The organism is Enterobacter sp. NFIX58, from assembly GCF_900110475.1.
In the GTDB taxonomy this organism is placed as follows: Bacteria; Pseudomonadota; Gammaproteobacteria; order Enterobacterales; family Enterobacteriaceae; genus Enterobacter; species Enterobacter quasiroggenkampii.
In genome coordinates this window covers 263,859-379,201 of sequence record NZ_FODW01000002.1, presented here as the reverse complement: position 1 = coordinate 379,201, position 115,343 = coordinate 263,859, and the positions used below count along the sequence as shown (strand labels likewise).

The window sequence follows — 115,343 nt, the reverse complement described above, 5'->3', positions numbered from 1 at the left end:
ACTTTGCATGGCTGTATGTGCTGCAAATGCTATTTTGAACGGTCGTGTTCATGCTGATTCCCCCAAACCGTCTAAAAGCGGGCATCCTGCTATAGATACCCTTATATCATCTGTGATGAGTATGTGGCGAGATTACGAATTACAGATTAGATATGTTTATGTCACTGGTTTTCTTTCAGACAGAATGCTGGCTAGGCTGAATCTCGTTCAGATGTTTAACCCCCAGCACCTTCTTCAGGACGTCAAGATACTCACTTTTGTTATCATATAACCAATGAATAATCTCATTCTTACTGAGAAGTTTTGCAATGTACGATCTCGCAACCATCAGGTTGAGATTGTTTTCTGCAAATTCATTCTCGATATCTTGCGTTTCAACTTGAAGCGCGGCCATTTCCTTTTCAAGTCGTGCAAGCGTTTTGATCATATCTTTATCATCAGGAGCATTATCTGGCTTTCTGACCAAATACTCAGCAGGTAAGGCATGTAACATAGATAGAGCGAATTTTTTAGTAAAATTATTTAATGTCAACATTGTTGACACAAAATCTATCTGTTTGTGGAGTTTTATTTTTTTAAGAACATCGAATACGTTTTGCGATACGTTTTTATCAGCCAGTAACGCGAGTGCTTCCTTCGAAATTCCTTCGGAAATACGGAGTCTGGTGTTAATTATTCCCTGAGATAATCCAAGAACGGCACACAATTTTTCCACCGATACGCCAGATTCAACCGCTTTCAGGAGCATCCTTTGCTCCTGAAGTATGGTTAAATGATTTACCCTTTTGTTATATGAATATGTATCTTCAATCGGTGATATGAGGCAATGAGCATGTGTAATTTCCAGATCTTTTAAAGCTTCGATACGTAAATGTCCGTCGAGAATTTTATGTTCCCCGTTTTCTGTAATAAAAATTATAACAGGCTCAATTAAACCTATTTCAGCTATTGATGTCAGTATTTGTTTGTACTTATTACTGGCCCTAACATTAACCGGAATAGATCTCGATGGCAACAAGCTCGCGATAGGATACAGGTGAAAATGGTTGTTAAAACATTGTTTAATCATTTCATTGCTCTCTTTTTATCGTGCAGGGGATAATATTTCAGGTATGTCAGTAATGTTGTTTTTATTCAATAATTCACAAAAATGACTATCCTGAGTAAGTTGCCTGAATATTTCTTTTACCAGCATGAGAGTTTCACGGGAGTACCGTGCTTTAGCCTGGATTTCTTTGTGTTCATCTGAACTTTTTTGATACATTGAAGCAAGTTCTTCTGCAGAGTATTTTTTTTGAATTCGCTTCGTTGAGAATGTCTTATTAGTTGAACCTTTATTTCCATTTTTTCGATTATCAATAATTCGCTTAATAATGTTAATTTGTTTACCTTTGATAGTACCGTTCAGTAATGCCTCTGTCAGGGAGTCCTGAATCGACTCATCGGTCGCCCGGGAAATCTCTACCGCAAGGTACAGGGGAATATTACCGGCCTCAAAGGCAGCCAATAATTTTTTCTCACCTTTCTCAAGAAGGCTACTTACGCCCTGGACCCAACTTACTACGTATCCCAGTCGCTCGCCAATCTCCTTGTCAGTCAATCCCTGCTTCTTTAACTGCCTTACACTGTCCAGAAGCTCGGTTGCCCGTGGTTTCCGTCTGGCAATATTTTCTGTGAGGCTCATCAGGTGGCCTGTTTCTTCACTGACGTCTTTTACGATCGCAGGGATGTATGCTTCCTGATAATGAATGTAAGCTTCAAGCCTCCCCTGGCCACAGATTAAAGCAAATTCATATTCGTTGTGAACAATTCTACGAACGGTGACAGGGCGTTTTAGGCCAATTTGACGAATGTTCTCTTTAATCTCTTTATGTGTGAACTTATCTCGTTGACGAGGGTTAACGACCAGTATTTTGTTTGTTTCAATAAGTACAACTTTTTCATCAGACATGTCATGAGTCCTTTAATTTTACTCTTCTTATTAGCCGGTAAAAAGGGGCCAGGTTATCAAAGCGATACAGGTCTAGTTGATAAGGATTGCTTTCCTCTAATGATATTTTCTCGGAGAGAATATCTATCGCGGGAAATATATAATAGTCAACGGCAGACTGATTTGAACTGTCCATTCTCACGGCAATACTGATATCTGGTGAGAACATTGTCCTGAATTTTATTTTCCACCGTAGTCTTTGGGGGCTGATGCGCTGACAGCGTGCAGACTGTATAGCAAGAGTAAATTCATCATTAATGTGAAGTATTCCTGGTGCTGGTGTATCGCTTACCCACCCCCCTTCATGACTGATGTTATCGATAATTTTTTTTGTTGACCTATCGTTAAACTCGTTTACCAGTTTTTTGGTTTTTAACCATGTGTAATCAGTCTCTGGAGTGTAGCCGATTAATTGGTATACACGTAAGAGACTGCCAAAACGAGAGCGATAAATACTGCTGGATGGAAGAAGTTCTTCTTCATCAATGATAATGCCTGATAATCTTCCTTTTTTTCTCAACAGAACTCGTAATTTCTCCAGTAATTCATCCTCAGATAGCCGTGCGGCACGCGCTCTGATAATTTCGTTAGCCTGATTAAATTTTTCAACCGAAACAATGGGGGTGTAAGCTCCATCATATCGTATCCATTCCTCTTCTGGATTGGTAACATACTGTTGTTTTAGCTTGAACGATGTTTTGTTATAAACGCTGTTTCCTATATATTTTTCACTAGTCAGGATTTGATGTACTTTTGCTCTACTCCAGCAACTTCCATTTTCAGCAAGGATCTGCCTGCGATTCAATTCAGAGGCGATGACTAATTCTGGTTTACCTTCGTCATTGAACATATCGAAGATGCGATTAACGATGCTGATTTCTTCCCTGGGACCGGGCGTCAGAATGACCCGATCGGTCTGAATACTTTTGCGTTGCCCGTGTTTTAGTTCTCCCTTAGGATTATGATTTTCATCAATTAAAAGACGCCTGAGCCCATAACCTGCAAGCCCCCCCTGATGGTAACCTTTTTTAATAAGGTTTACCTGGCCCAGAAAAACTTTCTCAGACTGGTTTCGACTGAAACTTGCTGCGCCATGTCGTGATAACGCCAGACCCAGAGTGAACATTTCAGGCTGAGCCTCAGAGAAATGCTCTGCACAATAAATAATTTTGACCCCTCTTAATTTAAGAAGGTGGGAATAATGGCCTGCTTCGTCAGTATCCTGGAATCGACCAAAACGACTGACATCGTAAACAAGAATTAATGATATAGATATACGATGCTCTAAAACATCATCAATTAACGCTTTCAGACCTGGTCTGCCTGAAAGATTCAACCCACTTTTACCAGCATCATTGTATGATTTGATTATCGTAATATTATGTTTTTTCGCATACTCCCTTATGTATCCAGATTGATTATCTAGCGAATATTTTTGGTGGTCAGTTGACATCCTCATATATTCAGCTGCGTAAATTATATTTTTTGCTTTTATCGACAAGTCATCACCCCAGAAAAGATAGCATCCCGTTAATAATTATTTTGGCTTTTCCTTATTTCAATGTTTATTTATCAAATTCCCACATTTTATGCGCTTTATCAACTTTAGGTTTTATAGCTTTAAACGTTTTGAAACTGATTGAGGAAAATATTGTCAATATAGCTGCTGTTACCGCGAAATTTTAGGCTAGTACATATTTGAAAAGGTGGAGGTAATCAGTACGTGAAGCTTTTTATTGCTGAAATATTACTTTCGTAAAGAGTGATAGTGTTGTGCTTCATTGCGGACATGACAATACTGTAGGGAATGAGTTGGAAAGTTATACGGAGTGTAAATTTTTGATCTCTATAGTGAAATGTTTCCCACTGAATCGCTTCAGGCTAAAGTCCATGCAGTGCGGTAAATATGCCAGAAGGCGATAGAACAAAAAATTAAAGAATGGTGTTCTCCGTACCTCAAGGTACGAAGAACAACCACTAACTGTTTGTCGATGAACTGAGAAGCTTGTCAATATAATCAGCGTACGATTGCATCATTTCCCGCCGTCTGTCCAGATATTGTGCTTGGTTACTGGTTCCGAGAATGCTTTTTTATCCATGTGAGCGAGTTGCATCTCGATTCACGTGTTTTGAATTCCGCATTTTCCTGATTGGTTTTGATGCGGGCTGCTATCGCGAATGGAGTTTTGCGAAGTCAAACGGGCTCACTGTTTTTTCCTCATTTGCATCCAGAAAATCAGCCCACCACTGCAGCATCAGTCTGCGTTCATCCAGAAACTCCGCTTTATGGATATAAGCTGCGCGGACACCATTTCGTTCCTGATGGCTCATCTGGCGCTCCACTGCATCTCTCGACCATAATCCTGACTCAATCAACGAACTACAGGCCATTGCCCGGAAGCCGTGACCACAGACATCGATCTTTGTATCGTAGCCCATCAGGCGTAATGCGTTATTCACCGTATTTTCACTCATTGGTTTCCAGGGATTATGGTCGCCAGTGAAAATCAACTCATATTCACCACTGATGGTGTGGATCTGCTGCAGAATATCCAGTGCCTGAGTTGAGAGTGGTACCAGATGCTCTGTACGCATTTTTGAGCCACGATGGGAATACTTGACCCCCTCAATAGGTTTCCGCTCAGGAGGAATGGTCCACATAGCTTTCTTAAAGTCGATCTCAGACCACCTGGCAAAGCGTAGTTCACTGGAACGGATGAAGATAAGCAGGGTGAGTTTAGTTGCCAGTCGGGTGAGAGGTTGCCCTCTGTATTCATCCAGTCGTTCAAGAAGTTCTGAAATGTGATTTAAGGCGAGGGCAGGGCGGTGCTGGCGTTTCACCGTGGTTAACGCGCCAGCCATATCCACGGCAGGGTTATAACTAATAATACCTGACTGGGCAGCATAGCGCATGATTGCAGTGATACGCTGCTGAAGGCGTGCTGCGATTTCATAGATCTCTTTGGCTTCGGCTGCTTTAACGGGAACAAGTAAATCGGGAGTTCTGAGGGTGGTAATGTCACGTGAGCCAATAAAGGGAAACACATGACTTTCGAGGCTTTTCAGTATCTTCTCACTATGTGAGGCTGACCATTTTTTGTTGCTCTTATGCCACTGCCTTGCGATGCCTTGAAATGTCTGGGCTGCTTCGGGGACTGACTTTTTGATCCGTTTCTGTTCGCACGGGTCAGTTCCCTCAGCTATCAGTTTCCTCGCCGTATCGCGTTTTTCCCGTGCTTCTGATAACGAGACTTCTGGGTAGACACCCAGAGCGAGCGTTTTTTCTTTACCCAGAAACCGGTAACGCAGTCGCCAGTAGCGCGAGCCGTTAGGGTGAACGAGCAAAAACATGTTGCCGCTGTCGGCAAGTTTATAAGGTTTTTCATCCGGTTTAGCTGCACGGATTTTAGCGTCAGTGAGCGCCATTGGCGGTATCTCCTGATAGTAAAAGGGGTATAAATTTTATCGAATCAGACTATACCCTCAGTTGTACCCTCGCAAGGGACTTGATGCGGGTTGAAGTTGATTGAGTTGGGTGGAGTTAAGGGATTGTAGAAGGGTTGATTTGTGCGGGCTTAGAATGCAAAAACGGACCTCCGTGGAGGTCCGTTGATATGAATTTGGTGCCCGGACTCGGAATCGAACCAAGGACACGGGGATTTTCAATCCCCTGCTCTACCGACTGAGCTATCCGGGCAACGGGGCGCATTAAACCCGATCTGCCCGGTGGCGTCAACGAAAAATGTTGTTTTCGTTACAGACTGCGCAATCTCTCACCATTTCGCCGCATCCTTAAGCGAAAAAGTGCGTCCAGAGTGCGGAGAGCGGCATGGCGAGCAGCAGTGCGGGCAGCATGTTCACCACGGCAAACATCTTGATCCCACAGATGCGCAGCCCGGTAGCCAGCAGCAGCAGGCCGCCGACGGCGGTAAAGTCTGCCATCATCGCCGGCGTGGTGAGCGGGAGAATTAACGTGGCGCAGGTAGCCAGTGCCAGCTGGATAAGCAGCATCGGGACGCAAATCGCCGCCACGGCAATGCCGAGCGTGGTGGCAAAAATAGTGGCGGTGAAGAAATCAAGAAACGCTTTTGCAATCAAAATGCTCGGGTCGCCCGTCATCCCTTCCTGCATCGAACCGAAAATCCCGGTGCCGCTGGCGCAAAACAGAATAATGATGGCGACATAGTTCTGAATAAACGTCTCGTGCGTGCCGTGTTTCGCCTTACCCGGTCGGGCTATCAGGTTTTTGGCTTTGCTCACCGCGCTGTTAATGCCTTTTTCCAGATAGCAAAATTCGCCAATCAGCGCGCCGAGCAGGGTGGCCAACACCATCACCGGCAGGTTGGCGCATTTGACCACCAACAGAATACCGATTCCTAACGATGCCAGGCCGAATATTGAGGGCATGGAGGTGCGAATACGCTCCGGCAGCCGCTGGCTTAGCACTGCGCCGAGTACGCCGCCCAGCAATACGGCTCCTGCGTTGATAAATGGCCCGATAACCACGCTTAACTCCTGTTATTTAATCATTGATATTGCATTATTATGGCACGTCAGCGCTGCGCGGGCCTTAGCATTGGGTGGTTTCGTGCATACTGATTCCTTCTTGCACCTCAAAATAAAAGGTGACATTATTGCGCGAATTTTCTCCTCCCTGTCTCACCGTTCGGTGAGGGTAATTGCGCTTATGAAAACCATGAAAATCGCCGTCAGCCGCGAGCTGCTCTCAACTGTGTCTACGCACCGCGAAAAGGTGACGCTGGACAGCACGGATTTCACCGATGTGGCAGCCGTCGTCATGACGACGACAGAGAGTCGCAGTGGCATCCTTGCATTGCTGAAACGCACGGGCTTTCATTTACCGGTGTTTATTTTCTCGCAGGAGCCAACGGAGGTGCCCGATGGCGCCACCGCGGTCATCTCGGGTAAAGCTCAGGAGTTTCTGGAACTGGAAACTGCTGCCAGCCGCTACGAAGAGAACCTGCTGCCGCCGTTTTTCGACACCCTGAGTCAGTATGTGGAGATGGGCAACAGCACTTTCGCCTGTCCAGGACACCAGCACGGCGCCTTTTTCAAAAAACACCCGGCAGGGCGGCAGTTCTATGATTTCTTCGGTGAGAACGTATTTCGCGCCGACATGTGCAATGCCGACGTGAAGCTGGGCGATCTGCTGATCCACGAAGGGTCCGCCAAGCATGCGCAAAAGTTCGCGGCGAAAGTGTTCAACGCGGATAAAACCTACTTCGTGCTGAACGGGACGTCGGCGGCCAACAAGGTGGTGACCAACGCGCTGCTCACCCGCGGCGATCTGGTGCTGTTTGACCGCAACAACCATAAATCTAACCACCACGGGGCGCTGATCCAGGCGGGTGCCACGCCGGTTTATCTTGAGGCCGCACGTAACCCGTTTGGCTTTATTGGCGGGATTGACGACCACTGCTTTGATGACGCGTATCTGCGGGATCTGATCCGCGAGACGGCGCCGGAGAAAGTCGACGAGCCGCGTCCGTTCCGCCTGGCGATCATTCAGCTAGGCACCTACGACGGGACGATCTACAACGCCCGTCAGGTGATCGACAAGATCGGCCATCTGTGCGACTACATCCTCTTTGACTCCGCCTGGGTGGGCTACGAGCAATTTATTCCGATGATGGCGGAAACATCCCCGCTGTTACTGGAGCTGAACGAGAACGATCCGGGGATTTTCGTGACCCAGTCGGTGCACAAACAACAGGCCGGATTCTCGCAAACCTCGCAGATCCATAAAAAGGATAACCACATTCGTGGTCAGGCGCGTTTCTGCCCGCACAAGCGGCTGAACAACGCCTTTATGCTGCATGCCTCCACCAGCCCGTTTTACCCGCTGTTTGCGGCACTGGATGTCAACGCGAAAATACATGAAGGGGAGAGCGGACGCAGGCTGTGGGCGGAGTGCGTCGAGCTGGGCATTGAGGCGCGCAAGGCGATCATTGCCAACTGCCATATGATCAAACCGTTTATCCCACCGGTGGTGGCGGGGCGACCGTGGCAGGATCATCCGACGCACGCCATTGCCAGCGAGCTGCGCTTCTTCAGCTTCGAGCCGGGGGCCAAATGGCACGGGTTTGAGGGCTATGCGAGCGAGCAGTATTTTGTTGACCCGTGCAAGCTGCTGCTGACCACGCCGGGCATCGATGCCGAGACGGGGGAGTACACCGATTTCGGGATCCCGGCGACGATTCTGGCGCACTACCTGCGTGAAAACGGCATCGTGCCGGAGAAATGCGACCTTAACTCGATTCTGTTCCTGCTGACGCCTGCCGAAAGCAGCGAGAAGCTGGCGCAGCTGGTGGCGATGCTGGGGCAGTTTGAACAGCATATTGAAGACGATACGCCGCTGGCGGACGTGCTGCCGACGATCTTCCAGAAATACCCGGTGCGCTACCGGGATTACACCCTTCGCCAGCTGTGCCAGGAGATGCACGATCTCTACGTCAGCTTTGACGTGAAGGATTTGCAGAAGGCGATGTTCCGCAAGGAGAGCCTGCCTGAGGTGGTGATGAACCCGCAGGATGCCAATCAGGCGTATATTCGCGGAGACGTGGAGCTGGTTCGCATACGGGATGCCGAAGGGCGAATTGCGGCCGAAGGTGCGCTGCCCTATCCGCCGGGCGTACTGTGCGTGGTCCCGGGTGAAGTCTGGGGCGGGGCGGTACAGCGTTACTTCCTGGCGCTGGAGGAGGGCATCAACCTGCTGCCGGGCTTCTCGCCGGAGCTGCAGGGCGTTTACAGCGAGAAGGATGCCGACGGGATTAAGCGGCTGTATGGGTATGTGTTGAAGTAGACTCTCCCCCGAACGTAGGCCGGGTAAGCGTCAGCGTCACCCGGCGACTTGCCCGGTGGCGCAAGCTTACCGGGCCTACAATATCGCTTCAGGCTTCTGCGCGGCGGTACATCCTCCTCGGATGCCCAATCTTGCCGTACAGCATCTCCACGCTGAGAAACCCCGTCTCCACGCAGTGTTCCAAATAGCGACGGGTAGTGGTTTTACTCAATCCCGTCTCGCTCACCACCTCATCCACGGTAAAGCAGTGCGTTGCCTTGTCGTTAAACAGCGACTGCACCCGCGCCAGCGTGTTTTCCTCAATGCCCTTGCTGCCGTTGTCCTGGCGGTAGTTTTTCGCCTGAAGCTGATACAGCGAATCCACGTTCTGCTGGTCGACAATCTTCCAGACCCGCTGTTGTTCGGCAAACTGCACGAAGCGCTCCAGCGACTGGCTGAGTCGCTTCCAGGAGACGGGTTTGAGGATGTAGTCGAACGCGCCGTTGCGGATCGCCTGGCTGCAGGTGTCCATATCGCTGGCGGCAGTGATAAAAATCACCGAGCAGTTGGCGCGGGCCAGCATGGGGTTATTGATCAGCGAGATCCCTTTGCCGTCCGGCAGATAGTTATCCAGCAGCACCAGCTGCGGCTGTTTGTTTGCAAGCTCTGCCTGGGCCGCAGCCAGCGACGAGGCAATACCCACCAGCCTCAGACGCGGATGTTTGCCTATCAGCTCCGCGTGCAGTTGCGCCAGTTCGTTCTCGTCTTCAACAATCAGTACGTCGATAAGTTCATGTTGCATAGTCGGTGTCTTCCAGTTGCCGGGCGGTTCCCGTGGCCGGGATAAACAGGGAGAAAATGGCGCCGCGCGGCGTATTATCGGCAACTTCTATCGCGCCGCCAGCCTGTGTGACATAGCTTTCGATCAGATACAGACCAATCCCATGATCGCCGCGTGTTTTGGTGGTGATGCCGCGTTCAAAGATCCGGTCACGGATCTCCGGCTTGATGCCCACGCCCTGGTCGGCCACTTCAATGATCAGCTCCTGTTCGCTGAGCTTTATCAGTACCTCCACCGGCGCGTGGGGAAGCGGCGACCGCTGTGTCGCTTCGATGGCGTTATCCAGCAGGTTGCCAATAATCGAAATCAGCTCTTGCTCCCCCAGCGGCAGGAACGGCCTGTCCAGACGACAGGCCGGGTCGAAACTCAGTTCGACGCCTTTCTCCCGCGCGCGGGCGGCTTTGCCCAGCAGCAGGCCGCACAGGGTCGGGGAGCTAAAGCGCGAAGAGATAAAGTCCAGCAGCTCCTGGGCGTGTTCAGACTGCGCCTGAATGTAGCCAATCGCCTCCTCATAGCGGCCCATGTGCAGCAGGCCGGAGAGGGTGGTCATCCGGTTTAGCTGCTCATGACGCATTATGCGGAGGTTATCGACATAGCGTTTGACCTGGCTAAGCTGGGCGCTCAGCGAGTCGATCTCGTTGCGATCGCGGAAGGTGATCACCCAGCCCTGCAGCGACCCCTCAAGCATGATGTGGACCCGGCTGGCAATCACCGTCAGATCGTTAAAACGGCAAATCTCGTCATGGGTATCTTTCGCCAGCATCGTCTGCGTGTCGAAGAACGGGACCGGATCGATCACCTGACTTATCAGCTGCCCGCGCAGCTCGCGGGCCGGCTGGCTCAGCCCCAGCAGCTTGCGCGCCGCCTGGTTGATCACCTCAATCCGCCTTTGATCGTCAATGGCAATCACCCCTTCATAAATAGACTCCATCAGCGCCTTCTGCTGGCGCACCAGCAGGCCGATCTCGCGCGGCTCGAGGGAGAAGATCTGCTTCTTAATACTGCGGGTAAAGAACCAGGAGAAGATAAAGAGAGCAATTAGCAGCAGCACCGCGGCAATCAGGATATTGACCACTTTACTGACGGTAATGGTGTCCAGGTAGCTGGTGAGATAGCCGACCGAAACAATGCCGACCACCTGTCCGGCAGCGTTGAAGATGGGGGCCTTACTGCGCAGCGAAATACCCAACCCGCCTTTGCGGATGGTGGTGGTGCTTTTACCCTGCAATACGGCGTCGTTGTCACCGCCTACCAGCGTGGTGCCCACTCTGTCGGCGAAGACGGAGTGAAAAAGATGCTGGCCCTTATTATCGCCAATCACAATAAAGCTGGCGTCACTGTGCGCAGAAATCTTCTGCATAAAATCATGGATGGCGATGATATTCTTTTGTTCAACTTCATGTCGCAATGTTGGAATAAGCGCAATCTCTTCAGCCTGTATTTTGGCGCGCGTGCTCATTTCCTGATAAAGCTGTTTCCCGACATCGGCATAATAATATCCGCCCAGTAACGCAAAAAGCACTGAGAAAAAGGCAACCAGCGAAATAAACAGCTTGATCTGGAAAGAGACTTTCATAACTATCACGCAAGGTAGCGACAAAGATCGCCAATATATCATCTTTTTTCACGCGGGCGCCCGCTTTGCCGAAAACTTGTGATCCCTTGCACAGCGGGCGCTGTAAAAGCGTTATCCCAAAGACGGGTGGCCTCTGGCTGCACGAATAAATGTTATTTGTTTGTTCAATTCAGAAAAGAAACCATAAAAACCACGACAATAAATAAGGCATAAATCACATTAAATAAAAGAAACCATTAAAACCATAGCTGCCATTAAAACTTCGCTTTTAATATGCCATTCCTCACATAAAGTAAGCCTTTGTGACTCTAAGCTGAACGCACAAAATAACCAAGGGGCTTATTATGAGCACAACTGACGATTCTTTCTCTGTTACCCACGACCCGATTGAAATTCAGCGACCTTCGCTTAAAGAGCGCTGGTGGCATATTATGGATACCTGGAAAATCGGGATTATTCCTCTGCCGCTGTTCGTTCTGGCGGGGGCACTGATCGCGATTGATTGCCTGGGCGGAAAACTGCCGAGCGATATCGTGGTGATGGTGGCGACGCTGGCTTTCTTCGGCTTTGCCTGCGGCGAGTTTGGCAAACGCCTGCCGATTGTCGGCAAGCTCGGTGCGGCGGCGATTTGCGCCACCTTTATCCCTTCCGCGCTGGTCTATTACGGCCTGCTGCCGGACGTGGTGGTCGAGTCCACCACTAAGTTCTACAAATCCACCAACATTCTCTACCTCTACATCTGCTGCATTATTGTCGGCAGCATCATGAGCATGAACCGCACGGTGCTGATTCAGGGCTTCCTGCGCATCTTCTTTCCGATGCTGTGTGGCGAAATCGTCGGCATGCTGGTGGGGATGGGCGTCGGCCTGGCGCTGGGTCTTGAGCCATTCCAGATCTTCTTCTTTATCATCCTGCCAATCATGGCGGGCGGCGTTGGGGAAGGGGCGATCCCGCTTTCCATCGGCTATGCCACCCTGCTGCATATGGACCAGGGCGTGGCGCTCGGTCGCGTGCTGCCGATGGTCATGCTCGGCGGTCTGACGGCGATCATCATCTCCGGCTGCCTGAACCAGCTTGGTAAACGCTACCCGCATCTGACCGGTGAAGGCCAGCTGATGCCCAACCGCGCCAATGCCGATGCCACCGTCTCTCAGCCTGCATTCTCCGGCAAAGCGGACGTGACCACGATCGCCTCCGGCGCGCTGCTGGCGGTGCTGCTCTACATGCTGGGCATGCTCGGCCACAAGCTGATTGGCCTGCCTGCGCCGGTCGGCATGCTGTTTATGGCGGTGCTGGTGAAGCTCTGCAACGGCGCCTCTCCGCGCCTGCTGGAAGGCTCTCAGGTGGTGTACAAATTCTTCCAGACCTCTGTGACCTACCCGATTCTCTTTGCCGTTGGCGTGGCCATCACCCCATGGCATGAACTGGTGGCCGCCTTCACGCTGACCAACCTGCTGGTGATTATCAGCACCGTCTCCGCGCTGGTGGCGACCGGGTTCTTCGTCGGCAAAAAGATTGGTATGCACCCGATTGATGTCGCCATCGTCTCCTGCTGCCAGAGCGGACAGGGCGGTACCGGCGACGTGGCGATCCTGACCGCAGGCAACCGCATGAGCCTGATGCCGTTCGCCCAGATTGCTACCCGTATCGGCGGGGCGATTAACGTCTCCATTTCTCTGCTGATTCTGGGCAACTTCCTCGTTTAAGTTTTCAGGAAAGAACAATGAAACTCGCAAGCTTTTTATACCAGGGAAAACGCAGCTACGGCATCGTGCAGGCCGACGGCGTGATTGATTTAGGCCGCCGTCTGGGCGACCGCTACAGCGACCTCAAGGCGCTGCTGCAGGGCAACGGGCTGGCGCAGGCCACCCGCTACCTGAACGATGCCGTGGACGTGCCGATGAGCGCCATCACCTTCTTACCGGTGATTGAGCAGCCGGAAAAAATCCTCTGCGTGGGCATGAACTACGCCGACAAGCGCAAGGAGTTTGACCAGCACAACCCGGCCCCGACGCTGTTTGTCCGCTTCCCGGATTCACAGACCGGCCACAACGAGCCGGTGCTGAAGCCGCGCCACTCCAGCGAATTCGACTACGAAGGCGAGCTGGCGGTGATCATCGGTAAAGGCGGGGAGAACATCAGCCGCGACGACGCCCTGCGCCACGTCGCTGGCTACAGCTGCTACATGGACGGCTCCGCCCGCGACTGGCAGCACACCTGGTTCACCGCTGGTAAAAACTGGCGTCAGACCGGCGCGTTTGGTCCGTGGATGGCGACGGCGGATGAGATCCCCGATCCGCACCAACTGGCGATTCGCACCTGGCTGAACGGCCGCATGGTGCAGGAAGACAACACCAGCAGCATGATCCACAAGGTTGCGGAGCTGATCGAGTACATCAGCACCTTCACCCGCTTAAGTCCTGGCGATGTGATCATCACCGGATCCCCGGGCGGGGTGGGTAAAAAGCGTAACCCGCCGCTGTTTATGAAAGAGGGCGATCGCATTGAGGTGGAGATCGAGCATATCGGTCATCTGAGCAACGTGATCGTGGAAGCGCCAGCCGTCGGGCTTGCGGCAGCTCACTAAGTAAGGCGGCATGAACAGTCAACCCATCGATTTTCGCCACACGCTGGTGGCGAAACATCCGGAACGCTTAAGTCAGATCCGTTATCTGCTGGCAGACAGCGGCCTTGGCCTGGACAACGACATCACGCTGTTCGTCGAAGCCTGGTCCGGCTCGCAGCTGGTGGGTTGCGCAGGGCTTGCCGCCAACGTCATCAAGTGCGTGGCGGTTAACGAGCAGCTTCGCGGCGAGAACCTCAGCGCGCGGCTGCTGGCAGAGGTGGAACATGCGGCGCTGGAGCGCGGCCATTTTCACCTCTTCCTCTGCACCCGTCCGTGCAACCGGGAGCGTTTTGCCCGCAGCGGCTTCTGGCCGATTGCCCAGAGCGGGAACAACGCCGTGCTGATGGAGAACACCCCGCAGGGGATCGCGCGCTACTGCCGTTCTCTGCGCGCGAACCGCAAGTGCGGGGAGAAGATTGGCGCCATCGTGATGAACGCCAATCCGTTCACCCTCGGCCACCGCCATCTGGTGGAGCAGGCGGCGACGCAGTGCGACGCCCTGCACCTGTTCGTGGTGCGTGAAGACGCCTCGTTCTTCCCGTTCAGCGCGCGGCTCGAGATGGTGCGCGCGGGCGTGGCGCATCTGCCGAACGTGGTGGTGCATGAAGGCTCGCAGTACATCATCTCTCGCGCCACGTTTCCGGCCTACTTCCTGAAGGAGACCGGCAAAGTGCAGCAGGCGTGGAGCGAGATCGACGTGCTGATCTTCCGGGACTTTATCGCCCCGGCGCTCGGCATTACGCACCGCTTCATCGGCTCGGAGCCGTTCTGCGATATCACCCGTCAGTACAACCAGACGCTGCACGACCTGCTGGCCTCGCATATCGAGGTGGTGGAAATGCCGCGCATCAAGGCCACCGGCAACGCCATATCGGCGTCCGAAGTGCGCCGATTACTGAAGACACAGCAGTTTTCCCGGATCCGGGAGATTGTCCCGGACTCCACCTTCGCGCATCTCGAAACGCATTACCGTGCGAGTGCGGAAGTCGCTTAACTACCAGGAATTTATCATGAAAATTGTAAGGGAGGCGCTGGCCGGAACGCAGGAGTCCAGCGACCTGATGGTGAAAATCGCTCCTGCTCACGGCGAGCTGGAGATCGTCATCCACAGCGAAGTGATTAAGCAGTTTGGCGAGCACATTCGCCAGGTGGTCAACGACACATTGCGCGCCATGAACGTGCACCAGGGATTAATCATTATTGAAGACAAAGGGGCGCTGGACTGTGTGATTCGCGCCCGTCTGCAAAGCGCGCTGATGCGTGCCGCCGATGAACAGGCCATCAACTGGGGGGCGCTGAAATGAGCAAACTCCGCCGCAGCATGCTGTTCCTGCCGGGCGCTAACGCCGCCATGCTCTCCACCGCCTTTATCTACCGTCCCGACTCCATCATGTTTGACCTGGAGGACGCCGTTGCCCTGCGCGAGAAGGATACCGCGCGCATGCTGGTGTTCCACGCGCTGCAGCATCCGATGTATCAGGATATCGAAACCGTGGTGCGCATTAACCCGCTGAGCACGCCGTTTGGCCTGCTGGATCTGGAAGCCGCCGTGCGGGCAGGCGTGGATGTGATTCGTCTGCCGAAAACCGATACCCCGGACGACATCTACGAGCTGGAGGGCCACCTCGAGCGCATCGAGCAGGCGTGCGGCCGCGAGATCGGCTCCACCCGCGTGATGGCGGCGATTGAGTCGGCTATTGGCGTCATCAACGCCGTGGCGATTGCCCGCAGCTCTCCGCGCCTCATCGGCATTGCGCTGGCCGCCTTTGACTACGTGATGGACATGCAGACCGAGCGCGGCGACGGCACCGAGCTGTTCTACGCCCGCTGCGCCGTGCTGCACGCCGCCCGCGCGGCGGGTATCGACGCCTTCGACGTGGTGTGGTCAGACGTTAACGACGAGGCCGGGTTCCTGCGCGAGGTCGATTTGATCCGCAAGATGGGCTTCAACGGCAAATCGCTGATTAACCCGCGCCAGATTGACCTGCTGCACAACGCCTACGCCCCGACGCAGGAAGAGGTGGATCACGCCAGAAGGGTGATTGAGGCGGCAGAAGAGGGCGAGCGTAACGGTCTGGGCGTGGTGTCGCTTAACGGCAAAATGGTGGATGCACCGATTATTAACCACGCGCAGGTGGTGCTGGAGCGCGCGGCGGCCTCCGGCGTGCGTCGGTAAGGATAAGACAATGAATCAGACAGAACTTCTTCATGTGAATTTTCCCCATCTGCGGGACTTAAAACCCTTTGATACCGCCCACAGCACCACGCCGTGGCTGGCGGACAGCGATGCGAAGCACAGCCGCAAGCTCTGCGCCTCTGTTGAAGAGGCGGTTAAGCGCTGCGGCCTGCAGGACGGGATGACCATCTCCTTCCACCATGCGTTTCGCGAAGGCGACCGGGTGATCAACACCGTCGTGGCGCTGCTGGCGCGGATGGGCTTCAAAAACCTGACGCTGGCCTCCAGCTCGCTGATGACCTGCAACGACGCGCTGATCGAGCATATCGAAAGCGGCGTCATCACCCGGATCTACACCTCGGGCATGCGCGGCAGGCTGGCGGACGCCATCTCCCACGGGCTGATGGACGAGCCGGTGCAAATCCACTCCCACGGCGGTCGCGTGAAGCTGCTCCAGGACGGCGAGCTGAATATCGACGTGGCGTTTCTCGGCGTGCCGTGCAGCGATGAGTTTGGCAACGCCAACGGCACGCACGGCAAATCGTGCTGCGGCTCGCTGGGGTACGCCATGGTGGACGCGCACTTTGCCCGCAAGGTGGTGCTGCTGACCGAAGAGCTGGTGCCGTTCCCCAATATGCCCGCCAGCCTGGTGCAGGACCAGGTGGACTACATCGTGCAGGTGGAGAGCGTAGGCGACCCGGCGAAAATCAGCGTCGGCGCAGCGCGCGTCACCAGCAACCCGCGCGAGCTGATGATTGCCCGCTATGCGGCGGACGTGATCGAGCATTCCGGCTACTTCAAGCCGGGCTTCTCGATGCAGACCGGCTCCGGCGCGGCGGCCACGGCCTGCACCCGCTTTATGGAAGAGAAGATGGAGCGCAGCGGCGTGAAGGCGCGCTTTGCTCTCGGCGGCATCACCGGCAGCCTGGTGGATCTGCACGAGAAGGGGCTCATCGAAAAGCTGCTCGATACCCAGTGCTTTGACGGTCAGGCGGCGGCCTCGCTGGCGCGTAACCCGAACCACGTGGAGATCTCCACTAACGTCTACGCCAACCCAGGCAGCAAGGCGGCAAGCTGCGACCAGCTCGACGTGGTGATCCTCAGCGCCCTGGAAATCGACGTCGAGTTCAACGTCAACGTCATCACCGGCTCCGACGGCGTGATGCGCGGCGCGTCCGGCGGGCACTGCGACGTGGCCGCCGCGGCGAACCTGACCATCGTCGTTGCCCCTCTGCTGCGCAGCCGCATTCCGACTGTCGTGAAGCGGGTTACCACGCGCCTCACGCCGGGCGAAAGCATCGACGTGCTGGTTACCGATCACGGCATCGCGGTCAACCCGGCGCGCCCGGAAATCCGCGAGCGGCTGCTGGAAGCCGGGCTGAAGGTGGTGGATATCAACGCGCTGTACGAGCGGGCGATCTCCCTGACCGGCGTCCCGAAACCGATTGAGTTTACCGACAAAATCGTCGGGGTGATCCGCTACCGCGACGGCAGCGTGATCGACACCGTGCGACAGGTGAAGGAGGAAGTATGACTTTAGCGACACCCGTGCGGGCGGGTGTCAGCCTTGACGAACTGCTGGCGGCGAAAGAGCGCCGCGCAGCGCGCCAGGCTGACATGCTTGAGCACTATCAACAACCGGTGATTTCCCTCACGCTGGTCACGCCAGGGGAGATCAAGGACAGCCTGCGCTACCGCAATACCATGGGCGTGGCGCTGCAGATATGCGACCAGCTGCTGTGGGAAAACCGCTGGCAGGTGCTGGACCGTCAGGTGCTGTGGCTCCCGACCGGACCTGAAGCCCTCTGGTGCGTGGCCCATCCGGCGGTAGAAATCAAAGCACACTGTGCGGAACTGGAGCAGACGCACCCGCTCGGCAGGCTGTGGGATCTGGACGTGATCTGTCCTCAGCACGGCCACGTCGGGCGTCAGTCGCTGGGGGCGAATCTCAGGCGCTGCCTGATCTGCGACGCGCCCGCCCACGCCTGTTCCCGTTCGCGCAACCACCCCGTTGAGCAGGTGGTTTCCCGCGTGGAGAAGACGATTGATGACTGGTTTGCTCGCGACTAAACCACGCCGGGCTGACGTGCCCGCGCTTGCCGAAGCGGCGCTGTGGCAGGAGCTGGAGCTGACGCCCAAGCCGGGGCTGGTGGACAGGCTCAACAACGGTTCCCATCGCGATATGGACCACGCGCTGTTTGTCCGCAGCATCGTGGCAATTACGCCGTGGTTTTCGCGCTTTGCCGAGCTGGGCAGCGCGCATGCGGATAAACCCGCTGGCGAACAGCTACGCCTTCTCCGCCCTATGGGGCTGGCCTGCGAGCAGGCCATGTATGCCGCGACGAACGGGGTGAACACGCACAAAGGCGGGATTTTTGCCCTGGGTTTACTGTGCTTCGCCGCCGGTCGTGTGAAAAATATCTCCGCAGAGAGCCTCTGTTGTGAGGTGAGTAACATCTGCAGCGGGCTGGTATCGCGGGAGCTGGCCGCACGCAGCGGACAGGCGACGGCGGGCGAGCGACAGTTCCAGCAGTACGGCTTAACCGGCGCGCGCGGTGAGGCGGAGAGCGGCTTTGCGACGGTGCGTAAGGCGCTGGCGCAGTGGAATGGACATTCACTTCACGGCCTGCTGTTACGCCTGATGGCCGTCAATCAGGACAGCAATCTGGTATCTCGCGGCGGCATGGAAGGGTTGCGCTACGTTCAGAGCTACGCGCGGGAACTGCTGGCTAACGGCTGGGATCGCGAGGCGTTGATCAGAATGGATAACGCACTGATTGAACGGAACCTAAGCCCGGGCGGCAGCGCGGATTTACTGTCGGTGGGGTGGGTGCTGTCTGGAATAAAATAGCCGGGTGGCGGCTTCGCCTTACCCGGCCTACGGTCTTGTTTTGTAGGCCCGGCAAGCGCAGCGCCACCGGGCACAACAATCAATGCGCGATTGGCTGCGCACCGTGCGGTTCACGCACGTGCTTGTACTTGAACAGCGCGATGAACGCGAAGAACAGCACCAGCGAGTACGCCGCGAAGATCAGCCACACCGGCTGCCAGTTGGTGATGCCGTTGGTGGTGTACATCTCAACCACTTTACCGCTCACCACGCCGCCCAGAATACAGCCGAAGCCGTTGGTCATCATCAGGAACATACCCTGCGCGCTGGCGCGGATTTCAGGCTTCACTTCTTTTTCCACAAACACCGAACCGGAGATGTTGAAGAAGTCGAAGGCGCAGCCGTAAACAATCATCGACAGCACCAGCAGCACGGTGCCGAACGGGCTTGGGTCGCCGTAGGCGAACAGACCGAAGCGCAACATCCACGCCGCGATACTGATCAGCATGACGTTCTTGATGCCGTAGCGGCTCAGGAAGAACGGGATGGTCAGGATGAACAGCGTCTCAGAGATCTGAGAGATGGACATCATCACCGACGCATGTTCAACGATAAAGCTGCCGGAGAACAGCGGGTTGTTATCGAAGCTGTGCAGGAAGGTGTTGCCGAACATGTTGGTGATCTGCAGCTCCGCGCCCAGCAGCATGGAGAATATAAAGAAGATCGCCATGCGTTTGTTTTTGAACAGCGCGAAGGCATCCAGGCCGAGCATGGTGCTCCAGCTCTGGTTTTTCTGCTGGTTAGACACCGGAATGGTTGGCAGCGTCAGGGTGAAGATCGCCAGCAGCACGGAGAGCGCTGCACCGATATAGAGCTGCATATGGCTCAGTTCGAAGCCCGCGAAGCTCACGCCCCACATCGCCATGATAAAGCCGATGGTGCCCCAGATACGGATTGGCGGGAAATCGGTCACGATATCCATATCCGCGGATTTCAGGCGGTAATAGGAGATGGTGTTGATCAGCCCAAGCGTTGGCATATAGGCCAGCGAGTTAAGCAGGATCACCATGAACATTGCCCCCGGCGTGGTCACCTGGGCTGCCATAAACAGCGTCCCCGCGCCCACCAGATGGCAAAGCATGTACAGCCATTTGGCGCTTAGCCATTTATCCGCCACGATCCCCAGCAGCGTCGGCATGAAGACCGCCGCAATACCGAGCGAGCTGTATACGGCACCGATTGACGCACCATCGAACTTGAGCGTCACAAACATATAGGAGCCGAGTGTAGTCAGCCAGCTACCCCACAGGCAGAACTGCAGAAACGACAATATTTTAAGCTGCAGCTTAAGGTTCATGTTACTTTCCTCACAAGTGAGCGGGAGATATGTTGTTATAGGAACATTCAGGGTTGTTATTTGATGCAATTCTATCAGTTGGCAACGATATGTTTTGTTACCTCCCGCAAAAAAATGCAATCCACATTAATTTGCAGTTTGGATTGTGATGCAAATAACATTTTCGTATGGGTGGGGGGAAGCAGAACACCTTCTCCTTGCAGGAGAAGGTGTGTTGATTATCGACGACGATAGTTTTTCTGCGCCGTATTCACCTTATACAGGTACCGGCGGGATTCCGCAGACGGGTGGCGGGTGGTGAGGGTGGAGTAGACATCCCCCGGCGCCATGCTGTTGATGATGTTCGCGGCCTGCACTTTGTCATTCGAGAAGACGCGCAGCACGCTGCCCGCGCCGCCGTTATAGGCGGTGATCACCGCATAGCGACGCGACGTTGGGTTATCGATACCGCCGAGATACACATTATTCAGCATCGCCAGATAGGCGGTACCGGTATCAATGTTGCTCTGCGGGTCGAACAGATAGCTGCGGCTCGGCGTGCCGGATTTCCCCTGCGCGCGGAAGACGTCTTTCCCGGCGCTGTGCTGTACCACCTGCATCAGCCCCAGGGCGTCGGAACGGCTTACCGCATACGGGTTAAACGAGGATTCGGTCTGCATAATCGCCAGGATCAGCGACTCATCCACGCCGTACTTACGCGAGGCCTGACGCACCATGCCCAGATACTTATGCGCACGCTTGTCGAGGTGGTTCGGGACGAGGTTGATGGTGACGCTATAGATGATCTTCAGACCGTTAGAGCGGCTCTTCAGGCGCGTCTGCAGCAGGTAGTCGGCAAATTTCGTGGCGCGACCTTCCCAGCGGATCGGCTGACCGGTCTGATCGACAACCTGACCGTACAGGAACGGCTCTTTCGAGATGGTGATATCGTCGGCATCGGAGTAGAGATCGATAGAGCCCGGATCGTCACCCATCAGCAGGGTTTTGATAATCGCCTGACGGAGTCGTGCCGCAGGGTCCGTGCCTGCGATGGTCTCAATCGTGATCGTCCCCTCATCAAAGTTGATGTGGCTACGGGTCAGATAGGCGTCGGTGTACTTAACGTAGTCCTTAGGTCCGGCAATAAGAACTTCGTTAAATCCCCATATATTCTCGATGTTATGGGCAAACTGCCCCATCAAAATGTCAAAACCGTTGGTGTCCTTGATCCAGGCCTCGTTGTAATCATCGCCTTTTTTTGACGAACACGAGACCAGCAACGGCGCAACAAGGGCTAGCGCTAAAAGTTTTTTCATCATTCCGGGAGTGCGTGTTGTGTTTGCCTGGTCGTTGCTGTTGCCCGGCGGCGCTATGCTTGCACGGGCCTACGGTTTTGTAGGCCGGGTAAGCGTAGCGTCACCCGGCAACAGCCGCTCGATATTATTTTTCCGGTGGCGTATAGCCTTCGATGTGCACGTCTTTACCTTCGAACAGGAAGCTCACCATCTCCTGCTCCAGCAGCTTGCGGTGTTCCGGGTTCATCATGCTGAGTTTCTTCTCGTTGATCAGCATGGTCTGCTTTTTCTGCCACTGTCCCCAGGCTTCTTTGGAGATTTCATTGTAGATGCGTTTACCCAGCTCGCCCGGATAAAGCTGGAAATCCTGGCCTTCAGCGTCACGCTGCAGGAAAGTACAAAAAATCGTTCTGGCCATACTCATTCCTCTTTTTTGACCGATGCTAAACCATTGCACCGGCACGTAATTGCTGTAACAGGCGCTCCACGGGAGCCGCCAGCCCGACTGATGGCGGTTGCGCTAAGTTATACCAGAGAGCGGTGCCTTCATCCATGCACGAGGCGAAGGAGGACACGGGAAGCCACATCGGCACAATATCCAGATGGAAATGGCTGAAGGTGTGGCGAAACGCGGTCAGCTGCGTCAGGTTATCGGCAGCAATCCCACGCTGTTTAAGCCATTCACGCAGCAAGTCTTCATCTTCAAACTGTGGGAAGCAGTATAGACCACCCCATAGACCGCTCGGCGGACGCTGGGCCAGGAAGACCTCGTCACCATGCTGCATCAGCAGCATGTAGCCGGTGCGCTCCGGCAGCGTCTGTTTGGGTTTCTTGCCCGGATACTGCGCCCAGGAATGGTTGGCATACGCCACGCAGAGGTTACTCACCGGGCAGAGTTCGCATTTGGGTTTTGAGCGCGTGCAGACCATGGCGCCAAGATCCATCATCGCCTGGTTGAAGCGCTCGACGCCGTTGGCCGGGGTAACCGCTTCACTGATTTCCCACAGGCGTTTTTCAACGTCCTTCTTCCCCGGCCAGCCGTCAACGGCATAGCAGCGTGCCAGCACGCGCTTTACGTTGCCGTCGAGGATCGGGAAATGCTTGCCTAAAGACAGAGAGAGAATAGCGCCTGCGGTTGAGCGCCCCACGCCGGGAAGATCGGCCACTTCATCGAAGGTTTCCGGGAATTTCCCGTTGTGGCGCGTCGCAACCTGCTGAGCGGCTTTGTGAAGGTTACGCGCGCGGGCGTAATAGCCAAGACCGGTCCACAGGTGCAGCACTTCGTCCAGCGGGGCGTTGGCCAGATCGGTCACCGTCGGGAAGCGCGCCATAAAACGCTCGAAGTAAGGGATTACCGTGGCGACCTGCGTTTGTTGCAACATCACCTCGGAGAGCCATACTTTGTAAGGCGTTTTTTCAATTTGCCAGGGCAGGGTTTTACGCCCGTATTTGTCGTACCAGTCCAGCACCTGGGCTGAAAATTGAGAGGCTTGCATGGTCATCGATTCGCATAATCAGGGACGCAGATTGCAGCACAGCGTCAATCTGCTGTAAACCGGATCTTTCCCATGCTTGCATAGAAGCCTTAACTTTGGATAATGCCCGTTTCCCGAACATTCTCACAAGCAGACAACTCTTTTATGAAAAACGACGTCATTTCACCGGAATTTGATGAAAACGGTCGCCCGCTGCGCCGTATTCGCAGCTTTGTCCGTCGTCAGGGCCGCCTGACAAAAGGTCAGCAACACGCGCTGGACAACTACTGGCCGGTGATGGGCGTTGAGTTCAGCGAGCAGCCTCTGGATTTCAGCGAGCTGTTTGGTCGCGACGCACCGATCACGCTGGAAATTGGCTTCGGTATGGGCGCCTCGCTGGTGACCATGGCGAAAGCGCGCCCGGAGCAGAACTTCCTCGGTATCGAAGTCCACTCCCCGGGCGTCGGCGCGTGTCTGGCAACGGCCCATGAAGAGGGCGTTGAGAACCTGCGCGTGATGTGTCACGACGCGGTGGAAGTGCTGCACAAAATGATTCCTGACAATTCTTTAACCATGGTTCAGCTCTTTTTCCCTGACCCGTGGCACAAAGCGCGTCATAATAAACGCCGTATCGTTCAGGCGCCGTTTGCCGAGCTGGTTAAAAGCAAGCTGAAGCTGGGCGGTGTCTTCCATATGGCGACCGACTGGGAACCGTATGCGGAACATATGCTGGAAGTGATGTCGTCGCTGGACGGTTACAAAAACCAGTCTGCGAGCAACGACTATGTACCGCGTCCGGAATCGCGTCCGGTAACGAAATTTGAACAGCGTGGCCATCGTCTTGGTCACGGTGTATGGGACTTAATGTTCGAGAGGGTGAAATAATGGCAAAGAATCGTAGCCGTCGTCTGCGTAAAAAGATGCACATCGAAGAATTCCAGGAAGTGGGCTTCTCCGTTGCGTGGCGTTTCCCGGAAGGCACCAGCGTTGAGCAGATCGATCAGGACGTGGATGCGTTCATCAACGAGGTGATCGAGCCAAACAAACTGGCCTTCGACGGTAGCGGCTATCTGGCCTGGGAAGGTCTGATCTGCACCCAGGAAGTGGGTAAATGCACCGAAGAACATCAGGCTCTGGTCCGTAAATGGCTTGAAGACCACAAGCTCGAAGATGTCCGCGTCAGCGAACTTTTCGACGTTTGGTGGGACTAATTAAGCAGTAAGGGGCCAGCATTAGCTGGCCCGTTTTGTCTGAGGGAGTGTTTAAGATGCGCAAAACGTTGCTGGCAGTTGCTTTGATGGCAACCGGATTCACCGCCCATGCGGATTATCAATGTAGCGTCACCCCGCGTGATGACGTGGTGTTAAGCCCGCAAACCGTGCAGGTCAAAGGCGAGAACGGCAATCTGGTGATTACGCCAGAAGGGAACGTCACCTATAACGGCAAGCAGTACAACCTGACTGCCGCACAGCGCGAGCAGGCGAAAGACTACCAGTCCGAATTGCGTACCGCGCTGCCGTGGATTAATGAAGGTGCCCTGACGCGCGTCGAAAAGAGCCGCGTGGCGCTGGATAAGATCATCACTAAAGAGGTGGGGGAGAGCAGCAACATGCGCACCCGCCTGACGAAGCTGGACAAGCAGCTTAAAGAACAGATGAACCGGATTATCGAGACGCGCTCCGACGGCCTGACGTTCCACTACAAGGCGATTGATCAGGTCCGTGCCGACGGGCAGCAGCTGGTGAACCAGGCGATGGGCGGCATCCTGCAGGACAGCATCAACGAGATGGGTGCCAAAGCGGTGCTGAAAGGCGGCGGTAACCCGCTGCAGGGCGTGCTGGGCAGTCTGGGCGGCCTGCAAACCTCCATTCAGAACGAGTGGAAAAACCAGGAAGATGATTTCCAGCAGTTCGGCAAAGACGTGTGTAAACGCGTGGTGTCGCTGGAAGACAGCCGGAAGGCGCTGGTGGGGACGCTGAAGTAAGATCTCTTCGCGCTGGGCCCCTCACCCTAACCCTCTCCCCAAAGGGGCGAGGGGATGGTTTGCTCCCTCTCCCTTTCAGGGAGAGGGCCGGGGTGAGGGTTGCAGCATTTGCAGTGTCTCAAGGATCTTTTCCAACACAGCCTCTTCATTATTCCAAAGTTCGTTGTTCCAGAATCGAATAACGTGCCAGCCCTTTTGGTTTAACCACAACGTCCTTTGATGATCGTATTCCTGATTTTCATCATGCTGTCCGCCATCCAGCTCAACTGCCAGACGTGCTTCGCAGCAGGCGAAATCCAGTATGTAGTTTCCTACCGGATGCTGTCGGCGAAATTTATAATTTTCGAAACGGCGGCTGCGCAGTAGATACCAAAGCCGCCTTTCTTCCGTTGTCAGCTCGCGTCTGAGCTGTTTTGCATATGAACGCGTAATTTCCATCCCCACACTCTGCCAGCCTTTCCCTCAGCCGGCAGAACGGGATGCAAAATCCTGAATCAGCCTTCAGGAATCTTCGGCGAGGAACAGCTCAAGAAGGGAGTTCAGGAACAGTTTGCCGTGCTCGGTGATCTGCCAGTAATCATCACATTCCGTGAGATATCCCTGGGCCAGCGCCTCGTCGATCTGCGGGCGAATCACCGATTCCGGCAGCCCGGTGTACAGCGCAAACTCCGCGCGCGGCGCGGCTTCCAGCAGGCGGAAGCGGTTCATAAAGAACTCAAACGGTTTATCCGCCGCCTCGACGTCGTGCTGACGCTCCAGGTAGCGGCCTTCCATATACCCGCGCGGGTGACGGGTTTTGGCGGTGCGCAGAATGCGCCCGTCCGGGAAAGTCACCTTACCGTGCGCGCCGCAGCCAATCCCGAGATAGTCGCCAAAACGCCAGTAGTTCAGGTTGTGCTGACACTGGTAGCCCGGCTTCGCATACGCCGACGTTTCGTACTGCTGATAGCCCGCAGCGGTTAAAAGCCTGTGACCCTGCTCGAAGATATCCCATAGCGCGTCGTCATCCGGCAGCACCGGCGGACGCGAGCCAAACAGGGTGTTGGGCTCGATGGTGAGCTGGTACCACGACAGGTGCGGCGGGTTCAGCGCAATGGCCTGACTCAAATCGTCCAGCGCCTCGTCCAGCGACTGATCCGGCAGGCCGTGCATCAAATCGAGGTTAAAGCTGCGAAGATTAAGGCCAGTCGCCAGGTTTGCCGCGCGCTTCGCCTCTTCCGGGCCGTGAATACGCCCCAGGCGCTTCAGTTTCGGCTCGCTAAAGCTCTGCACGCCGATGGAGATGCGGTTCACGCCCGCGCGCTGATAGTCGACAAAACGGTCGGCCTCAACGGTGCCGGGGTTGGCTTCCATCGTAATTTCAGCATCCGCTGCCAGGTTCAGGCGCGCACGCACGCCGTCCAGCAGCGTTTGCATCGCCGGGCCTGACAGCAGGCTCGGCGTACCGCCACCAATGAAAATGGTCTTAACTTCACGTCCCTGTGCGTAAGGTACATCGGCGTCCAGGTCGGCCAGCAGATGCGCCACGTAGTCATCGTGCGGCACTTCGCCCTTCAGCGCGTGCGAGTTAAAATCGCAGTACGGGCATTTCTGCACGCACCACGGGATGTGAATATAAAGACTCAGAGGCGGCAAATTAGCCATTACGCAGTGCTTCCAGTAACAGTTTCAGCGCGCGTCCACGGTGGGAAATCGCGCTTTTCTCTTCGCGGGTCAGTTCCGCAGCGGTTTTGCCCTCGGAAGGGACAAAGAAAATCGGGTCGTAGCCAAAGCCGCCGTTGCCAGCCGCTTCACGGGTAATCACGCCCGGCCAGCTGCCGTGGCAGACGATCGGCGTCGGGTCCTCCGCGTGACGCAGATAGACCAGCACGCAGTGGAACTGCGCGGTGCGCTGCTCGTCCGGGACGTCTTTCAGGGCGACAAGCAGCTTTTCCAGATTCTGCTGGTCGGTAGCGTCAACGCCGGAATAGCGCGCGGAGTAGATCCCCGGCGCGCCGCCAAGGGCGTCTACGGCCAGGCCGGAGTCGTCGGCAATCGCGGGCAGGCCCGTAATCTGCGCGGCATGGCGTGCTTTGAGGATCGCGTTTTCGATAAACGTCAGCCCCGTCTCTTCGGCGGAATCCACGCCAAGATCGGTCTGGGCGACCACGTCCAGACCAAAATCATTTAATAGCGAGGCCAGCTCGCGCACTTTACCGGCGTTGCCGGTCGCGAGAACAACTTTCTGCATGGTTTAGTCCTGTTCTGTCAGAGCCGCGACTTCCGTCGGGATAGATTGCGGATTAAGGATTTTTACCTGTTTATGTCGCCCCAGTTCGCCTTTTTCAATGATGACCTGGCTTTTGGCGACGCGAAACTGTTTTGCCAGATATTTGGTCAGATGCGCGTTCGCCTGGCCGTCAACCGGCGGGGCGGTGATGGCGACTTTTAACTCGTCGCCATGCAGTCCAACAATATTGTCACGGCTGGCTTTCGGCTGAATATACAGCCGTAAAACCAGCCCGTCAGCGCAGGTGCTTACTGCACTCATAGCGCCATCCACAGCCCCGGCAGCAGCATATCGCCCGTGGACTGCAGCAGTTCAGCGATCCCCATGTTGATCACATAGAGCAGCAGAACCAGGATCATCGGCGAAAAATCGATGCCGCCCATAGACGGAAGCAGGTTACGGATTGGACGCAGCAGCGGCTCGGCCAGCTGAATCAAGGCATACTCTACCGGGCTACGGCCCTGGCTCACCCAGCTCATGATCGCCATGACCAGCAGCACCCAGAAAATCAGCAGGCCGATGGTTTTGATCAGAATCAGAACGGCGGCAATCCAGATAATCGGCTGGAAGGTGATGACCATAAACAGCACGATCGCTTTGATAACGCTCAGAATAAACGCCACCAGCAGAGACGAGCTGTCGATGGGACCCATGGCCGGGATAATACGGCGCAGCGGTCCGACAACAGGTTGCGTGATTTTCACGACAAATTGCGAGAACGGATTGTAAAAATCACAGCGGGCCCACTGCATCCAGACGCGCAGCAAAAGCGCCATCGTGTACAGCTCAATGACCGTTGAGAGCAGGAAAGTCAACGTCTTCATGGCGTTCCTCAGGTTTCCTTATTATTTTGAGTAGTCGCGCGCACCGAAAATTGCCGTGCCGATGCGCACCATCGTGCTGCCTGCCGCAATGGCGGCTTCCATATCATCCGACATGCCCAGAGAAAGCGTGTCTACCGTGTGATAGCGCGCTTTAAGCGCCTCAAATGCTACAGCCATTTGCTGTGCCACGGCAAACTGCCTTTCATAACTTGACTCAGGCGCCGGGATTGCCATCAGCCCGCGCAGGGTTAAGCGCGGCAGTTCGGCCACTTCGGCTGCCAGCGCATCCAGCTCGCTCAGCGCAATGCCGGACTTGCTGTTTTCGTCACTGATGTTGACCTGAATCAGCACGTTAAGCGCTGGCATCTCTGCCGGACGCTGGTCGTTCAGACGCGTCGCAATACGCAGGCGGTCAATGGTGTGACACCAGTCGAAGTGCTCTGCCACCAGACGGCTTTTGTTCGACTGCAGTGGGCCAATAAAGTGCCACTGCAGATCCGTCTTCCCCTGTTCCTGGAAGTAGCGAATTTTATCCACGCCTTCCTGCACGTAGTTTTCACCAAATGCCCGCTGGCCTGCGTCAATGGCTTCTGCGATGGCGCTCGCAGGCTTGGTTTTGCTGACTGCAAGCAGCGTAATTTCTTCTGAAGCCCGGCCGCAACGCGCTGCGGCGGCTGAGATTTTGTCCCGGACCTGTGCCAGGTTATGCGCAATGTCGTTCATTTTCCGAGGAGTAGTCTATGGATGTGGAAGAAATTGTGGCCCTTAGTGTAAAGCATAACGTCTCCGATCTACACCTGTGCAGTGATTCGCCACCCCGCTGGCGCAGAACAGGCCGCCTTGAACCGGCACCGTTTCCTCCTCCCGATGTCGGGGCGTTGTTAAAAGCGTGGCTCAACGATGAGCAGCAGGGGATATGGTGGGCCAGCGGGCAGGTGGATTTTGCCGCGACGGTGGCGGGAGGCCAGCGCCTGCGCGGCAGTGCCTTTATGCAGATGCGCGGTGTCTCTGTAACGCTGCGGCTGTTGCCGCGTACCTGTCCGCAGCTCGCTTCACTGGGTGCGCCGAGGGCCATCCCGGAACTGTTAACCAATGAGTCCGGGTTGATTCTGGTGACGGGGGCGACCGGCAGCGGTAAATCTACGACGCTGGCGGCGATGGTTGATTTTCTCAACCACCATACTGACGGCCATATCCTCACGCTCGAAGATCCGGTGGAATTTATCTACCAGAGCGAGCGTTGCCTGATCCAGCAGCGGGAGATCGATCAACACAGCCCGTCATTTGCCGACGCGCTGCGCAGCGCCTTACGCCAGGATCCTGACGTGATTCTGCTCGGGGAGCTGCGCGACAGCGAAACGATCCGCCTGGCGCTGACGGCAGCAGAGACCGGGCATCTGGTGCTGGCGACCCTGCATACGCGCGGGGCATCGCAGGCGATCGAGCGGCTGGTCGATACGTTCCCGGCGCAGGAGAAAGATCCGGTGCGTAACCAGCTGGCCGGCAGCCTGCGTGCGGTGCTGGCGCAGAAACTGCTTCCCGATCTTCAGGGCGGGCGCGTCGCGCTGTATGAACTGCTGGTGAATACCGCCGCGGCGGCGAATCTCATTCGTGAAGGGAAAACGTGGCAACTTCCCGGCATCATTCAAACTGGTCAGCAGGCAGGCATGCAGAACTTTGACCAGAGTCTGGCGGAGAGACGGGCGCAGGGGCGGCTGTAGGCCCCTGTGCTTAAAAGCCCTGCTCGAAATAGCTTTCGAGGATGATGACGGCTGAAGCGGAGTCGACGCTGCCTTTGTTCAGCGCCCGGAAGCCGCCGTGCTCAAACAGACCCGCGCGCGCTTCGACGGTGCTCAGACGCTCATCGTGCAGCTTCACGGAGACGCCAAAGCGGCCATGGATTTTATTGGCAAACTTACGCGCCCGGGCGGTCAGCGGCTGTTCGGTACCGTCCATGTTGAGCGGCAGCCCAACAATCACGTCATCCGGCTGCCACTCCTTGAGCAGGCGCTCAATGAGGTTCCAGTCCGGCGTACCGTCGTTGGCCTTCAGGGCCGTAAGCGGGCGCGCGGTACCGGTGATGCGCTGCCCCACGGCGACGCCGATGCTTTTGGTACCAAAATCGAAGGCCAGAAGCGTTCCGCTCATCAGGCGTGCCCCGCTACGCCAGGCATGGTCAGAATATCAATTCCAATCAGTTTCGCCGCGTCGCGCCAGCGATCGGCTATCGGCGTTTTAAACAGGATATTCATGTCCGCAGGCGCGGTGAGCCAGGCGTTATCGAGGATCTCCTGCTCAAGCTGGCCTTTCTCCCACGACGAATAGCCCAGCGCCACCAGCACTTCAGAAGGCTGCTCTGCGGTGCCCAGCGTTTCGAGCACGTCACGCGAGGTCGTGATAACGGTGTTGTCGGAGATGCGAATGCTGGAAGAGAATACCGGCGGCGTATGCAGGATAAAACCGCGATCTTCTGCGAGAGGTCCACCCAGCATCACGGGCTTATCAAGCCGGATTTCCGGCAGTCGCGCTTCAGCCGGGATTTTCAGCTTGTCCAGAATCCCTTCAACCTGAAGATTTTCCAGCGGTTTATTAATGATAATACCCATCGCGCCGTCTTCATTGTATTCACAAATATAAACCACGGCGCGGCGAAAAATCGGGTCCTGGAGAGCAGGCATGGCAATAAGAAAGTGATGCTGTAAATTCATTGTCAGAGGTACTGTTTCCTGGTTTAAAAAGCGACAGCGCCCAGTATGGGGACAAACTCAGGCGCTGTCACTAATAGTATTGTTAGGTTATTTTTGTAAACGTTTTTCGATAGCGTCCATCAGCATGCCGGTGATTGAGACAGGGAATTCCGCCTCAATTTCACGAATGCAGGTCGGGCTGGTGACGTTCACTTCGGTCAGACGATCGCCGATGATATCCAGACCGACGAAGATCAGGCCTTTGGCTTTCAGCGTAGGGCCAACGCGGCGGGCAATTTCCCAGTCGCTTTCGGTCAACGGACGCGGCTCACCACGGCCACCGGCCGCCAGGTTACCACGGGTTTCGCCACCCTGCGGGATACGCGCCAGGCAGTAAGGGACCGGTTCGCCATCCACCACCAGAACGCGTTTGTCGCCGTCTTTGATCGCCGGAATATAGTTCTGCGCCATGCAGTAACGCGTCCCCAGTTCGGTCAGCGTTTCGGCAATCACGCCAATGTTCGGATCGCTCTCTTTCACGCGGAAAATCGACGCGCCGCCCATGCCGTCCAGCGGCTTCATGATGATGTCGCCGTGCTTCTGCCAGAATGCTTTTAGCTGGGCTTTGCTGCGGGTCACCAGGGTTTCCGGCGTCAGGTCAGAGAACCAGGCGGTATAGAGCTTCTCGTTACAGTCGCGCAGGCTCTGCGGCTTGTTGACGATCAGCGTTCCCTTCTCTTCGGCACGTTCGAGAATATAGGTGCAGTAGATGTACTCGGTGTCGAACGGCGGATCTTTACGCATCAGGATGACGTTGAGATCGGCCAGCGCAATGTCCTGCTCGGTGCCGAACTCATACCATTTGTCGTAGTTCTGCTCGACGTTAACGATGCGTGTGCGGGTGCGGGCTTCACCGTTGATCAGGTAAAGATCGTTCATCTCCATATAGTGGAGTTCATAGCCGCGACGCTGCGCTTCCAGCAGCATGGCGAAGCTGGAATCTTTCTTGATGTTGATGTTTGCGATGGGGTCCATCACGATGCCGAGCTTGATCATCTTTCTCTCCAATAATGCGTCAACCCAGATCGCCAAACCGTACCTGTAGCGCGGTAATGGCCGTGAGTGCCGTTGTCTCAGTGCGCAGAACGCGTGGTCCCAACAGAATATCAGTAAACTGGTAACGTGCCGTCATCGCAATTTCGTCCGCCGACAGGCCGCCTTCGGGACCAATCAGCAGGCGAACGCGCTCAACGGGCAGCGGCAGCGTATTGATGCTGGCGCTGGCGCGCGGATGAAGATTGAGCTTCAGCCCACTGTCCTCTTCTGCACACCACTCCTCCAGGTCCATCGCCGGGCGGATCTCCGGAATCCGGTTGCGGCCACTCTGTTCGCAAGCCGCGATGGCAATTTTCTGCCACTGCTGGATCTTTTTGTTCAGACGTTCCGCATCCAGTTTAACGCCACAGCGCTCAGAAAAAAGTGGCGTAATGAGGCTTACACCCAGTTCAATGGATTTCTGGATCGTGAACTCCATTTTCTCGCCGCGCGACATCACCTGGCCCAGATGGATGTGCAGCGGTGATTCCCGGTCATCCACTTCACCGCGCAGGACGTTCACGTGTACGCTTTTTTTATCTGCCCGCGTAATTTCGGCGTCGAAAACCTGGTTGGATCCGTCGAACAGCTGTATTGCCTGACCGGCGCCCATGCGCAGCACGCGGCCAACGTGGTTGGCGGCGTCATCAGACAGGGCGATTTCGCGGCCTGCGGTAATCAGTTCAGGATGGTAAATGCGGGGAATGCGCATAGTCAGAAATTCCGTGTCTCATACGATGTAAGCGAATTGCCGCTAGTGTAGGTTAGCTCTTTTGCGCCTGGCAAGCCCGCTGGACATAAGGGTTGTGATTCCCCTGGACTCTGGCGATACGTTCGTCGCGCTGGCATTCCCACTCCGTCACCGGGTACTGCTTGTCCCAGGCGTTGAACAGCTGCGTCTGCTGGCGGGAAAGGTTGAGATCGTAACGGTCGCGCATATAGAAATAGGTGCGGGCAATGCTGCCGCGCGCGCGGGCAGGGGGCTCGGCGACTTTCTCTTTAAAATCAATCTTCATTCCGCACTGGCCGTACTGGCCTTCGCCACCGTTCCACTGGCTGTACATGAAGTTACCCCGGTCGCCGTTCACTTCGCCCACCGCAGGCTGCAGGTTATGCATATCGCTTTCCATCTGGCGGTAAACCGGGTCTTTGGCACAGTTTTTACGTCCGCCTTCCTGCCAGCACTGGCGCTGGTGGCCAAACTGCCATGCCGGAACGACATGTTCCCATTCAATACGGCTGGCGCGGTTTTCGTTTTTACGCACCTTGTAGCCGCAGGATTCAAGGTCAACGACCCCTTTTTTACCCTGCCAGTTAATTTTACAGCCGCAGTAGAAATCGCCTGGCACGTCGGCGTTGACCTTAACACCGGCCGCTTTGGCCTGAGAGAAACTGTTGATACTGTCGGCCAGGGCGTGGCCTGAGAGCGCTGTCGTCAAAAAGGCGACCGCAAGAGAAAAATTACGGGACATCTTACACTCCGTGTCAAAACGAGCCCGCAACGTAACGAATGTTGTTCCTGTATGCAATCAGCCAGATCAGGAAAGTTCCTGAAAGTTCAGATAATTATTCCGCAACCAGCGGCTCGCCACATTTGACGCAGCGGTAGGTCGCCTCGCCGCGCACCACGCGATTATGGCGGCGGACGGTAAGCTGGTGCTGCTGGCACTGACAGCGGTAGGGGAAGGTATTGCGGCGTACCGATTCCAGCTCGAACTGATGCGTGCGGCGGGCCGGAACGCCGAGCACCGCCTCCATCATCCACTTCCACTCTTTTCCATGCGGCGCGACGCGGCCAAAGTGTTTCCACACCAGCAGGTGCGCCAGCTCGTGCGGTACCACCTCATCGATAAACGCCTGCTGGTTTTCCATCATCAGCACCGGGTTAAGGCGGATCTCATACGACTCAAGCCAGGCGGTGCCCGCCGAGGTACCACGCTGCTGGTAGACGAGTTTGGGTTCAGGGTAGTTGCGACCGAGCTTCAGGTTCGCCTGGGCGAGTTTTTCCCGCAGGCTGCGCATAACGGCCTGCTGAATGGCGATGGGGAGACGGGGTGCTTTCATAGGGGCAGAGCATAAAGCGCGAAGCGGGGAGGCGCAAGAGGCGCCTCCCGCAAGAGGATCAGTCGTGGGCGCCGATTTCGCGCAGAGGACGACCTTTCATCAGGTTACGTTCAATATGTTCCAGAGACACGTGTTTGGTTTCTGGAACCAGCCAGATGGTCAGCACAATAAAGAAGATGTTCAGACCGGCGTAGACCCAGAAGGTGTTCGCATTGCCCAGGGTATTGAGCATGGTCAGGAACGTTGCGCCGACGATCATGTTCGCAATCCAGTTGGTTGCGGTAGAGCAGGTGATACCAAAATCACGCCCTTTCAGCGGCTGGATCTCAGAGCACAGCACCCAGATCAGCGGACCGGCGCTCATCGCAAACCCGACGATAAACATCAGCAGCATGCCTACCGCAAAGTACTGGGCGGTTGGGGAGTGAATGCCCACATGCATCATGGTACCGAGGACGCCCATACCGGCCGCCATCACCAGGAAGCCCAGCGTCAGGGTTGGCTTACGTCCCCAGCGGTCCACCAGACCGATGGCGATAAAGGTCGCCAGCACGTTGGTCAGACCCACGATGACGGTCCCCCACATCTGCTCGGTGGTGTTGGTATAACCCGCCAGCTCAAAGATTTTGGGCGCGTAGTACATGATGACGTTCATCCCCGTGAACTGCTGCATCACCTGCAGCAGTACGCCGAGGAAAACGGCACGACGGAAGTTGCTGTTCTCTTTAAACAGCGCCCAGCCGGACTGTTTGACCTTCAGGCTTTCGCGGATCTCTTCCAGCTCGTTTTTCGCTTCTGCGCTGGTATCGCGCAGGCGCATCAGCACGCGTTCGGCATCGTGGAAGCGACGTTTTGCAGCAAACCAGCGCGGGCTGTCCGGCAGGAAGAAGACACCAATCAGCAGCAGAACTGCAGGGATGATGATCACGCCGAGCATCCAGCGCCATGCGCCGCTGTAGCTAAACGCCGTATCGGAAAGGTACGCGCCCAGGATACCGATGGTGATCATAAGCTGGTACATCGAAATCATACTGCCGCGGATTTTCTCCGGCGCAATTTCAGACAGGTAAAGCGGGGCGGTATAGGACGCCACGCCCACGGCCAGACCGAGCAGCACGCGGGAAACCAGCAGGACCTCAACGTTAGGCGCTGCGGCAGAGAAGAGTGAGCCGGCAACGAACAGGATCGCGCCGATCATCAGGCTCTTTTTACGTCCGAGCTTGAAGGAGAGCCAGCCGCTGCCGACGGCCCCGACGGCTGCGCCAAACATCATGGAGCTCACCACCCACTCCTGGGTGTGAGCGCTGATCTGGAACTCGTCAGTGATGAAAGGTAATGCACCGGCAATCACGCCGATATCCAGGCCAAAAAGTAATCCTGCCAGGGCGGCGAGGAAACAGACGAAGAATGTCATCGCCTTGTTGGACGTACGCCCCTGTTTTTTATTGTCAGGCATTATGCCCTCCAGTTGGGTTATCAGTTTTATTGATGTTAAGGGTAGGTGAGCGACCCGTAAAAATATGTGAGATTAATCACATTGGTGTAATCGGTTACACTCGTGTGTAACCGTAAATAAAATTAAGGCTTTGAAAATATAGAGGTAAATGAGGTGATGCGCATCGCGAAAGGACACATTTCAGACTTAACTGAAAGGGAATGTAACAGCAGAAGTAAGGCGATCACGCAAAGAGAATATTCTGAAAGCGGAAGACATCCGCTGCGGTGTAATCGGTTCCAAACGGTGCGCCTTTCAGCCGGGTGGCGGCTGCGCCTTACCCGGTCTATAAAAACTCCGTACCCCGTAGGTCGGGTAAGGCGTAGCCGCCACCCGACAAAAAAAAGGCCAGCCCGAAGGCTGGCCTTTTAAAAGCGATGTCAGTCGATTACTTCAGACCGGCAGCTTCACGCAGCAGCGCGGCTTTGTCGGTTTTTTCCCATGGGAAATGTTCGCGACCAAAGTGACCGTATGCAGCGGTTTCTTTGTAGATTGGGTGCAGCAGATCCAGCATCTGAATCAGGCCGTATGGACGCAGGTCGAAGAACTCGCGCACCAGCAGGGTCAGCTGTTCTGAAGGCACTTTCTCGGTACCGAAGGTTTCCACCATGATGGAGGTGGGTTCAGCCACGCCGATAGCATAGGAAACCTGAATCTCACAGCGGTCAGCCAGGCCGGCAGCAACGATGTTTTTCGCTACATAACGTGCCGCGTACGCTGCAGAACGGTCCACTTTTGATGGATCTTTACCGGAGAATGCACCGCCACCGTGACGTGCCATGCCGCCGTAGGTATCAACGATAATTTTACGACCGGTCAGACCGCAGTCACCCATTGGGCCGCCGATCACAAAGCGTCCGGTTGGGTTGATGAAGAATTTGGTGGCGCTGCTCAGCCATTCGGTAGGCAGAACCGGCTTGATGATCTCTTCCATCACTGCTTCCTGCAGGGATTTCTGATCGATCTCTTCGGAATGTTGGGTGGACAGAACGACCGCATCAATACCGACAATTTTACCGTCGTCGTACTGGAAGGTGACCTGGCTTTTTGCATCCGGACGCAGCCACGGCAGGGTGCCGTTCTTACGCACTTCAGCCTGACGCTGCACCAGACGGTGTGCGTAGGTGACCGGCGCTGGCATCAGCACGTCGGTTTCGTTGGTTGCATAGCCGAACATCAGGCCCTGGTCGCCCGCGCCCTGTTCCAGCGGATCGGCACGGTCAACGCCCTGGTTGATGTCTGGAGACTGTTTGCCAATCGCGCTCAGTACCGCGCAGGAGTTGGCATCAAAGCCCATATCAGAATGCACATAACCGATCTCACGCACCGTGTTACGCGTGATCTCTTCGATATCAACCCATGCGCTGGTGGTGATCTCACCGCCAACCAGAACCATGCCGGTTTTTACATAGGTTTCACACGCGACGCGCGCTTTTGGATCCTGGGCGAGGATCGCATCCAGCACCGCATCGGAAATTTGGTCAGCAATTTTATCAGGATGTCCTTCTGATACGGACTCGGACGTAAACAGGTGTTTTGCCATGTTTTATTTCACCTAAGAGGAATTTGGTTAGCTCAAGCTGCTGTGTGGAATAGCCAAAGGAGATAATTCTACCAAGGCCTGCAGGTTTTTGACACTGGCAGTATGAGTGTTAATCAGTATAGATGGATTAACATCTGGATGGCTATTTTAGGTCACTTCTTCACCCGATTTCCAGTTTTTTTTGACTCATCTCTCACTCAGTTGAAATTGCTGCTGGCAAAAATTCCTGACGGTGCTGGCAACACGCGCATTTTTGTTTTGCTTTTTAGCCCCCTTCTCGGTATAAAACGCGGCGCGCGGCTCATATAAAATAAGCGCTCGATGAACTCATCGTGTCGCCACTTCCAGCCGGGTAAAGCAGTGAACTTTTAGCTTTGGCTTGGGGTCCGTTTCAGCAGAGGCGGCCGTGGAGGTGATACGAGATAATGAACCATCGTTTTCCGCTAATTCAGCGCAGCCGTTCTGGCGCACATTTGATTCCCGCAACCCGCATTTCTAGTCTGCAAACCTGCCGATGTTATACCCATCTCGGCGCTTCTCAGGATTCCAGGGCCGGTCACGCTTTGTGAAAACTGAACAAGGGCGCTCTTGTTAATACAAGAGTTTTCTCGTGGTTTCGCCGAACCTTGTCATACAGAGTTCGGATACGTGTTTTACAATGATATGAATAAGAAACCGGTCGCACGGTCTGGATTTCAGCATACTCTGCTGGGAAACGGAGCCGTTTATGGGTTGTTATCGCCGTATAACGCTGCGATAGTAGTCAACTGTTTTACACTTAATACAAAGAGTTGAGGTTCGCTATGTCTGACGACATGTCTTCTTTTTCGCCTTCGTCAGCGGGCGAACAGGGTGTACTACGTTCTATGCAGGAGGTTGCGATGAGCTCCGAGGAAGCCAGCAAGATGCTGCGCACTTACAATATTGCCTGGTGGGGCAATAACTACTACGACGTCAACGAACTGGGCCACATCAGCGTCTGCCCGGATCCGGACGTCCCTGAAGCGCGCGTGGATCTCGCCAAACTGGTGAAAGCCCGTGAAGCTCAGGGCCAGCGTTTGCCTGCACTGTTCTGCTTCCCGCAGATCCTGCAACATCGCCTGCGTTCGATTAACGCCGCGTTCAAGCGCGCGCGTGAATCCTACGGCTATAAAGGCGACTACTTCCTGGTTTACCCCATCAAGGTAAACCAGCACCGCCGCGTGATCGAATCTCTGATCCACTCCGGCGAGCCGCTGGGTCTGGAAGCCGGCTCCAAAGCGGAGCTGATGGCGGTTCTGGCCCATGCGGGCATGACCCGTTCAGTGATCGTCTGTAACGGCTATAAAGACCGTGAATACATTCGTCTGGCGCTGATTGGCGAGAAGATGGGCCACAAGGTCTATCTGGTTATCGAGAAGATGACTGAAATCGCCATCGTGCTGGAAGAGGCCGAGCGTCTGAACGTGGTGCCGCGCCTTGGCGTGCGTGCGCGTCTGGCGTCACAGGGTTCCGGAAAATGGCAGTCCTCCGGCGGCGAAAAATCCAAGTTCGGCCTGGCGGCGAACCAGGTGCTGCAACTGGTAGAAATTCTGCGCGAGCGTGGTCGTCTGGACAGCATTCAGCTGCTGCACTTCCACCTCGGCTCGCAGATGGCCAACATTCGCGACATCGCGACCGGCGTACGTGAGTCAGCGCGTTTCTACGTTGAGCTGCACAAGCTTGGCGTGAATATTCAGTGCTTCGACGTGGGCGGCGGCCTGGGCGTGGACTACGAAGGGACCCGCTCGCAGTCTGACTGCTCCGTGAACTACGGCCTGAACGAATACGCGAACAACATTATCTGGGCGATCGGCGATGCCTGTGAAGAGAACGGCCTGCCGCACCCGACGGTGATCACCGAATCCGGTCGCGCGGTCACCGCGCACCATACGGTACTGGTCTCGAACATCATCGGCGTTGAGCGCAGCGAAACCACCGAAGCGACGCCGCCGGCAGACGATGCGCCGCGTTCCCTGCAGAGCATGTGGGAAACCTGGCAGGAGATGCACGAGCCGGGCACGCGTCGTTCCCTGCGCGAATGGCTGCACGACAGCCAGATGGACCTGCACGACATCCACGTCGGCTACTCTTCAGGCACCTTCAGCCTGCAGGAGCGCGCGTGGGCGGAGCAGCTCTACCTGAACATGTGCCATGAAGTGCAGAAACAGCTCGACCCGAGCAACCGTGCGCACCGTCCGATTATCGACGAGCTGCAGGAGCGAATGGCGGATAAGATCTACGTCAACTTCTCGCTGTTCCAGTCGATGCCGGATGCCTGGGGTATCGATCAGCTGTTCCCGGTTCTGCCGCTGGAAGGGCTGAACCACGCCCCGGAACGTCGCGCGGTGCTGCTGGACATCACCTGTGACTCTGACGGCGCAATCGACCACTACGTTGATGGCGACGGTATCGCAACGACGATGCCAATGCCGGAGTACGACCCGGAGAACCCGCCGATGCTGGGCTTCTTTATGGTCGGCGCGTATCAGGAGATCCTCGGCAACATGCACAACCTGTTCGGTGATACCGAGGCGGTTGACGTGTTTGTCTTCCCTGACGGCAGCGTGGAAGTTGAGCTGTCTGACGAAGGGGATACCGTGGCGGACATGCTGGAATACGTTCAGCTCGATCCGAAAACCCTGCTGACGCAGTTCCGCGACCAGGTGAAAAACACCGGGCTGGACGATGCGCTGCAGCAGCAGTTCCTGGAAGAGTTTGAAGCGGGTCTGTACGGTTATACGTACCTGGAAGACGAATAACGCACGAATGGAGCGTTAAAAAAAGGGTCTGACGAAAGTCAGACCCTTTTGTTTTAGCTGTACTGCTGGTCGGTGAAGGTGATGGTCACCGGGGCATAGATATTAATCGGTCGATCGATTTGCAACGCCTTCCACTGGGGACGCACGTTCATCGCACCTTTGCTCATGTCGCCGTTCCACTGCTTGTGTTCCGGCGTTTTCGGCATATCCATCCCGGTTTGACCGGTGGACGATCCCGGAGAGAGCTTAACGTCATCGCCTTTAGTGTTGCTGGACGGCGCAACGCCGTTGGTCATGTCGCCATTCCACTGCTTGTGCTCCGGCGTTTTCGGCATATCCATCCCGGTTTGACCGGTGGACGACCCCGGAGAGAGCTTGACGTCATCGCCTTTGGTGTTGCTGGACGGCGCAACGCCGTTGGTCATGTCGCCATTCCACTTCCTGTGGTCCGGTGTTTTCGGCATGTCTTTACCGGTTTTAGCCGTCGCGGAGCCCGGAGAAAGCACCGGATAGTGAGTTTCCGGTACGGCCCATTTCTTCACTGGCGTAACCGTTGCGGCCTCTGGTTTTGCTTTTGGCGTCAACGGCTGAGACGCTGACGGCACGACTTTCGGCACGGCTTCACTGTGTGCTGTTTCAGACGCGACGGCCTCTTTATGCACCACCGAAGAGGCGGACGTGGAGGTCGTTGACGCCGTCGTTTTCTCAACCGTCATGTGCTGAGAATCGGACGTGGTGCGCGTCGTCGTTGTCGTGGTCTGCTGCGCTGAGCCCGGCTTAGTCGGCGTGCACTTGTGTGGACAACCGCCACCGCCCGTATGGCCGTCATCCGGCACCGCTGGCGTATCGCTGTCTGCGTCAGCGCCGTTTTTCTTCTTCTTGCGGATGCCCGGATCGGCGAGCGTGTAGGAGATGTTATTTCCTGCTTCTTTCTCATCACGCGTCACGGTCGACATTGCCTCTTTATCGGCGTTGAGCTCACCGTTTACCGCCGCGCTGGTCGTGTCACCCACTGCGATGGTGGATTTCTGCGTTTCGTTGTAGTGAATTTCATCCACGGTATCGACGTAGATGTTCGCAGACGGCACGACGGCCTTTTTGTCCTTCACGCTCAGGCCGATACCGCCGCCGCCGTACAAACCATCCTGCTCAACGTGGTCTTCCAGCGTTTTCGCATTAATATCGCCTGCAACGTTCACCGAGCCCGAGCCGTCCTGAGACACCAGGTTGGCCCCGGTCATGTTCAGGTCGCCGCCGGTTTTGACATTCAGTTCGCCCGAGGTATTGATACCGGATTGCTTCGCTGTTTTAGCCGAATCGTAACTCTCGGAGCCTCCGCCCCCGTTTACGGATACGTTAGGGATAACGCCTGTCGACGTGCCCGATATGCCCACCGAGGCGCCCCAGTTACCGCGGCTGCTTTCGGTGTGCTCGGTATCCTGTACGGAGGTGACAGTCATGTCGCCCGCGACATTCACATCGGCCTTCGCAGCATCAATGTTAGCGCCCTTCATGTGCATATCACCGCCCGCGTTCACCGTCACATTTTCGCCGGTGAGGGTACTGTTCTGGTACGACGTCGAGCTGCCGGAACCGTGCTCCGTACTGCCGTTGTAATCGACCGAAACGCCGCCGCTTATGCCGGTAATATCCACGCCTACGCCTGCGGTAATACCGCCTTTGTGTTTGTCGGTTTCACTGGTGTAAGAGGTTGTTGATTTCGCCGCGTTGATGTCCACATCGCCACCCGCATTGATCTCCGTATTCTGCGAGTTCACGTTCACGCCGTTGAGCGTGGTATCGTTGGTCGAATTAATGCTGACGTTTTTAGCATTGATATTGGTGATGTTCTCCGCCGTTGCGGTGCTCGTTTCTTTCGTTTTCGTCGTGTTACCGCCGAAAGTGACGGAGGCGCCAGCAAGATCGTTCAACAGGATGTTGGACACATCGCCCAGCACTTCCGCCGTCGTGGTTCCGCCGTTAATTGACTGACCTTTCTGCGATTTATCAATCAGATTACCGGTTTTGTCGATCGCGTCAGCTACGGCACTGTGAGCCTCACCTGAAATACCGACAAAGCGGTCTTTGTGTGTGGTGGTGGTTTTGGTTTCATCCTCGTATTTGGTGCTGGCGACATCCTGCGCGTTAATGCTGAGCTTATCGCCGGCTGAAAGGTCAGCGCCGCCAATATCCGCCGTTTTTCCTGCATTCACGGAACCGGAATCGGCAAAATTAATGGACGCGTTGGTGTTCTGCTTGCTCTGGGTCGACACGGTATCGGTCGTGTCTTCCATACCCACCCTGAAACCTGCCGTATCGGTGATCGGCGCGCGGCCAGGTTTGTCGCCAACCGCGGAGGTTTCAGAGCTACCGCCCGCGCTGGAGTAGTCGCCAGAGGTGGTATTTTTTGTAGTGCCCTCATTTTTGCCGTAGGACACCGAGGCGGATTTACCGCCACCGCTGATTGAGGCATCGGCAATAAACTGGCGAGACTGCGTGGTTTGTTCCTGAACGGACACGTTTTCAGAGGTTTTTATCTCAACGTTTTCTGCCGCATTGATGGCGCCGCCGTTGGCGTTAATGCTGCCGCCTTCCATGACCACATTCTTGCTGGCATCAATCTGAACGTTACCGCCAGCCTTGATGGTTGAGCCGATAGCTTCCCCGCTGACCGTTTTGGTGTCGGTGGTGGTATAGCTGGACAGACCGGTGATCTCGGTATTGATGGTACGGGTAGAATCAATCTGATGCAGGTCGTTGAAGGTGACGTCACCTTCGCTTGCCTTCATGGTCACGTCCTGGCCTGCCGTAATATCCGCCGCGTTGGAGGTGATAGTTTTCGCCTGCATATTGATACTGCCGCCAGCGGTGACGCCGTCATCGTGCGCATGAATCATCTGCTTGCCGTCTTCGCCGTGGCCGACAGACGCGGTCAGCGTGATGTCGCCTTGTTCAGCCTTCATGTCAATGTCGCCACCGGCGTTCACTGCCGCACCGTTAGAGGCAATGCTGCCCTTTTCCGACGTCATTGAGACGTTATTACCCGCAGAGATGCCGGCATTCGTCGCGTTGCTGATGTTTTTGATATCACCCTCGGCCACCAGCGTAACGTCACCCCGGGAGGAGAGGGTACCGTTCACGTTGTTGATGGCGGTGGCATCAACAGACAGGCTATTCCCGGCAGCGATGGACGCTGTGCCATTGCTGATATCACCGGAAGCCAGCTGACGAAGGGTTTCAGGGCAAAGGTAGACTACCGGTACCAGCACTTCCGTCCCTTTGATGTTTTGGCTCACGAACCAGACGATATCCTGGGTCAGCCCATTGCGCTGCTCTTCGCTCAGGGGTTGGCCCACCACCAGATTCAGATCGCTGTTTTTCGCCGCAATTCCGGCGTTATCCATCAGATTCTGCACCAGCGCATCGCCTTCGAGACCGTCTCGTATCGCAAACATGCTGCCCACGGAGCGGCTGATCTCTCGACGAATCAATTCGGAGATGAAGTAGTTATCCCCAATGACGTTAACGGTCTCGGTGGTGGTGTAATCCACCTTGTCGAAATAGTAGTCAGAGCCGCTGTACTGGCTCTGGTCGATCATTTCCGGGCGCGTTTCGAAAATTGGAATGATGTGGTTGGCCGGGCCGCTGTATTCGGTACCGTTTTTCGCCGCCGCGGAGGCTTTTTTGAATTCGTCTGTGACTTCAAACATCCCCGGCAGGGAGACCAAATCCTTTATGGTCGGCAGCGGGCTAATCCCCATGGCCAGCTCTTCCAGCGTTTTGGTATTGACGGCAACATCATAGCCCGCAATGACCGTATCTACGCTGTAGTCACCCACGTCGATATTCTGAACAGTGGCGTTCTCTCTGATCGTACCCGCGTTCGCCAGGCCGTTATCCAGGGTGCCGCCATTATGCGTGAAGTTACGACCCGCCGTGATTTCGCCTTTTTCAGACGGCACAAAGTAGATCATATTTTTCTTCAGTGAGTTAGTGCTGGCATCACCGTCGTTGAGACTGTGCCATGCTGCGCTCAGGGTACCGTACTCCTGCGCGTTCCACGTTTCGCCAAACACTTTGCTCATGACATAGCTGAGCTGGGTTGAGGTATTTGCGGCGTCGATCAGGGATTTATAGCTACGATCTCTGTTCGGATCCTCGCTGCCGCTTTTGGTCTCGGGCTCGCCGTCGCCAAAGACGAAATCGAGATATTGATACAGCGAGCTGAAGGTCAGCGTCGTGTAGTGCTCCGATGCCACCTTCCAGAAGTCGGTCAGCACGATCGGTTCATTGAGCGTGAGGTGCAGATAATCATACATCGATTCCGACGTATATTTTGGCGAGTTCAGAAGATTACCGGTAATGGTGATATCACGTCCCGCCTGGATCAGGCCGCCGGTATTTTTGATCTCTTTGTCCGCGAAGATATCGCGCTGGTTGATATTGATATCTTTGCCCGCGCTGATTTCGCCAAGTTTGTCCATGGCGATATCGGAGCTCAATACCGGAATGTGCAGCACCGTGGTGATGCTGACCTGCGTCATCACGTTATCTACACCGGACCACTGGCCCACTGCGTCCTGCGTTTGGGTTTGCGAAATCGTGCCGCCCGTATAGGTGCTTTGGTTTTCCAGATAGGCTGCATCAATATTAATATTTTGCTCGGAGCGAATGATCCCGGCGTAGTTAATCAGGCTTTTCGCGATGAGCGACATGTCGCCCATGCTCAGAATGTTGCCCGTAAAGTCATTCACAAAGGTGCCATTGCGGACATCAATATCCATCTGCCCCAGCGACCAAAGCAGGCTGTTACTGTTGTTCGTCATCCCACCGGCATGGATGTGCATATCCCCGCCCGTCACGACAGACTTGCTGTTGACAAATTTACCGTCTGCCTGCAGCGTCAGGTTGCCAATCACTTCCATCATGGTGTTATTGAACAGGGAGCCTTCGGTGCTCAGCGTCATATCATGACCCGCGCGGATATTACGGGTCATGTCATCCAGGGTGAGGGAATCTTTCACCCTGAGCATTAAATCATGACCCGCTTCGAGGATGCCGCTGGTGTTATTTAGCGTGTCAAGGTTGAGATTCATGTCGTTTCTGGCGACCGTTACGCCAGATTCATGATTATTCAGTTTCGACGCGTTGATCGTGACGTTATTACCGGCGATCAGACCATTTCTTTCGTTGGTGATCGTTCCTCCGGCCACATTAAGGGTGGTGTTATTTGCCCCAGAAATCACTGCCGCGTCAGAGTTGATCACATTGTGAGCGACGTTAAGAGACAAGTCGCTTTGCGTCGACACAATCACCGCCTGTTCGGTGTTGGCCAGGTTTTGCGCGTTAATCGTGATGTCGCCGCCCGCCACGATAGTGGACACTGACTGCTGTCCATCATCAGCGGTGATACTGCCGAGATTACTCAGCGTGTCGGCAACTATCTCCAGCGGTCCATTAACGGCCTGGATGATGCCCGCCGTGCGGTTTGTCACAACGCCAATGGCGTTCAGGACCGTTTTCATATTGGCGGAGATCACCGCGCTGTCGCTGTTGACGAGGGACTCAACGTCTTCAATCGTCAGATTACGCAGCGCAACCAACACATGATCTTCGCCGTTGTTGGTCAGGTTTTTAACGTTGCGGATGATCAGATCCAGGCCCGCCTGAACCACACCTTCGTTTTTCAGGTCGTCAACGTCGTCGATCGCAATGGTCCCGTTGCCGATCATCACGGCGCGGTTGTTTAACGTTTTCACGCCGCTGATAGTCAGATCGCCAGCAGAGGCAATCACCGCATCGCTGCTGTTGTTAAGCGTGGTTGCTCCCGCGATGGAGAGAGCGGCATCCGATTTAATCATCGAGGCGCCGCTGTTATTCAGGGTACCTACGTTTCTCAGCGTGGTGTTTTCTGCGCCGAACAGGGTTGCACCTTCAGTGTTATTGAGGGTGTTCACATCGGACAATGACAGCGTGCCGTCAGAAATCACAAAGCTGCCGGTGTTATTGAGCGTGTTGAGATGGGTCAGTTGCAGCGTCTTGCTGGCATACAGCGTGGCGGCGTTCAGGTTATCGACGGCGCTAACGCGGTCGAGCGTCAGGCTACCGGCCTGAATCGTTGAGGCGTCGTTAAGCAACGATGTTGCTGAAACGGAGAGGTTTTCTCTTGCCGCGATCAGTGCGTCATGCGTGTTTGCAAGGGTGGAAATTCCGCTGGCATGGACATTTTCGCCCTGGAGCAGCCCATCGTTATTGTTTACAGCCAGCGCGCCGTCGCCATTTAGGGTCAGATTCTTTCCGGCAACAATGCTGCCTTTTTGACTGTTCAGCAGCGCTTTTTTGACATCAAGCTGCATGTCTGTGCCCGCACTCAGCGTGCCGCCCTGGTTTTTCAGATTCTCGGTGGCGATGGTCAACTTCTCGCTCGCGCTGACGCTGCCGCGGTTACTGACGGTTGCACCGGCCTTACGGGTACTGGCGGAGACATTACGCCCTGCAATACGTCCGGTATTGCTGAGGGTGTCACCGCCGGATGCCAGCGTCACGTCATGCTTGTTGCTGGCAATGGTGCCGTCGTTGACGATATTACCGTCGGCATCAATAAAGATCAGCGCATCGTTACCGCTCAGGGTACCGCTGTTTGACACATCACCGTTGACGTTAATGCGCACCTCACCGCTATCCGCACCGATATGACCACTGTTGTTAAGGGCGCTGGCGGTCATGACCAGATTGTTATCCGCGTAGAGGCGGCCTGCATTGTCAAGATGACCGACAGACAGCGTCTGGGCGTTGCTGGCATAGAGAATGCCATTGTTCTTCATCGAACCTGATGCAATCCGGATATCCCCTGTGGCGCTGACGGAACCCTTGTTTTCAAACGCGCCGGTGAGGTTGAACTGAAGCGTTCCTTTCTTCGCGAGAATAACGCCTTCATTGTTGGTCATGCTGCCCGCAGTGATGTTGATATCACCACTGTTGCTGACGACCTCCGCGTCGGAGACGAGGGTACTGAATGGCACCTGCTGGCCATTCTGAATGACGACAAAATCGCCATTTTTTAACGTAACGACGCCACCGGAAATGACGGCTCCGTTAGCATCCAGCGCCTTGAGTTTGCCGGAAAGGGTGTACTGCCCGGCAACATTAATCTGAATCGCGGGAACCGCTGTCGTCGCACTGTTTTGCGCGAGGATCGCAGCCGTGTTTTGCAGCAGGGTAGACGCATCAATGCGGATGGTACCGGTACGGGAGATCAGGTCGTTATTCACCGTCAGGCCGGAGAGGGCATGCAGGATAATATTATTCTGCGCTTCGGTGCTCCCGGCGCCGCTGCTGTTTTTATTGAGGGCAATATTGTTGCCGCTGACGGTGACGTTTTTGTCGCTGCGTATGCCTGTCAGCGTCACGTCGCCGTTAGCGCTGATCTCAATATCATCCGTGGCTATGATACTGCCCTGGTGACGGACGCCTGCGCCGGACTCGGTACTGATAAGCTGAATTTTACCGCCGTACATCGACCCCATTGCCCGACCATCAATCGCGACATCCGGTGCGTGTCCGTCACCCGCATTGCGAACGCTATGCGCGCGGCTGGAGAGGTCGTAGTCGTTCTGGCCCGCAACAACCTTGATGTCGGCCTGACCCGCAATTTCACCTTCCAGTTGAGCGCTGCGGCTGACGATGTCGAAGTAAGTCAGCCCTTCGGTAGAAATACCTTGTCCCGTAACAGAAACGTTACCTTTCTCAACCGCAAGTTTATAGTTGCCGTCCTCTTTCATCTGTACCTTACCGGTACTCAGCGTCAGGCTGTTGGCATTAATGGTGGTGGCGCCGTTAACGCTAATGCCGTTTTCGTTGGCAACGATCACGTCCGCTTTTCTGCCAAAGACTTCCATCGTGCCGTTAATATAGGACGCCTGGGCACCCGTCACTTCACTGATAATGGCTTTTGCTTCATGCTCAAGCTGGGCGTTTTTAACCGTATAGCCCCCGATCTTAGACACGCCATCCTGCATGCTGTTGTTAAAGATCAGACCATTTTTATCAACGTTAAACTGGTCAAATTTATTCAGTGAAACACCTTTCGCATTCGGATCGGTGATATTCACGACTGGTGTGCCGTTAGCCGCCTGGCCCATGGTTGGCCCTTTACTCTGGCTGGCATCCGGCACCGTCGCGGCTTCGGCATTAGCGGCGAGGATACCCGCTATCGAAATAAAAAGGGGACAAAGGTGTTTATGCAAATTCCCAGCGGTTAGCTTCGTTTTTGAAGTTTTATTATTGCTCATAAAAATTCCTTAAATTAGAAAGTTACTTCCATCTTGTAATAAACGACCGTGTTATCGACGGTATTCTCTTCCAGTGAATCTGGTTTTTTTATAGGCCAGCCCGCGAGGACATATGTTGAGAAATGGCTACCGGTAGCTTTAATTCCGACCGAGCCACCCATCATGAATTGGCTGTCACATACGTTGACGCCTTTAGGGCAATTATCTTTGGCAAAGCCCAGGTCATAACCTAAATAGGGAATAAGCTGATAAATACCGCCGATGCCAATATCAAAAGGAAACTGCAGCGTATTGGCGATCCAGCCGCCGCTATCAACCAGCAGGCTATCGTCCTTAAAGCCGCGCACGGTGAATTCATCGCCCAGCGTTAATTTGGCATCGCTGACCAGGACGTGCGGGGTGTACTGGAACCCGGCGTTGAGTTCATAGACGCCACCGAGACGGCCAGCCTGAAAAAGCGGACGCGTCCAACTGGCAATGCCGTTGTACTTGACGTAATCAAGGTCAAATCCTTTGAGGTCGGCATCGTTTTTCCAGGCAGAACCGAACCAGGGAACCGCCGCCGTCACGCCCACATCGCCATAGAACCAGCCGTTCATCAGGGCACCGACCCACGTTGCGCCTGACGAAATCGCGGTATAGGTTTTAGAGCTCACGTCTATACGGTGGTTTTCAATGCTGTTGTCGCTGTTACGTCTTTCGACTTTTGCCCACCAGCTGGTTTTACCCGTGGCGTTACGGCCCAGCATGCGGCTGATACGCAGTGAAGCGCGGTCTGAATCTCCGTCAGACGCGTAGCTGGCGTTATTGCCGGCAAGGGTTTTATCGTAGCTGGATTTGTAATAAAGCGCGTCGAATGACCAGTAACCCAGCGGGATGCTGTAACTCGTTGACCACGAGTCCTGATTATCCTGGTTATTTTTCAGGTTATTCCATGAATAATATACGTTGAAAATATCATTGATACCGGCAATGTTTTTAGCGGTTACGCTGCCATAATACTGCTGCCAGCCGTCAGCCTTAATGCCAGAGTTGTTAAGCCCCGCGGCAACGGAAAGGGGGAACTCAGGCTCGTGCCGCAGATTAAGATCGGAATAGCTGTTTACAATCGACGGCTGAATATCAATATTGTCTTTGGGATAAACGCGCAGCAGGTTTTCGACCATCTGATCGATATCCTGCATGTTCAGAATCTTGTCTTTCGCAAAGGGGTAGGCAGTGAACAGGCGCGTGCGTTCACGGAGAGACGGTTCATGCCCGTTAACCTTAAGATCGTTTATTTTTCCCCACAGCACCCGTAGAGAGAGCGTACCCGTTTTGATATTGCCTGGCTCAATACCAATCAGCGTTGTGGCATAACCGCGAGAAATATAAAAATCGGTCAGCTCTTTAACCAGTTCAAATATTTCTGTTCTGCCGAGCATTTTGCCTTCATAGCGATCGATAATCGCCTGACGCAGTGGCGAACCGTCAAACAGGACATCATCAAGAATAACGATATGATTGATCTGAAATCGCCAGCTCGAGTCGCTGCTGGTCAGGGTTTCTTCTCCGGCTTCACGCAATTTTTTTTGTTGCTGGATTAACCGTTCGTTCCGCTTGGCTTCTTCTATTAATGCCTGGCTGGTTTGTCTTTCGAGACGATCCAGTTCCTGTTTATTTTGCTGGCCGGGAAGTGCCGCCGCCGTAGCGTGAGCCAAAGGAATGAGCGGCACTAATAAAAGCGCATATTTTGAAAAACGCTGAAGCACGAATCTCTCCTAGATAATTATTTTATAGCCATGGTGTATTGAATTGCGCCGACTACCCTGCCAGCACTTAATGAATTTGCGCGATTAACTTCTGTAGGAACGTAAATCTGAGCCTGATAGTTTTTCGTTAATCGGGATGAAACCGGGAAAACAATTTCTTTCCCAAGAATAAGAGACGTTGAGACATAAGGACTTGATTTTTCGTAAACCATAATCGCGAAGTTTTGGGCGTAGCCTTCGCCGGTCTCCACCCCCAGAATACCGCTCGATTCTGCGAATTTTGTCCCGAGCATAGAAGAGATAGTTAAGCCAACCTGTTCCTGTTTCGGGCAAGTGATGGTAATAGAAAAGTCTTTTTTATCGCCTTGGTAATTTTGCGTGTTCTGGAATGAGGCAATACTGTAGGTCCCTAAATTGACGTTTGTCGACGAGGGATAAATGGAGCATGAACGCGTATTCACTTTAATCGGTACTGATAAATTGATAGTAAGAATACGAAGCTCATCCTCTGGCGTGAGCAAAGGTTTGACTTTTACGTTAACCATTTCACCGGCAGGGATCTCGGTTTCACCCTGATTAATGGTGCCGGTCTGAACAAACTCCAGTAGCACCGTGCTGTTATCGATTGAACAGCTCGGACTACAGGTCACAGGAGAGCCGGAGTTACCCGGTACCCAGGCGTTTCCGGTATTGGCTGGCCATTTCATCCGAATACCAATGCCCGGAATTTCGGTTGCATAGACTTTATCTATCGAGGAAGAGAGATAATTTCGGCTGTATGCAGTGTGCCACTGCGTTTGCGTTGATTCATCACAGCTATATTTGATGTTAGGTGCGGTATAGGTTTTAGACCATAATACCGTTCCTGCGGAGCCTTTATCCGCAGGGTTCAGCGTAATGTTGTCTGTGATATTTAACACCTTTTCCACACCGTCGATTCTGCACGCTGAGGCTTTTACTTCAAGGCTAAATATCCATAACAGTGATAATATAAGGAGATAAAGCAGAGTTGTAATGTATTTATTCATTTTCTCTTAAAGGCCTTTGCAGATAATATCTATTGCATCAAAGGAGGTGGCTTTATTCATATTGCGGTTTTTTCTGTTATCAGAAAGGTGATTGACCTCTGCTGAGCACGTATTCATCACCTTATTGCTTTTCCATTTAATAACGATCGGCTTGCCAGATTCAGGCAAGGTCAACATTGCCAGGCCACCCTGGCCGACCATACCGAGCGTGGCGTCGCTACCGTCGGAAATGGATGCGCCGAAGGGTATCTTCTGCCCGGAGGCATGTGTGAAGCGCACAAAGGTCTGTTGCTTCTGCTGCGTTTCCATTTTGATATGCACGGCGGCACCCGCGGTGGGCACAATGCTCTTACGCGTATCCTCGACGTCGACGCTCATTGATGTACCTTTTGGATCAATGAAGACATCGTTGTATCGGTAAGGTGTCAGATAGCCGACAATGCCATAGCCGTTATCTTTAATGACCGCATTTGAATCAGGGTAAACTCTTGCCCCTTCAGCGCCTTTGGCCTCGATTACGCCAATGGTGTCGCCTAACGTTGGGGTCAAATTGATGCCGCCACGGTGCACAACCACGCCACCGTTCATATTCAGACCGCCCATGAAGCTGTGGAGGGACTGGCTGAACGCGACGCCGCCGGAAGCGCTATCGCCCACGTAAGAAAGGTTGGTACCGAAGTTGGTTTCCGGCCTGCTGGACTCGCTGAAGTAGCCGCTGAAGCCATACTGTGAGCGCTCGCCAGCCGAGCCGCTGAGCGAGGTGCGGATGGTGGCCTCATCGCTGTTGTAGCTAAAGTTCGCCCCCAGGCGGGCCTGTTTCTCATAACGATGGCCAAGCGGCATGGATACGCTCAGGTAGATCGTATCGTCATGACCACCGTCTTCATTATTGGTTCGGCCAAGTGAAATACCCCAGGTCGACGTGCCAAACCGGTTGTTGTATCCCAGCGCGTAGTTGGATTTTTCCGTGCGGCCCAGTTCATCGTTCCAGATGTTGCCGATGAAACCACTGACGTAAAAACTTCCCCAGCCCGCAGGCAGCATCTGGTTGATGTTTGCTTCCAGGCGTTCACGGTAGCGCTCGGGTAAATATCGGTCGTTACCGTGCTCCAGCGCCTGCTTCACGCTGACGGCATCCGCCAGCGAGTAGTAATCTTTACTGGAGTAGCGGTAACCTACCAGGCTGAAGTTTGTACCGGTTTCTGAAAGGTTTTTAGCAAGACTGATTCGCAGGGACATGTCACACAGTGAACCGCAGTCATCGCTCCCCATACCTGTGTTAAAGTTCGTATAAGAGCGGGTAACGTCCAGACCTAATGCCCCGAGCGGGGTATTGATGGCCACACCACCCAGCAGGGCGTTGTAATCGCCATCAAACGCGGTTTGCGCACCCACGTACCCCGTCAGATTATTCAGCAGACCGTACTGAAGCGTGCCCTCGGTCATCCATGGCGCATCGGCAAGATACGTATTACGCATTTCCCCCGACGAGAGCGAATAGCGGAAGTAACCTTCGCGCAGCAGCTGCGGAACGCTGGAGTAGGGGACCGTAAAGGTGTTGATGGTGCCATCCGTCTCTTTGACGGTGACCTCCAGATCGCCGTTGTAGCCTGTTGCATAGAGATCGCTGATGGCAAACTCACCCGGCGGCACCACTTTTTCGTAGAGGGTGCTGCCGGACTGCTTGATGGTGACTGTGGCGTTGCTGTTGGCAAAACCCCGTACAACAGGCGCGTAGTAGCGCACGGAGTCCGGCAGCATGCGATCGTCGGTGGCAAGCCTTGCGCCGCGAATGGCCGTTGTATCAAACATCTCCCCGCTGGTGTTGAGATCGCCCAGCACCACTTCAGACTGCAATGCTGCAATCCCCCGGCTGGCAAATGCCTGCAGATGATCGACCCCCTCATCGTCAATATCGTTGCCGAGGTTCAGGGTGTCATAGGTCACAAAACGCCACGCCCCGAGGGTCATCGCCGTTTGCAGGTTACCAAAGAGATAGTTGCTGGTTTCGCCCAACTCACGGTTGCGCGTGCTTGAACCACTCAGCGCATAGGAGGCCATGAGGGTAGGTTCACCGTCGTCCCATAGCTCAGGGCTGATGTATCCCTCCGGCGTATTAAGCAGCATCGCTTGCGGGACGGTGACGTCCAGACGCTCATCATCCTGGTTGTAGGTCACGGTTGCGCCGGGCACAAGTGTTTCAAGGATCAGGCAGCGGCCCGTCTTCCAGTTTTCCGGCAGTTTGCGGGTATCGACGTCAAAGCGGATAATCATTTCAGGCGTCATGCAGGCATTTACGCCCTGCTTATTTTTTGCCGGAATAAATGAAATGGGCCAGGTGCCTAATTTCCGCAGGTTGCTAAATACTTCCAGTTTGTAATCTCCGGGCTGGATTTTATCTACCCCGTCGAACTGGCTAAGGTCTAACCCACTGTTATAGAAATTCATAAAGCCGCGAGAAAAGTTTACCGCTTTTTTCTCTGCTTCGGCGTTAGCCTGGCCTGAAACGCACAATGCCAGAATAATGATCTGGCCAAGGGTACTTTTCGCTTTTTTGAGAAGCCTGTATTTATTATGGCGTGCGGACATTTAACCTTCCCAAAGGTAGAACGTATAAAATATTAAAAGTTATAAGTGCGCTTAATATATGCGCCTAAATCAGTGATATAGTTGTATTTAAATATGCCGCGTCCGCTCACTGCGCTGACCTGCGGAAAGTGATAAACCAGCGTTCCATAAGGGACAATCATGTCACCCGGGATCTCGATGTCTTTATTGTCGGCATTCGTCAGCCAGACGCTGGTCATGCTCACGTGGAAAGGTGAGTTATTGGTTCCCACCACGTCGTAGCCTTTTGCCGCTTTACGCAATTCCCACTTCAGATCGTCGCCCGCCTGCATGGGATTGCCCTTCAGGCCCGCTGGGCGATAGAAAAATTTGATCATTGTGCGGAACGCCATTTTTATCTGGTTCTGATCCGCCTCTTCAGGCAGTTCTGGTGGAATATCCAGCACGTTTAGCCAGAGCAGCGTTTCGCGATCTTTCGGGTATTTTCCTGCGGCTTCCGCTGTCTGGAAGATACGGAAAACTTTCCCTTTTTGACCGTTAACGCGCGCAGCGGGAGGGTTGATAAAGAACGGAAGGTTTTCCTTCTCTGTTCCATCGGTTTTATCGGTGCTGGAAAGCCATACCTGCACCAGCTCCGGGTTTTTGCTGAGGTTATTCACGCGAACGGTTTGTTCACTCTCGTTTGCATTGAATGCCACGCGAGTCGTTAAAATTTGTATAGTGGCGTTGGCGCAGGGGAACCACGTCAATGTCACCATTAACATCACTTTCAAAATATTACTGACCATCAGGCTCAACGTTCCTATATGTGGCAGGGAAAGCAGTGGGATAAATCCCACTGCTTAGAGGTATTACTGGTACTTAATGGAATAAACGACGTCAGTGGTGACTTTACCGGCCGTCGCCGCACCGCCGGTGGCAACGTATTGCGCCCAGTAGTCGAAGCGAGCGGTATTACCTGTAATGGTCGCTGTTTTCGGGCTGTTGTTTGCGGTGTTCAGGTTCATAACCGCTTTGCTGGAATCTAACAGGCCGATTTCAACTTTATCGGCACCGCCCGTCGTGACGGTGTTTCTCAGGTTACCGGTGGTGGCGTTGATATTGGTGCTCTGTGCCAGTTCGAAGAAGACGCTGGCGACTTTGTTGTTGGTGCAATTTGCACCGCTCAGTTTAATGAAGAATGGCGTGTCACCCGCGCGTTGACCAGCTGTTGCCAGCGCGGTGGTGCTGACGCTTGGCAGATGCACGGTGAAATCAGGAGAGGTTGATTCACCCTGTGCATCACCGCCTGTAATAGCACAGGTTGCGTCACTGATAGTACCGTCAAAGGTAATCGTGCCATCTTCTGCCGCTGCTGCAGAACCCGCTCCCGCCAGAATGGTAAAAAGACCAATTTTTAAATATTTGTTCATAAGTAATTCCATTTAGAAATAAATTTTAATAAAGCGGCGGGATTGTAGGGAGTAAAAAAAGAGAAAACTACACGCTATAACTAAATAAAATCCGAATTCGGACTATCTCATGCTGTTTATGTATGTATGAATGTGTTATGGAAAGACTTTACTCTTGAATTATAAGGGGGGAGCCCGTAATGGGAGCATTTAAATATTCATTGGGGAAATATTAAGAATGTAAAGATTATAATATTTTTATGGCTATTGTTTTATTCGATGAATGGTAAGAGTTGGCTATATAATTTGTATTTATGAGTCGCTTGAATTTAATGGAGTCAGGCGCTATTCTTAGCGCCATACAGCATTACGATATGAAACGATCCCTTCCTCGTCGGGCTTAACGACGCGGAAGGGATTTTTTTTTCACCTTTAGCAACGATCGTCTATCTATGATACGAGGACAGGACATGAGCACTTTAGGTCATCAGTACGATAACTCTCTGGTATCTAACGCGTTTGGTTTTTTACGCCTTCCGATGAACTTCCAGCCGTACGACAGTGACGCGGACTGGGTGATCACCGGCGTGCCGTTCGACATGGCAACGTCAGGCCGTGCGGGTGGGCGTCATGGCCCGGCGGCGATCCGTCAGGTTTCCACTAACCTGGCCTGGGAGCACAACCGTTTCCCGTGGAACTTCGACATGCGCGAGCGCCTGAACGTGGTGGACTGCGGTGACCTGGTGTATGCCTTTGGTGATGCGCGTGAGATGAGCGAAAAGCTGCAGGCCCACGCCGAGAAGTTGCTGGCTGCCGGTAAGCGCATGCTCTCCTTCGGCGGCGACCACTTCGTGACCCTGCCGCTGCTGCGTGCCCACGCGAAGCACTTCGGTAAAATGGCGCTGGTACACTTTGATGCGCATACCGACACCTACGCGAACGGCTGTGAGTTTGACCACGGCACCATGTTCTTTACCGCGCCGAACGAAGGTCTGATCGACCCGAATCATTCCGTGCAGATCGGTATTCGCACTGAGTTCGACAAAGATAACGGCTTCACTGTGCTGGATGCGGGTCAGGTTAACGACCGCGGCGTGGATGACATCCTCGCGCAGGTGAAGCAGATCGTGGGTGATATGCCTGTGTATCTGACCTTCGACATTGACTGCCTGGATCCGGCATTTGCACCGGGTACAGGTACCCCGGTAATCGGCGGCCTGACCTCAGACCGCGCCATCAAGCTGGTGCGCGGCCTGAAGGATCTCAACATTGTCGGGATGGACGTGGTGGAAGTGGCGCCTGCGTACGACCAGTCCGAGATCACTGCGCTGGCCGCAGCGACCCTGGCACTGGAAATGCTCTACATCCAGGCAGCCAAAAAAGGCGAATAAGCCTCTTCTGGCGTAAAAAAACCTCTCCCTGGAGAGGTTTTTTATTGCCTTTAGAACACGTTAAACGGGTATTCCACGTAAGCGCGGATCTCGTCCCCGCCCACGTTATAGTCGCTGGCGTTGCTGGAGACGCGCAACACGGAATAGCGCAGTTTCAGTTTCAGATCCTTCGCCGGGCCATCCTGCACCTGGTACTGGATCTGGTTAAACCACTCGTGCTCTTTGCCGTTACTGGTTTCAGCGGTTTTGATGTTGTCCCCGCGCACGTAGGCGGTGGTCCAGCTCAGACCCGGCAGGCCAAGGCCGCCAAAGTCCAGACCGTAGGATGCCTGCCAGGAACGTTCATCTTCGCCGTTAAAATCAGACCAGTAGGAGTTTGCCAGCCAGATGGTGTTACCGCCATCACCCACGCCGCCCTGATCGCGGTAGCCGCCGTAGTTGTAGCCGGTGCTGCCGCTGCTCTGCTGGTACGCCACTTTGAACGTGTGAATATCCCAGATGTAGCTCGCCGCCAGGCTCCAGATAGCGTTGCTGCGGCCCGTATCGAGGCTGTCCGCGTAACTCTGATCGAGACGGGAGTTATAGCCGTTGAAGTCGAGCACCAACTGCTGCCCGGTGCTGAACGGCTGTTTGAAGTTCAGGCCCAGATACTGCTTGTTCATCACCTCTTCATTGTGAGAGGCGTAAAACGCGCCGCTGAACTGATCGTTGAACTGGTAGCTCGCGCCGCCGAAGGAGAGGCTCTTCAGCCCGCTGTCGTGGCGGTCGTCACTTTTACGCTGCTCGTCGGTGAAATAACCGGCGTTAATTTCCAGACCGTCGATCTCTTTTGAGGTCAGCATAGCGCCGGTGTAGCTTTCAAAGAGCAGGCGAGAGCTGTCGGCATTGACGATGGGCAGCTCAGGACGCTGATTCCCGTAGCTCAGCACGGTATTCGATATGCGCATTTTGGCGGTTGCGCCAAACTTTGCCAGATCGGATTTTGCCCGGCCGTCGTCTTCCTGCTTAAAGAAGTCGATGCCGCCTGCGCCGCTCTTGCCGCGACCGCCGTCCAGGCGCACGCCGTATTGAGCAATACCGTCCACACCAAAGCCCACCAGCCCTTCGGTATAGCCGGATGCAAACGTGGCGATGAGCCCCTGACCCCATTCGGCTTTGTCCTGCTGGCCCTGATGATAATCACGGCTGATATACGCATTGCGTAAAAACAGGTCCAGATGGCTGTCGTCAATAAAACCCTGGCTGTCGGATTGCTGGCTTGCAGCGGCAGGTAATGCGGAAAATAAACTTAAAGCAATTAATGATAATTCTTTTTTCACGGAGGGAACGTCTCTGTCTGGATATATTAATTGAATAACTGCAGGGGTGATAATTACCGGAAAAAGTGACCTTTGCAATAATTATGTGACCAGACATTTCAATATGACAGGGCAGGTTTGGCGGGGCTTTCAGAGGTGTTATCGATACGTGCTGTTAAGTTAACAATTCATGCGAAATAAAAAGGAGGCAAAACTGCCTCCTTCTGAAATTATTTAATTCCGTCTGCGGCCATACGGTCGCGAATATGCTGTGCGCGCTCTTCTGAGGCAGGGTGATCGTCAAACATTGAGCTTTGACGTCCTGCTTCCAGTTTGGCCAGTTTTTCAAAGCTGGTGGCTAAACCGGATGGATTAATGCCGCGTTTGCGCAACAGATCGTAGGAGTAGTCATCCGCTTCGGACTCCTGACGCTGGGAGAACTGGGAGTTCACCAGTTTTTCACCCACGTCGCCAAGCTGTGACTGGGACAGGCTGCCAACGATACCGCCTGCTGAGGCCGCCGCTGCGCGGATGGCATTGGTGCCTAAGGCAACCTGCATCCCTTTCTTCACGTGGCCCAGCGCAACGTGGCCCATTTCATGGCCGATGACCGCTTCCACTTCGTTGTCGGTCATCATATCCATGAGGCCGCTGTAAACGCGGATACAGCCGTTCGCCATCGCGAAGGCGTTGACGTCTTTCGCCATGTAAACCTTGTAGTTCACCGGCTGGCCGTTGATGTTATCGCCCAGCGCGGAAGCAATCTTATTCAGACGCTGCGTGTAGGTACTGTTAGCCGGCGCAAGCGTGGCTTTTCCGTCCATATCTTTACAGGCCTGGTCGCTCAGCGCTTTTACCTGCGCATCGCTCAGGGAATAGGCCTGAAAGGCCTCTGCGCCTGAGGTCATCAGGCCGTTAGAATCCATATTCTGACAGCCGCTCAGCAGGAGCGTTGTACCCAGGGCCAGCACTATTGCACGCATTTTCATGAGGTTGCTTCCGTACTCGTTAATCTGAATAAAATCCGAAAAGTGCACCGTCAGCGAAGCCGGTGTCGGGCTAAGTATAAGGAATATCTACAGGGCCGGGCGAGCAGATTGCGCAACATGCGAGCATGATCCAGAGATTTCTTAAGCTGCAAAAGAATGGTCCATGTACATGGCATGCCGCTTGGGTTACATTGTTGGCACTTTTTTCCGGCGTAGCCCAAAACGCGCTGTCGTCAAGGGCATGGCCTTTAACAGTCCGATCTGGAGTTAAAATGTCCTCACGTAAAGAGCTTGCTAATGCTATTCGTGCGCTGAGCATGGACGCAGTACAGAAAGCCAAATCCGGCCACCCAGGGGCCCCTATGGGTATGGCTGATATCGCCGAAGTCCTGTGGCGCGATTTCCTGAACCACAACCCGCAGAACCCGTCATGGGCTGACCGCGACCGTTTCGTACTGTCTAACGGCCACGGCTCTATGCTGATCTATAGCCTGCTGCACCTCACCGGCTACGATCTGCCTATCGAAGAGCTGAAAAACTTCCGTCAGCTGCACTCCAAAACTCCAGGTCACCCGGAAGTGGGCTACACCGCTGGCGTAGAAACCACCACCGGCCCGCTGGGTCAGGGTATTGCTAACGCTGTGGGTATGGCGATCGCTGAGAAGACCCTGGCGGCGCAGTTCAACCGTCCTGGCCACGACATCGTTGATCACTTCACCTACGCGTTCATGGGCGACGGCTGCATGATGGAAGGCATTTCTCACGAAGTGTGCTCCCTGGCAGGTACCCTGAAGCTGGGTAAACTGGTTGCGTTCTATGACGACAACGGTATCTCCATCGACGGTCACGTTGAAGGCTGGTTCACTGACGACACCGCTGCACGTTTCGAAGCCTACGGCTGGCACGTTGTGCGTGGCGTTGATGGCCACGATGCTGACTCGATTAAACGTGCAGTAGAAGAAGCGCGCGCTGTGACGGACAAACCGTCCCTGCTGATGTGCAAAACCATCATCGGCTTCGGTTCTCCGAACAAAGCGGGTACGCACGACTCCCACGGCGCGCCGCTGGGCGACGCGGAAATCGCACTGACCCGCGAAGCGCTGGGCTGGAAATACCCTGCATTCGAAATCCCATCTGAGATCTATGCTCAGTGGGATGCAAAAGAAGTAGGCCAGGCGAAAGAAGCGGCGTGGAACGAGAAGTTCGCGGCTTACGCGAAAGCCTTCCCACAGGAAGCGGCTGAATTCACCCGTCGTATGAAAGGTGACATGCCGTCTGACTTCGACGCGAAAGCGAACGAGTTCATCGCTAAGCTGCAGGCGAACCCGTCTAAAATTGCGAGCCGTAAAGCGTCTCAGAATGCCATTGAAGCGTTTGGTCCTCTGCTGCCTGAGTTCCTCGGCGGCTCCGCTGACCTGGCGCCATCTAACCTGACCCTGTGGTCCGGTTCTAAGCCAATCAACGAAGACACTGCCGGTAACTACATCCATTACGGTGTACGTGAATTCGGTATGACTGCGATTGCCAACGGTATCTCCCTGCACGGTGGTTTCCTGCCGTACACCTCTACCTTCCTGATGTTCGTTGAATATGCGCGTAACGCCGTGCGTATGGCGGCGCTGATGAAACAGCGTCAGGTGATGGTTTACACCCACGACTCCATCGGTCTGGGCGAAGACGGTCCAACTCACCAGCCAGTAGAGCAGGTGGCTTCTCTGCGCGTAACCCCGAACATGAGCACATGGCGTCCGTGTGACCAGGTTGAATCCGCGGTAGCGTGGAAATACGGCGTTGAGCGTCAGGACGGTCCTACCGCGCTGATCCTCTCCCGTCAGAACCTGGCACAGCAGGAGCGTACGCCAGAGCAGCTGGCGAACATCGCTCGCGGTGGTTACGTGCTGAAAGATTGCGCGGGCCAGCCAGAGCTGATCTTCATCGCTACCGGTTCTGAAGTTGAACTGGCTGTTGCCGCATGGGAAAAACTGACTGCCGAAGGCGTGAAGGCGCGCGTGGTCTCCATGCCGTCTACCGACGCGTTCGATAAGCAGGATGCCGCTTACCGTGAATCCGTACTGCCTAAAGCGGTTTCCGCTCGCGTGGCAGTGGAAGCGGGTATCGCTGACTACTGGTTCAAATACGTGGGCCTGAACGGCGCTATCGTCGGCATGACCACCTTCGGTGAGTCTGCTCCGGCAGAGCAGCTGTTCGAAGAGTTCGGCTTCACCGTTGAGAACGTTGTCGCGAAAGCGAAAGAACTGCTGTAATCGCCGTTTTGCCCGGTGGCGCTACGCTTACCGGGTCTACAAATGGCTCGAAAGTAGGCCGGGTAAGCGCTAGCGCGCCACCCGGTTTTTTTTGCGTCATTATTCCACCGAAAATGTGACGCAAGTCATATAGCTCGCTTATTCATCTGGACAGACATTCCTTTTATTCCCCGATTCGCTTATTCTTGCTGAAGCGTTTCAGTCGATTAAATGTTCGACAATTGACCAATCAATCGCAGTTTGTGACAGCAAGGATTCCCCTTCGGGCGTAGCTGGATTACTCTTTCAGCCACCTCACACTCAGGGATTGCTTTGCAGGAGATCTATGACCGTACGCGTAGCGATTAATGGCTTCGGTCGCATCGGGCGTAATGTGGTTCGTGCTTTGTATGAATCCGGACGTCGGGCGGAAATAACCGTGGTGGCAATCAATGAACTGGCGGATGCTGCGGGCATGGCGCATTTATTGAAGTATGACACCAGCCACGGACGCTTTGCCTGGGATGTGCGCCAGGAAAGAGATCAGCTTTTTGTGGGTGATGACGCGATTCGTGTGCTGCATGAGAACAGCATCTCCGGGCTACCCTGGCGTGAACTGGGTGTGGATGTCGTACTTGACTGTACCGGTGTGTATGGCAATCGCGAACATGGCGAAGCGCATCTGACAGCCGGCGCGAAAAAAGTTCTGTTTTCTCATCCCGGCAGTAACGACCTCGACGCGACCGTCGTGTTTGGCGTCAACCAGCATGAGCTGCAGGCCGAACACCGCATTGTTTCCAACGCCTCCTGTACCACCAACTGCATTATTCCGGTCATCAAACTGTTAGACGATGCGTATGGCATTGAGTCCGGCACCGTGACCACGATTCACTCCGCCATGCACGATCAGCAGGTCATTGACGCTTACCACCCTGATTTACGGCGCACGCGTGCAGCGAGCCAGTCAATCATTCCGGTGGATACGAAACTGGCGGCAGGGATCACCCGAATTTTTCCGCAGTTCAATGACCGTTTTGAAGCGATTGCCGTGCGCGTCCCAACAATCAACGTCACCGCGATCGACCTTAGCGTGACGGTGAAAAAACCGGTAAAAGCCTGTGAAGTCAACCTGTTGCTGCAAAAAGCGGCACAGGGGGCATTTCATGGTATAGTTGACTATACGGAATTACCGTTGGTCTCAGTAGATTTTAACCACGACCCGCACAGCGCCATCGTCGATGGCACGCAAACGAGGGTCAGTGGCGCACACCTTATCAAGACGCTGGTCTGGTGTGATAACGAATGGGGCTTTGCTAACCGAATGCTCGACACCACGTTAGCAATGGCTGCTCAAGGTTTCAGGTAAGGCGCATCGTGCGTCTGCAAAACTTTAAGAATCAACGAGAGGATTCACCATGTCTGTAATTAAGATGACCGATCTGGATCTGGCTGGTAAACGCGTTTTCATCCGTGCCGATCTGAACGTACCGGTTAAAGATGGCAAAGTGACCAGCGACGCGCGTATCCGTGCATCTCTGCCAACCATCGAGCTGGCTCTGAAGCAGGGCGCTAAAGTGATGGTCACCTCCCACCTGGGTCGTCCAACTGAAGGCGAGTACAACGAAGAGTTCTCTCTGCTGCCAGTGGTTAATTACCTGAAAGACAAACTGTCCAACCCGGTTCGCCTGGTGAAAGATTACCTGGATGGCGTTGACGTAGCAGCCGGTGAACTGGTTGTTCTGGAAAACGTTCGCTTCAACAAAGGCGAGAAGAAAGACGACGAAACCCTTTCCAAAAAATACGCTGCACTGTGCGACGTATTCGTGATGGATGCCTTCGGTACGGCGCACCGTGCTCAGGCGTCTACCCACGGTATCGGTAAATTCGCAGACGTTGCGTGTGCCGGTCCTCTGCTGGCTGACGAACTGGAAGCGCTGGGTAAAGCACTGAAAGAACCTGCTCGTCCGATGGTCGCTATCGTTGGTGGTTCTAAAGTTTCCACCAAACTGACCGTTCTGGATTCTCTGTCTAAAATCGCTGACCAGCTGATCGTTGGCGGTGGTATCGCGAACACCTTCGTTGCCGCTCAGGGCCACAACGTGGGTAAATCCCTGTACGAAGCAGACCTGGTTGACGAAGCCAAACGCCTGCTGGGTACCTGTGATATCCCGGTCCCAACTGACGTTCGCGTCGCGACCGAGTTCTCCGAAACCGCAACCGCGACTCTGAAGTCTGTAAACGACATCAAAGACGAAGAGCAGATTCTGGATCTGGGCGACGTTTCTGCACAGAAACTGGCTGAAATCCTCAAAAACGCAAAAACTATCCTGTGGAACGGTCCGGTTGGCGTGTTCGAATTCCCGAACTTCCGCAAAGGGACTGAAATCGTTGCTAACGCCATCGCAGACAGCGAAGCGTTCTCTATCGCAGGCGGTGGTGACACCCTGGCAGCAATCGACCTGTTCGGTATCGCTGACAAGATCTCCTACATCTCCACTGGTGGCGGCGCATTCCTCGAATTCGTGGAAGGCAAAGTACTGCCAGCAGTAGCAATGCTCGAAGAGCGCGCTAAGAAGTAAGCCATTCAAGGGCAGGGAAACCTGCCCAATTTTCAGCGCGCTTTTAAGAGCTCGCACCTTTTCTAACGGCCGAAGATACAGGACTAAGCAACATGTCTAAAATTTTTGATTTCGTAAAACCTGGCGTTATCACTGGTGATGACGTACAGAAAGTGTTCCAGGTAGCTAAAGAAAACAACTTCGCTCTGCCAGCAGTTAACTGCGTGGGTACCGACTCCATCAACGCCGTACTGGAAACCGCTGCAAAAGTTAAAGCACCGGTTATCGTTCAGTTCTCCAACGGTGGCGCTGCGTTCATCGCAGGTAAAGGCGTGAAAACTGACATTCCTCAGGGTGCTGCAATCCTGGGCGCTATCTCTGGTGCGCACCACGTTCACCAGATGGCTGAGCACTACGGTGTTCCAGTTATCCTGCACACTGACCACTGCGCGAAGAAACTGCTGCCGTGGATCGACGGTCTGCTGGACGCGGGTGAAAAACACTTCGCGGCAACCGGTAAGCCACTGTTCTCTTCTCACATGATCGACCTGTCTGAAGAGTCACTGCACGAAAACATCGAAATCTGCTCTAAGTACCTGGCGCGCATGGCCAAAATGGACATGACCCTGGAAATCGAACTGGGTTGCACCGGCGGTGAAGAAGACGGCGTGGACAACAGCCACATGGACGCTTCTGCACTGTACACCCAGCCAGAAGACGTTGATTACGCTTACACCGAGCTGAGCAAAATCAGCCCACGCTTCACCATCGCAGCGTCCTTCGGTAACGTACACGGCGTTTACAAACCAGGTAACGTGGTTCTGACCCCAACCATCCTGCGTGATTCTCAGGAATACGTTTCCAAGAAACACAACCTGCCGCACAACAGCCTGAACTTCGTCTTCCACGGCGGTTCCGGTTCTTCTGCTCAGGAAATCAAAGACTCCGTAAGCTACGGCGTTGTGAAAATGAACATCGATACCGACACCCAGTGGGCAACCTGGGACGGTATCCTGCAGTACTACAAAGCGAACGAAGCTTACCTGCAGGGCCAGCTGGGCAACCCGAAAGGCGAAGACCAGCCGAACAAGAAATACTACGATCCACGCGTATGGCTGCGCGCAGCGCAGACGTCCATGGTGACCCGTCTGGAGCAGGCTTTCAAAGAACTGAACGCGATCGACGTTCTGTAATTTGAGCTGCTAGCAGCATCAGAAGGCCCGCAAATGCGGGCCTTTTTTTATGCTTTTTCAATACCCTGCCAGACCTGCTTTTGTGATCTGTTTGGCAAAACCGGTGCTTTTTGTTTACCCTTTACAGACCTGCCTGTCTCCATGGGGGATGGATTTTGTGTTTTGGTTTAACAAAAGGAAGAATAAATGGAACAACTCGATGTTGTAGACAGCATCAATAACGCCGGTAACTGGCTGGTGCGCAACCAGGCCCTGCTGCTGAGCTATGCCGTGAACATCGTCGCGGCGATTGCCATCATCATCGTCGGGATGATCGTGGCGCGTATTGTCTCGAATACGGTTAACCGCGTGATGCTGGCCCGTCACATTGATGCCACGGTGGCTGACTTCCTCTCCGCACTGGTGCGTTACGGCATTATCGCCTTTACGCTGATTGCCGCGCTGGGCCGTGTTGGGGTGCAAACCGCCTCCGTCATCGCCGTTCTCGGTGCCGCCGGTCTGGCTATTGGTCTGGCGCTGCAGGGCTCGCTTTCAAACCTGGCGGCAGGCGTTCTGCTGGTGACCTTCCGTCCGTTCCGCTCCGGCGAGTACGTTGACCTTGGCGGCATTGCCGGAACCGTGCTGCAGGTACAAATTTTCTCAACGACCATGCGCACCGTCGATGGCCGCATCGTGGTCGTGCCGAACGGGAAAATTATCGCGGGCAACATCATTAACTTCTCCCGTGAGCCGGTGCGTCGTAACGAACTGATTATCAGCGTGGCATACGACTCCGACATCGATCAGGTGAAGTCGCTGATTACCAACATCATTGCTTCAGACGAGCGTATCCTGAAAGACAAAGAGCAGACGGTTCGCCTGAATGAACTCGGCGCTTCCTCCATTAACTTTGTGGTGCGTATCTGGAGCAAAAGCAGCGATCTGCAAAACGTGTACTGGGACGTGCTGGAACGCATTAAGCGCGACTTCGACGCCAACGGCATCAGCTTCCCGTACCCGCAGATGGACGTAAACGTCAAAAAAGTCAAAGAAGCAGAATAACGTCACCCGTAGGCCCGGTAAGCGCTAGCGCCACCGGGCTTTATTTTTATAAGCTCCGCTAATACCCAATTAATATTATCCATTTCCTCTTATGTAATTCGCGCAGTATAGTCGGCTTCCAGAACAACACTGCGAGAAAATCGTCATGCTATCTTATTATTTTCAAGGGCTTGCCTTAGGTGCAGCCATGATCCTTCCGCTCGGACCGCAAAATGCGTTCGTGATGAATCAGGGCATTCGCCGCCAGTACCATCTGATGATTGCCCTGCTGTGCGCGGTAAGCGATTTACTGCTGATCTGCGCCGGGATTTTTGGCGGCAGCGCGCTGCTGATGCAGTCTCCGTGGCTGCTGGCGCTGGTCACCTGGGGCGGCGTGGCGTTTCTGCTCTGGTACGGATTCGGCGCCCTGAAAACGGCGATGAGCAGCAACCTCGAGCTGGCGAGCGCGGAGGTCATGAAGCAGGGCCTCTGGAAGATTATCGTCACCATGCTGGCGGTGACCTGGTTAAACCCCCATGTTTATCTCGACACCTTCGTCGTGCTGGGCAGCCTGGGCGGTCAACTGGACGTTGAACCGAAACGCTGGTTCGCGCTCGGTACGGTCAGCGCCTCGTTCCTCTGGTTCTTCGGTCTCGCCATTCTGGCGGCATGGCTGGCGCCCCGCCTGCGTACGGCCAAAGCCCAGCGCATCATTAATACCCTGGTCGGCCTGGTGATGTGGTTTATCGCTTTCCAGCTGGCAAAAGAGGGGATTCATCATGTCCAGGAATTGTTCAACTAATCCTTGTCTTATGGACAACTGAACAAGACCCGCTAAGCTTGCTGGCATGCGCCCTGTTATTGGGGCACTCTTCGCAACATGGAGGAATGACAGTGAAGTTTAAAGTGATGGCCCTGGCGGCATTAGTAAGTTTCGGTGCGGTGTCGGTGCAGGCAAGCGAATTGCCGGATGGCCCGCACATCGTCACGTCAGGCACCGCAAGCGTGGACGCGGTACCCGATGTTGCAACCCTGGCAATTGAGGTGAATGTGGCGGCGAAAGATGCGGCGACGGCCAAGAAGCAGGCTGACGATCGCGTTGCGCAATACCTCTCTTTCCTCGAGCAGAACGGTGTCGGTAAAAAAGATATCAACTCTGCGAATCTGCGTACTCAACCCGATTACGACTACCAGAATGGCAAAAGCATCCTGAAAGGCTACCGTGCCGTGCGTACCGTTGAAGTGACCGTGCGTCAGCTGGATAAGCTTAACTCGCTGCTGGACGGTGCGCTGAAGGCGGGCCTGAACGAGATCCGTTCCGTGTCGCTGGGCGTTGCGCAACCGGAGAAATACAAAGACGAAGCGCGTAAAGCGGCGATCGATGATGCCATTCACCAGGCGGAACAGCTGGCTTCTGGCTTTAAGAGCAAGCTCGGTCCGGTTTACAGCGTGCGTTACCACGTCTCTAACTACCAGCCAAGCCCGATGGTTCGTATGATGAAGGCTGATGCCGCCCCGGTATCCGCTCAGGAAACTTACGAGCAGCCAACCATTCAGTTCGACGATCAGGTGGATGTGGTCTTCCAGCTGGAACCCGTTGCAGCACAGCCGAAACCGGCTCAGTAATCTGTAGGCCGGGTAAGGCGTAGCCGCCTCCCGGCTTTTCTTTTTAATCCTGTCTCAATACCTTATGCCCGTACGCCAGCAGCGCGTCGGTGACGTTGCGCATCATCCGGCTTTCCGGCGCAAAACGGTGCCAGTAGAGCATCCGGCGCTGATACAGCCCCGGCGTCAGGTCAATCAGCTCACCGCTTTTCAACTCTTTCTCAATCTGCAGGTGCGGGATCATGCAGCAGGTCGTGCCCTGGCGCGCAAGCTGCACGAAGGCTTCAGACGAGTTAACGATATGACACGGCACGCTGCCCGGCGGCAGGTCGAAGTTTTGCTGCAGGAATGCCTGATGCATATCGTCCAGATGGTCGAAGGCCACGGCAGGGGCTTTCAGCAGCGCCGCGCGGGTGACGCCGTTCGGGAAGTAGCGCTCGGCAAAGGCTTTTGAACCCACAAACAGGTAGTCCAGGGCGCCTAACTGATCGACAAGACAGCTTGGCAGCGCCTGAGGCTGAATACTGACGGCCCCAACCACCTCACCACGACGCAGGCGCTCCTGAGTACGGGTTTCGTCTTCAACCTGCAAATTCAGGCGGATAGGGGAGTCCGCGAGGACCGGCGCCAGGGCCGGCAGCAGCCAGGTTGCCAGACTGTCGGCGTTGACCGCCAGAGAGAGCAGCAGCGGCGTAGAGCCCGTTTGCTCGTCACCCAGCCACTCGTCTTCCAGCAGTTCAACCTGGCGCAGCAGGGCGAGGAGCTTTTGTCCTTGCTCGGTTGGACGTGGCGGTACGGTACGTACCAGCAGCGGCTGGCCGAACATATTTTCAAGCTGTTTGATACGCTGAGAGACGGCGGACTGCGTGATGCAAAGCTTTTGCGCCGCGCGCTCAAAACCTCGTTCACGAATAACTGCATCAAGTGCCTGTAGTGTTCTGTAGTCCGGACGTTTCATTGCTCTGGCTGGCTCCTTAATTTTGCTTATTCTGCACTATGACACAATTTTCCCTTTGTGGCAGACGAATTCCATTCGACGTGTTCTATAATGCGCCCTGAGTTTTCACACCACAGGCAAAACGATCATGACGCAGGATGAACTGAAAAAAGCAGTAGGATGGGCCGCTCTCCAGTACGTACAGCCGGGTACCATTGTCGGTGTCGGTACGGGATCAACCGCGGCACACTTTATCGATGCGCTGGGCACGATGAAGGGGCAGATCGAGGGCGCGGTTTCCAGCTCTGATGCTTCCACGGAAAAGCTGAAAAGCCTCGGCATTACCGTTTTCGATCTCAACGAAGTGGATCGTCTGGGGATTTACGTTGATGGTGCGGATGAAATCAACGGCCACATGCAGATGATCAAAGGCGGCGGCGCGGCGCTGACGCGTGAAAAAATCATCGCCTCCGTTGCGGACAAGTTTATCTGCATCGCGGACGCGTCCAAGCAGGTGGACATTCTGGGGAATTTCCCGCTGCCGGTTGAAGTGATCCCGATGGCGCGCAGCGCGGTTGCCCGTCAGCTGGTGAAGCTGGGTGGTCGCCCGGAATATCGTCAGGGCGTAGTGACCGACAACGGTAATGTGATCCTCGACGTTCACGGTCTGGAAATTCTCGACGCGATTGCGCTGGAAAATGCCATCAACGCCATTCCTGGCGTCGTGACCGTAGGGCTATTCGCCAACCGTGGCGCGGATGTGGCGCTGATCGGTACCGCTGACGGTGTGAAAACCATCGTAAAATGATCTGACGGGGGGAGTCCTCCCCCCGCTAAAAAATTTTTGATACGCTAAATTCGGTGACTTGTGTCACGTTTTTATGCCTCTTTTGCCGATCCTTCCGCGTTTGTAAATTTCCATAGCATTTTCCTCTGCCATTTTGCGCTGTATGACTTTCCTTCAGCGTGCCGACGCAAACGTTCATATTGCTGCAATAGTTTTTTTTGATATGTTGGCTACAGCGGATTTATATCCAGCACAACATCAGTTCAGACAAAAACAGGGTCGGGTAAATGGCAAAGGTATCACTGGAGAAAGACAAGATTAAATTCCTGCTGGTCGAGGGCGTGCATCAAAAAGCAATCGATAGCCTTCGTGCGGCAGGTTACACCAACATCGAATTTCACAAAGGCGCGCTCGATACCGAAGAGCTGAAAGCGTCCATCCGTGATGCCCACTTCATTGGCCTGCGATCCCGTACTCACCTGACTGAAGATGTGATTGCCGCGGCGGAAAAGCTGGTGGCTATCGGCTGCTTCTGCATCGGTACCAACCAGGTTGACCTGAATGCTGCCGCGAAACGCGGTATTCCTGTCTTCAACGCCCCGTTCTCCAACACCCGTTCCGTGGCGGAGCTGGTGATTGGCGAACTGCTGCTGCTTCTGCGCGGCATTCCGGAGGCTAACGCCAAAGCACACCGCGGCGTCTGGAACAAACTGGCTGCGGGTTCCTACGAAGCCCGTGGAAAAAAACTGGGTATCATCGGCTATGGCCACATCGGTACCCAGCTGGGGATTCTGGCGGAATCTCTCGGTATGCATGTCTATTTTTACGATATCGAAAGCAAGCTGCCGCTGGGCAATGCCACCCAGGTTCAACACCTGTCTGACCTGCTGAACATGAGTGACGTGGTGAGTCTGCACGTGCCGGAAAATGCGTCCACCAAAAACATGATGGGTGCAGAAGAGCTGGCGTTGATGAAGCCGGGTTCACTGCTGATTAACGCCGCGCGTGGCACGGTTGTCGATATCCCTGCGCTGTGCGATGCGCTGAAGCGTAAGCATCTGGCGGGCGCCGCCATCGACGTTTTCCCGACGGAGCCTGCGACCAACAGCGATCCGTTTACCTCTCCGCTGTGCGAGTTCGACAACGTGATCCTGACGCCACACATCGGCGGTTCAACCCAGGAAGCGCAGGAGAATATCGGTCTGGAAGTGGCGGGTAAGCTGAGTAAATACTCCGACAACGGTTCTACGCTTTCTGCGGTGAACTTCCCGGAAGTGTCGCTGCCGCTGCACGGCGGTCGTCGTCTGCTGCACATCCACGAAAACCGTCCAGGCGTGCTGACCGCGATTAACCAGATCTTTGCCGAGCAGGGCGTTAACATTGCCGCGCAGTATCTGCAGACCAACTCGCAGATGGGCTATGTGGTTATTGATATCGAAGCGGATGACGATGTGGCCGAGAAAGCGCTGCTGAGCATGAAGGCCATTCCGGGGACGATTCGCGCGCGTCTGCTGTACTGATGGTGCGGTCTGTGGTGTCGGGTGGCGCTTACGCTTACCCGACCTACAATGTTCGAGGATTTATGTAGGCCGGGTAAGGCGTAGCCGCCACCCGGCTTTATTCTACCAGGTCCAGGTTTTACTGGGCGTCACCACCGCCGGTAACGGCACATCCCATTTTTCTACCGGCAACGCCTTCACGCCCTGGCAATCATGCGCGTAGCCCACCGGCTGCAACCCATACTGCTGCCAGTTTTGCAGCGTCCGGTCGTAAAAACCACCGCCCATTCCCAGGCGCTGTCCTTGCTCATCAAACGCGACCAGCGGCGTAATCAGTACATCCAGCTGTGACAGCGGGAGCACGTCGCGCACGTCGAGTTTCGGTTCGGTGATTTTCAGACGATTCACCACCAGCTCGCTGTGCGGGTGATAGTGCAAAAACAGCAGATTGCCTTCACTGAACGGGTGCAGCACCGGTAGGTATACCTTCTTCCCGGCGCGCCAGAGCTGCTCTATCAGCGGTTGGGTGTCCAGCTCGCCGTCAAACGACAGAAACAGGGCAACCGTGCGCGCCATCACGACAGGGGGATACGCCATCATACGGGCGGCGGCCTGCTGGGCAAAATGCGCTTGCTGAACGGGGGTTAACGCACGACGGCGTTGACGAATGAGCTGACGAATGTCCTGGCGTGAAGCCGAAACTTCAGGGAATTGAGTCATGGTAGTCGGTAGAAGAAAAGAGAGGGAATCTCCGAGATGCCGCCGCAGGCTGTAACCCTTGAACCCTTGGTTCAAGGTGAATGTGTCGTCATAGTTTTAAGGCTTCTCGGACGGACCGAGCATGCTCACCAACCATGGAGCGCCACATTCTTGTGGTATGAAATATCGGCTCAGGGGACTGGCCCGCTTGCGAACATCTCAGAGAAATTTTGTCTTCACAGTTACTCTACCATAGTCAACTGAGAAGTGTTATTCAAACTTGGGTCCCGGTCTTTCGGGATTGCGACCTTGATCAAGCAATGCCTGTTCTATGGTCTGCTGGAGCATTTTAATGCGCTGCTCCATGCTTGCCGCGTAGTCGCGGGTCTTCGCTTTTTCCTGAGTCAGTTCATAGCTGATGTTCAACGCGGCGATGAAAACCAGCTGCTCAGTATTTGTGACTCTAGTGCGTTCTTTTAGATCTTGCAACCGCTGATTCAAATCGTCCGCAGCCTGATTCAAAGCATCCCTTTGTTCAGGCGGACAATTCACTCGCAGTGAACGGCCAAAAATCTGGAGATCGACGGGTTGTGCAGACATGCCACCTTCCTGCTGATTGACTGCGCTGCCTTCGCCTGATGCCCCGGGGGCTGCGAAGGGGCGACACTATAGCTACCCTGATGTGAAGATACAAGCCCTTTTCTGGTATCACCAGGGTCCAAAGTGGTAGCATATCATGAAACTTCCCCCCAATGATGACGAATGCGCATGTCTATACAGAACGAAATGCCTGGTTACAAGGATTTAAACCAGTTACTGAACCAGCAGGGAGTCGGTTTAACCCCTGCCGAAATGCACGGTCTGATCAGTGGCATGCTGTGCGGCGGAAACAGCGACAGCTCATGGCAGCCGCTGATCCACGACCTCACGAATGAAGGGCTGGCGTTTGGTCACGAGCTGGCGGAAGCGCTGCGTAAAATGCATGCCGCCATCAGTGATTCGCTGGAAGACGATGGCTTCCTTTTTCAGCTTTATCTGCCTGAAGGCGACGACGTCAGCGTGTTCGATCGCGCCGATGCGCTGGCGGGGTGGGTAAATCACTATCTGCTGGGTCTGGGCGTCACGCAGCCTAAACTGGATAAAGTCACCGGTGAAGCGGGTGAAGCGATCGACGATCTGCGCAACATCGCCCAGCTTGGCTACGATGAAGACGAAGACCAGGAAGAGCTGGAAATGTCTCTCGAAGAGATCATCGAGTATGTGCGCGTGGCGGCACTGCTGTGCCACGACAACTTTACGCGCTCACAGCCGACTGCGCCGGAAGTCCGCAAGCCAACCTTACATTAAGAAAAATAACGCACAGGAGGGTGTCATGGTTATCTCGAGTCAAGAGTATTCGCGCCGCCGTCAGGCGCTGCTGGCAAAAATGCAGCCGGGCAGCGCCGCGCTGATTTTTGCCGCGCCCGAAGTGACGCGTAGCGCCGACAGCGAATATCCCTATCGCCAGAGCAGCGACTTCTGGTACTTCACCGGTTTTAACGAGCCGGAAGCGGTACTGGTGTTGATTAAGAGTGATGACACCCACAACCACAGCGTGATTTTTAACCGCGTGCGCGATCTGACGGCCGAAATCTGGTTTGGTCGCCGCTTAGGGCAAGAGGCCGCACCGGAAAAGCTGGGCGTTGACCGTGCGCTGGCGTTTAGCGAAATCAACCAGCAGCTGTACCAGCTGCTTAACGGCCTCGACGTGCTCTATCACGCGCAGGGCGAATATGCTTACGCCGATGAGATTGTCTTCACCGCGCTGGATAAGCTGCGCAAAGGCTCGCGGCAGAACCTGTCCGCACCGGCCACGCTGACGGACTGGCGTCCGGTGGTGCATGAGATGCGCCTGTTCAAGTCTGAAGAAGAGCTGAACGTGATGCGCCGCGCGGGCGAAATCAGCGCGCTGGCGCACACCCGCGCGATGGAGAAATGCCGTCCCGGGATGTTCGAATACCAGCTGGAAGGCGAAATTCACCACGAATTTAACCGCCACGGCGCGCGCTATCCCTCCTACAACACCATTGTTGGCGGCGGGGAAAACGGCTGCATTCTGCACTACACCGAAAACGAAAGCGCGCTGCGCGACGGCGATCTGGTGCTGATTGATGCCGGTTGCGAATATCAGGGCTATGCGGGGGACATCACCCGGACCTTCCCGGTGAACGGTAAATTCTCGCCGGCACAGCGCGCGATTTACGACATTGTTCTCGAATCCCTTGAGACGGCGCTCAGGCTGTATCGTCCGGGTACCTCCATCCAGGAAGTGACCGGTGAAGTGGTGCGCATCATGATTACCGGTCTGGTCAGGCTCGGTATCCTGAAAGGGGACGTAGATACCCTGATTGCTGAAAATGCGCATCGACCGTACTTTATGCACGGCCTGAGCCACTGGCTGGGGCTGGACGTGCATGACGTTGGCGCCTACGGCACCGACCGTTCGCGCGTGCTGGAGCCGGGCATGGTGTTAACCGTGGAGCCGGGTCTGTATATCGCGCCGGATGCCGACGTGCCTGAAGCGTACCGCGGGATTGGTATTCGTATTGAAGATGACATCGTGATTACCGAGACCGGTAACGAAAACCTGACCGCCAGCGTCGTGAAAAACGCTGACGATATCGAGGCGCTGATGGCAGCGGCGCGCGCATGAGCGTGATTATCGTTGGCGGCGGCATGACCGGGGCCACGCTGGCGCTGGCCATTTCGCATTTGACGCAGGGGCAGCTTCCGGTGCACCTGGTGGAAGCCGTTGCGCCAGAGGAGTCCAACCACCCCGGTTTTGATGCCCGCGCCATCGCGCTGGCGCAGGGCACCTGCCAGCAGCTTTCCCGCATTGGGATCTGGCAGGCGATTGCCGACCGTGCTACGGCGATCGGGACCGTTCACGTCAGCGATCGCGGCCATGCGGGCTTTGTCACGCTGGACGCGCAGGATTACCGGATTGATGCCCTGGGTCAGGTTGTTGAGCTACACGACGTCGGATTGCGTCTGTTCCGCCTGCTCCAGGACGCGCCGGGCGTCACGCTGCATTGCCCCGCGCGCGTGGCCAGCGTGAGCCGAAGTGAAGCGTCGGTCAGCGTGACGCTGGAAAACGGCTCTGTTCTTGAAGGCCAGCTTCTGGTCGCTGCGGACGGTTCGCGCTCGTCGCTCGGCACCCAGTGCGGCGTGGAGTGGCGCCAGCAGCCTTACGGCCAGGTGGCGGTCATTGCGAACGTCGCTACCGCAGCTGACCACAACGGCAGGGCGTTTGAGCGCTTTACGCAGCATGGCCCACTGGCGATGCTGCCGATGTCGGACGGGCGCTGTTCCCTGGTCTGGTGCCATCCGCAGGATAAGGCTGAAGAGGTGAAGGACTGGTCCGACGAACGTTTTTGTACCGAGCTGCAGAAAGCCTTTGGCTGGCGGCTGGGGCGTATTACCCATGCCGGCAAGCGGACGGTCTATCCGCTTTCGCTGACCACGGCATCTCAGTCCATCTCCCATCGTCTGGCGCTTGTCGGTAACGCCGCGCAAACGCTGCATCCCATCGCGGGGCAAGGCTTTAACCTTGGCTTACGCGACGTCATGAGCCTGGCCGAATCACTGGCGCAGGCATGGGGCGAGCAAAAAGACTGCGGGGCGTATTCGGTGCTGAGTCATTACCAGAAGCGCCGTCAGGCCGATAAAGAGGCCACCATTGGTGTGACCGATGGCCTGGTCCATCTTTTTGCCAATCGCTGGGCACCGCTGGTTGCGGGCCGCAATCTCGGGCTGATGGCGATGGAACTATTCATTCCGGCACGTGACGTGCTGGCGCAGCGGACCCTGGGTTGGGTTGCGCGTTAAGGAGTTATCACCGTGCAAAATGTTGATGTCGCCATCGTTGGCGGCGGAATGGTCGGACTGGCATTGGCCTGTGGATTACAGGGCAGCGGCCTGCGTGTGGCGGTACTGGAGCAAAAACAGCCCCAGCCCGTTGCCCCGGATGCGCCGCCGGAACTCCGCGTCTCGGCCATTAATGCGGCCAGCGAAAAGCTTCTGACGCACCTTGGCGTCTGGTCAGATATTGTGGCGAACCGCGCCAGTTGCTATCACGGCATGGAGGTGTGGGATAAAGACAGCTTTGGTCATATTGCTTTTGATGATGAAAGCATGGGCTATAGCCATCTGGGCCACATCGTTGAAAACGCGGTGATCCACCACGCGCTGTGGCAAAAAGCACAGCAGTGCAGCGACGTGACGCTGATTGCGCCTGCGCAGATCCAGCAGGTGGCGTGGGGCGAAAACGAGGCGTTTATCACCCTGCAGAGCGGCGACATGCTGACCGCGCGCCTGGTGGTCGGTGCTGACGGTGCCAACTCCTGGCTGCGTAATAAAGCCGATATCCCGCTGACCTTCTGGGACTATCGTCATCACGCTCTGGTCGCGACGATCCGCACCGAAGAGCCGCACGGCGGCTTGGCGCGCCAGATTTTCCACAACGACGGCATACTGGCGTTCCTGCCGCTTGCCGATCCGCACCTGTGCTCGATTGTCTGGTCCCTGGTGCCGGACAAAGCCCGGCAGATGCATGAGGCGACGCCGGAGGCCTTTAACCAGGCGCTGTGCGTGGCCTTTGATAACCGCCTTGGCCTGTGCACGCTTGAAAGCGAGCGTCAGGTGTTCCCGTTAACCGGCCGCTACGCGCGTCAGTTTGCGGCGCACCGTCTGGCGCTGGTGGGGGATGCGGCACATACCATTCATCCGCTGGCCGGGCAGGGCGTTAACCTTGGCTTTATGGACGCGGCGGAGCTGGTCGAGGAGCTGCGTCGCCTGCATCGCGAAGGAAAAGACATCGGCCAGCATCTCTATCTGCGTCGCTACGAGCGCAGCCGCAAGCACAGTGCGGCGATGATGCTGGCGGGGATGCAGGGCTTCCGCGAGCTGTTTGCCGGGGCAAATCCGGCGAAAAAACTGCTGCGCGATATCGGTCTTAAACTGGCCGATACGCTTCCTGGCGTCAAACCTCAACTTCTCCGTCAGGCGATGGGTCTTAACGATCTCCCTGACTGGCTGCGCTAACTTAGATCCCCGTCACACTTTATTTTCCCGGCCTCTGCGCCGGGGAAATCCCCTCGTTTGAAATATTCTAATTTCACGTCATTTTTCGCATTAGATAATCTAATGTCGCGTTTTTCGCGTTACGGAAATTCGGCCCGATTTTCCGCACGAAATATCACCATGTGCTAAATCCTGTTAGATCATTGTTAATTTTGTGCGGGGTTAATCGCATTTTTCCAGTGAATAACTCTGTAGGCTTTTTAGCGTTTTTTGGTCATAAGCTAATGTGATGACCCATTTTGCCTTATGGTTAACCGCCGGTTTCGGTGGTAAGTTCAGGTAAAAGAGAACGTTTGCGTCGGTGCCCGAACGCGGGGCCGATACCGGGTTTCACGGTGAATTTTTCAACGAGGACAAGATGGCTCAACAGACTCCTTTGTACGAACAACACGTGTTATGCGGCGCCCGCATGGTGGACTTCCATGGCTGGATGATGCCGCTGCACTACGGCTCGCAGATTGATGAGCACCACGCGGTGCGCACCGATGCCGGTATGTTCGACGTGTCCCACATGACAATTGTCGATCTGCGCGGTAGCCGCACCCGGGAGTTTTTGCGTTATCTGCTGGCAAACGACGTCGCCAAACTGAAGACGCCGGGTAAAGCGCTCTATACCGGTATGCTGAATGCCTCGGGCGGCGTGATTGATGACCTTATCGTCTATTACTTCACTGAAGATTTCTTCCGCCTCGTTGTAAACTCCGCCACCCGCGAAAAAGACCTCTCCTGGATCACCCAACACGCCGAACCTTATGCCATCGACATCACCGTCCGTGACGATCTGTCGCTGATCGCCGTGCAGGGACCAAACGCGCAGGCGAAAGCCGCCTCTCTGTTTAACGACGAGCAGCGCAACGCCACCGCTGGCATGAAGCCGTTCTTTGGCGTGCAGGCGGGCGATCTGTTTATTGCCACCACCGGCTACACCGGTGAAGCGGGCTACGAAATTGCGATGCCAAACGAGAAGGCCGCTGATTTCTGGCGTGCGCTGGTGGAAGCGGGCGTGAAGCCTGCGGGTCTGGGCGCGCGCGATACGCTGCGTCTGGAAGCAGGCATGAACCTCTACGGTCAGGAGATGGATGAAGGTGTCTCTCCGCTGGCCGCCAACATGGGCTGGACCATCGCGTGGGAACCGGCTGACCGTGACTTTATTGGCCGTGAAGCGCTGGAGATGCAGCGCGAGAAGGGCACTGAACAACTGGTGGGCCTGGTGATGACCGAGAAGGGCGTGCTGCGCGGCGAACTGCCGGTGCGCTTTACCGATGCTGACGGCAATCCTCGCGAAGGCGTGATCACCAGCGGAACCTTCTCACCGACGCTGGGCTACAGTATTGCACTGGCACGCGTGCCGGCGGGGATTGGCGAAACGGCGGTGGTGCAAATCCGCAACCGCGAAATGCCGGTCAACGTGACCAAACCGATTTTTGTTCGCGCCGGTAAGCCGGTCGCCTAATCATTTTTATCAGGAGAACTTCAATGAGCAATGTGCCAGCAGAACTGAAATACAGCAAAGAACACGAGTGGCTGCGCAAAGAGGCGGACGGCACTTACACCGTAGGGATCACCGAGCACGCGCAAGAGCTGCTGGGTGACATGGTGTTTGTTGACCTGCCTGACGTGGGCACGACCGTGAGCGCGGGCGACGACTGCGCCGTGGCGGAGTCCGTAAAAGCAGCATCCGATATCTACGCGCCGGTAAGCGGTGAAATTGTTGCCGTCAACGACGCGCTGAGCGATTCGCCAGAGCTGGTCAACAGCGAGCCTTATGAAGGCGGCTGGATCTTCAAGATCAAAGCCAGCGACGAATCCCAGGTTGCCGCGCTGCTGGATGCGACCGCATACGAAGCACTACTGGAAGACGAATAACGTTGTGCCGGATGGCGCTGCGCTTATCCGGCCTGGAGATCAACGTAGGCCCGGTAAGCGTTAGCGCCACCGGGCAACAGCGTTACAGATAACTACGATTCACTGCACGTTTCAGGAACCATCGCTCATGACACAGACTTTAAGCCAGCTTGAAAACCGTGGCGCCTTCATCGAACGTCACATTGGGCCGGATGCTCAGCAACAGCAGGAGATGCTAAAGACAGTTGGCGCGGATTCATTAAACGCACTGATCGGCCAGATTGTGCCAAAAGACATCCAGCTTGCCACGCCGCCTCAGGTGGGGGAAGCCACTACGGAATTCGCCGCGCTGGCGGAGCTGAAGGCCATCGCCGGCCTGAACAAGCGCTATAAGTCTTACATTGGCATGGGCTACACCAACGTGCAGTTGCCGCCGGTGATCCTGCGCAACATGCTGGAAAACCCGGGCTGGTACACCGCCTATACGCCGTATCAGCCAGAAGTCTCCCAGGGCCGTCTGGAAGCGCTGCTGAACTTCCAGCAGGTGACGCTGGACCTGACCGGCATGGATATCGCCTCCGCTTCTCTGCTGGATGAAGCGACAGCTGCCGCCGAAGCGATGGCGATGGCGAAGCGCGTGAGCAAGCTGAAAAACGCTAACCGCTTCTTCGTGGCGGCTGACGTGCATCCGCAGACGCTGGACGTGGTGCGCACCCGTGCGGAAACCTTCGGATTTGACGTGATTGTCGACGACGCTGACAAAGTGCTGGATCATCAGGACGTCTTTGGCGTGCTGCTCCAGCAGGTGGGCACCACCGGTGAAGTTCACGACTACGGCGCGCTGATTGCCGAGCTGAAATCCCGCAAGGTGGTTGTGAGCGTTGCCGCCGATTTTATGGCGCTGGTGCTGCTGACGGCGCCGGGCAAACAGGGCGCGGATATCGTATTCGGCTCAGCACAGCGCTTCGGCGTACCGATGGGCTACGGCGGCCCGCACGCGGCGTTCTTCGGCGCGAAAGATGAATTCAAACGTTCCATGCCTGGCCGTATTATCGGCGTCTCCAAAGATGCTGCCGGTAATACCGCGCTGCGCATGGCGATGCAGACCCGCGAGCAGCATATCCGCCGCGAGAAAGCGAACTCCAACATCTGTACCTCACAGGTGCTGCTGGCGAATATCGCCAGCCTGTACGCCGTGTTCCACGGCCCGGCTGGCCTGAAACGCATTGCCAGCCGCATTCACCGCCTGGCCGATATCCTGGCCTGCGGCCTGCAGCAAAAAGGTCTTAAGCTGCGCCATGCCCACTACTTCGATACCCTGTGCGTGGACGTGGCGGACAAAGCCGCCGTGCTGGCCCGCGCGGACGCAGCAAAGATCAACCTGCGCAGCGACATCCACAACGCCGTCGGCATTACGCTGGATGAAAGCACCACCCGCGACGATATCCTGAACCTGTTCAGCGTGCTGCTGGGTGACGCGCACGGTCTGGACATTGATGCGCTCGACAAAGAAGTTGCGCTCGACAGCCGCTCCATTCAGGACAGCATGCTGCGTAACGACGCCATCCTGACGCACCCGGTCTTTAATCGCTACCACAGCGAAACCGAGATGATGCGTTACATGCACTCTCTGGAGCGCAAGGATCTGGCGCTGAACCAGGCGATGATCCCGCTGGGATCCTGCACCATGAAGCTGAACGCCGCAGCAGAGATGATCCCGATCACCTGGCCTGAATTCTCCGAGCTGCACCCGTTCTGCCCGCCAGAGCAGGCGGAAGGTTATCACGTGATGATCAACCAGCTTTCCGACTGGCTGGTGAAGCTGACCGGTTACGACTCGCTCTGCATGCAGCCGAACTCCGGCGCGCAGGGTGAATATGCGGGCCTGCTGGCAATCCGTCACTATCACGAAAGCCGCAACGAAGGCCATCGCGATATCTGCCTGATCCCAAGCTCAGCCCACGGCACCAACCCGGCCTCTGCCCAGATGGCGGGCATGGAAGTGGTGGTGGTGGCGTGCGATAAGAACGGCAACATCGACCTGGCTGACCTGCGCGCGAAAGCCGAGCAGGCGGGCGACAGACTCTCCTGCATCATGGTGACCTATCCGTCCACCCACGGCGTGTACGAAGAGACCATCCGTGAAGTGTGCGACGTGGTGCACCAGTTCGGCGGTCAGGTATACCTCGACGGTGCAAACATGAACGCGCAGGTGGGCATTACCTCGCCGGGCTTTATCGGCGCGGACGTATCGCACCTCAACCTGCACAAAACCTTCTGCATTCCGCACGGCGGTGGCGGCCCGGGCATGGGCCCAATCGGCGTGAAAGCGCACCTGGCACCGTTTGTGCCGGGCCACAGCGTGGTTCAGATTGAAGGCATGCTGACCCGTCAGGGCGCGGTTTCTGCGGCACCGTTCGGTAGCGCCTCTATCCTGCCAATCAGCTGGATGTATATCCGCATGATGGGCGCGGAAGGGCTGAAGCAGGCGAGCCAGGTGGCCATTCTGAACGCCAACTACATTGCGACGCGCCTTAAGTCTGCCTTCCCGGTGCTCTATACCGGCCGCGACGGTCGCGTGGCGCACGAGTGCATCCTTGATATTCGTCCGCTGAAAGAGCAGACCGGCATTAGCGAGCTGGACATTGCCAAGCGTCTGATCGACTACGGCTTCCACGCGCCTACCATGTCGTTCCCGGTTGCGGGCACGCTGATGGTGGAGCCAACGGAGTCCGAAAGCAAAGCTGAGCTGGACCGCTTTATCGACGCGATGCTGGCCATCCGCATGGAGATCGACCGCGTACAGGACGGTGAGTGGACGCTGGAAGATAACCCGCTGGTTAACGCCCCGCACACCCAGCACGAGATGGTGGCTGAGTGGAACCACGGTTATTCCCGCGAGCTGGCGGTCTTCCCGGCAGGCGTGGCGAACAAGTACTGGCCGACCGTGAAGCGTCTCGATGATGTCTACGGTGACCGTAACCTGTTCTGCTCCTGCGTGCCGATGAGCGAATACCAGTAACATGTTGATGTAGTAACGTAGGCCGGGTAAGGCGAAGCCGCCACCCGGCTTTTTTATTGGGAGAAGATAATGGCAATTGCACTGGTCACCGGCGCCAGCCGCGGCATCGGGAAAGCCACCGCGCTGCAGCTGGCTCGCGAAGGCTACACCGTGGCGGTGAACTATCATCACAACATTAACGCCGCGCAGGACGTCATCAGGCAGATTGTGGATGCGGGTGGTCAAGCCTTTGCCGTACGTGCAGACATCAGCGATGAAGCTCAGGTGCTGGCGATGTTTAACAGCCTCGATCGCGAAGGCGAGCCGCTGACCGCGCTGGTCAATAATGCGGGGATTCTGTTTGAGCAATCCACCATCGAGAATCTCTCCGCCGAGCGCATTAACCGTGTCCTGGCGACCAACGTCACGGGCTACTTCCTCTGCTGCCGGGAAGCGGTAAAACGCATGTCCTTCAAACATGGCGGCAAGGGCGGGGCGATAGTAAATGTCTCTTCCGCGGCGTCCCGTCTGGGCGCGCCGGGTGAATATGTGGATTACGCCGCGTCCAAGGGGGCGGTGGATTCGCTGACAACGGGTTTATCGCTTGAGGTCGCGGCGCAGGGCATTCGCGTTAACTGCGTCCGTCCGGGTCTGATCTATACCGATATCCATGCTTCCGGCGGAGAGCCGGGGCGAGTGGATCGCGTAAAATCGTTACTGCCGATGCAGCGCGGCGGCCAGCCGGAAGAGGTCGCCCAGGCGATTGTCTGGCTGCTGAGCGAAAAGGCGTCGTACGTAACGGGGAGTTTTATAGAGCTGGCGGGTGGGAAGTAAACCCCTCACCCTAACCCTCTCCCCAAAGGGGAGAGGGGATCAATCGTAGGCCGGTGCAAGCGTAGCGCCGCCCGGCGTTACGGCGTTAAAGTTTCTCGCCGTTGCTGGCAATCACGCCTTTATACCACTCGAAGCTCTTCTTACGGGAACGCGACATGTCGCCCGTGCCGTCGTCGTGCTTGTTCACGTAGATAAAGCCGTAGCGCTTGCTGTACTGGCCGGTGGTAAACGACACGCAGTCGATACAGCCCCATGGCGTATAGCCCATCAGATCCACGCCATCGTGGGTAACGGCTTTGATCATCTCTTCCACGTGGGCGCGCAGGTAGTCGATGCGATAGTCATCGTTGATGCTGCCGTCTTCTTCTACCTTGTCGTAGGCGCCGAAGCCGTTTTCCACGATAAACAGCGGTTTCTGGTAACGCTCGTACAGTTCGCACAGGGAATAACGCAGGCCTACCGGGTCAATCTGCCAGCCCCAGTCGGAGGCCTTCACGTGTGGGTTCGGTACGCTGCCTTCGAAACCGGAAATGGCATCGCCGGTACCGCCTTCCGCCTTCACTGCGTTGGTCATGTAGTAGCTGAAGCCCAGGTAGTCGCAGGTGCCTTCACGCAGGATCTGCTCGTCATCCGCTTCCATTTTAATGGAGAAGCCGCGGCGCTCCCATTCGTTCAGCACGTAGGACGGGTAGTAGCCGCGCAGCTGGACGTCGGTAAAGACGTAGCGCTCGCGCATTGATTCCTGGGCGAACATCACGTCTTCCGGTTTGCAGGAGAACGGATAGAGCGCCACCATCGCCAGCATGCAGCCGACTTTCATCTCCGGGTTGATGTGGCGCGCGGCTTTCACCGCCAGGGCGCTGGCCACAAACTGGTGGTGCAGGACCTGATACATGGTCTCTTCCGGATTTTCATGTTCGGTGTAGACCACGCCCGAGCAGCAGTAGCCGAAGAGCGGCGCGCGCCAGTTACGCTGGTTGTTGATTTCGTTGAAGGTCATCCAGTATTTGACCTTGTTTTTGTAGCGCTCAAAGACCACTTCCGCGAAGCGTACAAAGAAATCGACCACTTTACGGTTGGTCCAGCTACCGTACTCCTTCACCAGGTGCAGCGGCATTTCGAAATGGGAGAGGGTGATCACCGGTTCGATGTTGTATTTCAGCAGCTCATCGAACATGTCGTCGTAAAACTTCAGCCCTTCTTCGTTTGGCTGCGTTTCGTCACCGTTCGGGAAGATACGCGTCCAGGCAATCGAGGTGCGGAAACACTTGAAGCCCATCTCGGCAAACAGCTTGATGTCTTCTTTGTAATGGCCGTGGAAATCAATCGCCTCATGATTGGGATAATATTTCCCCGGCACCACGTCCTGCGTGATTTCGCGCGGTACGCCGTGTGCGCCGCCGGTTAATACGTCGCAAATGCTTGGCCCTTTGCCGCCTTTGTTCCAGCCGCCTTCAACCTGGTGAGCGGCAACCGCGCCACCCCATAAAAAATCTTTTGGTAAGGTCAATTTTTTCATCGCTGCTATTCTCAATAAATGGCTTATTGGCATCGAGTCTAGCAAAGCGAAATTAAATGTCACGATATAACAAATTGGGCATAATGTGATTTGTTACATCAAAAAAACAGGATGTTTTATTCTGCAAGTTTCTTCGCCAGCTTACGGCCGAGAGATTCCAGAATATAGATGACGGGAATTTGCGTGGTGATATCGTAGACACCTGCAATACGCGTCTGGGGAACGTGCCAGGAGAGATTAAAGTCGGCCAGTTTTGCGAGACGCGAGTGCTCGTGGCTGGTAATGGAAAGCACCTTGCAGTGATGCAGGCTAAACTGGCTGGCGAAGCGCAGGATCTCCTCGGTCTCACCCGAGACGGAGAGCACAATCGCCAGCGCATTTTTCGCCATGTCATTGGTGACCGGGAAATAAGGGTCATCAATATGGTTACTGAATTTTCCGATATTAGAAAAGAAACGTGCGCCATATTTTGCCAGCGAGCCTGACGTTCCTGCGCCGACAAATATAATGCGTTCCGACGATAAAATAATATCGACCGCACTATCTAATAACGCGTCGAACTCTTCATTATTTACGCTTTTAAAGAAGCTGATAATTTCGCTGGCGCCGAAATTCGCCTGCTGGGGCTCGTTCTGTTCAAGATAAAGCTTAAAGCGTACGCGAAACTCCGAGTAGCCTTCGCAGTTAAGCTTGCGGCAAAAGCGCAGGATAGTGGTCGTCGAGACACCCGCTGCATCCGCCAGCTCGCGGATGGTCATGTACATGACTTTGTCACGGTTTTTAATGACATAGTTGTAGACCATCATCTCCAGGTTATTGAGACTGGCAATGGCGGAGTGGGTAAACATACTCACAATGGTATAACTCTTATTCAGACCTCATGTATCCATCATAACATGCGGCCAGACGGCAGGATCCATTTTTATGCTCTTGATTCTTAATGGTTAAATTTTAATGTGAACAAATGTTAGGTGAAAAATTCATTTATGCCTATGATTTTTAGGTGTAAATCACTGAAGTGAAATTATTTTAGCTAACAGGTGTTCACTGGAATCATTCTCAGTTAGCATAGTGATGCGATGAATAATCATCTTTTGTTTTCCCGGAGTTTTGTATGGTGAGTAGACCATTAATCGCACAGGGATATTCGCTGGCTGAGGAAATAGCCAACAGCATCAGCCACGGCATTGGCCTGGTGTTTGGGATTGTCGGTTTAGTGTTATTGCTGGTGCAGGCGGTCGATGCAAATGCCAGCGCGATGGCTATTACCAGCTACAGCCTGTATGGCGGGAGCATGATCCTGCTGTTTCTGGCCTCGACGCTGTATCACGCGATCCCGCATCAGCGGGCCAAGATGTGGCTCAAGAAGTTTGACCACTGCGCTATCTACCTTCTTATTGCAGGCACCTACACGCCGTTTCTGCTGGTGGGGCTCAACTCACCGCTGTCGCGCGGCCTGATGATTGTTATCTGGAGCCTGGCGCTGCTCGGGATCCTGTTTAAGCTCACCATCGCGCACCGGTTTAAGGTGCTGTCGCTGGTCACCTATCTGACCATGGGCTGGCTGTCGCTGATCGTGGTGTACCAGCTGGCAATCAAACTGTCGATAGGGGGCGTCACGCTTCTGGCCTTAGGCGGCGTGGTGTATTCGCTCGGCGTCATTTTCTACGTCTGCAAGCGTATTCCGTACAACCATGCCATCTGGCACGGCTTTGTGCTGGGCGGCAGCGTGTGCCACTTTTTAGCGATTTATTTGTATGTGGGGCAGGCGTAGTTTTTTGTCGGGTGGCGGCTTCGCCTTACCCGACCTACGGGATAAGTAGGCCCGGTAAGCGCAGTGCCACCGGGCGATACAGCATCACTCTTCCAGTGAATAGGGCAGAGGCTCGATGCTCAGTGTGTTCACATCGTCGCGCACGCGGAACACGCTGTCCGCTTCCATGTCGTTGTTCATAACGGCCTGCACCAGAAGACGTCCATCATCCAGCTGTACGGCGGCTAATACGGTGCCGGTACGGCGCCAGTTTTCACCCATCTTCAGCTCTAAATCTTCCCCTGCTTCAGGTACGCGGCTGGCATGGCCCGCCAGCGTCCACAGCGCGCGTTTGTTTGCCCCGCGGAATTTCGCACGTGCGACCATCTCCTGGCCGGTGTAGCAGCCTTTTTTAAAGCTGATGCCGCCCAGCGCCTGCAGGTTCGTTGCCTGAGGAATAAACTGCGCGCTGTTTGCGGCGTCAATGATCGGCAGACCCGCTTCGATGTTCAGCGCCAGCCACTGCTGACTGTTGTTAAGCTGCGCTTCGCCCCGCAGCGCCTCGGTGACGCGCTCGGCGGTTTCAGCATCGGTGACTAACAGAAAACGCTCTGCCGGGTGTTCAAACCACAGGATAGAGGTGGCACCTTCGCTGACGAGCTGCTTTTCGGCATCCGGCAGTTCGCTGAACAGATTTTTCAGCGCCGCACGCGCCTGGAAGCCGGCCACACCCAGCAGGACATGTTCGTCGTCCGGGGCGATAGTGACTTTGGAGAAGACCGCGTATTTTTTCAGCTCTTTGAGCTGGGCGTCACGCAGGCTGCGGCGCTCAATAAAGGCAAAACCGTCCTGACGGCGGAACAGACGCAGGTTGCTCCACATTTTGCCTTTTGGGTCGCAATGGGCGGCCAGCAGGTGCTGGTGTTCGGTCATCTGACTGACGTCGGCGGTCACCTGGCCCTGCAGATATTTTTCGGCGTCGGCACCGGTGAGCGTCGCCAGCGCCCAGTCATCAAGAGAAATAAGCGTCAGCGGCAGACGCGCAGAGGCGGCGGGCTGGCGAGGAGAAAATGGTGTAAAGGCCATAACGATATCCTGAATTGCTTAACGCTTTGATAATGCCTAATGGTAAAAGAGCCTGCAGGCAATGCAAGCGCTTTCAACAGGCCATTTGTGCCATAAACCGGTTGTGCGTAATACCACGCAAAATAATGTAATCCGCTGTCTTTGTAGGGATTATTCTGGAAGCCTGCTCGTCGATCGCAATATTCCAGTAATGAAACGCTCAAAAACACGTTACACTAGCTGGTGTCCCCGTAGAGAAATAAAGAATACTGAATGGGGTACCGACTGTGCCAAACGTAATGCAGGAAACTGAACATGGATATTAACAACAAGGCCCGTATTCACTGGGCGTGCCGTCGCGGCATGCGTGAACTTGATATTTCCATCATGCCTTTCTTCGAATATGAGTATGACACCTTAAGCGACGATGATAAGCGTCTGTTTGTTCGCCTGCTTGAGTCTGACGATCCAGATTTATTCAACTGGCTGATGAACCACGGCAAACCCGCCGACACCGAGTTGCAACGGATGGTGCAATTAATTCAAACACGGAATCGGGAACGTGGTCCTGTGGCAATCTGATCTTCGCGTCTCGTGGCGCTCGCAGTGGATGTCTTTGTTGCTCCACGGCCTGGTTGCGGCCTTTGTGTTACTGATGCCGTGGCCGCTGAGCTATACGCCGCTGTGGCTGCTGTTACTCTCGTTTGTCGTGTTTGACAGCGTACGCAGCCAGCGTCGCATTAATGCCCGTCAGGGAGAGATCAAGCTACTGATGGATTCCCGCCTGCGCTGGCAGGGAAAAGAGTGGGATATTCTCGGTATGCCCTGGATGCTCAACTGCGGCATGATGTTACGGTTACGCAAGGTGGACGGCGGGCGTTGCCAGCATCTTTGGCTGGCGGCTGACAGTATGGATGCTGCCGAGTGGCGAGACCTGCGCCGGATGCTGTTGCAACAGACGACGCAGGGGTAATAGGCGTTAGCTAAACTTTTCTGCCATTTCGCCCAGAATCTGCTCGCACCAGTTTTGCAGGCGTTCATCGCTAAGATCGTACTGGTTGGTTTCATCCAGCGCGAGCCCAACAAACAGCTCGCCGTCGGCAATAATCGGCTTTTTACTGGTGAACTCGTAACCTTCGGTTGGCCAGTAGCCGATGAACGACACCCCTTTCGGCGCCAGCTTGTCGTGCAGCATGCCGAGCGCGTCCAGGAACCACTCCCCGTAACCCAGCTGATCTCCCATCCCGTACATGGCAACAATCTTGCCGTCGAGATTGACTGAATCGAGTTGATCCCAGATGGCTTCCCAGTCTTCCTGTATCTCACCAAAGTCCCAGGTTGGGATGCCGAGGATCAGCACATCGTACTGTTCCATCAGCGCGACCGCGTCATCTTTCAGGTTATGCAACGTCACCAGTTCCGGGCCAATGATGTCGCGAATTTTCTCTGCCGCCATTTCGGTGTAGCAGGTGCTGGAACCATAGAACAGACCAATATTCATCGCGTAACTATCTCAATTCTTGCGTTGACTTTGCGCGTAGTGTACCAGAAACAGGTCACAATCAGGCATAATGACCTGACTGCAGAATCAAAGGGGCTGATGTGGAAAAGGATCTCGCACTCGTTGAACAGTTTCTCGACGCGCTGTGGCTGGAAAAAAATCTGGCCGAGAATACGCTCAGCGCCTATCGGCGCGATCTTACCATGCTGGTGGAGTGGCTGGCCCGTCGGCAGCTCTCGCTGGCGAGCGCGCAAAGCGACGACCTGCAGGCGCTGCTCGGTGAACGTGTAGAAGGGGGCTACAAAGCGACCAGTTCTGCGCGCTTGCTCAGCGCCATGCGTCGGCTGTTCCAGCATCTCTACCGTGAGAAGATCCGCGAAGACGATCCCAGCGCGCTGCTGGCATCCCCAAAACTTCCGCAGCGGCTGCCGAAAGATCTCAGCGAAGCACAAGTTGAGAGATTATTACAGTCACCGGCAGTTGACCTGCCGCTGGAGTTACGCGATAAAGCCATGCTTGAGCTATTGTATGCTACCGGCCTGCGCGTTTCGGAACTGGTTGGCCTGACGATGAGCGACATCAGCCTGCGTCAGGGCGTGGTGCGCGTCATCGGTAAAGGAAACAAGGAAAGGCTGGTTCCGCTGGGCGAAGAGGCGGTTTACTGGCTGGAAACGTATCTGGAGCACGGTCGCCCGTGGCTGCTCAACGGCGCATCTATCGACGTTCTGTTTCCGAGCCAGCGCGCACAGCAGATGACGCGGCAAACGTTCTGGCATCGCATCAAGCATTACGCCACACTGGCCGGTATCGACAGTGAAAAGCTTTCGCCGCACGTATTGCGTCATGCCTTCGCGACGCATCTGCTCAACCACGGCGCGGATTTACGCGTGGTGCAGATGCTGCTGGGACATAGCGATCTTTCCACGACGCAAATTTACACCCATGTCGCGACGGAACGCCTGCGGCAGCTACACCAACAGCACCACCCTCGTGCGTGAGTGCCGACGAATTGTAACAGGATCAACTATGAAAAAGAGTTTCGCGCTGTTCACCCTGCTGGCAGCCTCCTTTACCGGTTTCGCCCATGCTGACGACGCCGCTATCAAACAGTCGCTCGCTAAGCTTGGCGTCACCGGCAGCGATATTCAGCCAGCACCGGTCGCTGGGATGAAAACGGTACTGACCAACAGCGGCGTGCTGTACGTCACCGAAGACGGCAAACACATTATTCAGGGGCCAATGTACGACGTGAGCGGCGCGCAGCCGGTCAACGTGACCAACCAACTGCTGATGAAAAACCTGAACGCGCTCGAAAAAGAGATGATCGTCTATAAGGCGGCGCAGGAAAAACACGTCATTACCGTCTTCACCGACATCACCTGCGGCTACTGCCACAAGCTGCATGAAGAGATGAAAGATTACAATGCGCTGGGTATTACCGTGCGCTATCTCGCCTTCCCGCGCGCGGGCGTACAGAGCCAGCCAGAGCAGGACATGAAGGCCATCTGGTGTGCGAAAGACCGCAACAAAGCCTTTGATGATGCGATGAGCGGAAAAGAGGTTAAGCCAGCCTCCTGCGATATCGACATTGCTAACCACTACGCGCTGGGCGTGCAGTTTGGCGTGAGCGGTACGCCAGCGATTGTCCTGAGCAACGGGTATGTCGTTCCGGGTTATCAGGGACCAAAAGAGATGAAAGAGTTCCTCGACGCGCACCAGAAACAGGTTAGTGGTAAATAATCCGCGTGAAAGCCCCGATAAAATTGCGCCGCCGCGAGGCGGTTGAACCGGTTGATTTACCGGACGATCTCCCGCCGCTGCTGAAGCGCCTCTACGCCAGCCGCGGCGTGCGTCGCGCTGAAGATCTTGAACGCAGCGTGAAAGGGATGCTGCCCTGGCAGCAGCTGAACGGCATCGAAAAAGCCACTGAAATGCTCTATAACGCGCTGCGTGAGAACACGCGTATTGTGGTAGTAGGGGATTTCGACGCCGACGGCGCAACCAGCACCGCGCTGAGCGTGCTCAGCCTGCGCGCGCTGGGCTGCGATAACGTCACGTATCTGGTGCCGAACCGTTTTGAAGACGGCTACGGACTCAGCCCGGAAGTGGTCGATCAGGCCCACGCCCGCGGTGCTCAGATGATCATGACCGTCGATAACGGGATCTCTTCCCATGCGGGGGTTGATCATGCCCACTCGCTGGGGATCCCGGTGCTGGTTACCGATCACCATCTCCCCGGTGAAACGCTCCCTGCCGCCGAGGCGATTATTAACCCCAACCTGCGCGACTGTGATTTTCCGTCGAAATCCCTTGCGGGCGTAGGCGTGGCGTTTTATCTGATGCTGGCGCTGCGTACCCTGTTACGCGACAAGGGCTGGTTCGAATCCCGCGGTATTGCCGTACCGAACCTGGCCGAATATCTCGATCTGGTTGCACTGGGTACCGTCGCTGACGTGGTCCCGCTCGATACCAATAACCGTATTTTGACCTGGCAGGGCTTAAGCCGTATTCGGGCAGGCAAGTGCCGCCCGGGGATCAAGGCGCTGCTGGAAATCGCCAACCGCGACCCGCTCAAGCTGGCGGCAAGCGATTTGGGCTTTGCCCTTGGGCCGCGCCTGAACGCGGCCGGAAGACTGGACGATATGTCCGTTGGCGTCGCGCTGCTGCTGTGTGACAACATCGGTGAAGCGCGCGTGCTGGCCAACGAGCTGGACGCCCTGAACCAGACACGTAAAGAGATTGAGCAGGGGATGCAGGCCGAAGCGCTGACCCTGTTTGAAAAACTGGAGCGCAGCGGCGATACGCTGCCGGGCGGCCTGGCGATGTACCATCCCGAGTGGCATCAGGGCGTGGTCGGCATTCTGGCGTCGCGCATCAAAGAGCGCTTCCACCGCCCGGTGATCGCCTTCGCCCCCGCGGGCGACGGCACGCTGAAAGGCTCTGGCCGCTCGATTCAGGGTCTGCACATGCGCGACGCGCTGGAGCGTCTCGATACGCTGTATCCGGGCCTGATGATCAAGTTCGGCGGCCATGCGATGGCGGCAGGCCTGTCGCTGGAAGAGGCGAAATTCGACGAGTTTCAGCGCCTCTTCGGCGAGCTGGTTACCGACTGGATTGACCCGGCCCTGCTGCAGGGTGAAGTGGTGTCCGATGGCGAGCTTTCACCGCTTGAGATGACGATGGACGTGGCGCAAATGCTCCGCGATGCCGGTCCATGGGGGCAGATGTTCCCGGAGCCGCTGTTCGACGGCCGTTTCCGCCTGCTGCAGCAGCGCATCGTCGGCGAGCGTCATCTGAAGGTGATGGTGGAACCGGTCGGCGGCGGCCCGCTGCTGGACGGCATTGCCTTTAACGTTGACACGACGGTGTGGCCGGACAACGGCGTGCGCGAGGTCGAGCTGGCGTACAAACTGGACATCAACGAGTTTCGCGGTAACCGCACCCTTCAGATCATCATCGACAATATCTGGCCAATTTAGCGGCAGTAATCTCTATAAAAAAGGGCGTGGATTCGGTACAATCCCGCTCTTATCACCGCATTTTGACAAGTCCATAAAAGAAAACAGACCATGTTTGAAATTAATCCGGTAAAAAACCGTATTCAGGACCTCACGGAGCGCTCTGACGTTCTTAGGGGGTATCTTTGACTACGATGCCAAGAAAGAGCGTCTTGAAGAAGTAAACGCCGAGCTGGAACAGCCGGACGTCTGGAACGAACCTGAACGCGCACAGGCGCTGGGTAAAGAGCGTTCCTCTCTCGAAGCTATCGTAGATACGCTGGATCAAATGGCCCAGGGGCTGGAAGATGTTTCCGGTTTGCTGGAGCTGGCCGTCGAAGCCGACGACGAAGAAACCTTTAACGAAGCCGTAGCAGAACTCGACGTGCTGGAAGAGAAGCTGGCGCAGCTTGAATTCCGTCGCATGTTCTCCGGCGAATACGACAGCGCTGACTGCTATCTCGATATTCAGGCAGGTTCTGGCGGTACCGAAGCGCAGGACTGGGCCAGCATGCTGATGCGTATGTATCTGCGCTGGGCCGAAGCGCGCGGCTTTAAAACTGAAATTATCGAAGAGTCTGAAGGTGAAGTGGCCGGTATTAAATCCGTCACCATCAAGATCATCGGTGATTACGCCTACGGCTGGCTGCGCACTGAAACCGGCGTTCACCGCCTGGTGCGTAAGAGCCCGTTCGACTCCGGCGGCCGTCGTCATACCTCCTTCAGCTCCGCGTTTGTTTACCCGGAAGTTGATGAAGATATCGATATCGAAATCAACCCGGCGGACCTGCGTATCGACGTTTATCGCGCATCCGGCGCGGGCGGCCAGCACGTTAACCGTACGGAATCGGCGGTGCGTATTACCCACATTCCAACCGGGCTGGTAACGCAATGCCAGAACGACCGTTCCCAGCATAAGAACAAAGACCAGGCCATGAAGCAGATGAAAGCGAAGCTTTATGAGCTGGAGATGCAGAAGAAAAATGCTGAGAAACAGGCGATGGAAGACAACAAGTCTGACATCGGCTGGGGCAGCCAGATCCGTTCTTACGTCCTTGATGACTCCCGCATCAAAGACCTGCGTACCGGGGTTGAAACCCGTAACACGCAGGCGGTGCTGGACGGCAGCCTGGACCAATTTATCGAAGCAAGTTTGAAAGCAGGGTTATGAGGAACCAACATGTCTGAACAACAAGCACAGGGCGCTGACGCGGTAGTCGATCTTAACAACGAACTGAAAACCCGCCGCGAGAAGCTGGCAGCGCTGCGCGAGCAGGGCGTGCCGTTCCCGAACGATTTTCGTCGTGACCACACCTCAGACCAACTGCACGCTGACTTCGACGCGAAAGAGAACGAAGAGCTGGAAGCGCTGAACGTTGAAGTGGCCGTTGCGGGCCGCATGATGACCCGTCGTATCATGGGTAAAGCCTCCTTCGTGACCCTGCAGGACGTTGGCGGCCGTATTCAGCTGTACGTTTCCCGTGACGATCTGCCGGAAGGCATCTACAACGAGCAGTTCAAGAAGTGGGACCTGGGCGATATCCTGGGCGCAAAAGGTAAACTGTTCAAAACCAAAACCGGTGAACTGTCTATCCACTGCACCGAGCTGCGTCTGCTGACCAAAGCCCTGCGCCCGCTGCCGGACAAATTCCACGGCCTGCAGGATCAGGAAGCGCGCTACCGTCAGCGCTACCTGGATCTCATCTCTAACGATGAATCCCGCAAGACCTTCAAAATTCGCTCCCAGATTATGGCCGGTATCCGCCAGTTCATGGTGAACCGCGACTTTATGGAAGTGGAAACCCCGATGATGCAGGTGATCCCTGGCGGCGCGTCTGCGCGTCCGTTCATCACCCATCACAACGCCCTGGACCTGGACATGTACCTGCGTATCGCGCCGGAACTGTACCTGAAGCGTCTGGTGGTTGGTGGTTTTGACCGCGTGTTCGAGATCAACCGTAACTTCCGTAACGAAGGGATCTCCGTTCGTCATAACCCAGAGTTCACCATGATGGAACTCTATATGGCGTATGCGGATTACAAAGATCTGATCGAGCTGACCGAATCCCTGTTCCGTACGCTGGCGCAGGATATTCTGGGCACCACGCAGGTTCCTTACGGTGAAGAAGTCTTCGACTTCGGCAAGCCGTTCGAAAAACTGACCATGCGCGAAGCGATCAAGAAGTACCGTCCGGAAACTAACATGGCCGATCTGGATAACTTCGATTCTGCGAAAGCGATCGCCGAAAGCATCGGTATCAAGGTAGAGAAGAGCTGGGGTCTGGGCCGTATCGTGACCGAGATCTTCGAAGAAGTGGCCGAAGCGCACCTGATTCAGCCGACCTTCATTACCGAGTACCCGGCTGAAGTCTCTCCGCTGGCGCGTCGTAATGACCAGAACCCTGAAATCACTGACCGCTTCGAATTCTTCATCGGCGGCCGTGAAATCGGCAACGGCTTTAGCGAGCTGAACGATGCGGAAGACCAGGCTCAGCGCTTCCAGGATCAGGTTGACGCGAAGGCGGCAGGCGACGACGAAGCGATGTTCTTCGACGAAGACTACGTGACCGCGCTGGAGCACGGCCTGCCACCAACGGCAGGTCTGGGGATTGGTATCGACCGTATGGTGATGCTGTTCACCAACAGCCACACCATCCGTGACGTGATCCTGTTCCCGGCGATGCGCCCGGTGAAATAAGGCGTTTAGATGTAAAAAAAGCCCCGAAAGGGGCTTTTTTATTGCGCCGCGAAGGCTTTAAGTTTTTCGCGGGCGGTTGTCGCTTCCATGACCATCCACGGGCTAAAGGCCCAGGGCGTCGCGTCCAGCGCGCGGAATAGCGCGTCCAGCTCAACCCACTGATAGTCCATCACTTCATCTTCGTTTATCGTCACGTCATTGGTGATGCGGGCGGCGAACACCGGGCAAATTTCGTTTTCCACGATCCCGGACGGGTCGGTTTCCCGATAGCGAAATTCAGGGGCGACGGCGGTGATATCGGTCAGTTCTGCGCCCACTTCAAAGCGGCAGCGGCGGATTATCGCCTGGACTGTCTCTTCACCCGACTGCGGGTGGCCGCACACGGAGTTGGTCCAGACGCCGGGCCAGGCTTTTTTGCTTAAGGCGCGTCGGGTGATCAGACATTCGCCTTTTGCGTTAAAAAGCCAGGAAGAGAACGCCAGATGCAGCGGGGTATGTAACGTGTGCGCGGCATATTTTTCCTGAGTGCCAATCACCATTCCCTGGTCGTTTACCAAAATAACGTGTTCTTGAATACTCATTGATGCTCCAGTGCCAAATTGCCGAGTGGTTCAGCACCATCAGCCGAAGCATTATACTGCATTCTTATACGAACGGTTTGGCTCGTAGAGCGGAAAAGGGCATGACCCCTGTTCGTTTTGGCTGTTATCATAGTGCGCCATTCACGCTGACCGAGGATCTGTTTTGTTTGCAGGAAGCCTGACGAGAAAACCCCTTACCGCTATTTTTTGCCTGACGCTGACGCTATTACTGGCGGGCTGTTCAGGGAGCAAATCTTCGGATACGGGAAGCTATTCCGGTTCGGTCTACACCGTCAAACGCGGGGACACCCTGTACAGGATTTCACGCGCAACGGGGACAAGCGTGAAGGATCTGGCGCGGCTGAATAATCTCTCTCCGCCCTACACCATCGAGGTGGGGCAGCAGCTAAAGGTTAGCGGCGGATCGTCCGCGGGTAAAAAGTCCTCTTCGAAAGGCAAAACCGCCAAAGTGACGCCGTCCTATCAGGTGCCGCAATCGTCATGGCCGCCGGTTGGACAGCGCTGCTGGATTTGGCCTGCCAGCGGTAAAGTGGTCGCCCCTTACTCACTCTCTGAAGGTGGCAACAAGGGTATTGATATCGCCGCTGCGCGCGGTACCCCGGTTTATGCCTCCGGGGCCGGGAAGGTGGTTTACGTCGGTAACCAGCTGCGTGGCTACGGTAACCTGATCATGATTAAGCATGGCGAAGACTACATCACGGCCTATGCGCACAACGACACGATGCTGGTCAACAACGGGCAGAACGTCAAAGCAGGGCAGAAGATTGCCACCATGGGCAGCACCGGTACGGATTCAGTGAAGCTGCACTTCCAGATCCGCTATAAGGCGACGGCCATCGATCCGCAGCGCTATCTTCCTGCGCCCGGCAGCAAACCGAAGTGCTAAGTGATTATTTAATCGCCGGTTAGTTGTGAAGAGGCTTGTATGAAGGTGCGTAAAGTCTATAATGCCTTACGCACCTCAAAGCGGGCGTAGTTCAATGGTAGAACGAGAGCTTCCCAAGCTCTATACGAGGGTTCGATTCCCTTCGCCCGCTCCAAACTCACCTCCCCTGAAGTCTACCAAAGTCAATTTTTCCTTGATAAATCAGTAGTTATAGCATTCTATTAGTCTATTGAACTCAATTGTACTCCCTCAGGGTCAAGCTTAATGTGGGGGTATGGATGGGGGTATAATTGTCCCCCCTGCTGAGAGGTACCCCCAATGAAGCTGACAGCGCGTCAGGTTGAAACTGCAAAACCTAAAGATAAGCCCTACAAACTCGCTGACGGTGGTGGTCTTTACCTGCTGGTTAATCCCAACGGTAAAAGATACTGGCGTCTCAAATACCGTTCGCTAGGTAAAGAGAAACTGCTCGCTATTGGCGTTTATCCTGATGTTTCTTTAGCTGAGGCGAGAAGTAAGCGAGAGGATGCAAAAAGAACATTAGCTGCTGGTAACGATCCCTCTCTTGAACGAAAAATTGAGAAACTTAGTCGTCAACAAGACGCTGAAAACTCGTTTGAGGCTATCACACGGGAGTGGTATCAGCGTCGCTATGACCGCTGGTCTGTCTCCTACCGCGAAGAAATGCTGAGAACCTTTGAAAAGGATGTGTTCCCTTATATCGGTCACAGGCCAATCAAAGATATCAAGCCGATGGAGCTGCTTGCTGTTCTTTCAAAAATAGAAGCACGAGGAGCAACTGAGAAGGTCCGTAAGGTTCGCCAGCGTTGTGGAGAGGTCTGGAAGTATGCCGTTGTGACTGGCAGGGCCGAGTACAATCCAGCACCAGATCTAGCCAGCGCCGTGACTCCTCATGAGAAAGAGCACTATGCTTTTTTAACCCAGGATGAATTGCCAGAGTTTCTTCGGACTCTGAACACCTATGCTGGTAGTGTGCTTGTTAAGATTGCGATGCAATTACTTATTCTGACAGGAGTAAGGCCTGGGGAGTTGAGGCAAGCGGAGTGGCAGGAATTTGATTTTGAGCGGAAGGTTTGGAACGTGCCAGCAGAGCGAATGAAAATGCGTCGCCCTCATCTGGTTCCGTTATCAAGCCAGGTAATTGACCTGCTTAATCAGCTTAAACCCATGACTGAAGCAGGAACGTTGCTGTTCCCAGGACGTAATAATCCTAAGAAACCGATGAGTGATATGGCATTGACTGTATTGGTAAGGCGCATCGGCTATGCAGGACGCGTTACAGGGCATGGATTCCGCCACACGATGAGTACCATTTTGCATGAGCAGGGATTCAACTCGGCCTGGATTGAGTTACAGCTGGCTCATGTCGATAAGAACTCAATTCGTGGAACATATAATCACGCTCAATACTTGGAAGGGCGGAGGGAAATGATGCAGTGGTATGCGGATTATATAAGCCAACTCGAAAAATCGAAACTAATACATGCCCCTTAATAATATTTGTTAATGAGGGGATTGTTCTTTTATGAACAAGGGAAAAATTATCCGTAGAGCGCTTACTCAGGAAAGCGCTCCAGAACAAAAATTCTATTTTTTTTGTTGCTGATGTAAAATCCCGCTACTTATGGTTTTAAAGTTTTTTCCTTGCTGAAGCATCAGCAACAAAAGTGCGGCTTTTCAATTTTTTTAAGGTCGACCAGCTGATTCCGTCATAATGAGAACGAATCATTTTGTATGCGCCACTCAGTTCAATCACCAAAGTTTCTTTCATAAGTACACTGAAACCTTTCAATTGGCTAATACCAATCTTCTTCTAGGATTTATCATCTGTAGGGTTAGTCCTGTGGGCGAAAAATAATCACAGTACAAAACCATTATCTTTTCACGCACCTAGCGGTCACGCCGCAGAGTTTCCTTTTCGGCATCATTTGCAAGCTGATAATAAGCAGCCATATAGCCATGCGGTTAAATTACCGGATGGCCGTTTCGGTTAGAACCGACTTTCTTGCTTATTTCAATTTTCCCTCAGTGGCACTTCATGATGCTACCACCAACCGTTACTGGCCGTGGATGTTTGATCAGAGAACCTGGTTTCCTCAGTCGCCTGGATTTGTTACCAACGTCTGGATACTTACTGTGAGGCCATTAAGAGCGGTCTGGGCCTGGACCAGCTACCTGATTTTATGGCTACGCCCTGTATATCATCAGGCCTCCTCGTACCGGTTCTATGACATATTGAGGCCGCTTCCTGGGGGTTGTACCTCTATCGTCCGCAAACAGGACCGGTGGCCCGCCGCACTCGTTTCCTCTTTGATTTTCTTGCCGGGAGATTAAAGTCTGCGGGTAAGTCATATGCATCTGATGAGCGGAATTGAGGCTCATGTTCAGAAGAAGAACTGATCTGCCCTTCCTCTCTGCATTCCTTTAAGAAAATGAGCGGTTGAAGACCACTCAGCTGACTTCCGAAAAATTTTCTGAGGCAATTTTTATTGTCAGAAATGAAGTTATGTTGTTGATTATAAGTTGTTTTTTAGAATAAAATTATTCTAGCCTGGCACTTCCTACGTTTCGGCGTCCGCGAACTTTCCGGACAGCATTTTCTAATGGCAATTACCTCAAAAATTCCATGTAACTGATTATCTTCCACTTTACGCACATTCCGCCTACACCATAAATCGGATCTAATAGAGAAAATAAAGAAAAATACTATTGAAGCAATAAATGTCAGTTATTGTTGTCTTGCTTGCATTATTAACCTAAAGGCAATAATCATCACTTCCTGTTGCAGTAATCAGTAAACTGGAATATAGTCCCCCTCACATGCGAAACCACACAAATGAGTTTCGGTTTTAGCTCAAATATTGATTAAATCGCGACGGAATTGCACAATGAGACGCTACCGCTGTGCGAGAAGGTGGCAGCCTGAAAGCTATCGGTGAACACATGGCAGCGCACCTGAAAACGCCTGGGAAGAAAACCGCACACTACAGGACTGACCGCCCGTGCGGAGCCGAAAGCGGGAAGATGATGAAATGAACCCTGAACTCCGTCGCCGGACCTATGTTCCCATGATTAAAAGTGATGTCGTTATGATATTATGCGCATCCGCTTTGCGATAACCGCTCCAGCATGCTTGATGGGCGTTACCGCAGTTATGTCTGGCCCAGATTATTTGATATTACTGCAATAAAAAGACGGCAAGAAATTTCGACCAAACACATATCCGTTAGGGTACTGGGGATAGATATAAAAAATACCTTGATTACCCTTATCTGACCAAATTTCTGGAAGTAACGGTGCCAGAAGAGTATCGTTGGCGGTATCTTGTGCCATTTTCCTGATGGATTTAACCTGTGCTGTGACTAAACTAGCTTTCCGCTGGTAATCAAATTCGATGTCTCGACTGACTATGCCGATATCCGTGTCGTTATCTGAAAGGCGTCCCCTCATGATTATGACTCCCTTGCCATCATCTAGTATATATTTAAGATGTACCGAGAGTAACATGCTCTTACGGTGAATATTCATTGCTGCATAACAGAGCACTCCATCATATCTGGCATATTTGATTTTTTTTAAATGGATTACGGTCACGAAGCCAGTAGTAAAAGCAGTTAGGAAAATTAAGAAGATAATTATTTTTCCTGAACGGCGCTCAGATAAAAATCGGTTAAACACTCTTTACCCTCCTGAAATTTATTATCGCACTTGATGAGAGAATGTAAGCCGATTGAGTTGCGCCCAGAAAAGTATATCTTCTCATCACGTGTGCACTCTATTTTATTTTGCCTGAAGAAAGATTGAATTTGATCAGGATCATATTTATAGTCTTCAGCCAGAATTGGACATGCGCTTTTCATATACGTTAACTGATGATAACGATCGAAATATCCACTTGATGGAATTTTAATTGCTGACGCAGTAAGTCCGCCCAAAACAACGCCAACAAAAATCCATAGCGCTACAGACAACCATAAACTCCATCGGTTTTTTTTGTATTTTTTCTCTTGAGTCTGAACCCTTTCATGAAAATAATTTGTATTATTATTTGATTCGTAGTGAGAAAGCACTCCCGAAACAACCATCTCCCTCTTAATGATGCTAACTGAACTCTCGATTAAGAGACCACGACGGTATCTCGTTTTTATAATGTTTTCTAGGCCCAGATGCGAAAATCCTTTTCGAACTGTAAGTATCGTCTGATAAAACGTATGTTCAGTTGCAATAACACCTTTTCGGCCCCATACTTTTTCGATAAATTCGTGCTTAGGAACAATATCCCCTTGACTTTGGATTAATATTAAAAGGCATTCAGATGCAGTGCTGAGAAGTTTTACGCTATCTTCCCCATGTAAAGATTTCAATAAGTTTTGATCTGGATAAAAGCACACCGATTTTTCAATCAGAATAATCTCATTTTTTATATCCGCAACCAATTTTTCAGTCATTTTTATACACCTTGCTCGTTAATGTAATATTAGTTGAAACATCATGCCGTTTCCACAAAATCAATACCTTAAAAATCAATGAGTTAAAAATTTGCAGGAGTATGCATGTAAATGATAATCAATTAAAAACATGTATTTTATTAACACAATGAATACTCATGAAGTTCCTAAATAAAACTCATAGAAAAAATTAATATTGTTGATTTTAATCAATGAAGCATAATTGGTAATGTTAATTCAGATTCTTCTAGTGAAAGCGAGTTACCGAGTTATTGGCTTTTATCTGGAATTGCCATTGTGGCTGTAATTTTAAATCTAGCTATTAATAGTTTTAAGATCATTAATACAGAGCGTGAAAAAATGAGAGTCATTACAGGAATATTTGCATTATTTTTTATGAGCTGGTCAGTCAGTTCCGCTCCTTTGTATTTTAATTCATCTGATGTTACTGAAGACGGTACATGGGACTGGAAAAACAAAGGGTACATCATAGGTGGTGGTGATGGAGAAAGTGGCGAGCTTACATTAAAAGGAACTTCAAGTTATAACCATCCCTTCAGTGTTGGGGTTGATGGTGGTAAGGGTGTATTAACCATAGCCGAAAATGCAAACAATCTTAACAGCGATAATACCTTTAAAGTAGGTACTGTTTCAGAAGGTAATAATTCCGTTAATGACACAATAGGGGTTTTAAACTTAATAGGCCCAAATATTGGCTCCTTAATCTCCCTTGATTTACATGTAGGCACCAGTGACATACGTGACTGGAATAACAAAAGAGACAGTCAGGTGAATGGTGTTCTAAATGTTATGGATGGTGCTGTTCTGAACGTGGGGAAACCTGTGATTTTCTCCGAAAATAAGGTGTTTGTCGGAGCGGGAAATAACAGTAACACTGGTGTAATAAACGTTTCTGGTTCAGGGAGTGAACTAAATGTAATAAACAATGCTCCATATTTAGGAGACTTTGTGGAAAATGGTGCCATGTATCTTGGCTATATAGGTAGAGGTGTGCTAAATATTTCTAATGGAGGTGAAGTTTCTGCTGGAACAATAAGCGCATCGACGATAATCGATCACAAGGATGCTTTAAATCTTCAGCCGCCGTCTGCTGAAATCAATGTCTCTGGCGCAGGCAGTAAGCTTATCGTCCGGAGTTTGATGTCACTGGCATCCGATATCATGGACACTTTCCAGGCTATTGACGTTAAAATTAGCATGAAAGGTGCAGGCTCTGCTGTACTTAATATAGAGGATGACGCCGACGTTATATTTGAAGGTAAAGCCAACACTGATAACGATGGTTTCGAAAATCTGGTTTCTGGACTATTCATGGCCAGCAGCGAGGGCGCTTCTGCAATAGTTAATCTCAATAAAAACGGTTTCATGACTATAGCTAACAGTAACTTGTCTCCTGAAGAAGATGCAATTAAAGCAGGCGACGGTTATTACGCTTTCAATCTCAATGGCGGGACTCTCCGTGTTAATGACTGCAAATATTGCGATAACCGGTTAAGTACAAAAGTAAACATGAATGTTCTTTCTGAGTCTGCACTCGAAGCAGGTGAAACAAAAGAAATGTATCTTAAGGGCTCATTATCCGGTAAGGGGGGTATCGTTAAGTCAGGTGATGGTCTGGTGGCTTTATCTGGTAAAAACAGCTATTCCGGTGGAACCCGGATTGAAGGCGGAGAGCTACGTTCAGACGATCATGATGCATTCGTTAATCATACCTCCTATACGGTAAATTCGGGGAAACTTAATCTTAATAATCATGATTTAACGATGGCGCATCTGTCAGGTAAAGGTGGAGTTGTCGACATAACAGAAGCCAGTCTCGTTATCGATCAGGCTTTCGATAGTCTCTATGCCGGGATTTTTGAAGGAAAAGGGCAGGCAGAAAAAAAAGGCGCCTCAACATTATACCTTAGTGGTGACAGCACAAATTATAACGGTTCGTTCTCTGTCACCGGAGGAGGACTGGACTCTTCCGTCGCTCTGGGAGGGCATATCTCCATACATAATACTGGAACAGTATCTGCTGAAGGATATCTGGGGGATACTGAAGTCAGAAATGGAGGAACCCTCAGGGTTAGCAGCTATCTTTCCGACAAGGATACGCCTGCTCAGCTCTTTATAGACAGAAAGTTGATAAATGAGGGAAGTATTATACTTGGAAGAAGCGGTTATATTTCTAAAGACCAGGTTGGCAACGAGCTTCTTGTCGCTGGTGACTATACGGGTGATCAAGGTCATATCTATTTCAATTCGGTACTAGGCGATGACAGTTCGCCGACAGACAGAATGATAGTCAGCGGTGACACATCCGGCACTACTTATGTTCATGTGAATAACATTGGCGGAAAAGGGGGGTATACCACCCGGGGAATCGAACTCATCACTGTTGGGGGACAGTCCAGCGGCGAGTTCGTGAAGAAAGGCCGTATTGTGGGTGGAGCATATGAGTATTACTTGAGTCGTGGGAAAGAAGCTGACTACAGTAACTGGTATCTTGTTAACACTAAACCTGTTACAGAGCCTGAACCGAAACCAGAACCAGAGCCGATGCCAGAACCGGGACAGGAACCTGTTATTCGTCCGGAAGGTAGTGAGTATGCATCAAATCTTTTGGCCGCCAATACACTATTTTTGCACAGATTACATGATCGACTGGGTGAGACCCATTATGTTGATGCACTGACAGGCGAAGAGAAAGTAACAAGTATGTGGTTACGGAATATTGGTGGACACACCCGGTTTAAGGACAGTTCAGGACAGTTAAAGACGCAGGCTAACAGGTATGTTATGCAAATGGGTGGTGACGTTGCCCAATGGAGTAGTAATGCTGCAAATCGCTTCCATCTTGGCATCATGGGGGGGTATGCCAACCAAAAAAGTAATACCCGGAGTAATCAAAGTGGTTACAAGGCTGATGGCAGTGTTAATGGCTACAGTGCCGGAGTGTACGGGACTTGGCTCCAGGATAATGTCGAGAAAACAGGAGGATATGTTGATACTTGGTTGCTCTACAATTGGTTCAATAACTCCGTAAGTGGAGAGAAACTCGCAGCGGAACGCTATAAATCTGACGGGTTCACAGCATCTGTCGAAGCGGGCTATACCTGGAAAACTGGCGAGAAGAATACCCGCGAAAGCTACTATGTTCAGTCTGTGGCGCAACTGACATGGATGGGTGTAAAAAGTGATGAACATCGTGAATCTAACGGAACTCGGGTGAATGCAGAAGGTGATGGAAATATACAGTCCCGCCTTGGTATGAGAGCATACATTAAAGGTCACAGTTTAATCGATGAAGGGAAAAATCGTGTCTTTGAACCTTTTGTGGAAACTAACTGGATCCACAATACAAAGACTTTCGGCACACGTATGGACGGCGTCCGCGTTAAGATTGCGGGTACGCGAAATATTGGAGAGTTAAAAGCAGGAGTCGAGGGGCAGATTAATCCAAATATCAATCTGTGGGGGAACGTGGCACAGCAGATTGGCGATAAAGGTTACAGTGATACCCAGGCCATGATAGGATTTAAATATCTCTTCTAATTATTAGCTTAAACTAGCTCATATATTATAGATAAACAAGGTGGTTGCTTTTTTCGTAACCACCTGATCCCCATCATATTTCCATGACCCTCTTTATATTACCACTCTGGTCATATGATATGACAAAAAATTGCCATTAGTACAATCAGGAGTTGGTGTGAATAATATTAGCATCCATACTAAAACCACTTATGTATACCGTGCATTAACACAAATTATAAACAACTCATCATCAGCACCCTGTAATGATGAAAAGTTAATTATTATAGCTTTTGAAGAACCATGGATTACGTTACAGGACTTTATTAGTATTCAAAAAAGTCAAGCTCACCCTACGTTGGTGATAGCAAGAAAACAGACAATCCATTTTCTTGCGGCAATGCTTAACTCTGGAAAAATATATTACGAAGATATAGATACTGACATTCACCAATTAACAGAGACTGTTAGTAATTTTATGAATAACGTTCATATTATGTTTGGTGCGCGCAACAAAAAAAGACAGTTAACCATTAAAGAACGCCGGATATTATCACTTTATACCTCAGGTTATTCTGTTCCTCATATATCGCAACTCCTTAACATATCCATAAAGCAAATATATAATATCAAAACTAACTTTATGCACAAATTCGGTTTATGTTCTGATGCCGGGCTGATACATTATCGGGAAATAGTCATGCATGCTTGCAAACATGCAGAGCTTATAACCTATTGTTATTAGAAGTAAATGCATCATTTTCCATGTTTTCGCCTCGACGATCCTGAGGCTCTTCGGCCAGCAGTGCGTGCTAATTCTGAAAGCGTGACTCTGCCTGCTTCTCCAGCGCGTCACGCATGACCTTGACCTGCCCCCAGTTGATTAACACACCCCGATGTTAGTAATGTCTTCATAAGCCACATGAGGACATCCCCATGAAGAAGCGTTTTTCCGACGAACAGATCATCAGTATTCTTCGCGAAGCGGAAGGCGGAGTTTCTGCCCGTGAGCTCTGCCGTAAGCACGCCATTTCCGATGCCACTTTCTACACCTGGCGCAAGAAGTTTGGTGGCATGGAAGTTCCTGAGGTGAAGCGGCTTAAATCTCTTGAAGAGGAGAACGCCCGCCTCAAGAAGCTACTTGCCGAAGCCATGCTGGATAAGGAGGCAATTCAGGTGGCTCTGGGGCGAAAGTACTGACGACAGGCCAGAAGCGGGAAGCCGTTGAGTTTATGTGTGATGCGACCGGTCTGTCGCAACGTCGTGCCTGCAGACTTACAGATTTGTCCCTGTCGACCTGCCGTTATGACGCTCAGCGTCCATCTGCTGATGCACATTTATCAGGGCGTATCACTGAACTGGCGCTTGAACGCAGACGTTTTGGTTACCGGCGCATCTGGCAGCTACTGCGTCGGGAGGGCCTTCACGTCAATCACAAGCGGGTATACCGCATTTACCACCTTAATGGACTGAGCGTAAAACGCAGACGACGCCGTAAAGGGCTGGCGACCGAAGGGTTTCCGCTTCTACGTCCGGATGCACCGAACCTGACATGGTCGATGGATTTCGTTATGGACGCACTGGCCAACGGTTGCAGGCTCAAGTGCCTGACCTGTGTGGAAGATTCCACGAAGGAGTGTCTGACGATCACCGCTGCTTTCGGTATTTCTGGCGTTCAGGTCACGCGTATTCTGGACAGTATCGCGTTGTTTCGCGGTTATCCGACTACGATAAGAACCGATCAGGGCCCGGAATTTACCTGCCGCGCGCTCGAACAATGGGCTTTTGAGCATGGTGTGGAACTACGGCTTATCCAGCCGGGCAAGCCGACACAGAACGGATTTATTGAGAGCTTTAACGGCCGATTCAGAGATGAATGCCTGAACAAGCACTGGTTCAGCGATATCGTTCACGCCAAGAAAATCATTAACGACTGGCGGCAGGATTATAACGAGTGCCGTCCACATTCATCGCTAAATTACCAGACACCAGCTGAATTCGCAACGGACTGGCGAAACAGAAAATATAAAGAAAAACCAACCGACATCACTAACTGAAGGTTGTATCTAATCTTGGGGGCAGGTCAGGGACGCTCACTGAAGTTTAACGTTGTGCCAACAGCGAGCGATACAAGAACTAATCGCATTTGCTGCGAATTCGGCCGTTTACTCATTTGTACTATCTGACAAATGTGAGTTAGTTATGGATTGTTGTCCCGCAGAAAGAAATTGTTGAATGTGGGGTTTAAGTGACATCCATCTTATGTTGCTAATGAATTTGAATGGACATTAACTTTAGCAAATTGGACTGACTTCACACTCGTAGATGATTCTACCCAATATTTGGGGCGGCCTGCGGTCTTCAACGTTTATTTTGCGAACACCGCCGGTACAGTGAGAGTATCGATATCTTTCACTTCCGTGCTGTAGATATGCTGCCTGCACGCAGAACAACATCGAAAACCATAATATTCCCGCTGACAGAGCACACAGAAGTAATCTTTTTTTGAAGGCTCATTGGAGACTGAATCATCACGTTCCATCAGTGCATCCACGGCCTGGTCAAAGGCCGATACCGGTTTATCCCGGGCAATGATCTGGTATTCGCAATGGGTTAACCTGCATTCGTCAGCATCTTCCAGGTCATGTTCGAAATAACCGCCACTGTCATGCGTCCAGTGCAGACGCAGGGGATTACTGCATGAACGGCAGAACCAGATCCCCCGTGAACGCGGAGTCAGGTCCCGGGTGTAAGTGACTTCGCCCTCGTGGTTAAGGGCGGTACGAATGGTGCGAAATTGCATTGTGTAAATCCTGTGATGGTGTCTGGGTGGCAAGTAGCAGTTATCGCAGCCTTATTCTGCGCAACGCTCAGTACTGTGGTCACCGGTCCGACATCTTTGGCAGTAACGTTCACCATGGTAATCGCTGTCGCAACCAGAACAGTGCCAGTCGGCCTTCCGCACTACCGGGAGGACATCCGGGACGTAACGGCGTAGCATGCGTATGCGCCTGACTTCCTTCGGCTCAGGGCGTACGTACGGGCAATGGTGACGTCCGTTCTCGGTCAGGTCTTCCCATGTGTGCTCAAACCACGGGCGATTGGTGGCCCATTCCGGGTGGAATACCAGGGAACTGCCGCAGAGATGGCAGGAGTAGCGGTCGTAAGGGTGAAGCTGTGCAGTGACCGCGCCCGTGAGGCGCTGATTGCCGTCAAGCGCGATAAATGATTTTGCGTAAATCGTCATAGTAATGGGTCCTTTGCCATACGACAGGCAGCAGTGAACCGTCCCGGGGAGGGCAGCAGTGCAGGTCATACGACTGGTGGTCTTAAATCAGGTGGGAGATGTGATTGCGTTCGATAGATTACTGACGGGACTGCGCGATGCGTTGCTGTAGCCATGCTTCCACTTCGCTTTCAAGCCAGCGAGAGCTTCTGCCCAGCTTAATGGGCTTCGGGAACTCACCCAATGAAATAAGTTTGTAGAACCATTTGTCCGTTAGGCCGGTAAGCTGGGTGATAAACGCCATATCGACAAATTTGTCGTTAAGAATGCTGGTTGGGGTCGTCATCGTTTTTTCTCCGTTGGTGGTAAGGGAGAAGAAGTCAGGGATTCGAATGGTGCAGACTTCTTCAAACGATGAGGAACTGGCGTAATTTTTTATTCGCTGATGGCACACCTGCGACGTCTGCCACCCACCGCAGGAGCGGGAATGTCACTCAACTGGCAAACCACTTTCTCGCTCTTCTGGTCCTGCTTGCTCAGGTAGCTCAGAATGTACAGCATGCCCTTACGGCCTTTCATATCGCTATACGACGTCACCCGCTCGCCCTGCACTTTGTAATACTTCTGAGGCGTACAGCGGTAAGCACAGCCTTCCTCTCTTGTTATCTCACTCCAGAGGGTTTGCAGGGTTTTAAAGGTCGGCCATATTTTCCGATGCTTCTGACCGTTAAGATAAAACGCAGCGTGGATGTGATAGCCATGCTGTTCGGTGTATTCAAGCACCCACGTAAACCCGACAAGCCCTGTCATCGTGTTACACCGCTGGAGTAACAGAATCATATCCGCCGTCGTGGAATGTTTATCAGCGTTGCACCAGGCATTGCTGTCTACCCGGTAGTAGAAATCAACCCGGAACATGAGCAATTTGGAATAGCGTGCAAATAATTCGGAGAGATGATGACGCTGGTAACGTTGTAGCGTGCGGTGCTGGACGTAGTTAAGATTGGTATCGGTAATGTTGTGGTAAGCCATATGTCGTTTCCCTGAGAATATTTGTCACGGGAATGGACGCAGACTTCAGATTTGACGGATACGCTGATCACGAGGCTGAGGATCAGTATCGATATGTCGATCTGATGGAAGGCCATTGCTGGATAGCATCAGTCATCAGCATTGGGGTAATGTGATAACAGCCAGGGGGAAGCGAGAATTATTAGAAAAATCTCTTCTTTAGAAACAGTATTATTTACCTTAATGACAGCGTATGCCTGACCAACAACACGGCACCGAAGCCGCTGATTTATCGTAAGGAAATACCGTTTATGCGCCATTTTTTGACAACGTACCGGGACTCGATCCTCGCACTTACAGGGATCATCATTGCCATTATCTCACTTGGGTTCGCTATCTGGCAGGGCAGAGAGGAAATCAGGCACAACCATATTTCTGTCGAACCGAGGATAAATGCCTATTTCTCCAATGATGGGCGAAAAAATCAGTGGGGAATTTATGCCATCAACAACGGTATGGGAACGGCCTTTGTTAACAGAATGGTCGTGATGGTCGATGGTAAACCCGTGGAGCCCGTTGACAACAATATCTTCCTAGGAGCAGTTCTGGCACTCGGCCTTCACGCTAAATGTTTTGTGATTGGTGGTCCGCGTCCGAATGATTCCTTCAAGGTTGGAGAAGAAATATTTCTGGTGGAAGCAAGAGGTTCAGAAGAAAACTGTGCTGAAGACCGACTACGACTGAAGTGGGCTTCACAAAATCCACGCCAGCTGGACTTTGTGCTGGGTATGGAATCAATCTACGGCGATAAGTTTCGTTATACCTATTCGTTGAATCGCCAGGTCAAACTGGATTAACGTCCGGGAACAGATTAGCGTGGTCTGCCGTTCACCGCCGGTGCAGGAACTGCGCTGACTCTGTAAATCCGGCGTTCTGTCCGCTGCGATGGCTTATCCAAAAAGCTCAGGATGTATTGCATGCCCTCCCACAGGGACTGTATGGACCCCCAGAAGCACCAGACCTTCCTGTAACGCTGACCATTGAGATAAATGTGGTCAAGATAATCTTATGCTCCCAGGCGTAACCCACCAGCCCGATAGTGTCGTACATCGTTCCGTCAGCAAGGTGATATCGGAGACCAGTTGATTTACATCATCTGATTAACATCACCGCACATTCCCGTAAACTGATGTTAGAAAAACAGTATTAAATGTGTATTGAATTGTTTTATAAGTGTTTTTTGTGACAATAAATTGCGTGATATCCCCGTTGAATTACTTAGGAAGTATCAAGAAAGACATATGTAAGTAAGCATAAAGTCGTATTAAAAACGTGCTAAATCAGCATTATATTTCTAATTTAAAACCATTAAAAATTGCAGATTAAATCGCTTTTTTTGTTGTAAATTCCTTGTATGCTTGTCGTTGTTAATCATACATTTTTTATCAGAGGGAGCAGGATGAACAGGTATGTCGAAGTGAGGTCCATCAGAGAGGGCGTCTATATCCTTTGGCGTCTGGGTAATACTGAAAAAGCCCGCCAGTTTGCCTCAGGGGGCCAGAGAGACCTCATTCGATGCAATGGGGCTATCAACAGAATTATTGAGCAGGCATTAACGGAAAAGAATAATAACCCGAGTATCATTCGACGGGTTATAAGGTTAAAGGAAAAATATGAACAGCAACGCATTAATGAAAATATAGCATCATGGGTTAATCATGATAAAAATGCATGTATTTATTTTTGGCTCTACCTGTTTACTCGATTTACCCATAGCAGTATATCTGTAGAAGATATTCGTCGAATTATCAGAAATGATAGTGATCGGCATAATTACAGGCTGTACAGAGATGCATTACCCCTTCAGATACCCGATACTGCTGAGCAGTGTTTTATGGCGGGATTATATATCCTCGATTTACTTCCTCTACCACCAGAAGTAATCCGGAATGAAGTCGATAAAATCAGAAAAGGATACTACAGAGTAAAGGACAGCCTTCGTGATGATTTCGCCTGGATTGCAGATGCTGACCAGGGAAATGTCGAATGGGTCTGGGAACAGTTAAATAAACACCGTGATTTTTTGAAAGATACAAATCTCACAGAGTTCAGTCAGCATTTATTGTCTCAGTTGATACCCTTTCTTTATTATTTATGGGATGAGCGACGCGACACAAAGCAATTATTTCTTAATACGTTGCGCAAACGCTATGCTAACATGAAGCATCGTAAGAAGGTTGCTGATAAGGCACCGGTTAATATTCGTATATCTAAAAGTGCAAAAGAGACACTGGTAAAACTGGAGAAGCGCTTTAACCGAAACAGAGCGGATGTGATTGAATCGCTTATAGAAAGAGCCTGGGCTGAGCTGAACCAGAAAAACTAAAAAAATCTGAGTTATATATCATCTTACTGAATTCCCTCCCGTTTATATCTAACAGGCCATCCCCTCCGGATGGCCTTTTTTCATTCAGAGGCCGATATGAAACATCCCTCAGGCTATGCCCTTATCCGCCGCCATCTGCGGCGTTATCCGCACGCGCTGCGCCAGCATCTAATCCAGGAACTTAACCGTCTGGTCACTTATGAACCGGTGATTGGCATCGTGGGTAAAACCGGCGTCGGTAAATCCTCACTGTGTAACGCGCTGTTCCGCAGTGAAGTCTGTGCAGTCAATGCAGTGGAAGCCTGTACCCGTCAGCCACAGCGTGTCCGGCTACGTTTCGGTAATCACTTCCTGACGCTCGTTGATTTACCCGGCGTGGGCGAGTCTGTTTCCCGCGACGGTGAATACCGTGAGCTGTATCGTGACCTCATGTCACAGCTCGATATGGTGCTGTGGGTGCTCAAGGCCGATGACCGGGCTTATGCGGTAGAAGAGCAGTTTTATCAGGACGTGTTCGTGCAGTACAGCGGACCGCAGCCGCCGGTGCTGTGGATACTCAACCAGGTGGACAAAACCGAACCCGCCGAGCAGTGGCGATGGTTGTCGGCTCAGCCCTCGGCGTTACAGGCGGAGCGTATTGCGCAGAAACAGCAGGCTGTGGCACGTCAGTTGCAGATAGCAGAAATAGATATTCTGCCAGTCTCTGTCCGGGGGCGTTACCGGCTGTCGCGCCTTGTGGAGGCCATGATTACCCGCCTCCCAAAGCAGGCCCGCAGTCCACTTGTGCCTCATCTGCAGAACCGGTATCGCACTGATACCGTTATCAATACCGCCAGCAGCAGCTTTGGCGATGCCGTGGTAGAGGTGATTGATAACATCATTGACCTCGCACCGCTGCCGCAGGTGGCCCGCACAGCACTGCATGCGGTGACCCACACTGTCGCCCGTACGGCACGCTCCCTGTGGGGATTTTTCTTCGGCTAGTCACTTCGCTTTCGATGAGCGGCTTTGCCGTTTTCGATAAGTTTCTTTGTTTCATTACGATCGATTTTGTCGATCGAGCCGATCGATATTCATCGTTGTACATGATTAATCCGGTAGCCACATAATCCACAGGGCATTATGTGATTTATTAATTTTAACCATCAAAATCAATGCGATGTATCGCAGGGGTTGTCACGCATTAAGGAAAGTATATGCCGTTAATTCTGTTATGGGGCGGTCTGGCCCTGTTGCTGGGTTTCGTGGCGTCCGCTAACGGACGCTCGTTCTGGGCCTGGTGCATTCTCGGTCTGATAATCGACCCGATACTGGCGGGGCTGCTGTACTGGCTTATTGCAAAGGACCGCACATGAAAACATTTCTGCGTCTTTTCGGTAAGTTCACCCGCTGGTACATCACCCTCATTATCTTTATGGCCTGCCTGCTGTTCATTATCACCACCCTGGGCAATATGGCTGGCTTCTGACAGGACACTCCAATGAAAAATAAACTGATTATTTCATTTTTACTGGCTTCAGTGCTGACGCCTTCTGTCTCGCATGCGTTTGGAAACCATGATAGCTGGGTAAGTGGTTATGCGCAGGGAACGTCTGAATACACCATCCTCGGTAAAGGGCAGTCACAACTTTATCTGGCCTGCGATAGTTCCGGCTCACAGCCAGCGACCATTATCTTCACTGACGTGAACGGCCATCAGGTCAGGATGGACAGCGGTCAGACACTTGCCATGAGAATTGATAACGCTGAAGAAGTGAATATCAGCGAAAGCGAGTCTCATGTGGGATCTGACAATGTGATGTGGGCATGGAACAAATTACGCACCGGCAAACGTGTTGTGGTTTCAGGTAGCGGGGTAAAACCTGCCACTTTCACTTTAGCGGGGGCTGCTGCCGTTCTTCCTGCGTTCGGTGACAACGGCTGCGTGCCCGGATTTGCACTGTAGTTCTGCCTCACTCTTACAGGTTAAAGGAAATTTAATGAAGAAAATCATCACAGTCGCAGCACTCTGTCTGCTGTCATTTTCTTCGCTGGCCGCTTCTTCACCGGTCAGCGTCAGTGTTAGTCCCGGAAGCTACAGCCACTACTCATCGATTCGGATTACATCAAAAGTCGATTCGATTGTGATTAAACAACTCATTGTCAACCGGGGAAACTGCCAGGATGCAGAATTCGCCAGCCCGTGGAAACCGGTACGCCTGGGATTTGGCGGTACTGTATCCCATGAATTTACCGGCAAGGGGCTGATGGTTCCCTGTAATGTACTGGAAGTGGTGGTCCAGACAAGCGAAGGCGCATGGCAGTTTGATTTTGACAGCTGACACCACGCGCTTTTCCACCTTTCTTTCTATCTGAACGCCCTGCTCAAACGAGCAGGGCGTTTTCTTTTGCCTCTTTTAAAGGAATTACTCATGAGATTAGCCAGCCGCTTTGGCCGTATAAACCAGATACGCCGTGACCGTCCTCTGACCCATGAAGAGCTGATGAGTCATGTTCCCAGTGTATTCGGGAGTGACAAACATGAATCGCGTTCAGACCGTTACACCTACATTCCGACCATCACCATCCTCGAAAGCCTGCAGCGCGAGGGTTTTCAGCCGTTCTTTGCCTGCCAGACAAAGGTTCGGGACCAGAGCAAGCGGGAGCACACCAAACACATGCTTCGCCTGCGTCGCGCCGGGCAGCTAAACGGTCATCAGGTACCGGAAATCATTTTACTCAACAGCCATGACGGCTCATCAAGCTACCAGATGCTGCCGGGGCTGTTTCGTGGCGTCTGTACCAACGGCCTGGTCTGCGGTCAGTCATTCGGAGAGGTGCGGGTGCCACATAAAGGTAATGTCGTTGGGAAGGTAATTGAAGGGGCTTACGAAGTGCTCGGGGTATTTGACCGGGTGGATGAAAAGCGTGACGCCATGGCGTCACTTTTACTTCCGCCACCAGCACAGCACGCTCTGGCGAATGCCGCGCTGAAATATCGCTTTGGTGAGGACCACCAGCCGGTCACGGTATCGCAGTTGCTGACCTCACGTCGCCGGGAGGATTGCAGCGATGACCTGTGGACCGTCTACCAGCGCGTGCAGGAGAACCTGATGAAAGGGGGATTGTCAGGACGAACCGCACAGGGGAAAAGCAGCCGCACTCGTGCCGTTACCGGTATTGATGGCGACGTGAAGCTCAATCGTGCCCTGTGGGTAATGGCAGAGAATATGCTCGAGTTTTTCGGGCGTTAAACAACAGTAGCAGCATAAGGAGATAGTTTAATGGATACACAAAACCTTCAGTTCGCTGGGCAGACAGCAATTACTGCCTCAGTGGTACCAGACGAGTTACGCATCGGCTTCTGGCCACAGCACTTTGGTTCCATCCCGCAATGGATAACCCTTGAGCCCAGAATTTTTGCCAGGATGGACCGCCTGTGTACCGATTATCACGGTGGTATCTGGCGCTTTTCGACGCTCAGCAACGGCGGCGTTTTTATTGCCCCTGAGTCAGAGCAGGATGAGAAGTGGACATTGTTCAACAGTATGAATGGCAACGGTGCGGAACTTACTGGTGAAGCTGCAGGGATAGTCTCCTGTCTGATTGTATATAGCCACCATGCCTGTCGCACCGAGTCTGACGCGATGACTGAGCACTATTATCGCTTACGAGACTACGCGCTGAACCATCCAGAGTGCAGCGCCATTATGCATCTAATCGACTGAGGAATACCTGACATGAATACCGTATTATGCCCGGAGTCTTCACAGCGTGAACTCTTTCCGCTGACGATTATGCCTCGGCAGGGTTGCCTGCTTCCCGCGACATCTGGATTGACACCTTATGCCCAACAGACCATCCGCCGCGCTATCAATCTGCTGGATAAATATCTGCGCCAGCCCGGCAGACCCTTTACCTCAAGTTCTGCTGCTCGTGACTGGCTTCGGTTACAGCTGGCAGGGCAAGAGCGGGAAGTATTTATGGTGCTTTATCTCGATAATCAGCATCGTTTACTGGAGAGTGAAACGCTGTTTGCCGGTTCGGTTAACCATGTGCAGGTCCATCCCCGTGAGGTAGTGAAGTCAGCGCTTCGCTTTAATGCTGCGGCCGTTGTGTTTGCGCATAACCATCCATCAGGCGATTCGGAGCCCAGCCAGTGCGACCGCAACATTACGGGCAGGCTTCAAGAAGCGTTAGCACTGGTTGATGTGAAAACGCTCGATCATCTGGTCATCGGCTCAGAGAGCATTGTGTCGTTCGCGGAGCGAGGCTGGATATGAAAATCATCAGTAAACCCCAGGCTATGACTTTGTATCGGCAGCATCCTGGATCCCGACTGTTTCATTTAAGTACGTGCAAATATAAATGGTCAGGCAGTATCTGCCATTATGCTGTCCGCGAGGTGGAAGATATACGCGGCGTTCTGGCTGTATTTGCTGAACGTCGTCAGGACCGCAATGGTCCCTGTGTCATTCTTCGAAGCGTTACTTTCAATTAATCCTTTCCTTTAATTAGGAACAATAATGAACAATCACTCAGAATCCGGTACCAGATCGGAGATTCCCGCCTGCCAGCAGTGGGGACTAAAGAGTACGATCACACCCTGTTTTGGCGCTCGTCTGGTTCAGGAGGGCAACCGCCTGCATTTTCTCGCTGACCGGGCCGGATTTAATGGTGCTTTCAGCGACGATGACGCGCTACGCCTGGATCAGGCCTTTCCGTTGATACTCAAACAACTGGAGCTGATGTTCACCAGCGGAGAACTCTCTTCCCGGCATCAGCGCTGCGTCACGCTATATCACAACGGACTAACGTGCGAAGCCGATACTCTTGGTAGTTGCGGCTACATATATATCGCCATTTATCCCACTCAATATTAATTACTTTCACGAGAACAAAATGAAATATCAACCTGCAACAACCCTCTGGGCAGCGAAGCCAAGCCTGTCGCCCGTGGCTGTCTGGCAAATGCTACTTACACGGCTGCTGGAACAGCATTATGGTCTGACGCTAAACGATACACCTTTCTGTGATGAAACCGTTATACAGGAACATATTGATGCCGGTATCACTCTGGCTAATGCCGTTAACTTTCTGGTGGAAAAGTACGAACTGGCCCGTATCGATCACAGAGGGTTTGGCTGGAACGAACAAACACCATATCTCACAATCGTTGATATTATGAGGGCCCGCCGCGATCTTGGTTTATTGAATCGTAATTAGTCTGATGTTAACGGTATCGCTGCTTTTGAGTATGCCTGCCATTTGCTATCATCTCGCTTCCTGCTGATTTATCGACAAAGGAAATTACTTGAATTCAAAGCCTCTGTTCTTTGGGGGTATCTTTGGGGGTATAAGTTAAGATATAACTTGAAAAGGTTATATTTTTCAATTAATTGAGTTGGTTGTTCTAGTCCCTTCGCCCGCTCCAGATTTTCTTGATGTTATCCTCCTCTGTCTATTTTTTAACC

General features: G+C 53.7%; 107 protein-coding genes, 2 tRNA genes, 1 other RNA gene and 1 pseudogene. 61 read left to right on the top strand and 50 right to left on the bottom strand.

The window, feature by feature from the left end:
- Positions 1–175: 175 nt before the first annotated feature.
- From BMW97_RS11420 to BMW97_RS11395, 6 genes are all read right to left on the bottom strand, one after another.
- Positions 176–1,069 (bottom strand): plasmid partitioning protein RepB C-terminal domain-containing protein, encoded by an 894-nt coding sequence (locus tag BMW97_RS11420; protein ID WP_090392772.1) that lies wholly within the window; start codon positions 1,067–1,069, stop codon positions 176–178.
- A gap of 15 nt (positions 1,070–1,084) precedes the next feature.
- Complete coding sequence (locus BMW97_RS11415) at positions 1,085–1,951, bottom strand: ParB/RepB/Spo0J family partition protein (protein WP_090392770.1); 867 nt, start codon at positions 1,949–1,951, stop codon at positions 1,085–1,087.
- Between the two features lies 1 nt (position 1,952).
- Positions 1,953–3,449, bottom strand: coding sequence for a recombinase family protein (locus BMW97_RS11410; RefSeq protein ID WP_175481443.1), 1,497 nt, complete (start codon positions 3,447–3,449; stop codon positions 1,953–1,955).
- Positions 3,450–4,159: 710 nt separating this feature from the next.
- Positions 4,160–5,416 carry a tyrosine-type recombinase/integrase gene (locus BMW97_RS11405; RefSeq protein WP_090392768.1) on the bottom strand — a complete coding sequence of 419 codons (1,257 nt, stop codon included), beginning with the start codon at positions 5,414–5,416 and terminating at the stop codon, positions 4,160–4,162.
- Positions 5,417–5,611: 195 nt separating this feature from the next.
- A tRNA-Phe gene (locus tag BMW97_RS11400) sits at positions 5,612–5,687 on the bottom strand.
- Positions 5,688–5,782: 95 nt separating this feature from the next.
- Positions 5,783–6,496 carry a DUF554 domain-containing protein gene (locus BMW97_RS11395; RefSeq protein ID WP_032653359.1) on the bottom strand — a complete coding sequence of 238 codons (714 nt, stop codon included), beginning with the start codon at positions 6,494–6,496 and terminating at the stop codon, positions 5,783–5,785.
- Between the two features lie 181 nt (positions 6,497–6,677).
- On the opposite strand from BMW97_RS11395, the gene BMW97_RS11390 reads away from it, so the two are divergent.
- On the top strand, positions 6,678–8,813 hold the full coding sequence (locus tag BMW97_RS11390) for an ornithine decarboxylase (protein ID WP_045909945.1): 2,136 nt from the start codon (positions 6,678–6,680) through the stop codon (positions 8,811–8,813).
- 88 nt (positions 8,814–8,901) lie between these two features.
- On the opposite strand, the gene BMW97_RS11385 is transcribed toward BMW97_RS11390, so the two are convergent.
- On the bottom strand, positions 8,902–9,594 hold the full coding sequence (locus BMW97_RS11385; RefSeq protein WP_045909944.1) for a response regulator: 693 nt from the start codon (positions 9,592–9,594) through the stop codon (positions 8,902–8,904).
- Positions 9,584–11,209 carry an ATP-binding protein gene (locus BMW97_RS11380; RefSeq protein ID WP_045909943.1) on the bottom strand — a complete coding sequence of 542 codons (1,626 nt, stop codon included), beginning with the start codon at positions 11,207–11,209 and terminating at the stop codon, positions 9,584–9,586. Before BMW97_RS11380 ends, BMW97_RS11385 begins: the two co-directional genes overlap by 11 nt.
- Before the next feature lie 344 nt (positions 11,210–11,553).
- Between BMW97_RS11380 and BMW97_RS11375 the strand changes: the two genes are divergently transcribed.
- Genes BMW97_RS11375 through citG form a run of 8 tightly spaced genes read left to right on the top strand, consistent with a single transcriptional unit; the run spans position 11,554 to position 18,862 of the window.
- Positions 11,554–12,915, top strand: coding sequence for a 2-hydroxycarboxylate transporter family protein (locus tag BMW97_RS11375; protein ID WP_021242090.1), 1,362 nt, complete (start codon positions 11,554–11,556; stop codon positions 12,913–12,915).
- Positions 12,916–12,932: 17 nt separating this feature from the next.
- Positions 12,933–13,796, top strand: coding sequence for a fumarylacetoacetate hydrolase family protein (locus BMW97_RS11370; RefSeq protein ID WP_045134818.1), 864 nt, complete (start codon positions 12,933–12,935; stop codon positions 13,794–13,796).
- 10 nt (positions 13,797–13,806) lie between these two features.
- Complete coding sequence (gene citC / locus BMW97_RS11365; RefSeq protein ID WP_045909941.1) at positions 13,807–14,829, top strand: [citrate (pro-3S)-lyase] ligase; 1,023 nt, start codon at positions 13,807–13,809, stop codon at positions 14,827–14,829.
- 16 nt (positions 14,830–14,845) lie between these two features.
- Positions 14,846–15,139, top strand: a complete 294-nt coding sequence (gene citD, locus BMW97_RS11360; RefSeq protein ID WP_021242087.1) for a citrate lyase acyl carrier protein — start codon at positions 14,846–14,848, stop codon at positions 15,137–15,139.
- On the top strand, positions 15,136–16,011 hold the full coding sequence (gene citE / locus BMW97_RS11355; RefSeq protein ID WP_023344877.1) for a citrate (pro-3S)-lyase subunit beta: 876 nt from the start codon (positions 15,136–15,138) through the stop codon (positions 16,009–16,011). The genes citD and citE overlap by 4 nt, the downstream gene beginning before the upstream one ends.
- A gap of 10 nt (positions 16,012–16,021) precedes the next feature.
- Positions 16,022–17,545, top strand: a complete 1,524-nt coding sequence (gene citF, locus BMW97_RS11350) for a citrate lyase subunit alpha (RefSeq protein ID WP_045909940.1) — start codon at positions 16,022–16,024, stop codon at positions 17,543–17,545.
- Positions 17,542–18,081: a citrate lyase holo-[acyl-carrier protein] synthase gene (citX, locus tag BMW97_RS11345; protein WP_045909939.1), complete on the top strand. Its 540-nt coding sequence runs from the start codon at positions 17,542–17,544 to the stop codon at positions 18,079–18,081. The genes citF and citX overlap by 4 nt, the downstream gene beginning before the upstream one ends.
- A complete protein-coding gene (gene citG / locus BMW97_RS11340; protein ID WP_045909938.1) occupies positions 18,059–18,862 on the top strand; it encodes a triphosphoribosyl-dephospho-CoA synthase CitG in 804 nt (267 codons plus the stop codon). Before citX ends, citG begins: the two co-directional genes overlap by 23 nt.
- A gap of 79 nt (positions 18,863–18,941) precedes the next feature.
- Here citG and BMW97_RS11335 read toward each other — a convergent pair whose 3' ends face one another.
- The 4 genes from BMW97_RS11335 to mutY form a co-directional block, all read right to left on the bottom strand.
- Positions 18,942–20,198 (bottom strand): nucleoside permease, encoded by a 1,257-nt coding sequence (locus BMW97_RS11335; protein WP_008499767.1) that lies wholly within the window; start codon positions 20,196–20,198, stop codon positions 18,942–18,944.
- 218 nt (positions 20,199–20,416) lie between these two features.
- Positions 20,417–21,493, bottom strand: coding sequence for a membrane-bound lytic murein transglycosylase MltC (mltC, locus tag BMW97_RS11330; protein ID WP_014885201.1), 1,077 nt, complete (start codon positions 21,491–21,493; stop codon positions 20,417–20,419).
- Between the two features lie 124 nt (positions 21,494–21,617).
- On the bottom strand, positions 21,618–21,890 hold the full coding sequence (locus tag BMW97_RS11325; protein WP_008499765.1) for an oxidative damage protection protein: 273 nt from the start codon (positions 21,888–21,890) through the stop codon (positions 21,618–21,620).
- Between the two features lie 25 nt (positions 21,891–21,915).
- A complete protein-coding gene (gene mutY / locus BMW97_RS11320) occupies positions 21,916–22,968 on the bottom strand; it encodes an A/G-specific adenine glycosylase (protein ID WP_175430174.1) in 1,053 nt (350 codons plus the stop codon).
- Between the two features lie 144 nt (positions 22,969–23,112).
- Here mutY and trmB point away from each other — a divergent pair, with 144 nt between their 5' ends.
- The 3 genes from trmB to BMW97_RS11305 are packed head-to-tail and all read left to right on the top strand — an operon-like array spanning position 23,113 to position 24,931.
- Complete coding sequence (gene trmB, locus BMW97_RS11315; RefSeq protein ID WP_045909936.1) at positions 23,113–23,832, top strand: tRNA (guanosine(46)-N7)-methyltransferase TrmB; 720 nt, start codon at positions 23,113–23,115, stop codon at positions 23,830–23,832.
- On the top strand, positions 23,832–24,158 hold the full coding sequence (locus BMW97_RS11310) for a YggL family protein (RefSeq protein ID WP_003862421.1): 327 nt from the start codon (positions 23,832–23,834) through the stop codon (positions 24,156–24,158). Before trmB ends, BMW97_RS11310 begins: the two co-directional genes overlap by 1 nt.
- Before the next feature lie 56 nt (positions 24,159–24,214).
- Positions 24,215–24,931 carry a YggN family protein gene (locus BMW97_RS11305; protein ID WP_008499762.1) on the top strand — a complete coding sequence of 239 codons (717 nt, stop codon included), beginning with the start codon at positions 24,215–24,217 and terminating at the stop codon, positions 24,929–24,931.
- A 75-nt stretch (positions 24,932–25,006) separates the two neighbouring features.
- Here BMW97_RS11305 and BMW97_RS11300 read toward each other — a convergent pair whose 3' ends face one another.
- The 6 genes from BMW97_RS11300 to BMW97_RS11275 all read right to left on the bottom strand — a co-directional run bounded on the left by BMW97_RS11300 (position 25,007) and on the right by BMW97_RS11275 (position 28,747).
- Entirely contained in the window at positions 25,007–25,369 is a 363-nt protein-coding gene (locus BMW97_RS11300) for an endonuclease domain-containing protein (protein WP_071949300.1), read from the bottom strand.
- A gap of 63 nt (positions 25,370–25,432) precedes the next feature.
- A complete protein-coding gene (gene hemW / locus BMW97_RS11295) occupies positions 25,433–26,575 on the bottom strand; it encodes a radical SAM family heme chaperone HemW (RefSeq protein ID WP_045909935.1) in 1,143 nt (380 codons plus the stop codon).
- Positions 26,568–27,161 carry an XTP/dITP diphosphatase gene (locus tag BMW97_RS11290; protein WP_025912468.1) on the bottom strand — a complete coding sequence of 198 codons (594 nt, stop codon included), beginning with the start codon at positions 27,159–27,161 and terminating at the stop codon, positions 26,568–26,570. Before BMW97_RS11290 ends, hemW begins: the two co-directional genes overlap by 8 nt.
- 3 nt (positions 27,162–27,164) lie before the next feature.
- Positions 27,165–27,461: a DUF167 family protein YggU gene (gene yggU, locus BMW97_RS11285; RefSeq protein WP_045909934.1), complete on the bottom strand. Its 297-nt coding sequence runs from the start codon at positions 27,459–27,461 to the stop codon at positions 27,165–27,167.
- On the bottom strand, positions 27,458–28,024 hold the full coding sequence (locus BMW97_RS11280) for a YggT family protein (RefSeq protein ID WP_045909933.1): 567 nt from the start codon (positions 28,022–28,024) through the stop codon (positions 27,458–27,460). The genes yggU and BMW97_RS11280 overlap by 4 nt, the downstream gene beginning before the upstream one ends.
- Before the next feature lie 21 nt (positions 28,025–28,045).
- On the bottom strand, positions 28,046–28,747 hold the full coding sequence (locus BMW97_RS11275; protein WP_045909932.1) for a YggS family pyridoxal phosphate-dependent enzyme: 702 nt from the start codon (positions 28,745–28,747) through the stop codon (positions 28,046–28,048).
- 17 nt (positions 28,748–28,764) lie between these two features.
- On the opposite strand from BMW97_RS11275, the gene BMW97_RS11270 reads away from it, so the two are divergent.
- Positions 28,765–29,745, top strand: a complete 981-nt coding sequence (locus BMW97_RS11270; RefSeq protein ID WP_045909931.1) for a type IV pilus twitching motility protein PilT — start codon at positions 28,765–28,767, stop codon at positions 29,743–29,745.
- A gap of 10 nt (positions 29,746–29,755) precedes the next feature.
- Here the strand turns inward: BMW97_RS11270 and ruvX are convergent, their stop codons facing one another.
- From ruvX to metK, 8 genes are all read right to left on the bottom strand, one after another.
- Positions 29,756–30,172 (bottom strand): Holliday junction resolvase RuvX, encoded by a 417-nt coding sequence (ruvX, locus tag BMW97_RS11265; RefSeq protein ID WP_021242076.1) that lies wholly within the window; start codon positions 30,170–30,172, stop codon positions 29,756–29,758.
- Positions 30,172–30,732, bottom strand: coding sequence for a YqgE/AlgH family protein (locus BMW97_RS11260; RefSeq protein WP_008499752.1), 561 nt, complete (start codon positions 30,730–30,732; stop codon positions 30,172–30,174). The genes ruvX and BMW97_RS11260 overlap by 1 nt, the downstream gene beginning before the upstream one ends.
- A gap of 87 nt (positions 30,733–30,819) precedes the next feature.
- Positions 30,820–31,767: a glutathione synthase gene (gshB, locus tag BMW97_RS11255; protein WP_045909930.1), complete on the bottom strand. Its 948-nt coding sequence runs from the start codon at positions 31,765–31,767 to the stop codon at positions 30,820–30,822.
- A gap of 19 nt (positions 31,768–31,786) precedes the next feature.
- Positions 31,787–32,518: a 16S rRNA (uracil(1498)-N(3))-methyltransferase gene (gene rsmE / locus BMW97_RS11250; protein WP_021242075.1), complete on the bottom strand. Its 732-nt coding sequence runs from the start codon at positions 32,516–32,518 to the stop codon at positions 31,787–31,789.
- A 52-nt stretch (positions 32,519–32,570) separates the two neighbouring features.
- Positions 32,571–33,278, bottom strand: coding sequence for a deoxyribonuclease I (gene endA / locus BMW97_RS11245; protein ID WP_090392766.1), 708 nt, complete (start codon positions 33,276–33,278; stop codon positions 32,571–32,573).
- A 94-nt stretch (positions 33,279–33,372) separates the two neighbouring features.
- Complete coding sequence (locus BMW97_RS11240) at positions 33,373–33,870, bottom strand: SprT family zinc-dependent metalloprotease (protein WP_021242073.1); 498 nt, start codon at positions 33,868–33,870, stop codon at positions 33,373–33,375.
- Positions 33,871–33,928: 58 nt separating this feature from the next.
- Positions 33,929–35,326 (bottom strand): galactose/proton symporter, encoded by a 1,398-nt coding sequence (gene galP, locus BMW97_RS11235; RefSeq protein WP_008499747.1) that lies wholly within the window; start codon positions 35,324–35,326, stop codon positions 33,929–33,931.
- A 427-nt stretch (positions 35,327–35,753) separates the two neighbouring features.
- Positions 35,754–36,908 (bottom strand): methionine adenosyltransferase, encoded by a 1,155-nt coding sequence (metK, locus tag BMW97_RS11230; RefSeq protein ID WP_014885184.1) that lies wholly within the window; start codon positions 36,906–36,908, stop codon positions 35,754–35,756.
- Between the two features lie 138 nt (positions 36,909–37,046).
- On the opposite strand from metK, the gene BMW97_RS24110 reads away from it, so the two are divergent.
- The 4 genes and pseudogenes from BMW97_RS24110 to speA all read left to right on the top strand — a co-directional run bounded on the left by BMW97_RS24110 (position 37,047) and on the right by speA (position 39,688).
- Entirely contained in the window at positions 37,047–37,217 is a 171-nt protein-coding gene (locus tag BMW97_RS24110) for a hypothetical protein (protein ID WP_045335271.1), read from the top strand.
- Positions 37,218–37,387: 170 nt separating this feature from the next.
- Positions 37,388–37,477, top strand: a pseudogene (locus tag BMW97_RS24380) (hypothetical protein); the annotation flags it as partial.
- Between the two features lie 94 nt (positions 37,478–37,571).
- A complete protein-coding gene (yqgB, locus tag BMW97_RS11220; RefSeq protein WP_127312443.1) occupies positions 37,572–37,703 on the top strand; it encodes an acid stress response protein YqgB in 132 nt (43 codons plus the stop codon).
- 8 nt (positions 37,704–37,711) lie between these two features.
- Positions 37,712–39,688, top strand: coding sequence for a biosynthetic arginine decarboxylase (speA, locus tag BMW97_RS11215; RefSeq protein ID WP_008499744.1), 1,977 nt, complete (start codon positions 37,712–37,714; stop codon positions 39,686–39,688).
- Between the two features lie 53 nt (positions 39,689–39,741).
- Here speA and BMW97_RS11210 read toward each other — a convergent pair whose 3' ends face one another.
- The 6 genes from BMW97_RS11210 to BMW97_RS11185 all read right to left on the bottom strand — a co-directional run bounded on the left by BMW97_RS11210 (position 39,742) and on the right by BMW97_RS11185 (position 54,738).
- Complete coding sequence (locus BMW97_RS11210; protein ID WP_090392764.1) at positions 39,742–47,979, bottom strand: two-partner secretion domain-containing protein; 8,238 nt, start codon at positions 47,977–47,979, stop codon at positions 39,742–39,744.
- Positions 47,980–47,993: 14 nt separating this feature from the next.
- Positions 47,994–49,730 carry a ShlB/FhaC/HecB family hemolysin secretion/activation protein gene (locus tag BMW97_RS11205; protein WP_045909927.1) on the bottom strand — a complete coding sequence of 579 codons (1,737 nt, stop codon included), beginning with the start codon at positions 49,728–49,730 and terminating at the stop codon, positions 47,994–47,996.
- Between the two features lie 17 nt (positions 49,731–49,747).
- On the bottom strand, positions 49,748–50,659 hold the full coding sequence (locus tag BMW97_RS11200; protein ID WP_223539535.1) for a fimbrial protein: 912 nt from the start codon (positions 50,657–50,659) through the stop codon (positions 49,748–49,750).
- A 105-nt stretch (positions 50,660–50,764) separates the two neighbouring features.
- Positions 50,765–53,347 carry a fimbria/pilus outer membrane usher protein gene (locus BMW97_RS11195; protein ID WP_090392762.1) on the bottom strand — a complete coding sequence of 861 codons (2,583 nt, stop codon included), beginning with the start codon at positions 53,345–53,347 and terminating at the stop codon, positions 50,765–50,767.
- 32 nt (positions 53,348–53,379) lie between these two features.
- Positions 53,380–54,114: a fimbrial biogenesis chaperone gene (locus BMW97_RS11190; protein WP_080474241.1), complete on the bottom strand. Its 735-nt coding sequence runs from the start codon at positions 54,112–54,114 to the stop codon at positions 53,380–53,382.
- A 63-nt stretch (positions 54,115–54,177) separates the two neighbouring features.
- Positions 54,178–54,738 (bottom strand): fimbrial protein, encoded by a 561-nt coding sequence (locus BMW97_RS11185; protein WP_045909925.1) that lies wholly within the window; start codon positions 54,736–54,738, stop codon positions 54,178–54,180.
- Positions 54,739–55,187: 449 nt separating this feature from the next.
- Here BMW97_RS11185 and speB point away from each other — a divergent pair, with 449 nt between their 5' ends.
- Positions 55,188–56,108 carry an agmatinase gene (speB, locus tag BMW97_RS11180; protein WP_008499737.1) on the top strand — a complete coding sequence of 307 codons (921 nt, stop codon included), beginning with the start codon at positions 55,188–55,190 and terminating at the stop codon, positions 56,106–56,108.
- A gap of 50 nt (positions 56,109–56,158) precedes the next feature.
- Here speB and BMW97_RS11175 read toward each other — a convergent pair whose 3' ends face one another.
- Positions 56,159–57,427, bottom strand: coding sequence for an OprD family outer membrane porin (locus BMW97_RS11175; RefSeq protein ID WP_045909924.1), 1,269 nt, complete (start codon positions 57,425–57,427; stop codon positions 56,159–56,161).
- Positions 57,428–57,636: 209 nt separating this feature from the next.
- On the bottom strand, positions 57,637–58,395 hold the full coding sequence (locus BMW97_RS11170; protein WP_021242066.1) for a metalloprotease LoiP: 759 nt from the start codon (positions 58,393–58,395) through the stop codon (positions 57,637–57,639).
- Positions 58,396–58,667: 272 nt separating this feature from the next.
- Here BMW97_RS11170 and tkt point away from each other — a divergent pair, with 272 nt between their 5' ends.
- From tkt to BMW97_RS11135, 7 genes are all read left to right on the top strand, one after another.
- Complete coding sequence (tkt, locus tag BMW97_RS11165; RefSeq protein ID WP_045909923.1) at positions 58,668–60,659, top strand: transketolase; 1,992 nt, start codon at positions 58,668–58,670, stop codon at positions 60,657–60,659.
- A gap of 325 nt (positions 60,660–60,984) precedes the next feature.
- Entirely contained in the window at positions 60,985–62,004 is a 1,020-nt protein-coding gene (gene epd, locus BMW97_RS11160; protein WP_045909922.1) for an erythrose-4-phosphate dehydrogenase, read from the top strand.
- Between the two features lie 49 nt (positions 62,005–62,053).
- Complete coding sequence (pgk, locus tag BMW97_RS11155; RefSeq protein ID WP_008499732.1) at positions 62,054–63,217, top strand: phosphoglycerate kinase; 1,164 nt, start codon at positions 62,054–62,056, stop codon at positions 63,215–63,217.
- 92 nt (positions 63,218–63,309) lie between these two features.
- A complete protein-coding gene (gene fbaA, locus BMW97_RS11150; RefSeq protein WP_008499731.1) occupies positions 63,310–64,389 on the top strand; it encodes a class II fructose-bisphosphate aldolase in 1,080 nt (359 codons plus the stop codon).
- 186 nt (positions 64,390–64,575) lie between these two features.
- Positions 64,576–65,430 (top strand): small-conductance mechanosensitive channel MscS, encoded by an 855-nt coding sequence (locus tag BMW97_RS11145; RefSeq protein WP_045909921.1) that lies wholly within the window; start codon positions 64,576–64,578, stop codon positions 65,428–65,430.
- Positions 65,431–65,575: 145 nt separating this feature from the next.
- The gene (gene argO, locus BMW97_RS11140) at positions 65,576–66,211 is read left to right on the top strand and encodes an arginine exporter ArgO (RefSeq protein WP_090392760.1); all 636 of its coding nucleotides are present in this window, start codon (positions 65,576–65,578) and stop codon (positions 66,209–66,211) included.
- A gap of 92 nt (positions 66,212–66,303) precedes the next feature.
- Positions 66,304–67,035, top strand: a complete 732-nt coding sequence (locus BMW97_RS11135; RefSeq protein ID WP_008499728.1) for an oxidative stress defense protein — start codon at positions 66,304–66,306, stop codon at positions 67,033–67,035.
- A gap of 43 nt (positions 67,036–67,078) precedes the next feature.
- Here BMW97_RS11135 and argP read toward each other — a convergent pair whose 3' ends face one another.
- Positions 67,079–67,972, bottom strand: coding sequence for a DNA-binding transcriptional regulator ArgP (gene argP, locus BMW97_RS11130; protein ID WP_008499727.1), 894 nt, complete (start codon positions 67,970–67,972; stop codon positions 67,079–67,081).
- Positions 67,973–68,099: 127 nt separating this feature from the next.
- On the opposite strand from argP, the gene rpiA reads away from it, so the two are divergent.
- Together rpiA and serA are read left to right on the top strand one after the other, a co-directional pair.
- Positions 68,100–68,759, top strand: coding sequence for a ribose-5-phosphate isomerase RpiA (rpiA, locus tag BMW97_RS11125; protein ID WP_014885151.1), 660 nt, complete (start codon positions 68,100–68,102; stop codon positions 68,757–68,759).
- A 266-nt stretch (positions 68,760–69,025) separates the two neighbouring features.
- Positions 69,026–70,258, top strand: coding sequence for a phosphoglycerate dehydrogenase (serA, locus tag BMW97_RS11115; RefSeq protein ID WP_021242062.1), 1,233 nt, complete (start codon positions 69,026–69,028; stop codon positions 70,256–70,258).
- A 102-nt stretch (positions 70,259–70,360) separates the two neighbouring features.
- Here serA and BMW97_RS11110 read toward each other — a convergent pair whose 3' ends face one another.
- From BMW97_RS11110 to zapA, 3 genes are all read right to left on the bottom strand, one after another.
- Positions 70,361–70,957: a 5-formyltetrahydrofolate cyclo-ligase gene (locus BMW97_RS11110; RefSeq protein WP_045909920.1), complete on the bottom strand. Its 597-nt coding sequence runs from the start codon at positions 70,955–70,957 to the stop codon at positions 70,361–70,363.
- A 24-nt stretch (positions 70,958–70,981) separates the two neighbouring features.
- A non-coding RNA gene (gene ssrS, locus BMW97_RS11105) (6S RNA) lies at positions 70,982–71,165 on the bottom strand.
- A gap of 41 nt (positions 71,166–71,206) precedes the next feature.
- Positions 71,207–71,536, bottom strand: coding sequence for a cell division protein ZapA (zapA, locus tag BMW97_RS11100; RefSeq protein WP_006811891.1), 330 nt, complete (start codon positions 71,534–71,536; stop codon positions 71,207–71,209).
- Between the two features lie 168 nt (positions 71,537–71,704).
- Between zapA and BMW97_RS11090 the strand changes: the two genes are divergently transcribed.
- From BMW97_RS11090 to BMW97_RS11055, 8 genes are all read left to right on the top strand, one after another.
- Positions 71,705–72,283 carry a YecA/YgfB family protein gene (locus BMW97_RS11090; protein ID WP_024906571.1) on the top strand — a complete coding sequence of 193 codons (579 nt, stop codon included), beginning with the start codon at positions 71,705–71,707 and terminating at the stop codon, positions 72,281–72,283.
- Positions 72,284–72,314: 31 nt separating this feature from the next.
- A complete protein-coding gene (pepP, locus tag BMW97_RS11085; RefSeq protein ID WP_086374948.1) occupies positions 72,315–73,628 on the top strand; it encodes a Xaa-Pro aminopeptidase in 1,314 nt (437 codons plus the stop codon).
- Positions 73,625–74,803, top strand: a complete 1,179-nt coding sequence (gene ubiH / locus BMW97_RS11080; RefSeq protein WP_045909918.1) for a 2-octaprenyl-6-methoxyphenyl hydroxylase — start codon at positions 73,625–73,627, stop codon at positions 74,801–74,803. The genes pepP and ubiH overlap by 4 nt, the downstream gene beginning before the upstream one ends.
- A 12-nt stretch (positions 74,804–74,815) precedes the next feature.
- Positions 74,816–76,018: an FAD-dependent 2-octaprenylphenol hydroxylase gene (ubiI, locus tag BMW97_RS11075; RefSeq protein WP_045909917.1), complete on the top strand. Its 1,203-nt coding sequence runs from the start codon at positions 74,816–74,818 to the stop codon at positions 76,016–76,018.
- A gap of 397 nt (positions 76,019–76,415) precedes the next feature.
- A complete protein-coding gene (gcvT, locus tag BMW97_RS11070) occupies positions 76,416–77,510 on the top strand; it encodes a glycine cleavage system aminomethyltransferase GcvT (protein WP_045910150.1) in 1,095 nt (364 codons plus the stop codon).
- Positions 77,511–77,533: 23 nt separating this feature from the next.
- On the top strand, positions 77,534–77,923 hold the full coding sequence (gene gcvH / locus BMW97_RS11065; protein ID WP_008499718.1) for a glycine cleavage system protein GcvH: 390 nt from the start codon (positions 77,534–77,536) through the stop codon (positions 77,921–77,923).
- Positions 77,924–78,050: 127 nt separating this feature from the next.
- Complete coding sequence (gene gcvP / locus BMW97_RS11060) at positions 78,051–80,924, top strand: aminomethyl-transferring glycine dehydrogenase (protein WP_045909916.1); 2,874 nt, start codon at positions 78,051–78,053, stop codon at positions 80,922–80,924.
- Between the two features lie 69 nt (positions 80,925–80,993).
- Positions 80,994–81,737, top strand: a complete 744-nt coding sequence (locus BMW97_RS11055) for an SDR family oxidoreductase (RefSeq protein ID WP_045909915.1) — start codon at positions 80,994–80,996, stop codon at positions 81,735–81,737.
- 85 nt (positions 81,738–81,822) lie between these two features.
- Here the strand turns inward: BMW97_RS11055 and BMW97_RS11050 are convergent, their stop codons facing one another.
- Both BMW97_RS11050 and BMW97_RS11045 read right to left on the bottom strand, forming a co-directional pair.
- Positions 81,823–83,256 (bottom strand): 6-phospho-beta-glucosidase, encoded by a 1,434-nt coding sequence (locus tag BMW97_RS11050; protein WP_045909914.1) that lies wholly within the window; start codon positions 83,254–83,256, stop codon positions 81,823–81,825.
- Between the two features lie 116 nt (positions 83,257–83,372).
- Complete coding sequence (locus tag BMW97_RS11045; RefSeq protein ID WP_021242053.1) at positions 83,373–84,104, bottom strand: MurR/RpiR family transcriptional regulator; 732 nt, start codon at positions 84,102–84,104, stop codon at positions 83,373–83,375.
- Between the two features lie 266 nt (positions 84,105–84,370).
- Here BMW97_RS11045 and BMW97_RS11040 point away from each other — a divergent pair, with 266 nt between their 5' ends.
- Complete coding sequence (locus BMW97_RS11040; protein ID WP_045335239.1) at positions 84,371–85,030, top strand: PAQR family membrane homeostasis protein TrhA; 660 nt, start codon at positions 84,371–84,373, stop codon at positions 85,028–85,030.
- Positions 85,031–85,114: 84 nt separating this feature from the next.
- Here the strand turns inward: BMW97_RS11040 and ygfZ are convergent, their stop codons facing one another.
- On the bottom strand, positions 85,115–86,095 hold the full coding sequence (gene ygfZ, locus BMW97_RS11035; RefSeq protein WP_045909913.1) for a tRNA-modifying protein YgfZ: 981 nt from the start codon (positions 86,093–86,095) through the stop codon (positions 85,115–85,117).
- A gap of 294 nt (positions 86,096–86,389) precedes the next feature.
- Between ygfZ and sdhE the strand changes: the two genes are divergently transcribed.
- Complete coding sequence (sdhE, locus tag BMW97_RS11030) at positions 86,390–86,656, top strand: FAD assembly factor SdhE (RefSeq protein ID WP_006178375.1); 267 nt, start codon at positions 86,390–86,392, stop codon at positions 86,654–86,656.
- On the top strand, positions 86,637–87,047 hold the full coding sequence (locus tag BMW97_RS11025; RefSeq protein WP_021242050.1) for a protein YgfX: 411 nt from the start codon (positions 86,637–86,639) through the stop codon (positions 87,045–87,047). Before sdhE ends, BMW97_RS11025 begins: the two co-directional genes overlap by 20 nt.
- A 6-nt stretch (positions 87,048–87,053) precedes the next feature.
- Here the strand turns inward: BMW97_RS11025 and fldB are convergent, their stop codons facing one another.
- A complete protein-coding gene (gene fldB / locus BMW97_RS11020) occupies positions 87,054–87,575 on the bottom strand; it encodes a flavodoxin FldB (RefSeq protein WP_045909912.1) in 522 nt (173 codons plus the stop codon).
- A 101-nt stretch (positions 87,576–87,676) separates the two neighbouring features.
- Between fldB and xerD the strand changes: the two genes are divergently transcribed.
- The 5 genes from xerD to lysS all read left to right on the top strand — a co-directional run bounded on the left by xerD (position 87,677) and on the right by lysS (position 93,770).
- Complete coding sequence (xerD, locus tag BMW97_RS11015) at positions 87,677–88,573, top strand: site-specific tyrosine recombinase XerD (RefSeq protein ID WP_008499709.1); 897 nt, start codon at positions 87,677–87,679, stop codon at positions 88,571–88,573.
- A 28-nt stretch (positions 88,574–88,601) separates the two neighbouring features.
- Positions 88,602–89,315: a bifunctional protein-disulfide isomerase/oxidoreductase DsbC gene (gene dsbC / locus BMW97_RS11010; protein WP_023333302.1), complete on the top strand. Its 714-nt coding sequence runs from the start codon at positions 88,602–88,604 to the stop codon at positions 89,313–89,315.
- Between the two features lie 5 nt (positions 89,316–89,320).
- A complete protein-coding gene (recJ, locus tag BMW97_RS11005) occupies positions 89,321–91,054 on the top strand; it encodes a single-stranded-DNA-specific exonuclease RecJ (protein WP_090392757.1) in 1,734 nt (577 codons plus the stop codon).
- A 90-nt stretch (positions 91,055–91,144) separates the two neighbouring features.
- Positions 91,145–92,243, top strand: a protein-coding gene (gene prfB, locus BMW97_RS11000) for a peptide chain release factor 2 (protein WP_095908218.1) whose coding sequence is annotated in 2 segments (ribosomal slippage) — positions 91,145–91,219 and positions 91,221–92,243 — 1,098 coding nt in all. Because the reading frame shifts where the segments join, the coding sequence is not laid out codon by codon here.
- Between the two features lie 9 nt (positions 92,244–92,252).
- The gene (lysS, locus tag BMW97_RS10995) at positions 92,253–93,770 is read left to right on the top strand and encodes a lysine--tRNA ligase (protein ID WP_021242046.1); all 1,518 of its coding nucleotides are present in this window, start codon (positions 92,253–92,255) and stop codon (positions 93,768–93,770) included.
- A 38-nt stretch (positions 93,771–93,808) separates the two neighbouring features.
- Here lysS and idi read toward each other — a convergent pair whose 3' ends face one another.
- Positions 93,809–94,351 carry an isopentenyl-diphosphate Delta-isomerase gene (gene idi / locus BMW97_RS10990; RefSeq protein WP_039265495.1) on the bottom strand — a complete coding sequence of 181 codons (543 nt, stop codon included), beginning with the start codon at positions 94,349–94,351 and terminating at the stop codon, positions 93,809–93,811.
- Between the two features lie 163 nt (positions 94,352–94,514).
- Between idi and actS the strand changes: the two genes are divergently transcribed.
- The 3 genes from actS (at position 94,515) to BMW97_RS10975 (ending at position 96,773) form a co-directional block, all read left to right on the top strand.
- Positions 94,515–95,258 carry an amidase activator ActS gene (gene actS / locus BMW97_RS10985; RefSeq protein WP_045335243.1) on the top strand — a complete coding sequence of 248 codons (744 nt, stop codon included), beginning with the start codon at positions 94,515–94,517 and terminating at the stop codon, positions 95,256–95,258.
- A gap of 80 nt (positions 95,259–95,338) precedes the next feature.
- Positions 95,339–95,412 (top strand) — tRNA-Gly (locus BMW97_RS10980).
- Positions 95,413–95,576: 164 nt separating this feature from the next.
- A complete protein-coding gene (locus tag BMW97_RS10975) occupies positions 95,577–96,773 on the top strand; it encodes a tyrosine-type recombinase/integrase (protein WP_090392755.1) in 1,197 nt (398 codons plus the stop codon).
- Between the two features lie 136 nt (positions 96,774–96,909).
- On the opposite strand, the gene BMW97_RS24095 is transcribed toward BMW97_RS10975, so the two are convergent.
- The 3 genes from BMW97_RS24095 to BMW97_RS10965 all read right to left on the bottom strand — a co-directional run bounded on the left by BMW97_RS24095 (position 96,910) and on the right by BMW97_RS10965 (position 99,727).
- Positions 96,910–97,050 carry a hypothetical protein gene (locus BMW97_RS24095; RefSeq protein ID WP_175481438.1) on the bottom strand — a complete coding sequence of 47 codons (141 nt, stop codon included), beginning with the start codon at positions 97,048–97,050 and terminating at the stop codon, positions 96,910–96,912.
- Positions 97,051–98,447: 1,397 nt separating this feature from the next.
- Positions 98,448–98,957 carry a hypothetical protein gene (locus tag BMW97_RS10970; protein WP_139177199.1) on the bottom strand — a complete coding sequence of 170 codons (510 nt, stop codon included), beginning with the start codon at positions 98,955–98,957 and terminating at the stop codon, positions 98,448–98,450.
- Positions 98,915–99,727 (bottom strand): winged helix-turn-helix domain-containing protein, encoded by an 813-nt coding sequence (locus BMW97_RS10965; RefSeq protein WP_090392751.1) that lies wholly within the window; start codon positions 99,725–99,727, stop codon positions 98,915–98,917. Before BMW97_RS10965 ends, BMW97_RS10970 begins: the two co-directional genes overlap by 43 nt.
- A 297-nt stretch (positions 99,728–100,024) precedes the next feature.
- Between BMW97_RS10965 and BMW97_RS10960 the strand changes: the two genes are divergently transcribed.
- The 3 genes from BMW97_RS10960 to BMW97_RS10950 all read left to right on the top strand — a co-directional run bounded on the left by BMW97_RS10960 (position 100,025) and on the right by BMW97_RS10950 (position 105,324).
- Positions 100,025–103,288, top strand: coding sequence for an autotransporter outer membrane beta-barrel domain-containing protein (locus tag BMW97_RS10960; protein ID WP_254783047.1), 3,264 nt, complete (start codon positions 100,025–100,027; stop codon positions 103,286–103,288).
- A 157-nt stretch (positions 103,289–103,445) separates the two neighbouring features.
- Positions 103,446–104,012 (top strand): LuxR C-terminal-related transcriptional regulator, encoded by a 567-nt coding sequence (locus BMW97_RS10955; protein ID WP_090392749.1) that lies wholly within the window; start codon positions 103,446–103,448, stop codon positions 104,010–104,012.
- Between the two features lie 191 nt (positions 104,013–104,203).
- Positions 104,204–105,324 (top strand): IS3 family transposase gene (locus tag BMW97_RS10950; RefSeq protein WP_090392746.1). Its coding sequence is split into 2 segments (ribosomal slippage): positions 104,204–104,462 and positions 104,462–105,324, totalling 1,122 coding nucleotides; the frame shifts between segments, so codons are not numbered across the junction.
- 311 nt (positions 105,325–105,635) lie between these two features.
- On the opposite strand, the gene BMW97_RS10945 is transcribed toward BMW97_RS10950, so the two are convergent.
- The 4 genes from BMW97_RS10945 to BMW97_RS10930 form a co-directional block, all read right to left on the bottom strand.
- Positions 105,636–106,070 (bottom strand): putative zinc ribbon protein, encoded by a 435-nt coding sequence (locus BMW97_RS10945; RefSeq protein ID WP_090392745.1) that lies wholly within the window; start codon positions 106,068–106,070, stop codon positions 105,636–105,638.
- Positions 106,071–106,121: 51 nt separating this feature from the next.
- Positions 106,122–106,514: a putative zinc ribbon protein gene (locus BMW97_RS10940; RefSeq protein WP_090392743.1), complete on the bottom strand. Its 393-nt coding sequence runs from the start codon at positions 106,512–106,514 to the stop codon at positions 106,122–106,124.
- 118 nt (positions 106,515–106,632) lie between these two features.
- Positions 106,633–106,839, bottom strand: coding sequence for a helix-turn-helix transcriptional regulator (locus tag BMW97_RS10935; RefSeq protein WP_090392741.1), 207 nt, complete (start codon positions 106,837–106,839; stop codon positions 106,633–106,635).
- 89 nt (positions 106,840–106,928) lie between these two features.
- On the bottom strand, positions 106,929–107,525 hold the full coding sequence (locus BMW97_RS10930) for an inovirus-type Gp2 protein (RefSeq protein WP_090392739.1): 597 nt from the start codon (positions 107,523–107,525) through the stop codon (positions 106,929–106,931).
- A gap of 290 nt (positions 107,526–107,815) precedes the next feature.
- Between BMW97_RS10930 and BMW97_RS10925 the strand changes: the two genes are divergently transcribed.
- From BMW97_RS10925 to BMW97_RS10865, 12 genes are all read left to right on the top strand, one after another.
- A complete protein-coding gene (locus BMW97_RS10925) occupies positions 107,816–108,361 on the top strand; it encodes a hypothetical protein (protein WP_090392737.1) in 546 nt (181 codons plus the stop codon).
- A gap of 602 nt (positions 108,362–108,963) precedes the next feature.
- Positions 108,964–109,890 (top strand): hypothetical protein, encoded by a 927-nt coding sequence (locus BMW97_RS10920; protein ID WP_090392735.1) that lies wholly within the window; start codon positions 108,964–108,966, stop codon positions 109,888–109,890.
- A gap of 96 nt (positions 109,891–109,986) precedes the next feature.
- Entirely contained in the window at positions 109,987–110,874 is an 888-nt protein-coding gene (locus BMW97_RS10915) for a GTPase family protein (RefSeq protein ID WP_175481437.1), read from the top strand.
- Positions 110,875–111,086: 212 nt separating this feature from the next.
- Positions 111,087–111,245, top strand: coding sequence for a hypothetical protein (locus tag BMW97_RS10910; RefSeq protein WP_090392731.1), 159 nt, complete (start codon positions 111,087–111,089; stop codon positions 111,243–111,245).
- Between the two features lie 125 nt (positions 111,246–111,370).
- Positions 111,371–111,835, top strand: coding sequence for a hypothetical protein (locus BMW97_RS10900; RefSeq protein WP_090392729.1), 465 nt, complete (start codon positions 111,371–111,373; stop codon positions 111,833–111,835).
- Between the two features lie 34 nt (positions 111,836–111,869).
- On the top strand, positions 111,870–112,211 hold the full coding sequence (locus tag BMW97_RS10895; RefSeq protein ID WP_090392727.1) for a hypothetical protein: 342 nt from the start codon (positions 111,870–111,872) through the stop codon (positions 112,209–112,211).
- Between the two features lie 90 nt (positions 112,212–112,301).
- Positions 112,302–113,123, top strand: coding sequence for a DUF932 domain-containing protein (locus tag BMW97_RS10890; RefSeq protein ID WP_090392726.1), 822 nt, complete (start codon positions 112,302–112,304; stop codon positions 113,121–113,123).
- Between the two features lie 30 nt (positions 113,124–113,153).
- Positions 113,154–113,597, top strand: coding sequence for an antirestriction protein (locus BMW97_RS10885; RefSeq protein ID WP_090392723.1), 444 nt, complete (start codon positions 113,154–113,156; stop codon positions 113,595–113,597).
- Positions 113,598–113,609: 12 nt separating this feature from the next.
- Positions 113,610–114,152, top strand: a complete 543-nt coding sequence (gene radC, locus BMW97_RS10880; RefSeq protein ID WP_090392721.1) for a RadC family protein — start codon at positions 113,610–113,612, stop codon at positions 114,150–114,152.
- Positions 114,149–114,370 (top strand): DUF987 family protein, encoded by a 222-nt coding sequence (locus BMW97_RS10875; RefSeq protein WP_090392720.1) that lies wholly within the window; start codon positions 114,149–114,151, stop codon positions 114,368–114,370. The genes radC and BMW97_RS10875 overlap by 4 nt, the downstream gene beginning before the upstream one ends.
- 25 nt (positions 114,371–114,395) lie before the next feature.
- Entirely contained in the window at positions 114,396–114,752 is a 357-nt protein-coding gene (locus tag BMW97_RS10870) for a type IV toxin-antitoxin system YeeU family antitoxin (RefSeq protein ID WP_090392718.1), read from the top strand.
- A 19-nt stretch (positions 114,753–114,771) separates the two neighbouring features.
- Positions 114,772–115,095: a TA system toxin CbtA family protein gene (locus BMW97_RS10865; RefSeq protein WP_090392716.1), complete on the top strand. Its 324-nt coding sequence runs from the start codon at positions 114,772–114,774 to the stop codon at positions 115,093–115,095.
- Positions 115,096–115,343 lie beyond the last annotated feature (248 nt).

What these genes read in the sequence shown, in the direction of transcription:
- BMW97_RS11275 (WP_045909932.1), bottom strand. Translation starts at nt 28,747, where the DNA reads ATGAACGACATTGCGCATAACCTGGCACAGGTCCGGGACAAAATCTCA.
- BMW97_RS10925 (WP_090392737.1), top strand. Translation starts at nt 107,816, where the DNA reads ATGCGCCATTTTTTGACAACGTACCGGGACTCGATCCTCGCACTTACA.
- gcvT (WP_045910150.1), top strand. Translation starts at nt 76,416, where the DNA reads ATGGCTCAACAGACTCCTTTGTACGAACAACACGTGTTATGCGGCGCC.
- yqgB (WP_127312443.1), top strand. Translation starts at nt 37,572, where the DNA reads ATGAATAAGAAACCGGTCGCACGGTCTGGATTTCAGCATACTCTGCTG.
- BMW97_RS10930 (WP_090392739.1), bottom strand. Translation starts at nt 107,525, where the DNA reads ATGGCTTACCACAACATTACCGATACCAATCTTAACTACGTCCAGCAC.
- BMW97_RS10915 (WP_175481437.1), top strand. Translation starts at nt 109,987, where the DNA reads ATGAAACATCCCTCAGGCTATGCCCTTATCCGCCGCCATCTGCGGCGT.
- serA (WP_021242062.1), top strand. Translation starts at nt 69,026, where the DNA reads ATGGCAAAGGTATCACTGGAGAAAGACAAGATTAAATTCCTGCTGGTC.
- BMW97_RS11185 (WP_045909925.1), bottom strand. Translation starts at nt 54,738, where the DNA reads ATGAACAAATATTTAAAAATTGGTCTTTTTACCATTCTGGCGGGAGCG.
- citG (WP_045909938.1), top strand. Translation starts at nt 18,059, where the DNA reads ATGACTGGTTTGCTCGCGACTAAACCACGCCGGGCTGACGTGCCCGCG.
- idi (WP_039265495.1), bottom strand. Translation starts at nt 94,351, where the DNA reads ATGAGTATTCAAGAACACGTTATTTTGGTAAACGACCAGGGAATGGTG.
- lysS (WP_021242046.1), top strand. Translation starts at nt 92,253, where the DNA reads ATGTCTGAACAACAAGCACAGGGCGCTGACGCGGTAGTCGATCTTAAC.
- BMW97_RS10885 (WP_090392723.1), top strand. Translation starts at nt 113,154, where the DNA reads ATGGATACACAAAACCTTCAGTTCGCTGGGCAGACAGCAATTACTGCC.
- radC (WP_090392721.1), top strand. Translation starts at nt 113,610, where the DNA reads ATGAATACCGTATTATGCCCGGAGTCTTCACAGCGTGAACTCTTTCCG.
- BMW97_RS10890 (WP_090392726.1), top strand. Translation starts at nt 112,302, where the DNA reads ATGAGATTAGCCAGCCGCTTTGGCCGTATAAACCAGATACGCCGTGAC.
- dsbC (WP_023333302.1), top strand. Translation starts at nt 88,602, where the DNA reads ATGAAAAAGAGTTTCGCGCTGTTCACCCTGCTGGCAGCCTCCTTTACC.
- tkt (WP_045909923.1), top strand. Translation starts at nt 58,668, where the DNA reads ATGTCCTCACGTAAAGAGCTTGCTAATGCTATTCGTGCGCTGAGCATG.
- BMW97_RS11375 (WP_021242090.1), top strand. Translation starts at nt 11,554, where the DNA reads ATGAGCACAACTGACGATTCTTTCTCTGTTACCCACGACCCGATTGAA.
- BMW97_RS11385 (WP_045909944.1), bottom strand. Translation starts at nt 9,594, where the DNA reads ATGCAACATGAACTTATCGACGTACTGATTGTTGAAGACGAGAACGAA.
- fldB (WP_045909912.1), bottom strand. Translation starts at nt 87,575, where the DNA reads ATGAATATTGGTCTGTTCTATGGTTCCAGCACCTGCTACACCGAAATG.
- BMW97_RS10920 (WP_090392735.1), top strand. Translation starts at nt 108,964, where the DNA reads ATGAACAGGTATGTCGAAGTGAGGTCCATCAGAGAGGGCGTCTATATC.
- mutY (WP_175430174.1), bottom strand. Translation starts at nt 22,968, where the DNA reads ATGCAAGCCTCTCAATTTTCAGCCCAGGTGCTGGACTGGTACGACAAA.
- BMW97_RS11195 (WP_090392762.1), bottom strand. Translation starts at nt 53,347, where the DNA reads ATGTCCGCACGCCATAATAAATACAGGCTTCTCAAAAAAGCGAAAAGT.
- BMW97_RS11300 (WP_071949300.1), bottom strand. Translation starts at nt 25,369, where the DNA reads ATGGAAATTACGCGTTCATATGCAAAACAGCTCAGACGCGAGCTGACA.
- BMW97_RS11040 (WP_045335239.1), top strand. Translation starts at nt 84,371, where the DNA reads ATGGTGAGTAGACCATTAATCGCACAGGGATATTCGCTGGCTGAGGAA.
- BMW97_RS11410 (WP_175481443.1), bottom strand. Translation starts at nt 3,449, where the DNA reads ATGAGGATGTCAACTGACCACCAAAAATATTCGCTAGATAATCAATCT.
- rpiA (WP_014885151.1), top strand. Translation starts at nt 68,100, where the DNA reads ATGACGCAGGATGAACTGAAAAAAGCAGTAGGATGGGCCGCTCTCCAG.
- BMW97_RS11370 (WP_045134818.1), top strand. Translation starts at nt 12,933, where the DNA reads ATGAAACTCGCAAGCTTTTTATACCAGGGAAAACGCAGCTACGGCATC.
- speA (WP_008499744.1), top strand. Translation starts at nt 37,712, where the DNA reads ATGTCTGACGACATGTCTTCTTTTTCGCCTTCGTCAGCGGGCGAACAG.
- BMW97_RS11055 (WP_045909915.1), top strand. Translation starts at nt 80,994, where the DNA reads ATGGCAATTGCACTGGTCACCGGCGCCAGCCGCGGCATCGGGAAAGCC.
- citD (WP_021242087.1), top strand. Translation starts at nt 14,846, where the DNA reads ATGAAAATTGTAAGGGAGGCGCTGGCCGGAACGCAGGAGTCCAGCGAC.
- argP (WP_008499727.1), bottom strand. Translation starts at nt 67,972, where the DNA reads ATGAAACGTCCGGACTACAGAACACTACAGGCACTTGATGCAGTTATT.
- BMW97_RS11210 (WP_090392764.1), bottom strand. Translation starts at nt 47,979, where the DNA reads ATGAGCAATAATAAAACTTCAAAAACGAAGCTAACCGCTGGGAATTTG.
- BMW97_RS11390 (WP_045909945.1), top strand. Translation starts at nt 6,678, where the DNA reads ATGAAAACCATGAAAATCGCCGTCAGCCGCGAGCTGCTCTCAACTGTG.
- BMW97_RS11240 (WP_021242073.1), bottom strand. Translation starts at nt 33,870, where the DNA reads ATGAAAGCACCCCGTCTCCCCATCGCCATTCAGCAGGCCGTTATGCGC.
- fbaA (WP_008499731.1), top strand. Translation starts at nt 63,310, where the DNA reads ATGTCTAAAATTTTTGATTTCGTAAAACCTGGCGTTATCACTGGTGAT.
- BMW97_RS10910 (WP_090392731.1), top strand. Translation starts at nt 111,087, where the DNA reads ATGCCGTTAATTCTGTTATGGGGCGGTCTGGCCCTGTTGCTGGGTTTC.
- BMW97_RS11260 (WP_008499752.1), bottom strand. Translation starts at nt 30,732, where the DNA reads ATGAATTTACAGCATCACTTTCTTATTGCCATGCCTGCTCTCCAGGAC.
- galP (WP_008499747.1), bottom strand. Translation starts at nt 35,326, where the DNA reads ATGCCTGACAATAAAAAACAGGGGCGTACGTCCAACAAGGCGATGACA.
- BMW97_RS24095 (WP_175481438.1), bottom strand. Translation starts at nt 97,050, where the DNA reads ATGAAAGAAACTTTGGTGATTGAACTGAGTGGCGCATACAAAATGATT.
- BMW97_RS10870 (WP_090392718.1), top strand. Translation starts at nt 114,396, where the DNA reads ATGAACAATCACTCAGAATCCGGTACCAGATCGGAGATTCCCGCCTGC.
- gcvH (WP_008499718.1), top strand. Translation starts at nt 77,534, where the DNA reads ATGAGCAATGTGCCAGCAGAACTGAAATACAGCAAAGAACACGAGTGG.
- BMW97_RS11420 (WP_090392772.1), bottom strand. Translation starts at nt 1,069, where the DNA reads ATGATTAAACAATGTTTTAACAACCATTTTCACCTGTATCCTATCGCG.
- BMW97_RS10975 (WP_090392755.1), top strand. Translation starts at nt 95,577, where the DNA reads ATGAAGCTGACAGCGCGTCAGGTTGAAACTGCAAAACCTAAAGATAAG.
- BMW97_RS11290 (WP_025912468.1), bottom strand. Translation starts at nt 27,161, where the DNA reads ATGCAGAAAGTTGTTCTCGCGACCGGCAACGCCGGTAAAGTGCGCGAG.
- BMW97_RS11310 (WP_003862421.1), top strand. Translation starts at nt 23,832, where the DNA reads ATGGCAAAGAATCGTAGCCGTCGTCTGCGTAAAAAGATGCACATCGAA.
- BMW97_RS11280 (WP_045909933.1), bottom strand. Translation starts at nt 28,024, where the DNA reads ATGAAGACGTTGACTTTCCTGCTCTCAACGGTCATTGAGCTGTACACG.
- BMW97_RS11405 (WP_090392768.1), bottom strand. Translation starts at nt 5,416, where the DNA reads ATGGCGCTCACTGACGCTAAAATCCGTGCAGCTAAACCGGATGAAAAA.
- BMW97_RS10895 (WP_090392727.1), top strand. Translation starts at nt 111,870, where the DNA reads ATGAAGAAAATCATCACAGTCGCAGCACTCTGTCTGCTGTCATTTTCT.
- citF (WP_045909940.1), top strand. Translation starts at nt 16,022, where the DNA reads ATGAATCAGACAGAACTTCTTCATGTGAATTTTCCCCATCTGCGGGAC.
- ygfZ (WP_045909913.1), bottom strand. Translation starts at nt 86,095, where the DNA reads ATGGCCTTTACACCATTTTCTCCTCGCCAGCCCGCCGCCTCTGCGCGT.
- BMW97_RS11145 (WP_045909921.1), top strand. Translation starts at nt 64,576, where the DNA reads ATGGAACAACTCGATGTTGTAGACAGCATCAATAACGCCGGTAACTGG.
- epd (WP_045909922.1), top strand. Translation starts at nt 60,985, where the DNA reads ATGACCGTACGCGTAGCGATTAATGGCTTCGGTCGCATCGGGCGTAAT.
- pgk (WP_008499732.1), top strand. Translation starts at nt 62,054, where the DNA reads ATGTCTGTAATTAAGATGACCGATCTGGATCTGGCTGGTAAACGCGTT.
- BMW97_RS10900 (WP_090392729.1), top strand. Translation starts at nt 111,371, where the DNA reads ATGAAAAATAAACTGATTATTTCATTTTTACTGGCTTCAGTGCTGACG.
- ubiH (WP_045909918.1), top strand. Translation starts at nt 73,625, where the DNA reads ATGAGCGTGATTATCGTTGGCGGCGGCATGACCGGGGCCACGCTGGCG.
- rsmE (WP_021242075.1), bottom strand. Translation starts at nt 32,518, where the DNA reads ATGCGCATTCCCCGCATTTACCATCCTGAACTGATTACCGCAGGCCGC.
- citE (WP_023344877.1), top strand. Translation starts at nt 15,136, where the DNA reads ATGAGCAAACTCCGCCGCAGCATGCTGTTCCTGCCGGGCGCTAACGCC.
- gshB (WP_045909930.1), bottom strand. Translation starts at nt 31,767, where the DNA reads ATGATCAAGCTCGGCATCGTGATGGACCCCATCGCAAACATCAACATC.
- BMW97_RS11045 (WP_021242053.1), bottom strand. Translation starts at nt 84,104, where the DNA reads ATGTTTACCCACTCCGCCATTGCCAGTCTCAATAACCTGGAGATGATG.
- BMW97_RS10865 (WP_090392716.1), top strand. Translation starts at nt 114,772, where the DNA reads ATGAAATATCAACCTGCAACAACCCTCTGGGCAGCGAAGCCAAGCCTG.
- BMW97_RS11335 (WP_008499767.1), bottom strand. Translation starts at nt 20,198, where the DNA reads ATGAACCTTAAGCTGCAGCTTAAAATATTGTCGTTTCTGCAGTTCTGC.
- BMW97_RS10945 (WP_090392745.1), bottom strand. Translation starts at nt 106,070, where the DNA reads ATGCAATTTCGCACCATTCGTACCGCCCTTAACCACGAGGGCGAAGTC.
- BMW97_RS10965 (WP_090392751.1), bottom strand. Translation starts at nt 99,727, where the DNA reads ATGACTGAAAAATTGGTTGCGGATATAAAAAATGAGATTATTCTGATT.
- BMW97_RS11325 (WP_008499765.1), bottom strand. Translation starts at nt 21,890, where the DNA reads ATGGCCAGAACGATTTTTTGTACTTTCCTGCAGCGTGACGCTGAAGGC.
- BMW97_RS10875 (WP_090392720.1), top strand. Translation starts at nt 114,149, where the DNA reads ATGAAAATCATCAGTAAACCCCAGGCTATGACTTTGTATCGGCAGCAT.
- mltC (WP_014885201.1), bottom strand. Translation starts at nt 21,493, where the DNA reads ATGAAAAAACTTTTAGCGCTAGCCCTTGTTGCGCCGTTGCTGGTCTCG.
- argO (WP_090392760.1), top strand. Translation starts at nt 65,576, where the DNA reads ATGCTATCTTATTATTTTCAAGGGCTTGCCTTAGGTGCAGCCATGATC.
- BMW97_RS11380 (WP_045909943.1), bottom strand. Translation starts at nt 11,209, where the DNA reads ATGAAAGTCTCTTTCCAGATCAAGCTGTTTATTTCGCTGGTTGCCTTT.
- BMW97_RS11050 (WP_045909914.1), bottom strand. Translation starts at nt 83,256, where the DNA reads ATGAAAAAATTGACCTTACCAAAAGATTTTTTATGGGGTGGCGCGGTT.
- BMW97_RS24110 (WP_045335271.1), top strand. Translation starts at nt 37,047, where the DNA reads ATGGCTATTTTAGGTCACTTCTTCACCCGATTTCCAGTTTTTTTTGAC.
- BMW97_RS10940 (WP_090392743.1), bottom strand. Translation starts at nt 106,514, where the DNA reads ATGACGATTTACGCAAAATCATTTATCGCGCTTGACGGCAATCAGCGC.
- yggU (WP_045909934.1), bottom strand. Translation starts at nt 27,461, where the DNA reads ATGAGTGCAGTAAGCACCTGCGCTGACGGGCTGGTTTTACGGCTGTAT.
- sdhE (WP_006178375.1), top strand. Translation starts at nt 86,390, where the DNA reads ATGGATATTAACAACAAGGCCCGTATTCACTGGGCGTGCCGTCGCGGC.
- ruvX (WP_021242076.1), bottom strand. Translation starts at nt 30,172, where the DNA reads ATGAGCGGAACGCTTCTGGCCTTCGATTTTGGTACCAAAAGCATCGGC.
- zapA (WP_006811891.1), bottom strand. Translation starts at nt 71,536, where the DNA reads ATGTCTGCACAACCCGTCGATCTCCAGATTTTTGGCCGTTCACTGCGA.
- BMW97_RS11170 (WP_021242066.1), bottom strand. Translation starts at nt 58,395, where the DNA reads ATGAAAATGCGTGCAATAGTGCTGGCCCTGGGTACAACGCTCCTGCTG.
- metK (WP_014885184.1), bottom strand. Translation starts at nt 36,908, where the DNA reads ATGGCAAAACACCTGTTTACGTCCGAGTCCGTATCAGAAGGACATCCT.
- BMW97_RS11090 (WP_024906571.1), top strand. Translation starts at nt 71,705, where the DNA reads ATGTCTATACAGAACGAAATGCCTGGTTACAAGGATTTAAACCAGTTA.
- BMW97_RS11270 (WP_045909931.1), top strand. Translation starts at nt 28,765, where the DNA reads ATGGATGTGGAAGAAATTGTGGCCCTTAGTGTAAAGCATAACGTCTCC.
- BMW97_RS11415 (WP_090392770.1), bottom strand. Translation starts at nt 1,951, where the DNA reads ATGTCTGATGAAAAAGTTGTACTTATTGAAACAAACAAAATACTGGTC.
- trmB (WP_045909936.1), top strand. Translation starts at nt 23,113, where the DNA reads ATGAAAAACGACGTCATTTCACCGGAATTTGATGAAAACGGTCGCCCG.
- gcvP (WP_045909916.1), top strand. Translation starts at nt 78,051, where the DNA reads ATGACACAGACTTTAAGCCAGCTTGAAAACCGTGGCGCCTTCATCGAA.
- BMW97_RS10935 (WP_090392741.1), bottom strand. Translation starts at nt 106,839, where the DNA reads ATGACGACCCCAACCAGCATTCTTAACGACAAATTTGTCGATATGGCG.
- BMW97_RS11305 (WP_008499762.1), top strand. Translation starts at nt 24,215, where the DNA reads ATGCGCAAAACGTTGCTGGCAGTTGCTTTGATGGCAACCGGATTCACC.
- citX (WP_045909939.1), top strand. Translation starts at nt 17,542, where the DNA reads ATGACTTTAGCGACACCCGTGCGGGCGGGTGTCAGCCTTGACGAACTG.
- citC (WP_045909941.1), top strand. Translation starts at nt 13,807, where the DNA reads ATGAACAGTCAACCCATCGATTTTCGCCACACGCTGGTGGCGAAACAT.
- BMW97_RS11110 (WP_045909920.1), bottom strand. Translation starts at nt 70,957, where the DNA reads ATGACTCAATTCCCTGAAGTTTCGGCTTCACGCCAGGACATTCGTCAG.
- hemW (WP_045909935.1), bottom strand. Translation starts at nt 26,575, where the DNA reads ATGGCTAATTTGCCGCCTCTGAGTCTTTATATTCACATCCCGTGGTGC.
- BMW97_RS11190 (WP_080474241.1), bottom strand. Translation starts at nt 54,114, where the DNA reads ATGGTCAGTAATATTTTGAAAGTGATGTTAATGGTGACATTGACGTGG.
- speB (WP_008499737.1), top strand. Translation starts at nt 55,188, where the DNA reads ATGAGCACTTTAGGTCATCAGTACGATAACTCTCTGGTATCTAACGCG.
- endA (WP_090392766.1), bottom strand. Translation starts at nt 33,278, where the DNA reads ATGTCCCGTAATTTTTCTCTTGCGGTCGCCTTTTTGACGACAGCGCTC.